Below are 115343 nucleotides of genomic sequence, written 5' to 3'. Positions count from 1 at the left end.
CTACATTAATTTCGTCTTGAACTTTTTTAATATTATTAATGCTTCCTTTTTCCAAATCAATAATAAAACTGATCGTAGTGCCTGAACCTTTCTCGCTTTGAACATTAATTTTACCGTTCATCAGCTGGATCAGTTCTTTCGTAATGGTCATACCTAATCCTGTACCGCCGAATTTTCGTGTAATTGCTTTATCTTCCTGAGAAAATTTATTAAAAATATTTTCTGCGTAGCCTTGTTCCATTCCTATTCCAGTATCTACAACAGAAATTTGCAGTCTCTGGAAAGTTTTAGTATCTTTTAATACTTCGCATTTTAAATGTATTTTTCCTTTATGGGTAAATTTCAAAGAGTTGCCAATGAGATTAAATAAAACTTGCTCTAATCTTACAATGTCTCCTTTTAAGACCTGATGAACATCTTTAGAAATCTGTGAAATTAGTTTTAATCCTTTTTTCTTTGCCAATGGCTCCAGTACATTTACTACATTACTTATTACATTCTCAAAAATAAAATCCTCTACTTCTATTGACATCTCGCCTGCTTCTATTTTAGAAATATCCAGTATGTTGTTTATAATAGACAATAAATGTTTTGAGGCTACAGTACTGTTCTCTACATATTTTTTTTGCAGGTCTGTCAGGTTTTGTCGCTCTAATTCTCTCAAAAAACCAATTATGCCATTAAGGGGCGTACGAATTTCATGACTCATATTAGCCAAAAAAGCCTCCTTTGCTTTAGAAGCCTGCTCTGCCTTGAGTTTTTCACTCTCCAATTCAATTTCCATCTGCTTTTGTTCGGTAATATCCAGATGAATTCCGATAGATCCCACTAATTTACCTTTATCGTCATAATTGGGTGCACCGCCAATAGCCCACCATCTTAGTTCTCCTCTTTTATTCTTGACCGGAATTTGATAAACATCAGAAACTCCTTTTTCACGCAATTTATTTTTAGCATTTAATTTTTCGAGGTTCTCTCCAAAAACAAATGTTTTGGCAGGATTTAAACCAATTAATTCCTCAATTTCAAATCCTGATATGCTGGCAAAACTTTGATTGGCAAATTGGATTATTTCATTGTTGTCAACTTCAATAAGTCCTAAATTCATGTTAGTAATAATATTGCGGTACTTCTCTTCCTGAACCTTCAATTTAGTCTCTGTCTTTTTTCGCTCTGAAATATCCTGCATAAAAGAGCAAAAAAATACTTCTCCATTTTGCTCTAAAGGTATAATGGAAATCTCTACAGGAAATTCATGCCCCATATTATTGACGGCTGGCAGTTCTATCTGTTTGTTTAAAACAGGACCTTTACCCGTTTCGGTATAGTATTTAAGTCCTTTTGTATGTCCTTCTTTGTGCCTGTCGGGAATTATTGTCTCATTTAATGTTTTACCTAAAACTTCTTCTTTTTTCCATCCAAAAATAATTTCAGCCTGATTGTTCCAAAAAGTTATTTTTCCTGTACTATCTATTGTAATAATGGCGTTTAGTGAAGAATTCATAATAATACGATTTCGCTCTTCACTTTGTTTGAGTAAATTTTTACTTTTAATCCTTTGTGTTACATCTGTAGATTTCCAAAGGTGCCCAATACATATACTATCAATAAAAATAGGAACGTAATCTCTTTCAAAGAAACGATTGTCTATTGTTTCCAGTATTTCACCAATTACAATTTCTTTGCGGGATAAGATTTCATCAATCCTGTTTTTATAAGCTTGGCTATCTTTAAATAAAACCTGAGCATCACCTATATATTGAGCTGGTTTTTTACCAATCATTTCATCAGGTGAAGCATTGATATTACGAATATCACATAAATACTGATTCACAAATAAAATAGTATCATTATTATCTACCACTAAGATTCCTGATTGCAGATTGCCTAATAATGTCTTTAAAAACTGGACGGTCTCAAATAATTTTTTTTCAGTTTCTTTTCTTTTAGTAATTTGTTCACTGACATATTTTGAAATAAAAAGAAGATCATTTTTTTCATCTTCATTTATGGAGCTGTAGCCCTGATCTAACTGAGTAAGGCTTTCATAAAGATTTAAAATAGATTGCTGTTTTAATTCATATTCTTTCTTTAAATTCTGGTGTACTTCGTTATACTCCTTTTCGCTTTCCTGAAACGAATGATCCATTAAATCCTTATCTCTTTCAAAAGATAAATATGAATCATTAACCGTTTTTATAAAGGATTGAAAAAATGGATTATCCTGAAGATCAGCAGGTACATTTTTATTAATCTGCCTCTGTAAAAGTTTATGAAGGTCCATAACTAGTCTATTTCATTAATACAAGTAATAGTCATAGTCTGGTTATGAAGTATGCACTCCCCAAAGGGCTTTAGAGGCGAAATCTCTCCGTAAGAATAAAAACCTGAAATGATCGTTTTGTCTCCAAAAATCTCTGAAACAGCTTCAACTTCTTCATCAATTCTGGATCCCAGAATTAATTTTCTTCCAACACAGCTAATTAAAAGAGCTAATTTTGGACTAAAACTTTTTAGTTCTAAACAGGAAGAAGCAGCTTGACTTGCCGCATCTATTAATCTGTCAAAATTTGCTTTCATAAATCGTACTTTGCTTCCTTTTGGCACATCCCCTGCAAAGGTCATCGTCTGATTCACTTCATCTATAGATAAAATAGTTCTGACAATAGGTTCGTCAATTCCGTCAATTTTGATTGACAATGGAAAAAGTAATGCAGAACCAGGAAGTTCTTCTGCATACTTTCCTAAATAAATTTTATAGAGATCCAATACATTTTTTCCATCAATTTCATATAAAACATTATTTTCTGATTTGGTCACAATTCTCTCTAACCCAAAAGTTTCCCATCCTCCCAAAGATCCGTGAGATACAACTATTTTTTGACCGTAAAATCCAACGGCAACAATTTTGCCTTGTTGCGGAATTTCATTTAAACCTACAACCGTTTTTTCAAATCTTGCTGCATCACCTGCCAACCCGCCCACGATCAATACCTCTTCATTTTTTACGGCATTCATTCCATTTACTAACTCACTTCCATTTACTTTTCCTCCATCAGAAAGTATAAGAACCAATTTTAAATTATCCTGGTCAAATTTTTCGACCAGCGATGAACCAGCCTGAAAACTATTTTCATAAGCATCTATATCAACTTCATAAGTTTTAATTACGGTTGAAGAAAATTTAATTGCGGTCAGAGATATGGTATTATCCAAGACTTCATTTTCATAAATCTCGCCTGCTGAAGAACAAAAAATCAATTGTGAGGCAGGAAATTTATTTTTTAACTCCTTAAAAACTTTCTCATCTGATAGTAAATCTCTTGAACCAAAACCTAAAACTAAGTCCAAATCATTGAAATCTAAATTATCATCATTCAACTCTCTTATAAAAGAATTATTTTCAAATAAAACTGTTGCTGTTTTCATGTTAATTATTTTTTAGTTTGACTGGACTGAATCAGGTTGTAAATTGTAGATTTTCCTATGTCTAATTGTCTGGCTGTTTTTAATACATCTTCGTTATTTTTTTTTAAATAGTACAATATAATTTCAGCAGTAAACTCTTTTAAAGTCTTATCTTCAGACAAGAAAAAATCAGCTGCATTTATACTCTCAAAAGTTAAGTCATCAACAGAAATTTCATTATTCTCACACATAACGCAGGCAAGATCTATAATAGACTTGAGCTCTCGTATATTTCCGGGAAATTTATATTTAAGCAGTTTTTCTTTAGCTTCTTTTGAGATGGTAATGTTTTTTAATTTATTTTCTTTGGTAAAAAGATCACAAAAATGTTTTGCTAAAAGTAAAATATCATGGCCCCGTTCTCTTAAAGGCGGTAATTCTATAGGAAGACCTGTAATTCTATAATAAAGATCTTCTCTAAAGGTTCCTTTTCTTACCTCTTCTTTCAGATCTTTATGAGTGGCTGTTATTAATCTTGCATTAAATTTAATAACTGACTTTCCTCCAAGTCTTGTAACTTCTCTTTCCTGCAATACTCTTAGTAATTTACTTTGAAGATTTAAATCAAGTTCAGCAATTTCATCAAGAAAAATGGTTCCTCCATCTGCCTGTTCAAATTTACCAGCTGATCTTTGATCGGCTCCTGTGAAAGCTCCTTTTTCATGTCCGAAAAATTCACTCTCTACAAGTTCTTTAGGAATGGCTGCCATATTTAAGGCTACAAATGGTTTATTTCTTCTATCAGAGTTATAGTGAATTGCTTTGGCGGCAATCTCTTTCCCGGTTCCTGTTTCTCCGTTAATAGAAACGTTTATGTTAGTACTTAAAGATTTGTTTATTTTATTAAAAACGACCTTTATGGCATCACTTTGTCCTAATATAGTATTCTCAAAACTGAACTTTTGTTCCAGTTTTTCTTTTAATTCTTCTACTTCCTCAATGAGACTTAAATTCTCCCTGATTTTAATAATCGAATTCCAGAGCAGTTCTTTTGTATGGGTGTTTTTTACAATATAATCTTTTGCTCCCGATTTTAAAAAATCTACAGCCACTTCAATTTCTTCCTGACCACTTATAATGATAATGGGAATTTTATTGTTGATCTGCTGTATTTTTTTTAGAAGTACGTCACCCGTTGTATCCGGTAACCCAAAATCCAGACATATAATACCGGGATTCTGAAATAAGTTATCTAAACATTCTTTTCCGGTTTTAAACAAAAATACTTCAAAATCAGGATTTAATTTAAGGTGATATTTTAAAGATTCTCCAAAAAATGGATCGTCTTCAACTACGAAAATTTTGAATGATTTCATCTGTAATCTTTTAGTTTTTTACCAACACCAAACTACAAAAAAAATCCTACATATTTTCATTTAAACAAGAAATATTGTATAGCATCCAGATTTAATTTCTCTCGCATCTGTAAGAATCAAATATAAAAATTTAAGTCATTTAAAAGTTAGCCCGCCTATTTACACAATGATTTAAACATAGATATTCCTAGTCTAGCCATCTGACTCTTTCTCAGCATATGCGCAACTTCAATTCCGCTCAAGGTTCGTCCGGCCGATTCAAAACTTTTAAAACCTAATCCGTTTTGTATGCGCCGCTTGATAAAACGATGGTCCTGCTCTACAATATTCTTGCGATATTTACACTGCCGGATTTTAATCTTTGAGAATGAACGCTTGTTATAGACTTTGACAGCGGCAGTATTTGAACCGCTTTTATCAATATTTATTACTCCTGGCTTATAGTTATTATTACTGGCTGTAATTAGAAATGACCGGGCACTCATTCTCTATCTTTTTCTGCTCAAAAGAAAGTCAACCGTATTGCCTAATTTATCTACTGCCCTATATAAATAACACCAAATGCCTTTTACTTTGATATAGGTCTCATCCAATCTCCAACTTGTACCTACCTTACCTTTTCTCTTTTTCATCTCTGCCTCAAGCAAAGGTGTAAACTTATAAACCCAGCGCTGAATTGCAGCATATCCACAAGCACTCCTCTAATTTTCATTATTTCCTCAACATCACGATAACTAAGTGTAAATCTTAATTTAAAATATACTGTCTGAAGAATGATATATTTTGGATAACAATGACCTTTAGTATTCATTTTTTATTAGTTTTGAAAAACCAAAAATAAAACTTAGTCATAGATGCGACAGAACCGTTGCTTCCAATGGTAAAAAAAACGGTTAATTTCTAAAATTTTCCTTTTAATTTAACCAATTAATATTTAATTTCCGTCATATGTCAATTCATAATTCATTGACTTGAGCTCATCTAAAGTAAATTCATATCTTTTGTCGTACAGCCCTTGGCTCTTTATTTCCTCCCATTATGCGTATCTGTTGTACTTTTTTTATAAATCAATATCCATAGTTTCTTATCACCACTTCTTTTAAACAAAGAATTTTATTGGTCTTTAAATCCTTTAAAACTTCAATTCCTTTAAAATAGAATTCTTCGTCCGAATTGACGTCCTTCAATACAAATTTATCTGCGGTATGCTTTGTCTCCGATATGTAGGAGTTATCCACTTTAAAGAAAAGGGTGTCTTTAGTTTTCTGCTGCGCCTGCAGCTTAGTGCACAGCACAAGTAGAAATAGATATAGTACTTTTTTCATACTTCCGTTTTTTTTAAGGTAAATAATCAATTACCGAAATTTTTCCATTTCGATTTGGGAGCAATCGCGCATAATGTTCTGACATCACAAGCGGTTTGCTAATTATGCAACTGAGTATTTTCAGCTTAACGAAAATATGAATAAAACCGATAATTCCGCTAAATCTGCAGATCGATTGTAACGGCTGTCACCAGAAGTTTTTTATTCTCTATAATTTGTAATAAGATTTAAGTAAAATTTACCATTTGTCACTTTAATTGTATCTTTGGAGACTTTTGGATTAAATAATTTAAACTTAAATTCTCCTTTGAATCTTTTATTTATTGTGTCAAATTTTGATATAACTAATTCTCCATTAGTAAAGGTCTCTATATCTTGAGAAGAAAGTTTTATCTCAGGCTTAGATTTGTCAAATCTGTAGAAATATTCAAAAATTAACTTGTCTTTAGTCAAATTATATTTTCCAATTTTATTAAAGTTAAATCCGCCAAATGTAATTTGTTCAACATAATTTGAGTTTATTTCAAGTCCCATTATTAAAACATAAGGTTTAGAATCTTTTTTAGTAATATTTATGTTTGCATTTTTTGGTTCTGTGGCGATAGTTTCCCAAGAGGGATTAAATTGTTTACCGTTAATATTACATGAAAAATTCCTAGTGATATGTTCAATATCATTATTCACATTGTTAGTTTTTGTTTGTTTATGTTTAACCGCAGTTTTTTTCTGTGCGTAAATTGTGGAAAAGGACATTGTTAAGAACAAGTAAATTATTAAACGCATTTTCATTAGGTTTTGATTTTTGTAAAATTTCTGGCAACTAATATATACTACTGACATCATCAGACTTATCACCTTTAAATTAGGTAGATATGTCTGACAAACGTCAGTTTCATTTCCTTTCAAATATATAAAATAAGCTTATAAATCATCAAAAGGACTTTTAATTTATTGAATGTTTTTAGCGCGCACATGAATGTAAATTTCTGAAGTATTACTGCTGCTGTGACCTAATAATTCTTGTATATGACGCAAATCAATTCTGCATTTTGAGTATAAAATAAAAAATCTCCATTTTTCATTAACACATTCACATCATACAATTCAAATCAACACACTACTCCAACCATCTTCCCTATCACCGGCCAAAAAAACAATAACAATATTCTTAAGAAAATAAAACAATCTAAAAAGGAAAAAGAATCACAAACCTAAACTAACTAACTAACTAACTAACTAACTAACTAACTAACTAACTAACTAACTAACAACAAAATAACATTTAAAAATTGGTTTGTCATTTCATTGCTCATTGAATTTCCTGCTCTCCTATTTTGGATTACTTGTTACTAGACTGAAGCAAAAAAATGATCTATTCGTGCTTCTTAAAATCCCCCTGTCCAAAAAAATTGTTTTCAAAAGAAAAAACGAAAAAAAGAAAGCACAGATAAAGCACGGGTTAAGGATGCGGCGTGCTATAAGTCCCGAAGGGCTGACAATAGGAACTGGAGTCAGTTATGCGCATGCAGCAGACTGCCGGCGCTAGTTTGGTTGTCTTTTTTAGCCGTTTTGAATAAAAACAGCATAATGCCATAATCTCTAAAATAGGATAAGACAGGACTGAAGTTCTCATGGTGCTGCAAAATCATCCCTTGTGATGGCTGACTCCCATATATTGCTGTCATCACCGATTAAAAAGAGAATACAACTCAAAGCAGCAAAAGCACTCCCCCCGCACCTATCAATACGACTAAATAGGCACCATACAATAAAACCATTATCCTATTATGGCGTTCTTTGATTTGAATAAGTTTCCTGTTTAAATGTCCTTTTTCAATTTCTATAATATGCTGGTAAATATCTTTCATATCCTTGCAGTGCCTTTTTGACAGCAGATTACAAAAATACTGCATCACTTCACCATATCCTTACGTGATCCCGTAATCAGATCATTTATCTTTTTACTATTACAGCTGTCTCTCCGCACACCATCAACTGCATTTCTAAACAAACTACGGTACAATATTCTTTTAAAAACCTGTCACCTTTCAAAAGATAAGAAATACAAAAAGAACAGAGCAATAAATCAAGAAACAAAAAACATTAACTAAATGCTTTTACTATAGATAAAACCAAACAAACCCGTTGCGGCAGTATCAGCAGCCTTTCAAAAAGAAAAACGAAAAAAAGAAAGCACCAAAAAAACGTACCTTAACGATGTAAGTTCCCAAGGGCGGTGAAGGGATCCAAAGTCCGTTATGCCCCAGCATACACAAGGCACTGTCTCTGCAAGCCTTTTTATCGGTTTGAATTAATTTTTCCATTATTTTTCTCCCTGCCGGCTGTAAATGCACTATCTTTATCAATAGGCGTAAAGAAATGATCCGCAGCCGGTAATACCAAGCTGGTGCTTTCACTATTAAAAACCTTGGCTTTATGAAACCATACATCTATACCATCATCTGTTTACTGCTGCTTGCAGCAGCCGGCCCATTACAAGCTCAGACGAAAGACAACGGCAGCTGCCGCTATGCCAAAACCCCGCAGGGGTACCTTATGGTGCTGCGCGAGGGCGACAATGTACTGGAACTTCTAGAGGGTCTTACAAGGGAGCAGAAGATCCCCTCTGCCTATTTCACCGGTATCGGCTTTGCCCAGCAGGCTGTTTTCGGCTTTTATGATTTCGAAAAAAAGAAATTCAACCCCAAGTCTTTTTACAAGGTTGAGATGGGGAGCCTTACCGGTTCCATAGCCTGGAAAGACGGCAGTCCTTCGCTGCATATGCACGGTGTGGCCGCCGATAAAGATTTCAATGCCTTCGGCGGGCATATATTATCGCTGACGGTTGGCACTGGCTCGATGGAAATCTACATCACCACTTATAATGAAAAACTGCAAAGAAAAACAGAACAGCCCCTGAATGCCAATGTACTGCAGCTTCCCTGCATACAATAAACGGCTTTTCCCAAGGTATATTTCCACAAGATAAAGCCGATGGCGTATTTATTTATTTCCTGCTCTTCTATTTTGGATTACTTGTTACTAGAATGAAGCAAAAAATTGATTTATTACTCTAACTAACTAACTAACTAACTAACTAACTAACTAACTAACTAACTAACTAACTAACTAACTAACTAACTAACTAACTAACTAACTAATATATACAATTCAATAGTAAACGTAATCGCCTATTTCCCTTACAACAATCCATTTACCATCTTCTTTAGTAATATTAAAAATTAACTGGGTAGAAACGGAACCGAATGATGCTACAATATCTTTTTTTAAGGAAGATTCTCTGATTCAAGGCTTAAATTCTAGAGACGTGAAAAAAATTGCACATCAATATGGTCTCAGAATGGAAGAAATAAATGTAGAATCTAATGATGCAAAGTATTTCTCAAATGAGCATGAAACAATTGAAAGAAATACAGAGGCTAAGTCTTTAAATGCTAAACAAGATCCCGGCGGAAAAATACGCCTTTTCTATGGTACAAACAGAAAACCTGCTGATAAAATAGAAAGCAAACAAAATTATGGCAGCTTGGATGGCGAATTGCAATATGGAATTTGTGAAGTAAATATTCCACAGGGTCATAAACAGGGAGAAATCGAAACCCCCTTAAATCTTTGGATTTTTAAATTTCTAGAGAATCCTCAGATGCATGTAGTTGTGGAGAAAATTCAAGCACTGGATTATTCTTCATTTATAAATCACTTCAGTGAAACACTAAAAATAACGCAAAAAAAAAATGCATTATTATTTGTTCATGGTTATAATAATTCATTTGATGATGCTGCAAAAAGGACTGCACAATTAGCATGGGATCTGCAATTTGACGGATTTACAGGTTTTTTTAGTTGGCCTTCTGCTGCTGAAATAAAGGATTACTTCACAGATGAAGCAGCGGCAAGAACCAGCGTTCCTTCTTTCGTGCAATTCTTAGAAATTTTAATTTCAGAGACTGAACTTGAGCAGCTGCATATTATTGCTCACATTAGTAATTGCTTTAATTAGAAAAGACTGAGCGCTCATTCTCTGTCTTTTTCTAGTCAAAAGAAAGTCAACCGTATTACCTAATTTATCAACTGACCTGTACAAATAAGACCAAATACCTTTTACTTTTATATAAGTTTCATCCAATCTCCAGCTTGCCCCCACTTTGACCTTTCTCTTCTTCATCTCTGATTCAATGAAAGGCGTAAATTTATAAAACCAGCGCTGAATTGCAGCATATCCACAAGCACTCCTCTACTTTTCATTATTTCCTCAACGTCACGATAGCTAAGGGTAAATCTTAATTTAAAATACACTGCCTCCAGGATTACATATTTTGGATAACAATGACCTTTGGTATTCATTTTTTATTAGTTTTGAAAAACCAAAGATAAAACTTAGACATAGATGCGACAGAACCTTGTTTTTCGTTTCTAATACAGTTTCGTTTTTTGTCAACTGATGCCTACCGTTCTGGCGCTACAAGAGGTTTGGGATTAAATTAAGCCTTATCTTCGGATCTGCCTAAACTTTCCTAATACAAAACCATTTTTAAATTCAGCCTAATGCCCAAATCTTGTGAAACGGCTGTTTATATGATGATTATTTTTTGTCGAAAGTACGATTTTAACAGCTAATTTTTCAATCCTTTAATTTTTAAAATTCTATTTAAAATAATTCCAATATATGAAGTTAAGACAATTATTAGAGACAAAACTAGTTGCCAGTATTTTGAATTATTTTCATCAAATATTAATTCGAATTGTGGAATTTGTATTAAAGTCAAAATTAATAGTAGTGTAGTAAAGAAAACAAATGACTTTAAATTTCGGCTTTTGGATTTAGGATTATATCCCATTAATATTTCTTTTGTATAAATAATTAATATTCCGAGTGTGAAACTATTTGGAAGGATAAGATTCCATATTGTGTATTTAGTCGTTACAATATTTCCAAATGTGAAATTGAGAAATGTTAGCCAACTAAAAATATAAATAGTAACTAGAATAGATACAATCCAAATTGCTTTAAGTAAAAATTCTAAATTAATTGTTTTCATTTTTTTGCTTTAGTGTGAATATTATTTGATCACCACTTTCTGTTTTCTGATATCCTATTTGTATAAAACTCTTTTTATTTATTAGAATATCTTCTATTTCACTAATGTAATGCATGTTTTATCTTATGTGCTATTTGAGGCAGTTACTGCCAACTTGCTTATATATGTGATAAATTTCACCCATTATTTACTTTCAAATATATATTTTTTTTCACTCAAATTATCAAGAGACCTTTTAATTTGATTGATTCTTTTTGGCACTTATAGAGTGGCTATGCAAACCAAAAACATAGAAAAAATTAAGATGCTCATGCTAAAATACTGTAATAATCCAAGATAATCTGGTTAGATAATTGAATGCTTCCCGCTGCTAAAACAAAAAGCTTCAGAGAAATCTGGAGCTTTTTGTTGTTTTAAATTACCTTTACTTATTTGAAGTAGGGCGCTCATGTTAGCAGGAGATTGAAAAACATTAAATTAGAATCTTATCGCAGTTGCGTCAAAATCATTTATCTCTGTAAATTTCAAATCCTCCACTTGCAACCTCTTCTATATACTCTTCTTCTGTTATTTTTTCAGTAGAAATAATCATTTCCCAGGTTCCGAAAAATTTTTTCTCAACTTGATCATAAAATCCGAGATATTCTATATTAGGGTGACTCAAATTTTTATCAATCAAAATTTTATTATTGTCGTCTTTATAGTAATGATAGGGATAATTTACTACGAAACTAATTTGATCATTTTCAATAAACCCTTTTACCAGAATTGGTTCTGTGATGACATTTTCAGATTCTGAATCGATTGTAGTTCCTACAAATGAATCACCATCAAAAGTCAAATTCATTTTGAATGGCACATTTATATAACTATCAATAATATCATAACCTTCCAAGTATGAAAAGAAACCTTTCCAAGTTTGCTCATTATCGACAATTTTCATATTTTATCTGTTACTTTATATAATAAATCAGTCCGTCATTTGATTATTATTTTCATTTCAAAAATATAGCTTTTTCATCATCAATCATCAAAAGAAATTTTAGTTTAATTGATTTCTCCGCGACAACACAGGTTCTAGTCCTCTTCCCGCTACAGAGAAAAAATGTAAAGCCTGAGAAGTCTATGTTTCTCAGGCTTTTTTTGTGATTTCCAAAATGTCCCTTTTCTTACTTAAATTTAAAATCTTAATGTTTTCGGCAAAAATTGGTTCATGTCCCGTTAGGCCAGCCTGAAAGACAAAAGCTATAATTGCTACTTCGCTAATTCTTCCATCTATTTATACTCAGCGCGGCATAATAACAAAAATAATGTTGCATAATCAATTAACTGGTTGCAAATTATAAAATGAAACAATCTTTTCCAATAAGAATTTACTCTCTTCTTATTTAAAATTTAATTTTAGATACCCATCAAAATATAGAAATCAGCATTCTATTATTTTTTAACAACTTAAAGAGGTATCACCATGAAAAAATTTTCAGAAACAGCAGTCAGGTTTTTATTATTTATAACCTTGTTTACAACAGTAAGTACCTATTCTCAAAAAATCAAAACAGATAAAAATCAAAAAGAGGCATCAAGCTTTACGCAAAAAGCAAATAATGATCTCTTATCTTATCTTCCTTTTGCAGACAAAACCGATTATGAAAATGCAAAAAGGGGACTGATAGCTACTATTCCAGCAGGAAATATAAAGGATTCACAAGGGAATATTATCTACGACATGAAGCAGTATGACTTTATAAAAGGCACTGCACCCGCAACTGCAAATCCGAGCTTATGGCGTCAAAGCGAACTCAACAGTATCAATGGGCTGTTTGAAGTAAAGAAGGGCTCAATATATCAGATCAGAGGGTTCGACCTGGCAAACATGACTTTGATAGCAGGGAAAACAGGATGGATTATTATTGATCCTCTACTATCTCCTGAAACAGCCAAAGCAGGTTTGGAATTGGCAAACGAAAAAATAGGAAAAAAACCTGTAGCCGCTGTAATAATTACCCACAGCCACATAGACCACTTTGGAGGAATAAGAGGCGTTGTTGACGAAAAAGATGTAAAAAGCGGTAAAGTGCCTATTTATGTGCCTGAAGGATTTTTTGACCATTCTATCAGCGAAAACGTAATGGGAGGAAATACCATGGGAAGAAGAGCTTCCTATATGTACGGAAATCTTCTTCCAAAAGATGCAAAGGGAACATTAGGAACCGGTTTAGGGCAGACAACGTCAACAGGACTGGCAGGGATTTTAGACGGCACCGTAAAAATCAGCAAGCTTTCGGGCGAGGAAAAAATTGTCGATGGGCTTAAAGTTGAATTTATCTATACTCCAGAGTCGGAAGCGCCTGCCGAAATGATGTTCTATTTTTCAGAACTTAAAGCATTCTGCCAGTCTGAGGATATAACCCATACGCTTCACAACCTTTACACTTTAAGAGGCGCGCAGGTTCGTAATGGACAGAAATGGAGCGCCTATATTGATTTGGCGCTTGCAAAATGGGGAGACGATGTGGAATTTTCTTTTGCTTCGCATCACTGGCCTACCTGGGACAACAAAAATATCAAACCGTATTGGGAGAAGCAGCGTGATTTATACCGTTTCATCCATGACCAGACGCTAAGACTTGCAAACGAGGGCTATACTCCTATAGAGATTGCTGAAATGCTGAAGCTTCCCGAATCGCTGGATAAAGAATCTTACAGCAGAGGGTACTATGGAACTTTAAGCCATGATGTACGCGCACAATATCATTATACTTTGGATGGTTTGACGGCAACCCTTCCAATTTAAATAAATTAACACCAGTTGATGCTGGCAAGAAGTATGTTGAATTTATGGGAGGTGCGGATAATTTATTATCAAATGCTAAAAAATCGTATGACAAAGGAGAATACCGATGGGTGGCTGAAGTTGTAAGCCATCTGGTCTTCGCAGATCCGAAAAATCAGGATGGAAGAAACCTTTTGGCAGATGCTTACGAACAGCTGGGCTATGCAGCCGAATCTGGTCCATGGAGAAATTTTTATCTGTCAGGAGCAGCAGAATTAAGAAATGGAGTTAAAGTACTGCCATCACCTGATACAGCAGGCCCCGACATGGTTCGCGGAATGAGTACTGACTTATTCTTTAATTTTCTTGCCATGAAATTCAAAGGAACAGAGGCTGATGCTGCTGCTATGAAATATAATTTTAACATTGTTCTTCCAGATGTAAAAGAGAAGGTAGCATTAATTGTGGCAAATGGAGTTGTAACACCTCGAATTGGAGGAAGCGTTAAAAACAATGTTACAGCAACAATAACAATCAACAGAAGCGATCTCAATAAAGTGAGCTTAAAAGAAGCTTCTTTTGCTGATCTTTTGAAATCCAAGGCGATAAAGATCGTTGGGGATCAAAATGCCTTTACTTCATTTTTAGGAAAAATAGACAGTTTTAATTTCTGGTTTAATATCGTTGAGCCTTAAATGGAATACTATTGATTTGGAGAGGCTAAAATAATTTAGCCTCTTTTGTTTGCAGTCACCGCATTGAAATAACTTAGGCAGAATATCTTAACTTTTTCTGTTTTCTACACCTCTAATTATGATCCGATTTAAAAGAGTTATCATTTCTTTATCCGCACTTTTAGCATCGCAAATTTCAAATGCACAGCTTGATCCGCCTTACACAGTCGGATTTATTCCAGCTTCTATAACGGAAGGTGATATTGCTTTTCCCCTATATGAAAAATGGCACTTAAGCGGTCAGGCTGATATGCAATTAGTAACGCAGGGATCCTACGATACAAAAAATCCTTTTGAATACACTCAGAGAGTCGTATTAAGGCCCTGGCTTGTCTATTCTGGCTTCAAAAATATCAAATTGTGGCTGGGATATGCGCACAATCAGAAATATGCGGTTGAAGAAATGGGAAATTATGAAACGCTTGAGAACCGCTTAATCATAATGGGCACATTCTCACAAGATATGCCGAGAGGAACTATCTTTGAGCAGATCCGTTTTGAAACTAAATTTTTTGATGACCGAAACGGAGTCCATCAGACCGTCCCAAGAATTCGTATGAGATTTGGAGTAAATCATTTTCTCCCTCAAAGCAAGAGCAAACCGTTGTTCTTGGCTCCCAATATAGGCTACTATGCGGAGCTGATGCTTAAGTTCGCGTCAAAAGATTATGCAAAAGAGAATTTTGATATTTTTAGACTGTCAGTATATTATACTGCAGGAATTACTCCTAATATTCATTTTTTAGCTGGCATAATCGGACAAATGCAGCTTCGTACAAATGGAACTCAGTTCGATATCTACTATGGTCCGATGGTATCTGTCAAATACAGCATCAGACCCAAGGAGAGAGAAACTTTTGACAGTGTCGATGGGGGAGCAGATTAATTTAATACCATAAGTAATAAAATAAGTCTTATCTTAGTAATATCAGACCGAACAGTTGCTAAATAACTGCTGATTTTTATATGATGCGAAAAATTTTCAGATTTGCTCAACTTCCTTGAAGGAGAAGATGATGGAGCAAAAACCTTAGATGCTGTTAAAAAAAACATTACTATCAAAGAAGCTAATCTTTGGATACTTGTCTGCGTCAATATAGCTGCCTCTGTCGGGCTCAATGTAAACTCAACAGCTCTATTACAGCTCTATTACAGTGCTATGCTGATATCTCTGGATTCGCATTAGGAATCTATGATTTTTCCTTACTCAAAAGATCACTTAAAAATTTACTGACTGCAACGGCAGTAAGCGTTGCAGTTCCAACCTTGTATTTTTACCTTAGTCCGTCCAAGAATCGGTGCATTGACAGGCCAAGGAAAAAATAAATGGATAACAGCAGGATGGTGCTAATTTCAATTCAGATTTTAATGAAAATATTTTAAATAGCAATCAAATCTTTGTATCTTTATTCCAAGCTATTATGTTACTCTTTATACTATTATATTTTGAAGACATCAGTCGTTTATTTTGACAGTATACTAAGCAGGCTTGCCGCGAGATACCCCTGCACCTGCACATTAGAAGAGCTGGCGGTATTTGTAATGCCGCCCTATAATATTCAGAAAACATTTACAGAGAATATTTCCGCCCAAAGGGAAAATCAGGCAAAAATATTAAATGCGCTGATCCTGCTGGAGGATCTGGGCTACGTTGTCCTGAATCCGGCTACCGATGAAAGCTGCATAACCATACCGGGCCTGATCAAAATAAACAATACGGTACTGCACAATTAATTTGCGGCTGAAAAATCCCTTTTAAGCTGGCAGATCAATCAGGCTAGCATTATAAAAATAAAAGCTGATCAGTGATAGGGACTCCCAAATAAGGTCTGTCTGCGTTGAAAAGCACATTGACAGTCGTTTTATTTTATATGCACAGCCCTTTTTTACGTCCGGCTTTAAAACTTAAAAAACCGCCGTCATGTGACTGCGGGCGGGCTTTAATCTCAGGTTTAACTCAGTTAGCTGTCAGGTTATGCTTATGCTTTCCGAGAGGTTCTCGGCGCTGATATAGTCCTTTATATACTGCTGCACTTCAATACCCTTCTCCCTTGGCGTCTCAAAGGTATTGAGATGAAACTCCTCATCCTGGTCCGATATATGGATAATCTGGGTATACCCCCTGGAAATGAGGTTGCCTTTTAATTGTAACACCCTGTGCTGCTCATGCGGCGCCAGGTCTTTTCTCACCCTGAATCGTACGGCTGTCTGCATCGTAAAAAAATAGTCCTGTTGTATATGATTGTCTCTGCTGTCCAAATATAATTATTTTTACGCCACAGAGCGCACTGCGGACTGTTAAAAATTGTCCCTCCCGCTTTAAAAACCGCTTAAGAATGAGCAGGCCTTTATTAACAGCAGTGAAGTTCCGCCCTTGTAAAGCTTCGGCAGATTAGAATATCCAGAACTGAGAAGCATCCCCATAAGGAACATTAAGAAAAGCGGCAGACCATGGCCCGCCGCTTTTCTTGTCCATACCCAAAACATCATTAGAGTCTATTAAGAATCTTGATCTGCCCAAAACTGCAAAATCATCGATATTGGGGGAGGCGACTCTTTTCTTGCTGACCATCTGCTTGATTTAGGCTTCGAAAATATTACTGTCCTGGACATCTCAAGCAGCAGTTGAAAGGGCAGAAACCAGGCTTCAGAATAGAGCTTCAAATGTAAAATGGATTGTTGCCGATGCTTCGGACTTTCAACCCAGTGAGCAATATGACTTTTGGCATGACAGGGCAGCGTTTCATTTTCTGACCGACGATCAGAACATTGCCAAATATGTGCAGACTGCCGCCAATGCAGTCTGCCAGAATGGAATTATGCTTATCGGCACTTTTTCAGAACAGGGCCCTGAGAAATGCAGCGGTATTGAAGTCAAGCAGTATTCAGAAAATACAATGGCCAGATGTTTTGAGAAATACTTTGAAAAAATAGAATGTTTTACCCTTGATCACAAAACCCCTTTTGATACAGTTCAGAATTTTGCATTTTGCAGCTTTAAAAGAAAAAGCGATTGAAACAATCAATACAAATAAGCAGTAGAATGGAAATGAGAAGGCTGATAAAATACTTCCGCTCAGCCGCTAATTGTATTTTTGAACTAAAAGAACAGGCCGGTTTTTTGAAGTGCTTTGCGCAGCATTAATCCTAATTGGGAATTAAAAATAAATCAAACTTTGACAGCTGGAGCAACGTATGATTTTTTACTTGATTTTGATGTAGAGCATCCGTTGTTGTAGAATCAGGTGGTTCTGGCAACTTCAATTTACATCCTGTAATCAGAGTATCTACAACTGCTACATCTGGAATTATTAAGGGAATAATAACACCTTTCAATTTTCAATCTTTAGTATCGGTTCAGATTGGGGACACAACTATTTCAGCTTATACAGATGAATCAGGAGCTTTTCAGTTAAATGGCTTTCCAGCAGGGACATATTCTGTAACCATTACACCGGATGCCTCGTCGCAATTGCCGGCTTTGGTTATTCCTAATGCAGTAGTGGTGAATGGCCAGATTACTAACATGAATACCTTAACCCTAAAACAATAAAAGAGGTAAACAGCTGCTAGTGCTTGTTACTTTTTTAAGCCAAAATGCGTCAATTGAAATCAATTGGCGCATTTTTTTCATTTGCCTCATGAGATTTGATAACACCATATGCTTCCATTGCTGCAGATTCTAATATCACTAATGAAGAATTAATTGCAAAACTGCATCCCGAGGACCTGTCCATACGTAAAAAAGCACATACGGATGCAGAATATACAGGCATTATACACTGTAAAGCCCGAATCGTAAATTCTGACCAATCCGTAAAATGGATTAAAATCAACGGCAGGATCATCAAAGATGAAAACGGCACCCCTGCCACCATTATCGGCATTGTCCAGGATATCCACCCTTAAAACAGCCTCAAAAGGCCCTTTAGCATACTCATACTGCCGTTAGCTCGGGCATGTACTGCAGATTATTTCATCTTTAATAAACTGCTGTTGTATATTGTCTAATACCTGATGGATCATAATTGGAAGCTGGCCTGTGCGCCCGGCGGTCAATTTTAACAAAACGGCCCCATGAACCATTAGTCCGCGGCTGCGCAGAACATGATATTGGCCAGCGGCAACAGCAGTGCTTCCATTAATTTCCCGACAGATTAATTCACCTGCATTTCTTGAAATTTGCAAAGGCATTCCATAATACCCGCTGCCAGCAATTTGGAATATAAAAGCACCCGCGGCGGGAATTCCCGGACCTGGCAAGTCCTTCGCCTTCAGCTTTATGCAGTACCAAAAAATCTCTTCCTAAATCCTTATGATCTGAAAATATAATATTTCAATTTAATATTAAATCAATTTATATTTTTTCACTTTAAATAAATATCGTAATATTGCAATATAAAGATAAAACAATGGGCGCTACAAAAACAGACCACTTTACAGATAATCAAAATCAATTAGCAGTTTTAGCCAAGGCTTTAGGGCATCCGGCGCGCATAGCAATTATGGAATACCTGCTGAAGGTAGATACCTGCATCTGCGGGGATATAGTCAATGAATTGCCGCTTTCCCAGCCTACGGTATCACAGCATCTTAAGGAACTAAAAAACGCCGGACTAATAAAAGGCAGCATTGAAGGCAATTCTATCTGTTACTGCATCAATGAGCCGGGACTCGAGAAAATAAAAGGATTTTTTGAACACATTAGTAATCATCTTGAAAAAAAGAGAAACGATTGCTGCTAACTTTTAAAACTTATACTTATGAAACTTTCAGAAATTAAACAAGTACTAGCTGCAGTTGAAGCTGTAAATTTTGAATTACCAAATGGAACTTTTGTTCCTGAATATTTCCATGTAACTGAAGTCGGTCTGATCACTAAAAACTTTATTGACTGCGGCGGAGTGCTTAGAAAATAAACCGTTGTAAACTTCCAGCTTTGGGATGCCAATGACTATGAGCACAGATTAAAGCCCCAGAAACTGATTCATATTATCGAGCTTTCAGAGAAGATTTTAGGCATTGAAGATTATGAAATTGAAGTAGAATATCAGGACACCACTATTGGCAGATACGGCTTGGATTTTAACGGCAGAAATTTCATTTTAGTAAACAAACAGACTGCCTGTCTGGCTCAGGACGCGTGCGGCATTCCATCAGATAAATCAAAAGCACAATTGTCACAGTTAAACGCAGCGAGCACCAGTTCATGCACTCCGGGAGCAGGATGCTGCTGATCGTTAAACAATTAATAAACCGTTACAACCAATAAAACGATGTTATTCACTGAAATAGAAAATACAATCAGCTCATTTGACTTTAAACAGATTTCTGAAGAACGTAAAAGTGTTCTGCAGCCTTTAGTTGACTTTATTCAAAATAAAGTGGACAGCAGCCTGGAGATCAGACTGAACTTAATCTGCACGCACAATTCCAGAAGAAGCCATTTATCACAGGTCTGGGCACAGACTGCCGCTGCCCATTATGCTGTAAAAAATGTTTCCTGCTATTCGGGAGGAACTGAAGCTACCGCCCTTTTCCCAATGGTTTCCGAAACTTTACAGCACTCAGGATTTAAAGTAAAAACACTTTCAGAAGGCAAAAATCCTGTCTATTCCATTAAATTTTCATCAAATGACCTGCCTGTTATCGGCTTTTCTAAAACCTATGATGATGATTTCAACCCGGAAAGTGAATTCGCGGCTATTATGACCTGCTCACAAGCCGACGGCGGATGTCCGTTTATTGCAGGCGCCGAAGAAAGAATCCCGATCACTTTTGAAGATCCAAAGGTTTCAGACGGCACTGCCCAGCAGAAAGAAATATATCTGGAGAGAAGCCTTCAGATTGGAACTGAAATGTTTTATGTATTCTCACAAATTAAACAATAAAAATGGCAGCAAATAACTGTGCCTCTGCCGCCGGACGAAAGAAACTAAGTTTCCTGGACCGATTTTTAACCCTTTGGATTTTCCTGGCTATGGCCCTTGGGGTAGCAATAGGATATTTTATACCCTCCAGCGGAAATTTTATCAACTCTTTTTCAAGCGGAACAACCAATATTCCCTTGGCTGTCGGGCTTATTCTGATGATGTATCCCCCGCTGGCAAAAGTAAAATACGAGCAGATGGGACAGGTTTTTAAAAATACTAAGGTCCTGGGAGCGTCCTTATTTTTAAACTGGATTGTCGGCCCTGTTTTAATGTTTTCCCTTGCCCTTCTATTTTTAAACGGCTATCCTGAATACATGATCGGAGTGATGCTGATCGGTCTGGCGCGCTGTATTGCCATGGTAGTAGTATGGAATGACCTGGCTGATGGGAACCGGGAATATGCTGCAGGCCTTATAGCGCTTAACAGTATTTTCCAGGTTTTGCTTTACAGCGTGTATGCTTATATCTTTATAACAGTTCTGCCTCCCTATTTCGGCTATAATGGTTTTAAGGTCAATATCAGTATTGCCCAGATCGCAGAGAGTGTAGGTATCTATTTAGGGATTCCTTTCGCACTTGGAATCATCAGCCGCTATGCCCTTACTGCGCTTAGAGGTTCCCAGTGGTTTGAAACCAAATATGTGCCTTTCATATCGCCGATTACCTTAATATCATTGCTTTTCACCATCATTGTGATGTTCAGCCTAAAAGGAGAACTGATTGTTCAGATTCCTATGGATGTGGTGCGCATTGCTGTACCTCTGATAATTTACTTTACTTTAATGTTCCTCATCAGCTTTTTCACTGGAAAATATTTTGGTGCCGATTATTCAAAAGCAGCCGCCATAGCCTTTACCGCAACGGGAAATAATTTTGAGCTTGCCATTGCCGTAGCCATCGGTGTATTCGGCATAAACAGCGGTCAGGCCTTTGCTGGAGTTATAGGCCCTCTGGTAGAAGTGCCGGCGCTGATTGCACTTGTGAATGCTGCTTTCTGGTTCAGAAGGAAGTATTATAAAAAAATGTAAATCAAGATTAAGCTTAAAGATTTTCTGTATTCATTAAGGCCGTAGAATGCCAATGGCAAAAGCAGGAGATTAAAAAAATAGGTTTAAAAAAAAGCAAATATGAAAAATAAAAACCATTGGAACGCCATATACGAGAACAAACAGCCAAATGAAGTCAGCTGGACGCAAGAAAAACCAGCAGTCTCTTTGGAGCTGATCTCCAGACTTAATCTTCCTAAAACTGCAAAAATAATTGATATTGGAGGAGGTGACAGTACTTTAGTTGATTTTCTTCTACAGCTGGACTTCGAAGATATTACTGTACTGGACATTTCAGAAAAAGCCGTCGAAAAAGCTAAATTACGACTGGGTAAATTGGCTGGCAGAGTAAAATGGATTATTTCAGATATTACTGAATTCCAACCTGAAGAGAGTTATGATCTTTGGCACGATAGAGCTGCTTTTCATTTTCTCACCCAGGATGAGCAAATTGTGAAATACAAGCAAATTGTGAATTCGAATGTAAACAAATATTTAATAATAGCTACTTTTTCCAGCCATGGGCCAGAGAAATGCAGCGGCCTTGAAATAAAACAATATACCATAGAAAGTTTAGCAGACCTTTTTTCAAAAGATTTTAATGCAATAGATGGCTTTTATCAGGATCATAAAACGCCTTTTGGAACCATGCAGAATTTTGTATTTTGCGAATTCATAAAAGTATAACTAATCTTGGAAGTTTTATCTTAGGAATTCAGGTTTGCCGGCATTAAATAAAAAAACAGCTGCATTTCAGTTTGATTTTTTCTGTACTTACATTCACAAACTACTATTCAAATTAACAGCTAATCATTAAGATGAAATTATTTTTGAAACACCTAATTAAACATTATATTATTATCTGCTTTTTCTTATTGTACAAACTTAAAAGAATAAAACCTGAAACTCCGGCAAGCACAGAAGCTATAAGTATGGCGAACTTAGCCTGGTTTTGATAATCCGGATTCGGGAAAGAAAGCAGGGCAATAAATATTGACATTGTAAAACCAATACCTCCTAACAAGCCCAGTCCCAACATATGACGCCAGGTCATTTCAGCAGGAAGTTCTGCTACCTTTAATTTAACCGAGAGCCAGGACATTAAAAATATTCCGATAGGCTTTCCTAAAAACAAGCCCAGAACAATTCCGAATCCCAGATTACTCACAAGCCCCTCTGCCATACCTGATTCAAAAGTGATGTTGGTATTGGCGATGGCAAAAACAGGCATGATGATGAAATTTACCGGCCTTGTCAGGGCATGCTCCAGCTTTTCGAGCGGAGAATCCGTATCATCATCATTTGTCGGCAGTGTCAAAGCAACCAATACGCCGGCTATTGTAGCGTGAATACCAGAATGATGAATAAAATACCATATAAAGAGACCCGGGATCAGATAGAAAAAAATATTTTTAACGCCCACACGGTTAAAAACAATAAGCAGAAGAAATAAAGCTCCGGCATAACCCAAATATAAAAAATCAAGGGCCGAAGAATAAAACAGGGCGATAACCAGAATGGCAATAAGGTCATCCACAATGGCAAGAGCCGCAAGAAATATTTTAAGTCCTGTTGGAACTTTGTTTCCTAAAAGAGATAGTATTCCCAAGGCAAAAGCAATATCTGTAGCCATAGGAATACCCCAGCCTTTTGCAGTAGCTTCATCGGTACTATTAAAAGCAGCATATATTAAGGCAGGAACCAATACCCCTCCCAATGCGGCAAGAACCGGCAGTGATGCCTGACGAAATGAGGAAAGCTCGCCTTCCACAATTTCGCGTTTAATTTCGAGCCCTACCAGGAGAAAGAAAACCGCCATAAGACCGTCATTAATCCATAGTAATATGGGATAACGTAAATGCACTGCATCTGAATTAAAACCAAACTCTGTATTTAAAACGCTTTGAAAATCATCCGACCAGCCTGAATTGGCTATTAAAAGAGATAATGCAACGCAAATTAATAGAATAATGCCTCCGGCGGAAGAGGAGTGAAAAAAACGGGTAAAGATTTTAAGATTGATGAGTTTTGTCATATCACAAATTTAGGGTTTTCAATTTACCCCTGCAAATTAGTAAAGATGCCAAATAGCCTGGCTCATTTTTGGGCATCTCAAAAATCTTTATAAAAAAAGCAAATGCATCGAATTCTTACGGCCTATATTTTTGCTGATTCAAATAAAGACGAACAAGTCTTTTAGTGCAGCATCGGAATTAAAAATTGAATTCAAAAAAACACCCAAAATTTTGCTCAAACAAAAATAAAGCATAATTTTACTGTTCAATAGGAAATGGTGTTCTTCCTAACCCAACCGCCTTTAAGAGCTGATGACGCCTGATTATAGTAATGTATTACACATTTAATCAGGATAATTATGACTAATCGTAAGCAAAAGAAATCAGCAGGTAAAAAAACTCAAATTCGTTTCAATCTATTTTTTAGAAAATTCCCGGCAGTCCCGTATATTATTAAATGGTTTTTAATCTGTTTAATGTCAGGTATTTGTATAGGAACTGCCTCCGCAGGATTTTTTTAGTATCTCTTGACTGGACTACTAATTTCAGGGAACATCATTTATGGCTGATTGCACTTTTGCCTATCGGAGGTTTACTGATTGGCCTGCTTTATAATTATTTAGGCAGAGACATTGAAGCCGGAAATAATCTGATTATTGACAGCATACACAATCCTAAGGAAATTATTCCCTTTAGAATGGCTCCATTTGTCTATATTGGAACCCTTGCAACCCATTTTTTTGGCGGTTCGGCAGGCCGTGAAGGAACTGCACTGCAAATGGCAGGAGCTATTGCAGATCAGTTTACCAAACGCTTTAAACTCAATCCTAGCGAACGTAAAATATTACTGATCTCAGCCATAGCAGCAGGTTTCGGCTCCATTTTTGGCACCCCGCTGGCAGGGGCTGTATTTGGCTTAGAAGTATTTTTAATCGGCCGAATTAAATACGACGCCATCTTTTCGGCATTTGCCGCAGCAATTCTTGCCGATTTAGCCGCTAATCTCTGGCAGGTAAAACACACCCATTACCATATCGATATTATTTCCCATATCGCTGCACTTCCTATTATTTACAGCGTTTTAGCAGGTATTGCATTTGCTTTGTGCGCGGCTTCATTCAGCAAAACCATAAATTATGTATCGGCTGTTTTTAAAAGCAAAATCCCCTATGCTCCCCTTCGCCCCTTTATTGGCGGTATAATTGTTTGGGCAGCCGTATTTGCAACCGGCACAACAAAATATAGCGGTTTAGGAATTCCAACAATCTTGGCTTCCTTTGACCAGCAGCTTCCATTCTATGATTTTACTTTAAAAATGGCATTTACAATCCTCACCCTTTCATCCGGTTTTAAAGGCGGGGAAGTTACACCTTTATTTTTCATCGGCGCTGCTCTGGGGAGCGCTTTATCTTTCTTTATCCCCCTGCCCACTGGTCTTTTGGCAGCAATGGGATTTACAGCCGTTTTTGCAGGTGCTGCCAATACACCCCTGGCATGTATGTTAATGGCAATTGAACTCTTCGGAGCGGAATGCGGGATCTATGCAGCTATTGCCTGCGTGGTTTCTTATCTATTTTCAGGTCATAACAGTATCTATAGCAGACAAGTTGTTGGAGAACCTAAAAATTCTCGTTTTGGAAGCTATTGCGGAAAAAAAATTAATCAATTATAAAAGTATGAATCTTAAAAAAACGCAAAACAGTAATATCTTTATTCCCTAAAACAAATTAATATAAAAATCCAGCTCTTTAAAGTTTCCTTGATCCTCTTTATAACAATTACGAACCTTGTCTTTAAATTTTAAACTGCATGAAAATTAAATCTAAAATATTCAATACAGATAATTCCAAAACTACTATACTGATCAGACTCATGACAGGAGCCGTATTTCTCTCTGAAGGCATGCAGAAATTTCTATTCCCTGAAACCTTAGGTGCCGGCCGGTTTGCGAAAATTGGACTGCCCGCTGCTGAGTTTTTAGCGAATTTTACAGGATGCTTTGAAATTATCTGCGGCATTCTGGTTTTAATCGGTCTATTTGTAAGGGCTGCCTGTACTGCGTTAATCGTCATTATGATTGCTGCCATTGCCGCAACAAAAACGGAAATTTTAATAGATAAAGGATTCTGGAAAATGCTTCATGAAAGCCGAACTGACTGGGCCATGCTTTTAGGCAGTATTTTTCTTTTAATAAAAGGCGCAGGCTCATGGTCTTTGGATAAAAGATGGTTAAATAATGGATAACAAAACTCCCTTAAAAGAGATTGCAAAACTTTTTCTCAAGCTTGGAGTAATTGGTTTTGGCGGTCCCGCGGCTCATATTGCCATGATGCAGCAAGAAGTAGTTGAAAAAAGAAAATGGCTCACCCAGCAGCACTTTCTGGACTTAATCGGCGCGGCAAATTTAATACCCGGCCCAAACAGCACTGAAATGGCAATTCATATCGGACATGAAAAAGCAGGTTGGAAAGGCCTGATTACTGCGGGAATCTGCTTTATTTTTCCCGCGGTAATCATTACTGGATCTTTCGCCTGGCTGTATAAAGAATACGGCCAGATTCCAGAAGTTAAACCTTTTATATACGGCATAAAACCCGCTATTATTGCCGTTATATTGTCAGCGGTTTTTCCACTGGCAAAAAAATCCATAAAAACAATCCAGCTGGGAATTATCGCAGCTGCAGTTTTGCTTCTTTCACTGCTGAATTGCAATGAAATATTTTTGATGTTTGGTGCCGGAGCACTGGCCGTACTGCTTTATTATTTCAAGCTCGATAAGAATAATAACCTTCATTCTTTTATTCCCCTGGCACTTTTTCAAATTTCGGATCATCGTTTCTTCTCGGCAGTAAACTGGAATTTATTTTTGATTTTCTTAAAAATTGGCGCCATTTTGTATGGAAGCGGTTATGTGCTTTTCGCATTTCTCGATGCTGAATTAGTTGCTGCGGGACTATTATCCAGAACACAATTAATTGATGCGATAGCTGTCGGGCAGTTTACACCCGGTCCGGTTTTCTCAGCAGTAACTTTTATCGGCTGCCAGATTAATGGTTTTTCAGGAGCTTTATTTTCAACCATTGCCATTTTCTTACCCTCTTTTGTTTTTGTTGCATTACTAAACCCGCTTGTTAAAAAAATGCGGTATTCTCAATTGTTTTCTACATTCTTAGATGCTGTAAATGCGGCATCCATAGCCATTATAATTTCCATTTGTCTGGAAATGGGAAGCGAAACTATTGCCGGCTGGCGCACTGTCTTAATTGCTTTATTAAGCATTGCCTTACTACTTAAATACAAGAAAATCAACAGCGCTTTTATAGTTTTAGCTGGTTCTATAACGGGATATCTGCTGACTTTTGTCTAAATTTTGAAAATTAAAATATGCAGGATACACGATGTTAACTCTACACCTGAGCAAGCTACTGGTTTAGTGTCATATTTGGCTGTTAAAATAGCGACAGAAGAGTTTTTACTTATCACAATTATAAAATTACTAAATACTATTACTTGGCACTCACATGACACTACTACCACTAAGTCAAGCTGCCAATTTACAGAATGATTTAAACATAGATATTCCTGGCTTAACCATCTGATTCTTTCTCAACATATGCACAACTTCAATTCCGCTCAATGTTCGTCCGGCCGATTCAAAACTTTTAAAACCTAATCTGTTTTATATTTTGGATAACAATGACCTTTAGTATTCATTTTTAATTAGTTTTGAAAAACCAAAAATAAAACTCAGTCATAGATGCGACAGAACCAGAATAATAAATGATGGCTATTTTAAAATAAATCACTTGTATCAATGATATAAAAAAGTTACGTAAGCCTTTTTTAACAATAAAGATCATATATTTACTTTTTTATATAATTCCAAAAACAAACATATAATAAGCCTATGAGAAAAATTTTACTCGCTTTACTACTAAGTATAAAATTATCAGGATTTGCACAGGATGGATCTGTGGATACCAGTTTCAATCCGCCAAGAGGAGTCCGTAATGGAGATGTAAACGCATCAGCTACACAATCAGATGGTAAAATAATTGTCGGAGGTACTTTTACACTTTTAAACAATGTAGATTCTAATAAATTAGCACGACTCAATGCGGATGGATCCATTGATTTAACATTCAGCACAGGTACTGGATTTAATAATACCGTTAATGGAATAGCAACCCAATCTGATGGTAAAATACTGGTTGTTGGTGATTTTACAACCTATAATGGCGTTTCAAAAAACAGAATTGTCAGATTAAATACTGATGGATCCATTGATTCTTCATTTAATACAGGAACAGGATCAAATGATAATGTCTCTGCTGTTACGCTGCAGGCAGACGGCAAAATACTCGTTACAGGAAGGTTTACATCATTCAATGGCAGTTCAAAAAACAGGATTGTCAGATTAAATACTGATGGAACTGTTGATTCAACATTCAACCTGACAACGGGAGCCAATAATATCATCAATTCATGTGTGGTACAATCTGATGGTAAAATTTTAATAGCGGGCTATTTTTCATCCTTTAACGGAGTGGTAAGAAATAGAATAGCCAGATTAAATACAGATGGAAGCGTGGATACTGCATTTACTTCAGGTACTGCCTTTAATAATTATGTGAAAACACTCTGTCTGCAATCTGATGGCAAAATAATCGTCGGAGGCAACTTTACTTCTTATAATGGTACAGCAGTAAATTATATAGCCAGGTTAAATCCAGACAGCACAATAGATGCCGCATTTAATACTGGTACTGGTTTTAACGCTTCTGTAAACTGCATCAATATTCAGGCTGATGGGAAAGTAGTTGTTGGAGGTAATTTTTATTCATTCAATACTGCTACTTATTGCATGCGAATAGCCAGACTGAATAGTGACGGGTCGGCAGACTCCACTTTCGGATCAATTGATAGTAGTTTCGGAACTGACTCAGCTGTTAATGTTGTGACCATCCAGTCTAATGGAAAAATTATGCTTGGCGGCTCTTTTTCATATTATAATAATTTCTCACGAAATCGAATAGCAAGTCTAAATGCTAACGGAACTATAGATACTGGGTTTTATCCGTTTTTAGAGAATGGGCTTTCCACAAACGGAGCAATCGAACAAATTGCTTTACAACCGGATGGAAAGATACTTATCAGCGGAGCATTTTCCACCTATCGCAGTATACCCGCTAAAGGCTTTGCAAGGTTAAACTCCGACGGGACGCTCGATACTACTTTTAATGTAGGTACAGGAGTAGATAACTTGATAAATAAGATTGCATTGACATCCAATAACAAAATTATTATTGCAGGTAATTTTAAGACCTACAATGGTGTAACCTGTAACGGTATTGCACGGCTGAATGCCGATGGAAGTTTAGACACTGCTTTTAATGCTGGCGGGTCCGGTGCGAACAATAGGGTTAATACCCTTTCACTGCAATCAGACGGGAAAATCATTATTGGAGGAACTTTTAGTACATTTAACGGGACTTCAAGAAACCTATTGGCCAGATTAAATGCCAATGGTACAGTTGACACTTCTTTTATTCCGAAACTAACTCAGGGAAATATTTGGACCATTTCGATACAAGCAGATGGTAAAATAATTATAGCCGGACTTCTATTGCAATACAATTACAATAGTACTGGGGAAATTCTTAGATTGAATACCGATGGAAGTTTAGATACAACTTTTAATCTTGGTGGTAGTGGTACCGATTATTTTGTTTATTGCAGTGCAGTACAAGCTGATGGTAAAATTATTTTAGGAGGTTCGTTTAGTAAATTTAATAATATTGCTTCAAAAGGAGTGGTTCGTCTGAATGCTGACGGAAGTTTGGACACCTCGTTTATAGTTCCTGCATTATATGGATCGGTGGTTATGCAGGACATTGCAATTCAGAATGATGGAAAAATTATTGTGGGTGGGTCTTTCAATTCGTTCAGTGCTGCTGTTGGCAATAGTATAATGAGATTAAATACGGACGGAACTTTAGATCCTGCTTTCGCAACAGGAACCGGATTTGCCTATATTTCAGCGTTGGCTATACAAAATGACGGCAAAATACTCGTTGGAGGAAATTACGTTGCTCATAACAACAATGCCGATATACAGTATATTGCACGTTTACATAATTCAAATAGTTTAGGTTTAGGTACAGATTATTTTAATCATGATTTTAAAGTTAATGTATATCCCAATCCGGTAGCCGATTATCTTAAATTCAGTACTCCTGATGGTATGAATATCTCAGGTTTCGAGGTTTTTGATATAACCGGAAAGAAAATAGATTCCAATATTTTGAATACAGATTCTATAGATGTTACCAGATATATGCAGGGAATGTACTTCCTGCGTTTAAAAACAGATAACGGTGTTTTTAATGCAAAGTTCATTAAAAATTAATGGGATTAAAATATGAGATCACATAAATCAAAGCAACCTTCGGGTTGCTTTTTTATTTTGGACTTTATATGGAGTTGATCCTTTTTTGCGACTAAAAGCTTAGGCGGTTCTGTCGCATCTATCAGAATCAAATATAAGAATTTAAGTTATTTAAAAGTCAAACCGCCAATTTACAGAATGATTTAAACATAGACGTTCCTGGTTTAACCATCTGATTCTTTCTCAGCATATGCACAACTTCAATTCCGCTCAATGTTCATCCGGCCGATTCAAAACTTTTAAAACCTAATCCGTTTTGTATTCGCCGCTTGATAAAACGATGATCCTGTTCAATAATATTATTGGGATATTTACACTGTCGGATCTTAATCTTTGAGAACGAACGCTTGTTATAGACTTTGACAGCGGCAGTATTAGAACCGCTTTTATCAATGTTGATTACTCTTGGCTTGTAGGTCTCATCCAATCTCCAGCTCGTTCCCAGTCTGCTTTTTCTCTTCTTCATCTCTGCCTCAAGTGAAGGCACAAACTTATATACCCAGCGCTGAATCGTGGCATGATCCACAATCAACCCCCTAATCTTCATTATTTCCTCAACGTCACGATAGCTAAGTGTAAATCGTAATTTTAAAATACACTGCCTGCAGAATGATATATTTTGGATAACAATGACCTTTAGTATTCATTTTTTATTAGTTTTGAAAAACCAAAGATAAAACTTAGGCATAGAGCAACAGAACCGCCAGCAGAACGGTCTAATAAATATTTAAGGTTATGACATCAGAAATTATAATCCAATGCAGCGAGGCAATAGCGGCCAAGGGCTGGAACATTGCATTTGCAGAAAGCGCATCAGGGGGAAAATTAAGCGCTGAGTTTTCTTTAACCCCGCTGTCGGGAAAAATTTTAAGGGGCGGTATTGTCTGTTATGAAGTGTTTGTAAAAGAACAGATCCTTCTGGTACCGCACGAACTTATCGAAAAACATACGCCCGAATCAGCAGAGGTCACCAGTGCCCTTGCCCAGCGCACAGCGGTTTTATTCAATGCCGATATCACCGTCGCCCTGACCGGGCTTACCACCCCGGGAGGAAGCGAGACCGCGGAGAAACCAGTGGGCACTATCTTTCTGTCTATCATTATGCCTTCGGGCACAATAGACCATAGGGAGGTTTTCCCCGGCAGTCCAGAGCAGATTATCCAGCAGGCCGCCGATAAAGCGGCAGCATTGATCATTGAAGAAATAAGACCGGAGTAATTCGGATTGCATGCACACCCGATCAATAAATTCCTGCAGCAGCAACGGAATTTACTAACCGCCCTTCAAATTTAATGTAAAAAAAAAATCAGCACTTGGTTCAGATTTTTCTGTTTATGGACGTATATCATGGACGTTTTTTTCCATGGATCAAGCACTACCTTAACGCGCCGGTCTTCTTTTTTGTTGAAAATGCAAAATCTCAGATAAGGGAAGCCCGTGGGTGATGATATCGTCAAGCTGCACTTTTCCCTGCATTGCATATTGCAAAGTTTATCGATATGTTTATGCGCAGGTGCCTGTCTGCCTTTTAAGATTATACCTTTGGCAAAGAACTGTACCAGCGGGATTATCGTAATTTACCGCATAAACGCCAAGAACAGAAAAAATACCGCCTCTTCTAACAGCGCTCATACAGGCTTCCAGCACTTTAATAGAGACCTTTTCAAAATTGACAGTCGCTTTAATTTTGTCCTTAAGACTTCTTTCGGGCTCAAATCCGACCGCATCAATACATAGGTCTGCACCGCGCCGGTTGGTAAGGGATCTGATATGTTCCACAACCTCTTTGGGATTTCCCATAGATAGTGGTAGATCCTGTAGAAACCCGTGCCTTATCCAGACGATATTACAGCGTGTCCTGTATAATCATAATTACCTGCGCGGCTCCCCTGAGCCAGCCACTTTTGGCTGCCATAATCCCCACAGGTCACAATGCGAAAATAGCAACGGTCTCTCCCCTTTCACATCTCCCCAATCTGCGTTCATTCCCGGTAAGCTGGTTTCCGAGCGCCCGGCTTTAAAACAGTATGCAGGCCGGCAGCCTAGTAAGTCATTTGCATAAAGGCACAAAAAAAAACCTGCACCATAAAAAAGGGTACAGGTATCTCAAAAATCAAAGCTAATTTTGGAATTGCAATTTGAAATTTATAGCTGATCTTCTTCCTTCGCATCGAAGTTGATCGTATTATAAGCCGCTTCGGTCAGGGTAATGTCCGCCTGTTTTTCTTCAGCCAGTGTTTTTTCAAGCAGCAGTACCGCATCATCTTCTCCCAGGGTTGCTGCAAAAGCAGCAAGTGTTCCATAAGTGGCAATTTCATAGTGCTCTATTTTTTGAGAGGCAGCAATAATTCCCGCGTCTCTTACAGGTCCAGCTTCAGTCTCCTCCATGATACTCTCGCCTTCTTTGATAAGCCCTTGCATGGCGTCGCATTTTTTGGCTGCTGCTTTCTCTCCCACCGATCTAAAAACCTCTTCAAGTCTGGCGACCTGCTCCTGGGTCACTGAAAGGTGCTCTTTAATAGCGATAATCAGATTTTCAGACGTAGCATTTTTTGCCATTTTTGGAAGTGCCTTAACCAGCTCTTTTTCAGCCCAGTAAATATCTTTCAGCGAATCTACAAATAATTCTCTCAGCCCTTCGGCAGCGGAAGGTTTTGCCTTGACAGCCCCTTTTGGAGCTGTTTTGGAAGCTGTTGCTTTAGTATTTCCCGTTTTACTTTTTGTGTCAGCTGTTTTTTTTATCGCAGTTTTCATAAAATGATATTTTTAAAAGTTATAAATCAAAAGTACAATTCACTAAAATCTAATCTCTTACAGCTTTTCAGATGATCTTTACAGTATTTAAACATTTTCAGAATTCAGTGTAAAAAAGGAAAATTTATAAAAACATGGAAAAATTATATAAAAAAAAAATCGATTGTTTTATCGAAATTTACTCATAACCAACACATTACGCAATATTACATTTTTACAAACTAAAAACTTATCGTTATGCATACGATAACACCATGGAGCGCAACTGCTCAGGCAGATATTGAAAATAGTGACATACTTTTAAAAAGAAAAATTCTTGATTACACTTATCAATTCTACAATACAGGCGATTCCCTCTGGATTGTCGCCATTATGCCCAATAACGGAAAAATAGCTTTTCGCGCGGCGTTTGCAATGAACAGCTGTTTTGAAATAACTAATCTTTTTGATGATGACAATACGATTGTCATTATTTTAAGTTCCAGATTGGGAAATTATGAAGTTCGCGTTAATTTTCCCGATCAAGCTTCACCTTCCTTACATTATACATGCAGCTTTAAGGCAGACATCCCATTGAGGATCCCGTTCTGGCCCCGAGATATACTTCCCCTTACCCAAAATGGAAGGGTAGAAAATACTAGTGGTAAAATTCATATGGAGCAGTTCGGTTCCAGATCAGGATTACTATTTGCAAGCATTACAAAACCACAAACGGGATCCTTTTTTTATTTTCAAAACCTTACTTCCTTATCAGAATATTGCGAAGTGACCGAAACAGAATCAAAAAGTACCGTTGGCGGAATCTGGCCAGAAATTGGATTTCAGCTTCCGGCTACAGATATGCTTCCCCTGCCTCAAGATAAAAGCCTGACTATCTCAGATGCTTATGTTTTATTTACTACCGACATATTTGAGAAGACATCGGCTATCTGCGAAAATTTCTTAAATAATCTTGTAAAAATATACAAGCTACTGGATCAGCCCAGAATTCAATATAATAACTGGCCTGATATTGCGCAGAAAGTCATTACAGATTTAACCTATAACAAAGGTGCATGGACACAAAATAACGGGAATCCGTATCTTAATGCTTATTTGTGCGATTATGAAACTCCTGCAGAGAGTATGGTTCAGCTTGCAGTACTCACTCCATTTAAGGAATATGAAAAATGGAGCGGTGACAAACAGCGGCTTTGTGAAGATTTAATAAAAGGACTGCCCGCTTTTTATGATCTAAAAATTAAATGCATAAACAGATGGCTTCCCACACTTGTTGACAAACTTAACCAGTCCGAAGAACAAAAAAAAGAAATGTTGATGGACTCCTGGTATCTGCATCATCCGTTAATGAATTTGGCCAGACTGGCTTTGCAGGGCGACAAAACCGCAGAGAAACTTGTTTTAGATTCTATTGAATATGTCATAAAAGTAGCGCATCATTTTAAATATTCATGGCCGGTATTTTATAATATGGAAACACTGCAAATAATCAAAGCAGAAACCGCTCCGGGTGAAGGAGGAGAAAATGATGTTCCGGGTTCCTACGCTCATTTAATGTTATTGGTCTATAAGCTGACCAGAGAAAAACGCTATTTAAACGAGGCAGAAAAAGCTGCAAAAAAATTGGAAGATCTGGGAGTCAATATTTTATATCAGGCTAATAATACCGCCTTTTCGGCGGGAGCATTATTAGAATTGTATAAAATTACCAATAAAAAACTGTATCTGGATTTAAGTTATACCTGCCTTAGCGGCTTATTTAAAAATGTACAGCTTTACGACTGCAGATATGGATTTGGAAAAAATTACACGAATTTCTTTTCCATCTTTCCATTAAATGACGCGCCGTATACTGCTGCTTATGAAGAATTGGAAGTCTATGCCGCTTTATCCGAATATTTCGTTCAGGCTAAGGACGTGTCTATTTTAACAGCGTTAAAAACGCTTATCCCCGAATTCATAAAATTTGCCGTTAGCAGAATTGCCTACTATTATCCCTCAATGCTGCCTGAAGAAATGCTCTCTGAAGAAGTGAAAACGGGAGAAATACAGGCTGATTTGTGGGTTCCGTTAGAGGATTTATACAACGGCTGGGAGAAAAGCGGTCAGGTTGGTCAGGAAGTTTACGGCGCCGGAATGGCATTTGGTGTCGTACCAAGACAATACATCAAAGTCGATGAAGACTTTTTAATTTTTATCGATTATCCTAATGAATTTACTAAAAGGGGAAAATCAGTCACCATACATCTTGACGGGGATAAAGATATGTCGTGCAATTTAAAAATTATAAAAGCAGGCGATCGAAGTATTAAAATGAAAGTATTTCAGAATAAAGAGCTATTGAAGGCCTTTCACGAAACTAAAAAAATGCACGAATATGAAATTTCAGGACAGGCTTTAATTAAGATTGAATGGTAATATTACTAATAAATAAAAACACATAATGGAAAAATTAACAGATTACTTTGGACAAAACATCAATGGAAGACGAATTGTAATCACGGGCGGAACAACCGGAATAGGAAAAGCAATTGCCGATGTATTAGTATCTCTCGGCGGACGCGTTCTTATTTTTGGAAGAGATCAAGAAGATTTCGATAATGCCGTTGCCGATATCAAAAAACAATTTCCGGGCAGCGAAGTTTATGGCTACCCGGCAGATGTAACCAAAAAAGAAGACATTGATAAAATCTTTGATATAGTAGAAAATGAGTTGGGCGGAATTGATATTTTAATCAACAACGCAGCTTTGGCAGCTCCGGGACTTACCAAGGAAACTTATGAAGAATACAAATATGTTATAGATACAAATATTACAGGTTATCTAGCCTTTGCACAGCAAGCCGCATCAAGAATGAAAGAGCAGAAATCCGGACATATTATCAATATTGGATCGATGAGCGCGGAAAGCCGTACTGCCGAAAGTACTATTTATGTGGCAACTAAAACAGCCATTAGAGGTTTTAGCACATCATTGCGTAAAGAATTAAATCCGCTTGGAATTAAAGTTTCTCTCATTGAACCCGGGGCCGTAACCAGCGATATGCAGACTGACCCAAAAGAAATACAGCACCAGAAAGTTGAAAAATTGGAAATGCTGGAGGCTTACGATATTGCAATGAGTACTTTATTCTGTCTGTCCCAGCCAAGAAGATGCGATATTGTAAGTATGCAGATTCGTCCGCATCGTCAAATAATTTGATGTACCGGTATAATTAGTAACAACTTTTTGAGTCGTATGCTATTTAGTATTTAAATACACCTGCAATGTTACAGGTGTATTTTTTTTGCATTTTATCTGTCAATAATTATATAAAAAAAATCAGCTGTAAAGCTTCGAACCATCTTGGCATTAATTCTTAGAAAAAGCAAACTTTAAAATATGATGACTCTGCAAAAACTGCCATTCCAAAAGGCGCCAATTGAAGACAATTAGCGCCTTTTTTTATTAGTAAGGCCTGGTTACTGCATCATTATAAAAAGCTGGGCATCAAAGGTTAAGCTCCTGTATTTAGGTTCTTCTTAATTTGTTGCTTCTTTAGCCACAAAACCTATTTATTCTTAACAGACATCTTCCGCGCTAGGGATTGATTCCAGCTCTTGAAAACTTATACTCCCCATCAGTAATAATTTTATGTAAGAATTTAGACTATTAACAAATTTCTTTACTGCAATTTTTGTATTTTTATGTTGTTACAAGAACGCAAACTGACTGTATATCTGCTGCGTGTTAAGTTTTTTTTTAGCATATTGAATAGAGATGGAAACAATTGTACAAGATACGGGACAAAACAAGCCGTTTTTACCAGTAGTGGGAATAGCCGCAGGCACCGGAGGTATGGATGCGATTACTAAGCTCATAGCTGGAATAGCTGCAAATTCGTCAATGGCTTTTGTCATTATCTACCTGCATACCACAGAATACCCGGAGGACCTCTCGGAGGTCATTAAAAAAGACACCAATTTGGCTGTAACTGAAATTATTACTACTTTAATCCCTGCCCCTGGACATATCTACACTGTTCCTAAAAATAGTGACCTGACTGTTCAGGATGGCATTCTCACAGTACATAAACGAACGCGACTGGATAAACCCGATGGGAGGTTTGATTTGTTTTTCACCTCTCTCGCCCAAATATACAAAGGCGCAGCTGTAGGTATCATTTTGTCAGGCACAGGATTTGATGGTATGGAAGGCCTTAAAGGCCTTAAAGAACTTGGCGCCGCAGCTGTTGTACAGGATCCCCGCACAGCAGCCTTCAGAGAATTGCCCCAGAGTATTATAAATGCCGGAATGAACGACTATATTGAAACACCCGAGCATATTGCTGAGTTATTAAAAAAGATAGTCCTTAGCATTGAAGAAACTGATGCGTATGAAGAATCTGGCTATTTTGCCCCTGCGCACCAGGAATTGATCAGCAAGATCAAGGATCTTCTTCTTTTTAACACAGGGACCGATTTCAATGCTTATAAGCAGTACTATGTTAGAAGACGTATAGCCCATAGAATGGTGATAGCCCGCAGAGAAACCCTGCATGATTATTATGTCTATTTAAGGTACAGCAAAGAAGAGCAGGATTTGCTTTTCAACGACCTGCTGATAACTGTATCGGGATTTTTCAGGGACAATTCATTTTATGATTCCCTGACAGCTGCTGTATTTCCGCAATTAATCAGAAATACAGTAAATAATTCCCTGAGAATCTGGATCGCAGGCTGCGCCACTGGACAGGAAGCTTATTCCGTGGCAATCGCACTGCACGAATATTTAATACAGACAGACAATCCTGATATACAGGTGCAGATATTTGCCTCAGACCTCTCTGCAGCAGGCATTTCAAAAGCCAGAGAAGGTCTATATAAAAACTACGATTTGGATAAAGTGTCAGCAAACAGGCTGCATAATTATTTTACAAAAAGAATTGACGGCTATCACGTTCAGGATGAGATTCGGAATATGTGCATTTTTGCCGTACACAATTTAGTAAAGGATCCTCCTCTTGGAGATATTGATCTGGTTTGCTGCAGCAATGTACTGAACTTTTTTAATGGACATAATGAAAATGCTGCACTAGAAGCATTTCATTATGCATTGAGAGAAAAAGGAATACTGGTTACCGGAATTTCAGAAAATAGTTTAAAAACGCAAAATCTATTCGCGAATTCAGGACAACCTGAAAATTTATACATACGCAATACGATTCTTCAAGAAAGGGATGAATCGTCTGCACTGATGAGTACTGTTTCAGATGATAAAAACATTTCATCTTATAACGGACCGCTGATGGCACGCGAATCCCCTAAGCAGCAATACTCGGAGTGCGCATATACAGACTCTGGGGCCCTTGCAAAGAATATAAAGCAACAATTGCTTACTGGCTGTAAAGAACTTGAAAAAAAAAACAAACTGGAAGCAAGCCTTGCAAAGAGCATAGAAGCTAAAAATAATGAATTGAAGTTATTACATGATGAACTCAGGAATCGTCAGAAGCTGCTTAGCGCTGCATCAAATTTTGCGGAAGGCATTATACAGACCAATCATGAGCCTGTGGCGCTCATCGATAAAAATTTTATCATCACCAATGCCAATGCCGCCTTTTATCGATACTTTAAGACCGCCCAGAACAAAACAGAAGGTTACAGTTTTTTTGAAATTGGCAACTGCCAGTGGGACACTTGCCAGCTTAAGGATCACATCCTTAAATTACAGCGTGGTACAGCAGTTCTTGAAAATTTCAGAGTGGAAACAGAATGCGAAGGAATTGGAAAAAAAATCATGAATGTGAGCGCGCGTCCACTACATGATGGAAAACCTGACAGTCCCCTTATAGTATCCCTAAAGGATATTACTGAAATAAATTCCCTTTACGAATTGTTTGAGAATAAGAATTTAGAAATCCAGCAGTATAACGATCTTATGAAAACTTTCTCAGGAGCAGCGAGCAGTAATATGCTGGATCCGCTTCAAAAAATTCAGATGCTGAGCCGGAGAATTTTTGACACGGAAATACACTTAAGCGAAACGAGCAGACACCACTTGCAGCGTATTTTATTTTCTGCAGAAAATATGTGTAAACTCATAGAAGATCTTATTTTATATTCTAAGATCAGTTTCCTGACTAAAGAATATAAAAGAACAGATTTGAATTTGATCATCAAAAAAAACCTTAATGATCTTAAGACAATCATTAAACAGAAAAGGGCCGTTGTCAAAGTAGCGCCATTGCCAGCGCTGGAAGTAATGCCCAAACAAATACAGCAGCTATTTACAAATATTATATCCAATGCAATACAATACAGCAAAGATGATGTAATACCGGAAATTCATATCGACATCAAACAGCCCTCCACAGAGGAAATTATTGATATCGGAGGGAACCCTGAGCTTTCCTTTGCCAAAATCAGCGTAACTGATAATGGTATTGGATTTGATAATAGGTACGAAAAGCAAATTTTTGATCCTTTTTTCAGACTTCATAATAACGATCAATATGTCGGAAGCGGATTGGGACTGACTGTGGTAAAAAAAATCGTCAGCAGTCATCGCGGCTACATAAGAGCGTCAAGCAAAATCCATGAGGGCACAAAAATTTATATTTATATTCCAACGCAGCAACTGACTGAAAAGAACCTCTGACTTAAATGTAGACCAAACAATCCATTAACGTTTAGGTATCATATGATCTTCTGAGTCATCTAGTTCTACCTTTGGGAGAATGCCTTTTTCCCCCGACGACAAAATGTCAATTAAACTCATATGCAGTAATTTGCTAAATTTATAATAGCTTGAAAATTATTTTAAGCGATGTTATTATTCACGTTATTGCTGTTGAAGTGTTTGGACAAGCCAAACAATTTTCATAATAAGCTTTTTAATATTAAGGTATCGACGGTACAGTTTACTCATACTTTCTATTATTTACTGCATTTTAGTATTACAGTTCATAACTTATTACGCAGGCAGACGAAACTTAAAAAACATTTACAGACAAATATTGAATTGTAAATCAAAATATCATTAGGACTTAGACTCTTTGCTGCAAATTTTTTACATAAGGCACCTTTGCATTATTTCTTAACAATTTAGTCAATACTACCGGTTAAATAAGAATTACACCTTTATTTTGTGTTAAATCAAGCTTTATTACTTGTTGCAGTTGCATAAAAAAGGTTTCATATTATAATCTGCAACCAAATTTTGACAACTATTGTCTGTTCGGTTTCATTCAGTTTTTTAATTGGATCCTGCTCGCAGCAAGCTGCAAAAGTAACTTCAAGATGTTTTTAAAATCAATCGAATTATGCAATTAGCTCCTCCCTAATTCATTAATTTTAAAGATATTAATAGGGTAATATATATTTATATATTTACTTAATTTACGACATCAACATTTAAAATGATGCGATTTCCTGAAGTTTTAAAACTGATGTTCCCTGCGGCAGCTTCCAAGGTGCCTTGGCCAGCTTCATTGCCAGCACTTCGGTTGGCACGGGTCTGTATTTTTTCAGCAGTCCAATACCATTAAAAAAGTCAAGTATTTTGACCAGTATTTTCTCTCCGGCCCTGTCACTTCCTTCACGCACAAGAGGTCCTGGTCTAAATATAATATACTGCCCAAAATCAAGCTCTGCAATTGCTGTTTCCAGTTCACCTTTCATTCTTAAATAAAAGATCCTGCTTTTTGGAGAAGCATCAGCAGAAGAAACCAAAACAATTGAGTTAACCCGGTTTTGTCTTGCAATCCTGGCAAATGCTGCAGGAATTTCAAAGTCGGTTTCCCGCTGTTTTTTCTGAGAACCCGCTTGTTTTAAAGTGGTGCCTAAGCAGGAAAATAAAACATCTCCCGTGATATGCTCACTATACTGATCCAGCTGAGAAAAGTCAATAACATGTTCAGATAATTTTGGATGTGACCTGCCTGTGGGACGTCTTACAAAAATAGCTACCGATGTATAGTCGTCATCTTGTATTAGTTCATTTAATAGAAATTTTCCCGTGGAACCTGTCGCCCCTATCAGCAGTGCCTTCATAACTTTTATCTTTAAAGGTGATTAAAATTGGTTTTGTTAATACATTTAAATATAGCATTTGCGGGTATTATTTCAATCGGGTAATTCGTTAATGCTTTTAGGTTCAATCCTTGCCAAGGCATTCATATGATGCCTGTACCTGCTTGAAGTTTCATAGGCAAGTTTTCGCACGCGCATTATGTTTCCCAAAGGACGGTGCGCGGGAAGGCAGTGAAAGGGGTTAAAGCTGAGAGTGTCATCTGCATATACACGGCGTTCCGGACTGAATGTTTGCTGTGGAAGAAAGCTAAGTTTTGCAACAGGCTGGTACGGACTTATATCCTCAGGCCACTGCACTGATCCATCTTCTACAGGCATAATGCTTAGATCTGTACACAGCTGCGCGCTCATTTCATATTCTGCTGTATTAGACTGAAAAAAATCAGCAGTGACTTTAGTTAAAAAGGCATTTCCATCAGCATCGATTATTTCCTTATCAATTTTCTTTCCTGACAATTCCCTGACATTTTCCGATAACGGTTTTACACTTATTTTTGCTACATAATCCCCAAACCTCAACGCTGCCATACTGAAATACGTATCTCCGAGAAGATGCGGGCCGGGAGCGCTTAATTCATTCGTATCATCAGCCAGCCCCACTGCTGCCAGTACATTTTGGACTCCTGCGGCAGCCTTTTGTGCAATTTGCTGGAATAATTCCCCGCTGTCGGCTTGCTTTTCCAGATTTTCCTGAAGCTTTAGATATTCCCTTATTGTCCCGGTTGGAATAACAGGATAATTTACCAAAAGAAAATCCTGTGTCACCGCATCGCAGAGTTCCGGCAGTAGTTTCTCGCCTTCAACTCCTATAATCTTTATGGCCATACCTCGAAATGCAGACATTTTATCGGGCATTATTGTGCCTTGTGCGGTAGAAAAACGGACAATAACCGGATAGGTATTAGGCACCGCAAATAATCCCTGTGCCAAATGCTCAGGCAGATTCTCGTAAACCTGCAATTGTCCTTTTAAGACAGCATGGCTTTTTGCATGTGCATCCCTGATGGCATGACGGTATTTCTCGTACATCAGGCGGTTTACCCGTGCCATGGAGTCTACAATTTTCTGGCTGATTTCCTGCTCGTCCGGCTGCATTACCTCGATCGAGTCACTGTAACGTATATAAGGCGTGGATTGTGTCATAAGATATATTATTTGTGAGCTGATTTATTTTTTCACCGGATTTAAGACGGCTTGCTGAATTGAGAATTTTTTCGACGGCACATTATTTCCCTCTGCAAGTTCGCTGAAATTGGCATTCATGATCCAGGTATCTGGACCTGCCATTGCTGCAGTTGACGGAAAGGCAAATCGATCTTCTACAGAGGTGGATTCCGTCACCTGAGCTGAAATCCAGTTATCAGAAGTTTTTATTTTAAAAACTTTGTTTACTCCTGCGTTTTGAACGAGTGTCAGGGTGTTATTGTCATTCAAAAGCATGCCGTCTGCTCCCGGAAAAAACTGGTCAACTTTGACTTTTGTTCCGTTATTGGGACTTGCAATGGGTAGTTTTATTATTGCTCCTGTTCCATTATTAGCGACAAGCAAAAAGCCCTGTGGATGGAACACTATACCATTGGGGCCTACTCCTGCTGTTTTCAAAAGTTCACTTTTACTAAAAACTGCCGCATTTCCTTTTAGGTCTACTTTGTAAACCGCATCTGCAAAGCTATCGGTAATATAAGCACTGCCTTCATTGTCAAACGTCAGGTCATTAGGAAAATGCTCCCCTGGAATTAATTGTGATAAATCAATATCATTTATTTTTTTGCCGCTTTTCAGGTCAATGATAATCAGTCGTGCCATTTTCTTTTTGGTATCAGGCGTACTGAATTTGCTGTAATTGGCATCACCGGCACAGACAAAAAGCCTGTTCCCATCTGGATGCACTTTAAGGCCGTAGGTTGATTTTAATGTTTTATCTGCATATAATTCAGAATATTTTCCTTCTTTGGTAACTTTTCCCACGGTTCCCAATCTTGCCGAGGAAACATAAAATACATTGGCGGCCTTGTCAAAAGCCACTCCTTCAGGATAGGTTTCCGGAGCTTCAAATTCAATACGTTTGGTTGGCTGCTGCGCCCAGGTCAGCTGGGATAAAAACAGCAATAAAATATACTTTTTCATTTTTATTTTTGTTTAAGGGCATAAATAATTCCATTTGCATCGTCAGATACATATACTGCATCGGTACCAATAGCCAGTCCTGCGGGTCTTCCAAAACGTTCATTACCAATCAGGAACCCAGCTAAAAAATCTTCAGATCCAATGGGATTTCCTCTGCTGTCAAATTTGATACGCTCCACTTTATAACCGCTTGGGTTCTGCCTGTTCCATGAACCATGCCAGCAGACAAGCGCATCGCCCTTATTTTTTCCGTTATCAAAAAAGGCAAAAGCAATAGGCGCGCTGTGTGCAGGAAATTCGAGTACTGAAGGCTGTGTTTTTGAAGCCCAGCCTTCCTTGGTATTACCTACCGGGTCTTCCCTGCTCTGGTCAACTTCACGCTTGGCATAAGCAAACGGAAAACCATAATTGCCTCCCAAAACAATATGGTTTAATTCTTCGGGCGGCCATTCATCTCCCTTTGCATCACCGCCATTATCCACGCCCCACATTTCCTTGGTCTGCGGCTGCCAGTCAAAACCAATAGTGTTGCGTAGACCTGAGGCATAGAGAGTTCTTTTCCATGTAATAGGATCTACCTGCAGCATTGTGGCGGTTTCCTTGTCACTTTCCTTGCAGTCATTACAAACGCTGCCCACTGAAATGTATAATTTCCCGTCAGGGCCAAAATCCATTGTGCGGTTGGCGTGCTGTCCTCCGCTTGGAAGGTCTTTTATCAGTGTATCTGCGGCTTTGCCTAAAGTCCCGTCTTCATTCAGCGCATATCGAAGCACTTTGTTATTGTTGCATAAGTACATGTAATTATCTTTCGAAGTGATGCCGTGTACTCCTGGAAAATCTGCCACACGGGTCATGTCATCAAACTTTCCATCTTTATTGGTATCGGTCAGCATCAGTACATCACCAGCATCCCGTCTGGTAACATAGAGCTGGCCTTTTTTGCCGATGTACAGCATACGCGGTTTTCCGAGGCCGGTTGCAGCAGGGGTTACCCGCCAGTCCTTAGCCGTTTTAAGACCTGATGCCAAAGCTGAATTATATTCCAAATGGGCTGGATAATTAGTAATGGTTGTTTTTTTTGTATCTTCCTTTGGAGGAATGCCTTTTTGGCTGTAGGATAGCAGCGCTAAAGATGATAGAAATGCTGAGAGTATGTATTTCGTATTCATTTGTAGTATATTGTTAAATAATTAAGAAGAAAATTGTAAGCTCATTTAATGCATTATTATAATGCTATTTCCTGTCCGTGAATTACTGCTGTCTTGATGATATTTTTTTTAAATTAAGAGAGATCTAAGTAACTATATTTTAAACGTTTAATTTTACATCATATTAAAATATTCTTACAAAAAAGACACCAATAAGACATCAAATAGTGAAACAATCTAATGTTGCAATTTGGCGAATATTTGAAAAATTCAAATTTTGTAGAATCTCCAACTCCCTGTTATTTAAAAGAAAATTAGCAAAACTGGAGAAGTTGTCCTATCTTTATCTCTATGAGAAGAAACGGAGAAATTATAATTATCGAAGACGACGAGGATGACAGAATGTGATTAAAGGTCCTATTTGAAAGTTTAGATTACAATAACAAACTTACATTTATTGAGGATCCTATGGAAGTAATAGATTATCTGTCAAATCCTCTTGTTATACCATTTATTATATTTTCTGATATTAATATGCCAAAACTTAATGGATTTGAATTACGTGAGCAGATCCTAGCTAATCCAGAAATAAGCAGTAAATGTGTACCTTATATTTTTCTTTCTACATCCAAAATACCGGAAAATGTGCTAAAAGCTTATTCCTGTTATCTCCCGGGATATTTTAAAAAGGAAGATGATTTTACCAAATTCAGGACGGTCATTAGTACAATTTTAGATTACTGGTTTACTAGTCTCACTCCTACCAATTCCTTATGAATTTTATCATTATAACTGTTTCTCGATAAAAGTGTAAAGCCCCGAACTTAAATTTTTTATTGCAGTTCTATTTTATTTCTTAAATATTTTTTTAAAATAAATTATAGCTTTCATTTTAAGCAAGTTAATAGGATCAATCGCATTGACGCCTTAAGAATTTGACTTTCATGGCAGTATCGTGGCAAATTAATTATCACAAATAAAAATTCAGAATTTACAGAGTCTGGCGGGCAGGGTTCGAATGGCGGAGCAGTCATAATCTAAGATATTTTCTTGTCTTATTCCATTGCTAAGTCCAACTGCCAATTTACAGAATGATTTAAACATAGACATTTCCTGGTTTAACCATCTGATTCTTTCTCAACATATGCACAACTTCAATTCCGCTCAATGTTCGTCCGGCCGATTCAAAACTTTTAAAACCTAATCCGTTTTGTATGCGCCGATTGATAAAACGATGATCCTGTTCATAATAGTATTGAGATATTTACACTGTCGGATCTTAATCTTTGAGAACGAACGTTTGTTATAGACTTTGACAGCGGCAGTATTAGAACCGCTTTTATCAATGTTGATTACTCTTGGCTTGTAGTTATTACTAATTGCTTTAATTAGAAATGACTGGGCCCTCATTCTCTGTCTTCTTTTAGTTAAAAAGAAATCAACTGTATTAACGGACCTATCCAATGCTCTATATAAATAACACCAAATACCTTTTACTTTGATATAGGTCTCATCCAATCTCCAGCTTGTTCCCACTCTGCTTTTTCTCTTTTTCATCTCTGACTCAAGTGAAGGCACAAACTTATATACCCAGCGCTGGATCGTAGCATGATCCACAATCAACCCCCTAATCTGCATTATTTCCTCAACGTCACGATAGCTAAGTGTAAATCGTAATTTTAAAATACACTGCCTGAAGGATTACATATTTTAGATAACAATGACCTTATAGTATTCATTTTTTGATGGGTTAAAAATTATAAAGATAAAGTTATTCCCAAATGCGGCAGAACCTAAAATGTAAAATAAAATAATCAATAAATTAGAACAACTGACCATATTTAAAATTGTGTTTCAGTATTTGTAAATTGAAAGTACATAGCTTTAACAGAATCTTATCGATATAACAACTTAATAACATGGGAATTATATAATTTTTAACAGGTAATCATGTAAAACGTAAGCTGCTGATTAACCGATATTTGTGATTAAACCGTAAATAAACATCATTAATAACTTACAAGATGTTCACATTCTTAGTTTTTAAGTTAAGATAACCTGCACATTTTTATTATTTTCAAAGCCCATTATAGATGAAGAAAAGACTTACTGCATTAGCCTTGGTCTCAGCGCAGACTATCGTTTTCTCTGCAAATCCTCCTCCTCCGGGTCTTCCCGACGATCCTGCTGCCGTGCCGATAAATTCATCTCTTTATATCTTATTTGCAGCCGGTGCGTTGTTAGGAATCTGCCGTATTGCCAATAAAAAATAATAAATTAAATTTTATTATTTATAATCATAACACTTCAATAATATGATGAAAAAACTATTTTCACTTTTTATTTTAATTTCTCTGGACAGTTTTTCACAGATGCATTTCGGCGCCTCAACACCTGTGTATGTTAAAAACCAAGTACTTTACGTAACAGGCAGTATTAATCTGGCATCGGGATCCAATCTTTATTTAAGGAACAACTCGCAGCTGCTGCAAGGCACCACATCATCATCTGCAAATTCAGGCACCGGCACTGTCTCGATTTATCAGGAAGGCACCTCAGATAATTTCGAATACAACTACTGGTGCTCGCCAGTTGGTGCTGCCAATGTTGCATCTGGAGGTTCAAATTTCGGAATAACATTATTAAATCGTCCAGTGACCTCCACAGATGCTATACCTGCTGTAATTCTTCCCGCAGGAAGTTATAACGGGAGCGCGCTGCCGCTGAGCATTGCCTCTAACTGGATTTATAAGCTTATAAATGCAAGTAATTATTCTGCTTGGATTTCTGTTGGAGCTGCTTCTTCAATAGCTCCTGGTGAAGGATTCACAATGAAAGGAACCAGCGGATCTGATACCGCCGATCCTGAAGGAACGGGAAATCCCAACAATGCTGGTAACGGAAGACAGCGATATGATTTTAGAGGCCGGCCGAATGACGGAAATATTATTGTACCTGTAGGCACAGGAAATGCCGCAACGCTCACAGGCAACCCCTATCCCTCTGCGCTGCATTTAAATGCGTTTTTACTGGATCCGTCCAATAGCGCATGTACCCGCGTAGCGTATTTTTGGGAGCAGGATAAAACCGTGGATTCACACTACCTCTCAGCGTACAGGGGCGGCTATGGAACATACTCTCCGGGCACTCTGGGCAGCAATGGAATTTACGTTGCCGCAACTTTCAACAGTTATAACAGTGATGGGTCACTTAACACAACAGGAACATCTTCGGGTTTAATTATTGAACGTAAATACAGTCCGATAGGACAAGGATTTCTTATTAACGGGAACACTAACGGACAGGTAACATTTAAGAATTCTCACAGGGCCTTCTACCAGGAAGGCGCCGGCTTGTCACAATTTGCAAAAAATTCTAAAGCCAAAGACGTACACATAGAACAAGAAAATACCGAAATTTCACACTTTAAAATTAACACAATTATAAATAATGCCTTCACCAGACAGCTTGCACTTGCTTTTATGCCTGAAGCGACAGACGGCGTTGATCCAGGCATCGATGCACTCAATATGGATGAGACCCTGCCCGCTGATGTCTCATTTTGGATGGACAACGGCAGGTATGTCATTCAAGGTATAAATTTTGATCCTTCTAAGAAGATACCCATTGTCGTAAAAGCTGATGAGGTCTGCACCTTAAAGTTTTATGTACCTGAAGTAATTAATTTTGATTCTTCGCAAAACATCTATTTATTTGATGCACTTGATTCCTCCTATCACGATATTAAAACCGGAAGCTACAATGTCACAGTCGCAGCTGGTGTCTATATGGACAGGTTCAAAATAGCTTTCAACAGCGGGACATTAGGAACAGAAAATCACTTAAAAAGAAATTTTACAATATATCAAGAAAATAAGAACCGGACATTAACAGCTTTAAATCCGGATCGTCTGCAGATTCGCTCTTTTAACCTTTATGACATCACCGGCAGAGCAGTAGCAAATAAAAAAGGACTGCAGGAGCAAGAAATTTACAGTTTTTCCACATCAGGTTTAAGTTCAGGAGTATATATTGCAGTTTTTCTAACTGACACAAATGAAAAAATCACCCAGAAAATTATAATTATGAATTCTGGCAGCTAACCGCATAAAAATTCCATATTCCAATTATTATTTTTTTGATTGTCAACTTATATTCTAAACTGATACAACTATGAAAACAACTAAAGCTGCGCAGCAGACCTACCGCATTTATATTATTCTGTTTTTCCTTCTCTCATGCGCTGTCCATGCACAAATCGGAATCGGGACAGTTACACCCAATCCCAGTTCGGTTTTGGACATTACCTCCACCACTCAGGGACTATTGATGCCTAGGATGACCACTGCACAGCGAAATGCCATTACCGCCCCTGCTGACGGCCTTATTGTATATGATACAGATCAAAGGGCTTTTTATTATTACGTGACAGGTACATCTTCCTGGATACTTATCAATAACGCATCTAACTCAAGACTAAACTTTAAGCGCATACGATCAACAGATAATCTGGCAGTGGTGCTTGCTGCTGAACTTGCTGCCGGAGGAGGTGCGAAATATGTTTTAACTTCAAACACCCTGTATGAGATAAACGGCACAGTAACATTTAACCTTCCCATTGAACTAAACAATGCTTACATTCAGGGGCTGGATGCTAATGAAGACATCATTGTAAAAACATCAGGCACACTATTTGACGGTTCCACAGGCGGCAGTATAAGAAGTGTTACCATTTCGGCGCCGGGCGCTACGGTCTTTAACTTAAATGCATCGTCAGCATCTTCCACTTTTTTATTCAGAGACTCCATCATTGCCAATTCAGGAAGTGTAGGAACGGTGTCGGGATTTGGACTTGTTTTTGCAAGTATTGTCAATTTTTCAGGCAATACTAACGGCATTACGTATACCAATATCGGCCAGCTTCTATTAAGCAATCAGGCATGGTTCAGCAACAATGGGGGCACTTATGAAAAATTAACCGGTACATTTAATCTGGTGTCAAAGCAGGGCGGTTTTTCAAATGTTGCTTCAGGAGCTTATGGATTTGACGTATCTGCCGCTGGTATTTCTATTTTAAGCGACGCCGTTTTAGAGTCGGTGGTCTTTACCGGCCCGACGCCTGCTAATTATGTAAGACCTTACTCCTCTGGAACTTATTCAGGATATAATTTTAACAACAGCTGGAATGTCAGGGCAGCTGGTGTCCCGACGGAAACCGATGCTAACGCAACGGGCGATTTTGCGATGGACTATCCTGTTGGAAGCGGTATAGCAGTACCCTTTACTAACAACTTAAATCCCAGCGATATTGTAAAAGTAGGATTAGGAACCCCTAGTACTGTGTACTCGAATTTATTCCGATTTTCCACCGATGCCGCCAACCGTCTGAGATATGTAGGAAAAAAGAAAAGAATTTTTCAAATTTCCGGATCTATCTCATTTCAGGTTCCTGCAGCAGGTACTTACATTATTTACATTGCCAAAAACGGGACCATGCTGACACAGTACAAAATCTACGGCAGAGGGGGGGCCACAAATGATATAGTGGTACTTCCGCTAAATGCTACTACCGAAATGCTCACGAATGACTACATTGAAGTTTTCGCACAGCGCTACACAGGAAGCAATGGAAGCATAGTGGTGCCCAATATGACGGTAACAATAAAATAGAATATTGTAAAAAAAGCAAATCCTGCAAAGTGAACTAAAAGATGATCCGAGGATAAGCATTGTGTGCAGTAATATTTTGTTATTACTTCAGAGGAATCAGTTTTTAATTTTGCGTTCAATTTTTGAAAATTCTCTGCAGTTCAACTTCAATCATCTTTATGGAAAACACCAATAAACTCTGCAATGTATCATCTGTAAATTATCAAAAAATAAAACTTGATGAATTTAAAAAACTTGTTGAAGATCATTTTGAATCCGATAAAGCTTCTCGTTTCGGTATTCCAAATGCCGGGTATTTTGCAGATAAACTGATGATACAGACAGCTGATTTAGAAAATCTTGTTAAAAACGAGACAGGTCTGACCGTGATGGAACATATTGAGTCAAGACTAATTAATACAGCTAAATCAAAAATTTTCGACACCAGCAGATCTATCAATTACACTGCGTCTGAACTAGGTTTTAAAAATATTCATCATTTCACCAGACTGTTTAAAGATAAAACCGGAATGACTCCTTTTAAATACAGAGAGAGGGTCATCAAACATTTTAAAAATAAATAATGAAGCTAATGTAAAAAAACTTCAAAGATTTGACTTAATACTATTTCTGACACAAAAATTTAAGGCGAAATCTACTGGTATTTACATCATCCAGTAATGAATTTAGCACGACTGGCTCTGCATGGTGATCAAACAGCAGAGAAACTTGTAATGAATTCAATTGATTATGTCATAAAAGCTGCGCATCATTTTAAGCATACACGGCCTGTCTTTATGATATGGAAAACCCTTAAAATAATTAAAAAAGAAACAGAACCAGACACTGGAGATGAAAAGATGTTGCGGGTGTCTATGCCCGTTTAATGCTTTTAATTTATAAGTTAACGAAAGAAAAACGCTATTTAAGTGAAGCAGAAAAAGCAGCGGAAACTTTAGAAAAGCTCGCCGTGGAGATGTTGTATCAGGCTAATAACACAGCATTTTCTGCCGGAGCATTACTGGAGCTGTACAAAATTACGCATAAAAATTATATCTGGATTTAAGTTATCCCTGCCTTACAGGACTGTTTTAAAATGTTCAGTTATATGACTGCAAATATGGCTTTGGTAAAACTACACTAATTTTTTTTCAATATTTCCACTTAATAATGCACCTTAGCACGTGAGGAATTGGAAGTGTACGCTGCCTTATCTGAACATTTTATACAGTCAAAAGAGGCTGCCATTCTACCCTCGCTAAAAACGCTGATTCCTGAATTCATTAAATATGCAGTAAATAGAATCGATTATCATCGGCCGCTGCTACCAAAAGAAATACTTTCAGAACAGGACAAAACAGGTGAAATACAATCTGATTTGTGGGTGCCGTTGGAAGATTTGTTCAATGGATGGCAGGAGAGCTGTCAGGTTGGTCAGGAAGTTTAAGGAGCAGGAATGGCACCTGAATGACTGCAAAAGTGATCTCCTATGGCGAAGTATTTAAATTCTCGGCAATTCCTAAATAAGTTTATCAAAATGAATTGGAAGATCGTTGATACGTTTTCCAGTTGCATGGAATACTGCATTTGCAACTGCAGCAGGAATTGCAGTCATGCCAATTTCACCGACACCCTTGACTCCTAATTCGTTAATCAGCGTATCATCTTCCTGGGCGAAAATCACTTCCATTTCTGGAATGTCTGCATGTGAAGGAATATGATATTCCCCCAGATTGGCATTGATATATTTTCCAAGATTTGGATCGATTAAAGTTTCCTCATGCAGTGCCTTGCTGATTCCCCAAATCATGGATCCCAATATCTGGCTTTTGGCCGTTTTCGGATTGATTATTTTTCCTGCTGCAACTGCCGTAACGGCTCTGGTAACGGTTATGGTTCCTAAATCTTTATCTACTTCCACCTCAACAAATGAAGCGCTGTGAGCCGCTTTGCTGTATTTTCTGAGTTTCAGCACATCTGGACCTGCCAGTTTTGTAACTTTAAATTCTCTGCCATTATTGGCTCTAATAAGATCCTGAAATCCGATGCAAATATCCGGCCGGTTTTGTACGCTTACTGAATTATTTCGAAAGACAATCTGATGCTCCGGAATTTTTTCAAAAGGAGAATCAGGCATCTCTTTGATTTTCTTAATAATTTTTTTCTTCAGTTCCCTGATTGCGGCTATAATTGCCGTACCGGTAGAAGCTGTAATGGCAGAACCACCCTGAAACATAGAAAAAGGCTTTTTACTGTCTCCATAAAAAAATGAGACGTCATCTGCGGAAATCCCAAACTCATCGGCAGCTATCTGAGTCATAACAGTCAGTGTTCCTGTGCCAATATCAGTTGCAGCATTATGCACTTCCAGCCTGCTGTCTTTAGTTAATACAGCTGCTGCCCGTGCAGGGAACTGATATGCGTCCCAGATACCTGTTGCCATTCCCCAGCCCACTAATCTGTTTCCCTTTTTTGTACTTGCCGGTTTTGGATTTCGCAGATGCCAGCCAAATTTTTCGGCACCTTTTTCGTAACATTGTTTTAATTCTTTGCTTGTAAAAGGTTTCTTTGTGGAAGGGTCAATTTCCGAATAATTTTTGAGACGGAAATCTAAAGGGTCCATATCTAATTTATAGGCCAGTTCGTCCATTATGCATTCAATGGCATGCATAGCGGTAACTCCTCCGGGAGCCCTCATGTCGATAGGCGTGGCAAGATCAAGGGGAACCAGTTTATATTCAAATAAAGTGTTTGCCGCGGGGTATAATTTATGGCTCCAGGAAGACAGGATTTCATTATAGTCTTCATAGGAAGAAGTTTCACCGGCCGCGCAGTGGTTCATGGCTGTTAACATTCCGCTGCTGTCGGCTGAGAAACGTAATGACTGAATGGTCTGAGGCCTGTGGCCAAAGGAGAACATCTGTTTTCTTTCCAGTGTGACACGCACATTTCTTTTGAGTTCGAGCGATGCCAGAACACACAAAAACAGCTGGTGCTGCGGACGAAGACCAGACCCAAAAGCACCGCCGACATACGGCGCCAATACGCGGACATTTTTATATTTTAAACCAAAAACATTAGCAATATAAAACTGATTGTTTATGGTACCCTGCGTTTTATCATAAATGGTAAGTTTTCCATCGCCTTCATAAATTGCAGTGGTTGCAAAAAGTTCCAGCGGATTGTGATGTTCCGTTCCGTGATGGTATGTGGCTTCAGTTTTAAAGTCGGCTTTTCCGAAGGCTTTGTCAAAGTTTCCTGCTGGTTCCGGCGGAGGCGGTTTAAGCGGTGTGGACATTCCTTTTTTGGGTGCACGTGCCTTATCCAGATTTTGAGACAACACCGTATCGAAGGGTTCTTCTTTATAAACAACCTTAAGTAAGGTCGAAGCATACCGCGCCGTCTCAAAATCTTCTGCCACAATCAAAGCAACAGGCTGGCCGTTATATCTGATTATATTGTCGCTTAGAGGTTTAAAAACTGTTCCCGGAGGCGCATCCATATCGGCATACTGCAGATCAAACCATGCAAGACTTGGACGGTTTTCATGTGTAAATATTTTAACCACACCTTCTAGTGCCAACACTGCTGAGACATCGATACTCAAGATTTTTCCTTTTGTGATTGTGCTGTTGATTACATAACCGTACAGCAGATCCGAAACATGATAATCTGCCGCATATCGGGCACTTCCAGTTACTTTTTCTAAACCTTCCAGCCTGCTGACCGGTTGTCCTATTAAGGGCTTATTTTCCATTCGCATTATTTTAAATTAAAGTGAAGGACCCGCGCCTGGAATCTGCATTTCTGGTTCTAATGCCATTTCGCAGGCCCTGATAATCGCTCGTTTTGCAAGAGGGATTTTAAAATCATTATCCCCTCTGCCTATTGCTCCCGATAAGATACGGTCAGCGGCCAGGGCAAAATTTTCAACCGTTGTCTTTCTGCCTTTCAGCAGTTCTTCAGCTTCAGGGACGCGCCAGGGTTTATGCGCAACACCGCCCAAAGCGATTCTCGCTTTAGAAATCGTACTGCCCTCCATTTCAAAAGCTGCCGCGACGGACACCAATGCAAAAGCATACGAATGGCGGTCCCGTAATTTTAAATAAGCATAATGTTTTGAAAACTTACCTGGCGGAAGATCTATAGAAGTTACAATTTCCCCCTGCTGCAAATTATTGTCAAGATCAGGGGTATGGCCAGGAAGTCTGTGAAAATCAGAGAATGGAATATTTCGCTCCCCCTCCGGCCCCACTACATTTACCACCGCTTCGAGTGCTGCCAGGGCCACGCACATATCGGAGGGAAAAACCGCAATACAATGCTCGCTTGCTCCTAAAACAGCATGTATACGGTTACGGCCTTTAATAGCCGGACAGCCCGATCCCGGCATACGTTTGCTGCAGGGAACATCCGGGTCGTAAAAATAATAACAGCGCGTGCGCTGCAAAAGATTACCGCCGTTTGTTGCCATATTTCGTATCTGAGCCGAAGCACCCGCAAGAATTGCCTTAGACAATAAAGGATAGTGTTTTTCTACAAGAGGATCATAGGCAGTAGCCGCATTTTTTACCAAAGCGCCTAATCGGATACCGTCATTGTCAAGCTGCTCAATAATACTGAGTGCTGCTATATCATTTATATCAATGAGTTTTTCAGGATGAGCCAGATTGTATTTCCACAGGTCAATAATATTGGTCCCGCCGGCTAAAAACATCGCTTTATAATCAGCAGATACAGCTTTAATGGCTGAATCGACCGTAATTTCTTTTTTATAATCAAAACTATTCATGACCGCTCCCTTCTTTTACCTGCATGATTGCATCTATAATCCCGACGTTAGCACCGCAGCGGCAAAGATTGCCGCTCATAAGCTCTTTTACCTCTTCGCGGGTCTGCGCCTTTCCTTCCTGCAGCATCCCAATTGCACTGCATATTTGTCCCGGCGTACAGTAACCGCATTGAAAAGCATCATTTTCAATGAAAGCTTTCTGAAGCGGGTGAAGTTCAGAACCCGCTGCTATGCCTTCTATGGTTAAAATTTCACTGCCGTTTTTTGACACCGCAAGCGTCAGGCAGCTTAAGATTCTCCGGCCGTCACACAAAACGGTGCATGCGCCGCATTGTCCGTGGTCACATCCCTTTTTTGTACCGGTTAAATTAAGACGTTCCCGTAGCATGTCCAATAGGGAGACCCAGGGCAGCAGCTCGAGCTTATAATCATTATTATTAATAGTAAGAGAAGTAAGGATTCCAGATTTATTTTCCATAATAAATTGATTTACAAAGGAATAAAACATCCATTTAAACAAATCTCGTCAAATAAAAACAGTTCTGCTTATACTTTACCGCCGGATCATTATATAATTTATAACAGCTGTGATTTTTACTGCAGGGGTTACGCCGATAAAAGAGAAAGGCTCTGACTTTGTCTTTATGGCGCACCGATGCATTCCACTTAGAATAATTTATGAAAAGTGCTGTTTTGAGTTTTGGAAGCCAAAGCTAAAACAACCACAACAAGGCCGCAAAATAAATGTGGCATAAATACCTTGGCTGCAAAACCGAATATCCAAGGTGAAAGTGCAAAAAATAAACCTGACAGTATCTCAATAAAAATATGAGCTTCCATTGGAATAACTTTATATATGCCAGCTTCATAATCCGTCTGAAGACTTAGAAAGATGGTGAAGATTCCCAATATATAAAAAATGAGACTTTGCATGGTATGAGTCTCTAAACGAAATAAGGACGGAATGAAAAGGAGCACTAGAGCTATCGAGTAGTCCAGATAACCGTGGATTTTTGTTTCTAAGAATTTCATGGCTGTAATAATTTATGGAGCAAAGTTAGCGCGCAGGCGTTTTGAAAATTTACATTTTTCAGTTCGCTGTTTATATAATTTTGAGAGCTTATAAAAAATTTAAAATCGCAGTGAGGTTATCTATTCTTATTAAAACTCACAAATTCTAACAGGCTATTTCCAAGATACTTTAACGTAGTCTGCTCCCGCAGCGGTGTACTGCAGAAGTATATTTTGATTTTACTGCAGGGTCAGATAATTGCTTTTGCGCAAAAACCTGAAATTTTATATTTTATTTTCAGGCGGCTCAATCTAAAAACTACATTCAAATTCTGCAGACCACAAAACGGTAAAGCGCACGGTCTGTTTGGATTTTCGTTAATTTATAAGCGGATAATCAAGAAAGAGTAAAAAGTTTTCAGTCTTAACTTGAAGATATGGGCGTATCATCGCGCCAAACCCAGCTCCTGCACCGTAAACCTCCTGTGCTGCCTGCCCGCTTTTTCCCAGCCGCTGTATAGATCTTCCAATGGATTCCAGAATTCTTTTTGAATTTCTCCAGTTTTTACTTCTTCAGAACTCATTTCCAAAGGAAGATTTACAGGATAATAGAACGGCAGTCTGCTTATTCCGCCTTAAGAATTTTTAAAGACGGCAGTAGCTCAATTGCCGCCGCCTGGATGAATATTCTGAAAGTGCCTCATATATTTCCATTTTCTCATAAGAGGCCGTGTAGGGCGGGTTGTTATGGGGAAAAACAGAAAAGTAATTAGTCTATTTTTTTTTGACAAAGCAGTATTATGACCGCTGTACTGCTGCAGCATTTTTTACCCGTTGCACAAGTGTTTTTCAGACCTGTGCTGCTGTTATCATCTCGCAATGAGAAAATGTAGGAATTATACAACAACTCGGAAAAATTATATAAGTTTAAAATGTTTTCTCTTACAATATTGCTTGATCGTAATTTAAACTATTTCCAACCATGAAAATTTACACAAAAACAATTCTTACTGCAGTGTTAATCTCTATTTTGAATTACAGCTGCGATGCACTATGCGGCGATGAGCAGGATAACAGTTATCATGAAAAAACAGCCCAAATTGATACGCTGTCTAATAAGGGCAGCATAACAGCACCATAAGTTAGATTGAAGACAATGCTGTAAAAAATAACTTGAACAAGATAGAAGAAGCTCACGGACTGTTATGAAGCAGCGCTTAATTAGGTAAGGCAAGCGCAAAATATTTTTACTTTTTATTTACTTAATTGGGAAAACACATTTACAGGATTGTATGATGTGTTTTTTTGTTTTTGCATTGGGGCTTATTATGTAAAATCGAGCTTTAATAATGTAAAATATTGATATTGAGCTTAATTAATTTTATTTTATTAATCAATATTTTGAATTATTATGGACAATAAAAACAAAATTTCAAGACGTTCTGCGCTTACCGGCATGGGCGCTATTTGTCTGACTACCGCTTTTACTCCAGTACTGGGAGCAGATTTTTCACCAGCAGAAAAAGGGACTTCGAGAATTCCTGAAGATCCGCAAACTAAGTACCCGCGTCCGCCATTTAAAGAGCAAAAACAGCCTTGGCCGGGATTGGTAAGCAAAATGGATCCAAGACCCGATCACGGCGAAAAAAGTTATAAAGGTTCAGGAAGACTCAAAGGACGAAAAGCCCTTATAACTGGAGGAGATTCTGGTATGGGTCGCGCCGCTGCAATTGCTTATGCCAGAGAAGGCGCAGATGTAGCCATCAACTATTACCCGACCGAAGAAGAGGATGCTAAAGAAGTTATTGCACTTATAAAAGCTGAAGGAAGAAAAGCAGTGGCGATTCCGGGAGATTTAAGAGATGAAAATTTCTGCCGTTCGCTGGTAGAACAGGCTGTAAAAGCACTTGGCGGTCTAGACATTCTAATTAATAATGCGGCAAGACAGCAGGCGCATGATTCTATCCTGGATATTTCTACCGAAGATTTTGATGCTACAATGAAAACTAATATTTATGCTCCCTTCTGGATTATTAAAGCAGCCCTTCCGCATCTCAAACCAGGTTCTTCAATTATAGGAACAAGTTCGGTTCAGGCGTATGCTCCTACCGAGGATCTATACGATTATGCACAAACCAAGGCAGCAACTACCAATTATATCAAATCTTTGGCAAAACAACTGGCTCCTAAAGGCATTAGAGTAAACGGCGTTGCACCGGGACCAGTTTGGACCGCACTGCAGGTCAGCGGGGGGGCGTCGATGGAAAAGCTGCAGCAATTTGGAGGACAGACCCCTATGGGCAGACCTGGACAGCCGGTCGAACTGGCATCGATTTATGTGCAGCTGGCAGCCGAAGATGCAAGTTACGCAACGGGACAAATCTACGGTTCCAGCGGCGGGGAAGGCAATCCTTAATGTTTTAAAATTTTCTAAAAACAATTTAAAGATTACTTAAATCATAGAATGATGCCTTGGTATAATGCTGCTCAGCCGACATCTTATAAAATAAAAATGAGCGCACAATATCCCATCAAGGGAAAAAAGAGGAAAATACAAACCAAAATGCCAATAGTGCCTACAGCGGTTCCGGCAGTATGCAGCCTGGCGGCGGCACCGGCCAGGCAGGTCTTCTCAATGATTACCCAGAAGAGAAGCTTGAGGACCAAAGCCCGGAAACGACAAAAGCACACAGCCAGAGGAAAAGCGTAGATCAGGCACCAGATCCTTCTAAGCTTTCTCAGCAGCATTCAAAATAGTATAGTAACACTTTAATCTAAAAAATATGGCAAGAGAAAATTATGATAATTATAATCAGGAAGATTATAATTATTACGCTGCAGACCATTCAGCCGGTGACGCCCTGAATACTGCAGCAGCAGAGAAAAAAGATCCTGCTGCTAGCCAGCATCAGGACGAATCACAAAGAGACAAATATTCTGAAGATAATTTTGAGAAAACTGCGGATGAGAATCAACGCAATTCAGAGGAAAATGACACCTCTGATCCTTTTTTTCAAAAAAATGCACCTATTGCACAAGATCTCGATGAAGAATTCGACAGCCCATTGGAGGACCAGGATGATATTGATAACGATGCCGATAGTCGGACTTTAGATGACCAATAAGCAATTGAAGATCAAGATGAGATTTAGTCTTTGTATTTATCTCAAAGTGCAGTTATACAAATAAATCCTGAAAATAAATAATGTCTGTTCAGGATTTATTTATGTAACCAGCTTTATTTAACAATCATAAAAAAAATTAAGCAGCAGCGTATTTATTATTCCAGTACAGCATTAATTAAAGCTGCACAATAACGCAAGGATACGGTGCCTTCAAAAATAGAGAAGAGCAGTAATTAGCAGCAGAAAGTTCTTCTCTGAACATGAAAGCTTCGGATAACGATTTCACATATCGATCCCTCGCTGTGCATCTTAAATTTTTTCTAGCCTTAACCAGTTATCCCAGGGCTGTTCTGCACTATTTAAAATTTCCTTCCCGCAGCCAAAACATCACTTCTTCACCACTAGATGCGCCTGCGAGGGATCATTCAAAAGCCTCTGCATCTCGGTATAGATAATCTCCTGCACATCACGCCTGATCTGGACGAAATTCTGCTGGATCATCGCATTATCGAGTTTTCGAACAGCCGGTATCTCTTTATACCCCTGTTCTTCTTTCTGTAGGGCTTCATGGTCGTTTACAATCCCGCAGTGAAAGGTTTTCAATTCAATTTTACAGTCCGGGTTATCGGCGGTCATCCCTACAAATTCACCTGAACTCAAAGAAGAAATTTTAGACGCCGGCACGGCCGCTTCCAATTGTCTGGAACGGCTCACCGAAGTATCCGAGCTGTTAATTGATATGCTCTCCCGGTCCTGCATGATCCTGCCGAAACGCTCTGATAACTGCTTGGCGGTATCCCCTGCCACCTGCCCTGAGATGATGTTCCCGGTAATGTTCAGGATCACATCGGCCTGCTCGCGGCCGTAGTCTTTTCGCAGCTGGCTGAAATCCTGCACCCCCAGACAGGTGCTCACTTTATTGCTTCTGGCCGTGGCAATCAGGCTGTCCATATTGTTGAGATAGATGGTCGGAAACTCATCAAAAATAAGGCTGGATTTCAGCTTTCCTTTTTTGTTTACAAGCTTGATCAGCCGGTTGACATAGAGCGATAAAACTGCGCCGTAAATCTGGATCTTCTGCGGATTGTTTCCCATGCAGACAATCTTAGGCTCCTCGGGATTATTAATATCGAGGGTAAAATCATTTCCCGAGAGCACATAGTAGAGCTGGGGCGATGAAAGCCTTGCCATGGCTATCTTAGCCGAGGCAATCTGTCCTTCAAGCTGTTCCATGGCATCGTTGAGATAGGCATTAACAAATGGGTTGATCAGCACCTCGATTTCCTTGTCAGTTCGCAGCAGGGTAAAAAGGCTGTCATAGTCAATCTGCATGAGCTCGATGACATGCGGCAGGGTGCAGAACTCCCCGTTATTGTACCTCCTGAGATACCAGATCACGGCCGATAAAAAATTGATCGGCGACTCCACAAAAAAGTCCCCCTGTCGTTTGATCCATTCGCGGTTCAGCCCCATAAGGATTGTCCTAGCCGATTCCGAAGCATCGGTAATGTCTTCCATGCTCTGGGGATCCAGTGGATTGCAGCGGTGCATTATCTTGTCAAAATTAATGAAGTAGCATTTGGGCAATACTTTATATGCATGCTTATGCTTTTCAAAAGTATTGTAGACGATTTTAGACAGGTCATCGTACTTGAAATCATAGACAAACATGCTGAAACCTTTGGCAATGTGCTGGGTGATCACGTGACGGATCACAAAATAGGATTTCCCAGATCCTGGCGTTCCCAAAACCATCAGCCCGCGGAACGGATTGATGATGTTGATCCAGCTGCAACGCAGCTTTTTTTTGAGATAATATTTCGCCGGCAGATTAATGGAATATTCATTTTCCAATAGCCTTTCCTCCTGCGGAAAAGTCTCATTTTCAGTGTTGAAAATATCCGAAGCGCCCAGCCTGTTTTTAATCAGCCTGGACAGCAGCGTCCCGCCCGAAAGCACCAGCAGAAATCCTATGCTTGTAACGGCCAAATACAGCACCGCCGCATACTCAAAAACAGCAACTATCATCAGCAATAATCCGCTTAAAAAATACAGCATCAGTCCTGCCCCCATTTTATGCAAGGCAGTTTTGAACTCCAGCTTTTCGTCTTTCCTGCCCTTCGCTCCGAGCAGTGATATAAACAGCAGACCAAGAGCCAAAAGCTTGGAAATATAAAAATTCCCGAACAGTCCGGTACGGTAAACCGCTGCCAGAATCTTGTCTCCGAATTCACCTGTGAGATTCCATAATTTAAAAGCTTCGTAACAGTAATAATAGAAATGTCCCAGCAGCAAAGCGATGCTGATGAGCCTTGTCATGTCTACTATTTTCCTCAGCGCCTGTTCATTTTCTCCCGTCTGCATGGCTGTAGATTTTTAGCATTATTTTTATCTTTTAATTTAGCTCCGATCCGCCTCTTTTCTTTCTTCGGCGGCGTTTCCGCTTTAGTGCGGCAGGCACATTATCTGCCTGCCATTCAGTCTTGAAAAGCTCCTCCAGAAGCTTAACCGAAACACCGTCTGCAAGTGTTTCAGCAGCCGGCAAGCCCTGCTCTGCAATCTCGCTGCCCGGCATCTTTTTGACTTTGAAAATCTCTTTCGTTTCTACTGCCCCCGAGCACCGTTCGAGCATACCTTTTGCGCTGTAGTTTTTTCCCAGCGCGCTGCCGTTTAAGACACACTTTGTGACATGGTCCACATAGGTGATGCCGTAGAGCTGGCCGGCATCGCTCTTTCTCAATACCATATCAATCCCCTCTTTTTTCAGCTTGGCGGCAAGCCTGTCCATTCCTGTTCTTTTCTCAAGAAAAACAGCATCCACCGCACTTCTTATCCGCTTTTTTTCAAATGTCTTTTCGCCGCTGTTCACGATGTAACGTTTCTCTAGGAAGGCAAGCGTCGGCTTCATGGCAAAATCGCTCGCCTTGATGGGCACCCCTATACTTTTACCCTCGTTGTCTAATATGCGGTAGACCAGCCCGCCCGCCTTAAAAATCCTTGAATCTTCTCTGCCTCTGTCAGCCCTGATATTATAGAGCTGGAGCACAGCGTTGAGCTCGGCCAGCGAGCTGTACCTGTAGTTTAAAAGCACAGAGGAAAACACTCCTGACATGGCTTTTTTAGACTCTGTTTTACCGTAGTGAACTTTACCAGCATGAACAGGTTTTACAAGAGGAATCTCATGTGATTTCTGCCCTTCAGCCCGAACCAGATTAAAGTCTATTTCAATTTCTTTCCGCGCCTTTTCCGACTGGTTCTTTCCAATGTTCTGCATGTCGATCCTAGAGCCGTCCTCCCGTACTTTTATCGTTACCAGATGGATGTGCGGATGTCCTGCATCTTCATGGCGGTAGACCAGATAAGGCTGGCCGCCGAATCCGATTTTTTCCATATAGGCATCAGCAATTCGAAGCAGCTTTTCATCGGCATATTTTTCAGAGGGATGGAAGTTCAGCGAGATGTGCACGCTGTTTCTTTTCACGTTTCCGTTAAGGGCATTCTGGTTCAATAATCTGTTCAGTCTCATGAGTGCTGTAAGCTCATTCGCGGCAGCAGGATAATTGCCTTCCCCTATGCACTCGGCAGCGCTTTCCTTCACCTTGTTCTCGTTGTAATGGAATATGCTGCGCACCGAATGTCCGGTCTTTATGACTGCAACCATTTCGAGGTCATTTCGCTGGTCATTTTCTGGATATCTGAGACCGTTAGCAGCAGCCGTTCGCGCTGCGCTTCGGTGCTTAAAATCCAATGCCTGAATTCGGGAATCTGCCGCAGGGTGTGCAGCTTTCTGACCGTCTGGTTGAAGTTGTTTCCAAGGGCGGCAAGCTCCTTTCGCACGCGGATGAATTCGAGCATAAATTCATCCAGCGAGGCGTCACGATGCTTGACTGTAATAGGTTTATGCAGAAGGCAGTTTCTAAGGTATTGGCTCATCTGCCTGCAGGCGGTGGCTTTAAACCTTCTCTCCAATAGGGCATACTCCCCGGCGGTAAAGCGCACCGCGGCAATGCGTGTTCTGTTTAAAATCTCTTTTCCCATCTTCTTTCCTTTCATTATTTTAAACTCTTTTCTTGCAGTTTCTCTGCCCGCGAGTTCCGAGCAAGGGGCAGCCGGATGCGTTTGTTTAACAAACGGACATCTGGCCGACTGCGGCAAAGCAGGCAGTCCCGCAGCTTTCCAGAAAAAATCCCCTTAAAGCTGTTTTTGATGTGATTCTGATAACGAAAGTAGCAAACACCTGGGGATGCCTCCTATCCCGTCCATATTTTGAACGGGGTGTTTTTACAGCTTCTGCTTATCTTTGAAGCAGGAAATTATTAATTTAAAACGTAGAAATTATGCTTACAGAAAATGATGCCGCCCAGGTTTTTGATACCATACTGAGTATCCCGGGCATGAACGAGCCGGTGAGGATTGATCTGAAGATTTCACGAAAAAATGTACTGCTGCTGCACCATGTCATTGAGCGCGGACTGTTGGAAAATAACATCTCTCCTTCGGTGCTGCTTCAGGCTACTTCGGCCGAAAACATCAACGAACTCAAACAGCTTTCAGCGGACTGTCTGGGAAGGGCCGGTCTTACCGAACTGAATGAAAAGCTTGCCGGTCTGAGCACAGGAAAAAAAAGTTAAAAAAAATTAAAACCAAGGCCGTTAAACAAAAATCTTAACGGCTTTTTTGTTTTAAATTACAGACTATCTGATTGTTTTTAAAACAGCAGTCCGTACGGTTTTTATGTTATTTTCAAACGACCATTCCACCTTTACCAATAAACGAAAAAAGTCCCTGCAAAGAGAGTACCTTGGCGGCCGGCGGCTGCCTGAAAACATATGGCCGCTAACCAAATTATTTGGGACAAAACCTCCAGACGAACCCCGCCTCTCCCCTGTTTTTTTTCTCACTGATTCTATAAGTATCATTCCCCAACAAAGGAAGATTTAGACCTGCTGGCAATCAGAAGACTTACCGGACCTTCCACAAGACTGCAGGATTCTAAGCTTTGATGCGGCACAGATTCAGAGCGTCAATCCTAAAAAAAAGGCGCTTATAAAGCGCCTTCATCTGAAAAGGAATAATACTTTTCAGGCGTTACGATCAGATGATCCAGCAGTTTGATATCCAGCAACTCTCCTGCCTCTCTGATCTTTCTGGTAATGCTCCTGTCGGCCTGTGAAGGATCTGTCTTGCCTGAGGGATGATTGTGGGTAATGATCAACCCTACTGCATTGGCTTTAAGGGCTGCTGCAAAAAGCAGTCTGATGTCCACGACAGTTCCGGTAATGCCTCCTGAAGAGGCTTCGTAAATACCGAGCACTTTATTGGACTGGCTCAGCAGCAACACTTTGAACTGTTCAATGAATTCAATTTTATCGGGATCCCAGCAGTCCCTGAGAAGTGCGTAGGCAGATCTCGAAGAAGTAATGAGAGGTCTTTCGGAGCTTTTAATTTTGGTTTTGTAAATCAGGTCGATTTCTGATACGGTTTTCCAATCCTTATTTTCTGCTGTTTTCATGGCGCTTAAATTTTAAGATTAATAACAGCGCCTGCACCGGGCAGAGGAAAGCGAGCGCAGAAAGCAACGCAATAAAGCAGGACCCATGTCCTGCATTTATGGGGGAATTTTTTGCAGCGAACCGTCTCCTGTGCCCGAACTTTGCGGTGGAATTAAACTAAAAAGGCTTCTTCACAGCGGCGGCCCTGCAGGGAAAAGAGCAGCTGTAAAAACAGAAAAATCATTTCTGGAAAGTACTGCAGTGCTACTAAAAAGAAAAAACTCCGCCGCACTGCGTTCTCTTTCAATATACTGCACAAACCGCCTTTAGAAAACAATGCACAGCGGTGCATAAAGCCGCCGGAGGGCTTGACGCAAATCTGCTTTATATGTAATTTTGCAGCATGAATTACGAAGAAATAAAACGGCATTTTGAGAACAATCCTCCGCCGAAGGAAGTGGAATGGACGCCATGGGCAAAAATTACAGACACGCAGGTTTTTCTAAGGAGCTGCTATATCGGCATCCGAAACTTTAACGGACCTGCAGACCGCTGTCCTGCATGGTGGCATCTGAGGGATTTTTACATCCTGATGAAAAAAACGGCCCTGCAGCCCTCTGGCGGGCAGACTAATCAGGAAACGCTCTCTGAAGAAAATCCGCTCCAGACTGCTTCTGAAACAGAAAATGTTTAACTGCAGTCCCGTAATTAATCAATCTGCACTTGATATAATCCTGTCTTATAATACAGCAGGATTATTTTACGCGAGGGTGACTTTGGCTAATCCTAAAATTTAAAATAATGGAAAATAGAGACAGCCTGCCAATGTTCATGCAGCAGTTGTTTTTATACTCCTTGATTTTATTCTATCAGTGCAAAAGCCCATTGTTTTTATTTAAGCAATGGGCTTTTATACCTTTGGGCTTATAGCGGCAGTACAGGGCTTTTATCCAGCAGCTCGCTATAGGCATGTATAGGAAACATAAGGCCGAAAAAGACAGCTTTAGTATGCCCTGCTTGAATTTTACTGCTTTGGGTTCTCCATCCCGCTGATGATTTTTGATACTTCAGTTTCCGTGGATTTGAGTTTTGCCTGGCAGAACTCGATAAGTTCAGACGCCCTTTTTACTTTGGCCGCCAGCTCATCCACAGATATGGTTTCCTCTTCCATTTCTTTTGCAATTAAAGCCAGCTCTTTGGACGCGGCCTCATAAGTCAGTGTGCTTTCCATCATATTGTATTTTTTCATTGACCGTGCTTTTCAGCAGGGCATCTTTTAATAGTATTTCAATCTCTTCTCCTTCCTTTATGCTGCCGGCACTGTTTACAATTTTATCATGTATCCGTACAACAGCATAGCCTCTATCGAGTATATTTTGCGGCGAGAGCAGCTTTATGGTTTTCCGGTAATCCTCCAGCTGCAGACTGCAGCTGCGCAGGTACTGGCCGGTAAAAATCTTCAGCTTTGCCTTTAAATGCTGCAGATCACTGTTTTTCTCCTGGATAAGGCTCCGGGGACGCTGCATTGTTTTTTGTGCGGCAAGCAGCAGGTTTTGCTTTTCTCCTGCCAATATGTTTCGGCCGGCCTGCGAAATATGCTGCCGGGCCAGGATCAGTTCTTCTTTCCGCCCCGCAACGAGTTCCCTCGCATTATGGGTCACCTTGCTTTTAAGTTCGCTGAGCTCTTTGTAATGCCCCAGAAAAAGCTGCTGTGATTTAATGGCAATAGTCCTTTGCAGCGAGAGTATATGCTGCTCAAAACTACGGTTGTGCGCTATGATAAGCTCTGCGGCTTTGGTCGGGGTCTTGGTATGGGTGTGGGCCATCAGGTCGGTGATGCTCACGTTTTTCTGGTGCCCGATGCCGGTGATCACAGGAATAGGGAATTTAGCGACGGCCCTTCCGATATGGTAATTGTCAAAAATCAAAAAATCAGACTGCGACCCGCCTCCTCTTGTAATGACAATGACATCATAAGGGATTCCTGTATTATAGACTTCAATGAGCTTCTTTAGAAAGAGTTTGGCATTATTATCTCCCTGGACAACGGTATGATAGCCGTCAATCTGAAAGGCATAACCAAAATCATTGTGCTGCATGGTATGGCGGAAATCCTCATTTCCGGCAGAACTGCTCGAAGATATTACCGCAACTTTTTGAATAACCGCAGGAAGCGTCAGACGGCTGTTCAGCGTAGAGTACCCCTCTTCCTCTCTGTGTATGAAATCATTTTCTTTCACCAGCCTCTCAAGGGTCGCATTGCGCTGCTGCTCCAAGATGCCGAGCGTAAAATTGCTGTCGATATCCAGCAGGTTTACCGAGAGGCCGTAGAGCGGATGGAAGTCCACACCCACCTGGACCAGCACATGCAGGTTGTTGGTAAAACGCTGGCCGGTTGTGATTTCAAAATTTAGTATTCTCAGCGCTCCGTTCCCCCAGCTCTTGCCCATTATTTTAGCGGTGATAACCCCGCTGGTCTCTGATTTTTCAACCAGTTCAAAATAATGGATCTTTTTGTCGGCCTTAAAGGAATGGCTGGTGATATCAGCCAGTACCCAGTAGGTCTGCCCCTTAAAACGGGAATTGATCGTGTCCTGGATCTGGCCGTTGAGCTGTGAGAGTCTGATATACTGGTAGGGGCCCATAGTTTTTTCCGGGTGATGCTGGTGTTTATTTTATCACTGACCGCTAAGGTAGCTATTCTGATGCGGAATCTCAAATGAGCAAAAAATGGAATGCTGAATTTTCAATTCAAAACGGGTTAAAAGCGCTGCCAAGGCGCTGCCCTTCCTCACCTGGGACCGGTATCGGACACTGGTCTTCTATCTTTTTTTTCCATTTTTTTTGAAAAATTTTTACAGAGATCCTCCTGCACTGCAACCACTGCCTGCTGACAGGCATATCCTGATTAGCAAAAGCGAAAAGCCGCTTCAAAACCGTACTGGTCAGCGGCGGTGTAAAAACTGAAGCACAAAGCAGGGAAGAAGAAGAAGAAGAAGAAGAAGAAGAAGAAGAAGAAGAAGAAGAAGAAGATCAAAAAAAGAACCAAAACAAAAGGAGCAAACCGCCACCTAATCCGGCACATCGCGAATGTAAGAAAAGGATGCCCAGCGGTATTATGAAACCTAAATTAAACTTTTCCATTTTATTGCTATATTTACTAAAAAATGCAGTGTCAAGATCAGCCGCTGCCCCAACATCAAAACAAAGTTTGAAACCAGACCTTTCCAATTCCGACTATTACTTCCTTCAGAACGGAGGAGAATCTGCCAGAATCCTCCAGAGCATCGACTGGAGCACGCATATCCTGGGCACGCCCAAACTGTGGCCTGAAAACCTTAAAAACACACTTGCCACGCTTCTTTCGTGCAAGTTCCCGATGTTCTTATGGTGGGGAGAAGAGCTCACCCAGTTTTATAATGATTCTTATTTCAGCATAATGGGAAATGCAAAGCACCCCCATGCAATGGGAGGAAAAGCAGCGCATTACTGGCACGAATGCTGGGACTTCATAAAACCTCTGATAACAAAAGTTTTAAACCAAGGGGAAAGCGTATGGTACGATGATCTGCTGATGCCCATTGAAAGGGACGGCATAATTAAAGACTGCTATTGGACTTTCAGCTATTCTCCTGTGCGCGATGACAGCAGACAGATTAAGGGCGTTCTGGTCATTGCCACTGAAACCACAGAAAAAGTGCTTCACAGACAGAAAATAAACCAAAGCAAGGAAGAGCTTGAGTTTGCGATCAATGCCGCAGAGTTCGGGACTTTCGATCTGAATCCAAAAACCCAGAGATTCTCTGCAAACCCAAGGCTTAAGAACTGGTTTGGACTGCAGTCGCAAGATGAAGTCCTACTGCCCCATGCACTGGAATCCATAGCAGCATATGACAGGGAGCGTGTGGCGGATTCCATAAACAAGGCACTGGACTACCGTTCGGGAGGCCGTTACGACATTGAATACGATATCATAGATTCCGAATCTAAAAACATCAGAACGGTGCATGCCTTGGGAAAAGCATGGTTCGACAAAAACAATGCCGCCTACCGCTTTAACGGCACAGTGCAGGATATCACCGCCCAGAAAAAGGCGGCGGAAGAACTCTTCAAATCCCGCCAGCTTACCGATATTGCCATTAAAAGCATGGGGCTGGGAATTTTCAACGTGGACTATTCCCAGGCCACCATCGACTATACCCCTAATTTAAGCAGGCTCATAACGGGAAAGCTACAGACCGGCCTCACCATAAAGCAGCTCTCAAAACACATCCATCCCGAAGATCTGGATCTCAGGCTTCAGGCTCTCCAAAACGGCATTAAAAGCGGCACTTTCTATTATACGCCGCGTGTCATTTGGGAAGACGGAAGCATCCATAGAATTGCGGTGTCTGCCTCAAGGATGTTTAGTGCCCAGGGAAATAGTGCTGCCTTCTCCGGAACCGTTGCCGATATCACCGAACAGCACAACAATCGTATGGCACTCAAGCAGGCAGAGCTGCAGCTTCAAATCAACAAGCGCCAAGCAGATGCCCTTTTCCGCAATGTGACCGACAGCTCCCCGACAGGCTTATGGCTTTCCGATCAGCAGGGAAGAATGACCTTTTTCAATAAGACACTCATCGAATTTACCGGAATCCCCTACCAGGAGCTTTTAAAAGGGTACTGGACGTATGCGATCTCATCGGAAGACTATGACAGGACTAAAGAGGCCTATCTGGATGCCATTGCCTCAAAAAGACACTTTGACACGCTTTTCAGGGCAAAAAAGCATACAGGGGAAACTATATGGTGCAGGGCCGCAGGCGATCCTTTCTATGACAGCGACGGCCGATACTCAGGCTATGCAGGATTCTGCATGGACATGGATGAAATCATCTCCGGCAGGCAGGCAGTCACCGAAAGCCAGCATAAGGTAACCTCAATGGTGGAGCAGTCACCGGTTGGGATCTGCCTTTTCACTGGAGACGATATGAAAATTGAAATTGCAAATGACATCATGATCGGCTACTGGGGAAAGGACAGAAATGTGATTGGAAAACCATTCATCGAGGCAGTGCCCGAACTGGAAGGCCAGCCGTTTATAGCTATACTGCAGGACGTATACCGCACCGGAGAAACCTACTATGGGCATGCTATGCCGGCAGACTTGGAAATCAACGGGAAATTAAGCACCTATTACTATGAATTCACCTATACTCCCATCCGTGATTCGAAAGGTGAAATCTACGGCATAATGGATATAGCCGTTGATGTGACCGAGCAGGTCACCGCCTCCAAAAAGCTGGAAGAAACCACACAGGCGCTTTCCGGGGCAATCGAACTGGCTGAACTGGCTACCTGGAGCCTTAGTGCTGCCGACGGCAGCATCAGCTGTTCGGACCGTTTCAAAGAATGGCTTGGACTGGCAGACAATCACGGCACCAGCGGCATATTTCTGGAGCGCATCGACACTCCCTACAGGGAAAAAATAATTGAAGCATTTAAAGAAGCGTTCACTTCGGACGCGGAAGCTTCTTATGATTACGAATTTCCAATTACAAATAAGGTTACAGGCCAGCACCGTATCATACACGCCAATGCGCGGGTACTGTATTCCAAAGACGGCACACCTGAAGGCATCAGCGGAACAGCACAGGATGTGACAAAAGAGCGCGAACTTCAGTACGAGCTCCAGTTCAAAGTTAAGGAAAGGACTTCCGACCTCAATGCGACCAATGCGGAACTAGAAGCACGCAACCGCGAGCTTTCACAATTTGCCTATATCACATCGCATGATCTTCAGGAACCGGTACGAAAAATCAGCGTCTTTACGGACATGCTGAAAAATAACCTGTATCAAAATCCTGAAAAGGTGGACCTGTACCTTGACAAGATAACCCGCGCAGCCCGAAGAATGGAAAACCTAATCAAAGACGTGCTGCAGTTCTCCAGACTCTCAGAGTCGGAGAGAAAATTTGAACTTGTGGACCTGAACACCATCATTCTGGAAACCCTTGGTGATTTTGAGCTGGTCATCGAACAGAAAAATGCTGTAATTCAAAGCGATGTGCTGCCTGAAATAGAAGCCATTCCGCTGCAGATGACCCAGCTGTTCGGCAACCTGATTTCCAATGCGCTGAAATACAGCAAAGCAGATATCCCGCCCCTGATCGCCATTAGGCTGAAGCCACTTTGCGAATCTGAAAAAAGCGGTCTTTCAGCCACTTCAGATGCAGATTTTTTTAAAATAGAAATCAGTGACAACGGCATCGGATTCCCCCAGCAGCATGCCGAACAGATATTCAATATATTCAAGCGCCTGCACGGGAGCGACCAATTTGCAGGCACTGGAATAGGCCTTGCCATGTGCCGGAAAATACTCCAGAACCACAGCGGAATGATCACTGCCGTCTCTGAAGAAGGTCTTGGGACCACCTTTACAATGATCATGCCTAAATCACAGGGGAAAAACGGGGGGCATTAAAATTATCGAGGAAAAATTGTATCTTTACATTCGCTTAAACCATTTTATGAAAACCGTTTTTTTAATTGATGATGATGCTGATGACCGTGAAATTTTCCAAGAATCTTTAACGGCAGATCATCCATCTGTTTTGTATGAGGAAGCCGAAAACGGTGCTGCGGCTTTTGAAAAGTTGAAATCCGGCTCCTTTCCCAAACCGGACCTTATCTTTCTTGATCTTAATATGCCCGTAATGGACGGCAGAGCATTCCTTTTGCAGATTAAAGCGGATCCGACCTTTAAGGATATCCCGGTAATCATCTATTCCACTTCCTCGAATGCGGCAGATAAAAAGTTTGCCGAAGAAAACCAGGCTGCTGCCTTCCTTACCAAGCAGTATTCCATCAGTTTGGTGCGCCAGGATATACAAAAGGCAGTGAAAAACTTTCTGGAGCTGTAAAAAAAACTGCTTTAGCTGCTATACTGCTGTACCGAGCAAACCAAGAAGATTCAGCATTTATATTTCGGATACCTCATTTATTCCTTTAATAAAATAAAAAAAGAGCAAATAGTGATACTTGCTCTTTCGTGCGCCTTTAAATTTAAAATTGTAGCAATGATCCTTTGGTTAACATTTAAAGGCATATGCTGTGTTAATTCTGGTCGGCACATACTATTAAAAAACTTGGGCTCCTGATAATGCAACTAACACATTATCAAAGATATAAAAAAAAATAAAAAATAAAAAAAATAAAAAAAGGAATTAACTTACATTTTTTCTTAAACCAATATTCCTTGATTATCGGCTCATAATTCTACCGGGCCGGTAATACTGCCGACTTACCATCCCAAGATATTCCAATAGAAAAAAAAACAGCTGATAAAAAGCATTAAAAACCAATATACCTAAATAAATGTGCTAATTTGGCAATAAGACAGTTATAAACGCAAATAAAAAGTTTTATATGGCTAAACGCAGGAACTATGAACGTATTTTCAAGGAGAAAGCCGTTCAATTATGTTTGAAAACAGGCAGTGTTATACAAGCCGAAAAAGATCTTGACACAGCACGTTCCTTATTATACAAATGGAGGATTGAATACAGAAAATTAGGAAGTAAAAGTTTTTGCGGTAAAGGTAATAGTCATTTAAGATTAAGTCCTGAACAGCTGAAGATTAAATCACTTGAAAGAAAAGCGGATCAATCAGAGCTAAAATATAAAATTTTACAAAAAGGAAGCAAGTATTTTTCACAAGGCAAACCAATGATTTACAAGTTCATGTTGAATAACGAAAAAGTATATTCGATCAATCAAATGTGCAGGGTTTTAGCGTTAAATCCAGAAAGTTACCGTCGATGGAAAAGTAACTTTGTTTCAGAGACGCAAACTAGAAGAATGCTGCTAGACCAAGAAATTGCTTCGATTTTTTCTGAAGGCAGACAGCGGTACGGAGCTGCCAAAATTACCAGAGTACTTCATAATCGAGGCTTTGAAATTTCAAGAATGACTGTCTCAAACCATCTGATCCAATTAGGCCTGCGTAAAAAATCAACTAGAAAATTTAAAGTGACAACAGATTCAAAACATAATCATTATACTGCCCCTAATATATTAAATAGAGAGTTTAATGTAAAAAAAGCCGGCGCAGTATGGGTTTCAGATATCACTTATCTGCAGACTTTAAAAGGATTTTTATATCTCACAATTATCCTGGATTTGTTCGACCGGAAAATAATCGGCTGGAACCTCAGCAACGCAATGACCACTAAAAAAACCACTATACCTGCATGGGAAATGGCCGTTACCAACAGAGCAATTACAGGTGGACTGCTATTCCATTCCGATAGAGGCGTGCAGTATGCCAACAGCTGCTTTACAAAATTGTTAGACTCCTATATGGTTGTTACCAGAAGTATGAGCCGTAAAGGAAATTCAACAGACAATGCTGTTGCGGAGAGTTTTTTCAGTACATTAAAAAATGAATTAATACATCGGAGCATACTATTTACCCACAAACAGATGGAGGAAGAAATATTCGAGTTTATAGAAAACTGGTATAATAAAAAAAGAATTCATTCTGCTCTGAACTACATGACTATAGAGGAATTTGGCAGAATCAATAATTTATAAATCCCTTTATTGAGCAGCGCTATGAAAGAAAACAATAAGATTCATGATCCTGCCTTCAAAAATGAAGCAGTAAGATTAAGTTACAAAAGCGGTTCTATAAGCAAACTTGAAAAAGAGCTGGGTCTGCATCATGGCTCGATTGCCAGATGGCGAAGAGATTATGAGAAATTTGGATCGGGAAGCTTCCCGGGTAAAGGCCATAGAAAATTAACCAAAGAACAGGAAAGAATTTACCTGCTTGAAAAAAAAATAAAACTAATAGAATTAAACTTTGAAATCTTAAAAAAAGGCAGGCTGTATATTTCCCAGCGAAAGCTGACGGTGTTTGATTTTATAAATAGCAGCGAAAAAATATATCCTATCGTACAAATGTGTAAAGTTTTCGGTATTAAAGATCAGACGTACTACAAATGGAGGAATAATTGTATTTCGGAAACAAAAAAAAGAAAAATCTTAGTCCAGCAGGAAATAACCTCCATATTTTTTGAAGCTAAGCAGAGATATGGATGTGCCAGAATTGCTGCAGAACTTCAAAACAGGGGCTATACAATATCAAGAGTATCGGTACTTCTGCATATGAGAGAACTAGGTTTATATGGTAAAATCAAAAAAAATCCTAAACAACAGCAAAAAATCTTACGGATTAAAGACTGCTGATAAATCAAAAAACTCCTTTCTAAGCAGTAATACAGATCATCAAACGAGACGTCCTTACTCTGGGCATCCATTGTATAGCTTTTTGAATACAATTTCCCTACAAAATATAAATTGTAAGCAGACCTCTTGATAACAAATTTGCTAAATCCGTCTTATTAGGTAAATTAAAATTTCCTCTTCTATCTCGTACATTAAAGTTTGGTATTCAAGTTGATCTGCCAGATGCCTGCGGACTTTTTCAGCTGCTTTTTCACACTTCTTTTTAGTGCGGCAGTAGTCATCACAAACCGCTTTAAAATTTTCATCATACGAATATAAGGCCTTTAAATCCGCTATATATTCAGCAAACTTAATATTGAGTAATTCCTCAGGAAGAGCCATTGCATGCCTGTATTGGTTAGAAACACTAATTTACAAATTTATTTCACCTGAGATTTGACCAGTAAGTTTCACATTATAAAATGAAACCTAATTTATGATCTGCCCGACTGCTTCGAATAAAAAAAACAGCGTGAGTACAACTGTCTGTTTCAGCTTTTCCAATTGTATGCAACCCCGCAAAAATTTAGTACAATAAATTAAATTTTTTAATAAAGATTGCTGCAGATTATGATCTCAAGCAATATATCCATTGCATAAGAAGTAATTTTAAACAATAATTCAGTGCCAATTGAACACTTGTAAATCATGAAAGCCAAAATCAAAAACATCTCATTATGAAAGAATGAAATGTTTTTAATTAAAACTCAATATGAGTCTCTACTCCAGAGAAATTCTGTTGGCTGCATCCCTTTTCTTCTGGTCAATTACTTTTGCATATACCTGTGTGGTCTTAACGTTTCTGTGTCCAAGCATTTTTGACACTGTAAAAATATCAGTTCCTGCAGTAATCTGAAGTGTTGCATAAGTGTGCCTGAAGCAGTGAAAAGTGATGTGCTTTCTGATTCCGGATAATGCCACCCAGACGGGAACAGTTTTGTCGATATCACATTTTCTGAGTCCTTTAAATACCAGTTCTTTTTCCCCTTTCCTTTTTCCGAGCAGCTGAAAAGCCTCTTCAGAAATAGGCATAGACTCCGCCCCTTCAGTTTTTTTCTGTCTGAATATGATATAATAGCCGTCGTTGTCAATGTATTGGATTTCCGACCATGTCAGCTTCGCAATATCAACATAGCGCATTCCGGTGAGCACCGAAAACATTGAAATCTTACGAACCAGAAGATTGGTGCAGGGTGTTGCAAAGAGTCTCTTTGTTTCTTCCAAAGTCATAAAATTACGCTGGGATTCCATCTCTTTAATAGAGCTGATTTTGGAGTTGATATCGGTTTTTAATTTATCTTCCCTGTAAGCCCTTTTGAGAGTTGTTTTTATTTTATTGTAATAGGAAAGCGCCGTATTACGCGACAGCCTTTTTTTGGTATTTCTCAGACTGTAAGCCTTTAAAAGGTACTCTCGAAAATCTTCGATTAAAGTTACTGTCACATCTTGAAACAGTAAATCTTTTCCTTTCAAGAACACCTCAAAATGGGCAATAGCGGAATTCCAGATAGAAAAATTGTTTCCTTCTTTTTTCTCTCCCAGTCTCTTGTAGTAATGCAGAAATGATTCCCTGCCCACGGCCTGTATTTTTAACTGCTCTTTCTCAAATGCTGAATAAACTTCCATTTTATTTATTTCATTCTGTCTTCTGGCGCGAATCAGCTCCGCTGTGTGCATATTCTCGATATTTGCCATTTTCTGGTACTGGTCGGCAGGTTTGATATACACATAGATTTTCAAAAATTCACGCCGCGTGTAACAATTTGACTTTTCATCCCAAAGCGGCGGGTAAAAATCTAAGTACAAAGACATTCTTCCCTGAGATATAACTTTCTTTCTAAGAGTTGCGATACTTTTACTCATCATCAATGCTTTTTAAATAAATATCCAAATCCTTTTTCTGCACATAAGTAAATTTTCCAGAAGTAAACTTAGGTATGCTGTGTTTTTTAATTAATAAGTACAGTCCCGCTGGACTTATTCCATATTGCTCCTGTGTCTGAGTTATAGTACAGCATTTATTAAGATCGAGAATCTCAGGCTGCGGATCCTGCTTCTGATCTGACGGCTCATTTACTGCAAAGAGCGCTTTAATGCTCTTTGTGCTCACAAAAAGACGTCTTCCCAATTTTACTGTTTCAACTTCATTTCTGTTGATCATCCTGTAAAGTGTCCTTCTGCTTAATCCGAAAAACTGCACACAGTCATTTATCCTCAAATAGTCCCGTTTTTTCACAGCCTCAAAATCCAGCAGTTTTATCTTTTCAGTTTCCTGATTACTGACATCAATGGTCTTCTGCCGCGTCATTGCTTTATAGTTCTTACTCCCGCATTTCAGGGAGCAGAACTTAGTTTTAGTTGTTTTTGCCGTAAATTCTTTGCAGCAGAATTGGCAGATTCTTGTAATTCGAATGTTTGAACTCATAATTTTTTTAATTTTTTAGTTACGTGCCCTACATTGTCCATTAAATGTTCTCCTGATGTGTCAAACTGTGCCGCAAGATGCCAAAATGTGCCACAATCTGACCTCATCATTTCAATTTTCTAATTTCGCCCGACTTCTTCCCAATTTCTGTCCAATTTCTGTTCGATTTTTTTATCTTATTTTTTTTTGTGCCTTAAATTGTCCTCAAAATAATCTGCTGAGATGCCAAAGTGTGCCACAAGATGCCAATATGTGCCAAAACCTGTCCATATCATTATTTTTTGTGTGCAGCTCGCATTTCGAGGTACAAATAGGGTACAAATATTAGCAGAACAAAACCAAATATTAAAAAAAACAATTCAATAAAAAAAGAGCTAAAATGTTAATTACAAACACTTTAGCTCTTTTCGTTATTTTTGTTTTGCGTTATTTTGCGCCTTTTATTTGCCGATACAGAAATTAGCAAAAATATTCCCAAGCAACTCATCATTAGAAACCTGCCCTGTAATCAAGCCGAATTGGTATAATGCTTCACGAATGTCAAGCGCCATAAGGTCGCTGGAAAGTCCTGATTCTAAACCAAACTTCACTTTCATAATTTCATCCAAAGCTTTTAATAACGAATCGTAATGTCTCGTATTGGTTACAATTGTTTCGTTGTTGCGAAGTGCTCCAGTATTGACAAAAGACAATAACTCATTCTTTAAATCCTCTACCCCGACTTTTTCTTTTGCAGAAATCTTCAAGAGTTTCAAGTTTAGAGTTTCAAGTTTAGTATCAATATTCTGTTCCTCTTCTTTAGACAATAAATCAACTTTATTAACTACAACAATTATCGGTTTTAAAGGGTATTTGTTTTTAACTTTTTCAATTTCCTTAATATAGTCCAAACCTGAAACCTGAAACCTGAAACCGTCAAACAAAAATACCACAACCTGCGCCTGCTCAATCTTTTCAAAAGTCTTTTTTATTCCGATGCTTTCTACAACGTCTTTGGTTTCGCGTATTCCTGCAGTATCAATAAAACGGAAACCAATACCGCCAATCACCAATTCGTCTTCGATCGTGTCGCGTGTTGTTCCGGCAATATCCGATACAATGGCTCTTTCTTCGTTCAAAAGTGCATTTAACAAAGTCGATTTTCCAACATTCGGTTCGCCGACAATTGCAACAGGGATTCCGTTTTTAATAACATTTCCAACTGCAAACGAGTCGATTAAACGTTTTAAAACAAATTCAATTCTATTTAATAATTCGTGAAACTGCGTGCGGTCTGCAAACTCTACATCTTCTTCGGCAAAGTCCAATTCTAATTCAATTAAAGAAGCAAAATTTAAAAGTTCTTCTCGAAGTTTTGCAATTTCGTTACTAAATCCGCCGCGCATTTGCTGCATTGCAATTTGATGAGAAGCTTCATTATCAGACGAAATCAAATCTGCAACAGCTTCTGCCTGCGATAAATCCAGTTTTCCGTTTAAGAAAGCTCTAAGTGTAAACTCTCCTGCATCGGCCGTTCTACAGCCGTTTCGAAGCAATAACTGAATAATCTGCTGCTGGATATAGGTAGAACCGTGACAAGAAATTTCGATAGTATCTTCGCCCGTATACGAATTTGGTCCTTTAAAAACCGAAACCAAAACTTCATCAAGCGTTTTATTTCCGTCTACAATATGTCCTAAATGCAGTGTATGTGTTTTCTGTTTGGTCAAATCTTTATTTTTAATAGATTTAAAAACCGAATTACCTATCGTAATGGCATCGGCTCCAGAAATTCGAATTACGGCAATTGCTCCAGCTCCCGAAGGCGTGGCCAAAGCAACTATAGAATCTTGATTTATCATAGGGCAAAGGTACAAAAAACGACAGAAATTCTATAAGAAGAAACTCCTCTAAAAATTACAATTAAAAACCTTAAAATTCACGACGGTTAACAAATCATTAAGTGTTAAATAACTGATAATTGTCAGGTTGTTTTCCTTTCAAAATGAGTAAATTTGAGAGACAAACCTTAATCTTCATAACAATGAAAAAGATACTTTTCCCTACCGATTTCTCTGACGCGGCAACCAATGCGTTTGTACATGCTTTAGAATTTGCAAAAATTGTAAAAGCCGAATTAATCTTGCTTCATACTTTTGAGATTCCCGTTTACGACAGCCAATTCTTCCCAGAAAATTACGCCTCTATATACAGCTCCATTGAGCTGGCAAAATTTGAGATGTTTAAAGATGAAATTCCGAAATTAAGAGCCATAGCTTCTGAGCGAAAGCTTGAAGATATTGTAATCAAACACCGTTTAATGGACGGCGACTTAATTTATAATCTTAAAAATGCCGTTGAAGAAGACAAGATCGATTTTGTAATCATGGGTACCACAGGAGCTTCTGACTGGACAAAATTCTTTACTGGTTCTAATACTCATTCTGTTATTTCTGGTGTAGACGTGCCTGTTTTGTGCGTGCCTGAAGAAGCTAAATTTAAAAAAATTAAAACCATTGGTTTTACAACACGTTATCGTGAAAAAGATAAAAAAGAACTGAGAAAGATCTTAAAAATTGCTAAAAAAACCGATGCAAAAGTAAAAAGTCTTTACGTTAAAACCTCTAATTCTGATGTTGCAGATGCTACCCGAAAAGAATGGGAAAAAGAATTTGCAGGCGAAAATGTCGAATTCTTAGTTTTACCAAGCGACGAAGTCAAAGAAACTATTTTAGACTTTGTTTTATACAAAGACATTGACATTTTAACTACGATCACTCACAAGAGATCTTTCTTTGAAGGTCTGTTTGATTCTAGTTTTACAAAAAAAATATCAAAAGAAGTCCCGGTTCCTATTTTGGTGATGCATGAAGATTAAACAGCAAATTGAATGGTTATATAACTTAAAAGCTATATTTGTATTTCAGTAAATAATTATTAATGAAAGCATATCTAGACAAGGTTACACAATATTCAGAACTATATCAAAAAACCAACAAAAAATACAACAGCGTAAGCCTTTTGAGGTTATTAAGTATTTTCCTTTTTCTGTTTTTTATGTTTTATTACATCAAAACAAGCGAAATACTTTTTGTTCTTCTTGCTGTTCTGTCTTTTGTTGGTTTTATTGTTTTAATGAAAATTCATTCTAAAATATCTTTTCAAAGACTCTTTGCAGAAACACTTTTAAAGATTAACCAAAACGAAATTGCTTTCTTAAAAAGAGAAAAAACGCCTTTTGAAAATGGAATTGAATTCATCGATTTTCATCATCCCTATGCTTACGATTTAGATATTTTTGGAGAACATTCTTTATTTCAAAGTTTAAATCGAACGGCATCTTACATTGGTAAAAAAACACTTGCGTTATTATTGCAAAAAACACTTTCTGAATCTTCCATTTTAGAAAATCAGGAAGCTGTAAATGAGTTGAAAAATAAAGTAGACTGGAGACAGCAATTTCAAGCATTAGCCATTATAAGTCATGACTCTAAATCTTCTTATGAAGCGATAAAACATTGGATATCTTCTAAAAATGACCCTTTATCTAAAGTTTTAGTTTCACTTTCAATTATTTTTCCAGTTTTATTCTTTGGATTTCTGGCAGCGTATTTTATTACTTCCAAAACCATTTTACTTTCATACGTTACTTATATTTTCATTGCCAATTTAATTATTTTAGGAAGGGCTGCAAAAAGAATACAATCTGAAATTGCAAGAGCAGACAACGTTGATAAAATCATTAAACATTATAGCTTATTAATTGAAAAAATTGAGAATGAAACCTTCCAATCCAAAAAATTAGCCGCGCTGCAGCAAACGCTTATTTTTAAAAATATAAAAGCCAGCCAGCATTTAAAACAGCTTTCTGAATTGTTTTCTAGAATGGATACGATAAACAATTTTGTAACTGCAACAGTATTCAATGGAACATTTTTATTTAACCTGCATGTTTTAAGAGCTTTATTGAAATGGAAACAAAATTACGCTTCTGAAATTTCCAACTGGATGGACATTATCGGCGAAATCGAAACGTTAAACAGTCTTGCCAATCTGGCTTATAATAACGAAGATTTTGTTTTCCCTGAAATTAATTCTGATTATAAAATTGAATTTAAAAATCTTAGTCATCCCCTTTTAAATCCCGAAACCAGAATTGGAAATGACACTTCATTTCATCCGCAGTCTTTCGTGATTTTGACCGGTTCTAACATGTCTGGTAAAAGTACTTTTTTAAGAAGTCTAGGAATCAATATGGTACTGGGGGGAATCGGCTCAGTGGTTTGTGCTTCAGAGGCTAAGATACATCCACTTCCTGTATTAGTTTCAATGCGTTTGTCTGATTCTTTATCTGATAGTGAATCTTACTTTTTTGCTGAAATCAAACGTTTAAAACAGATCATGGAAGCACTTGAAAATCAACCTGCTTTTGTTTTATTAGATGAGATTTTAAGAGGTACAAATTCGGACGACAAACGAAACGGAACGATTGAGGTAGTGAAGAAGATAATTTCTAAAAAAGCAATCGGCGCAATTGCGACACACGACATTGAAGTCTGCTTAACTACAAATGAATATCCAGAAACTTTAATCAATCAATGTTTTGAAGTTGAAATTCAAAACAACGATCTGCATTTTGATTACAAACTCCGAAATGGAATCTGTAAAAACAAAAGCGCAACATTTTTAATGCAGAAACTGGGAGTTATATAGAATTTAGATTGCAGTTTTTTTATCGAGAAACTTGTTTGTAAGTCGGCCTAGGACGATCACGATTTAGTTTTGAGTGATATGAAAATTCCAGTTTAAAGAGATTAAAAAAAGCTTTGTCAAGATTTTAGATTTACTTGACAAAGCTTTTTTTTTGAATTTAGAATTAGAAAATTAAACTTTAATCCTCATACATTTCCATCCACAAACGGGTTTCTTCCAAATCCAATTCTTTTTCTATTTTTCGGAAAATCTCTTCATTCACAGAACCAGATTTATGCATTGTTTCTAGTTTTGCACGTTCTACATTTAAAAGATCAATTTGGATTTTTGTAAAATCATTAAAAATCTGTCCTCCCATCACGTTTCCTTTCCCAAAGAAATTGGCAGGAAGTTCGGTCTTTTGCAGGCGATTAAATTTTACTTCGTATTTACTTTTTATGTTGTGAAGCAGATCGTCATTCAATAAAGAAAAATTATCTTCAATATGTGCTATAGTTTCTGAAACGATGATGTTTCGAATGTCATATTCTTCGGCAATTATCGAATAAGGCTGTAATTTCATCTTACGAATAATCCACGGAAGTGTCAATCCCTGAATCACTAAAGTGGAAAGTATCACGCAGAAAACGAGATAAATAATCAGGTTTCGAAACGGAAAAGCTTCTGTTGTATTTATGGTTAAAGGCAATGCCAAAGCAGCAGCCATTGACACTACGCCGCGCATTCCCGACCAGCCGAAAATGATCATGTTTCGATAATCAAATTCTTCATTCTCTCTAATTCTTTTACTAAAAAACCTCGGCAACATGGTCGCAGGAATAACCCATAAAAAGCGTACAAGAATTACCACGATACTAACAACGGCTCCCCAGATAAACAATGACATTCCAGAATAATTATCGATGCCGGTAATGATTTCTCTTAATTGAAGTCCGATTAAGATGAAAATTAGTCCGTTTAAAATGTTGGTCAAAACGTTCCAGATTGTTCCCGTCATGATACGGCTTTCGTGTGTAAAAATGATTCCAGAACGCGCAGAAAGAAATAAACCTGTAACTACTACAGCCAAAACTCCCGAACCTTCAAAATGTTCTGCAAGAAGATAAGACGAAAATGGCGTTAATAAAGTCAAAGTCGTTTCGATTACTTCGTCGCAGACAAATCTTTTATGAATATATCCCATCACAAAACCTACTGCCAAACCAATGGCAATCCCGATGATACACATTAAAACGAAATTTAAACCTGCTTCCCAAAGGATAAAATTCCCTGCTGTTATGGCTGTTAAGGCGTATTTATACGCCACCAGACCACTTGCGTCGTTTACTAAACTTTCGCCTTCTAAAATTGCAATCAATCTCGGATTCAATCCTAAACCTTTTGTAATAGAAGCTGCAGAAACCGCGTCGGGAGGCGATACAATTGCACCCAATAAAAAGGCTAACGGCCAGGAAATATCATCTATCAATTCGTGTACTACAACAGCAACGGCAAATGTGGTAAAAAATACTAATCCGACTGCTGCCAGAGTTATGGGCCTAATGGCATGCTTAAAGTCTGACCAGCTGGTATACCATGCAGAATGGTATAATAAAGGCGGTAAAAATATCAGAAATACAACTTCGGGACTGAGCGCTACTACAGGAAGACCCGGAATGATGCTTATAACTACGCCGCACAGGACTAATACAATAGGAATTGGAAAATTATATCTTTTACTAATAAGGCTTAGAAATGCTACGCCAAAAAGCAGCATTATAATTACGGAAATATTCTCCATCTAGAAATGATTTTGGTTTTGGAATCTTTGATTAAATGTGGTGCTAAATTAGTGTTTTTTTGAAATATTTTTTTTTGCCTCGAATTATTACTCATTCTTTTCTGCCGCAAATTCGAGAATCATACTTTATTCCTATTACTGCAAAACTTTGAGCCGATTGAAGTCTAAAGTTTAGATAAAATAATCTTTATTTGCATCGAAAATTGGATCAAAATAAAAAAACGAAATTTAGTTTAAAGCGCGTTAATAGTTATAAAAAATATGGATAGAAAAAACGGAATTGATTTCTTCAGACTCATTGGAGCATTAGCTGTAATGTGCATTCATGCTTCATTTGGAAGCTTAAGCAACGAATATGTTTATACTTTAAGATTGTTTTCGCGCTGGGCTGTTCCATTTTTTTTCCTTGCATCTGGTTTCTTTTTAGGGCCAAAAATTGAACACAATACTCTTGATTTTAAGAGAATACAAAAGAATATAAGCTTGCTGATTTCCATTATAGTAGTGTCTTTTGTAATTTATCTGCCAATATGTTTTAAAACTAAAAGTATGCCTAAAAATATAGTAGATATATTTATAGGCGTTCAGCCTCATTTATGGTTTTTAGGTTCATTATTAACTGGTTATATTGTTATTTGGTATTTGTATTTTATAAAAAAAAGCTGGATACTTCCATACCTTTCTGCAGGTATATTAATTGGGGCATTATTTACGGATTCTTACGACCAATTCATTCATAAAAATTTGGGATTTTTTTCCATTAGGTTTTTATTATCGATTCCATTTATGTACATCGGAATTATGGTTTCCAAAAAACAACCTTTTAAAATTAGCAACACCTTATTAATTGGATTGATTTTATTGGGCTTCATCATCCAATATTTTGAAACAGAAGTATTTTTAAACCTATTTGATTATCCCAAAATAAAACATCAATTTTTATTCGGGACAATAATTTATTCTATTTCTTTATTCATCTTAGCTTCAAAAATAAATCTGCCAGAAAACAGATTTTCAGAATGGGGAAGAAAATATTCGCTTTTTATCTATTTGTATCATCCTTTAATTTATTTCATAATGTTACAAAGTCTTAATAAAATCATTCCTGACTATTCTAATTTTATAATGATGTTTTCTCCAATTATTGGTTTTATCTTCTTAATTATTTTAGCAGTAAATCTGGAGAAATATTTACCTAAACTTTCTAACATCTTAAACGGAAATTTATAAGCTGCAGTATTTTCTATAAAAAAAACCGGATCTATAAGATCCGGTCTTCTATTTTATGATTCGCAGCTGCTGCACGAAACGAGACTTGTTACCAATTCTTTAGAAACACTTTGGCTTCTTTGGTAATACAAACTTTTTACACCTTGCTGCCATGCTTCTATCATTAAGCGGTTTACATCTTTAATCGCCAATTCTGCTGGAATGTTTAGATTTAAACTCTGTCCTTGATCTACAAATTTCTGGCGAATTCCCGCCTGCTGTACAATCTCTAACTGACTGATTTCTTTGAATGTTTTAAAAACATCTTTTTCTTCCTGTGTCAAATCGTTCATGTGCTGTACACTGCCGCCGTTCAGCATAATGCCTCTCCAGACTTCTTCGTTATCTAAACCTTTTTCTTCAAGTAACTTTTTTAGGTATTTGTTTTTACGCATAAAATTACCTTTGCTTAATCCAGCTTTGTAATAATTACTGCTGAAAGGTTCGATTCCCGGCGAAGTCTGTCCTAAAATTGCAGAAGAAGATGTTGTAGGTGCAATGGCCATTGTTGTGGTATTACGTCTTCCGTAACCTTTCAGCAATTCTGGTTCGCCGTAAATTCGGGCTAATTCCTGACTGGCTTTATCGGCTTTGTCACTAATATGTTTGAAAATTTCTGTCGTTTTCATTTTAGCTTCCATTCCTTCAAACGGAATCATGTTTTTCTGTAAATAAGAATGCCATCCTAAAACTCCAAGGCCTAAAGCACGGTGTCTTTTGGCAAATTTATTAGCAGCAGCAAGATAATAGTTGCCTTCTGTTTTTTCTATAAATTCCTGTAAAACGGCATCTAAGAAAAAGATCGCCAATTTTACCGCTTCTGTATCTTTCCATTCTTCATACAATTCTAAATTCATAGAAGAAAGACAGCAGATAAAGGATTCATCAGCTGTTGACGGAAGCATAATCTCACTGCATAAGTTACTCGCATTGATGCGAAGATTTTGATCTTTGTATACCTGTGGTTTATTTTTGTTTACATTATCACTGAAAAATATATAAGGAAGTCCTTTTTGCTGACGGCTTTCGAGAACTTTTGCCCAAATCTGTCTTTTCTCGGCATCGCCATCAATCATTTCCTGCATCCAGTAATCGGGTACGCAGATTCCGGTAAATAGGTTTTGAATTGGGTTTCCGATGCTTTTAATTTTCAAAAACTCCTCAATATCCGGATGATCAACGTCAAGATAAGCTGCAAATGCACCACGGCGCACACCACCTTGCGAAATAGTGTCCATAGCCGTATCAAAAAGTTTCATAAAACTTACTGCACCGCTGCTCTTTCCATTATCTGTTACAGCACTTCCGCGTTCGCGTAATTCTCCAAAATAACCAGAAGTACCGCCTCCAATTTTGGTCTGCATAATCACTTCGCCCAATTTATGCGTAATACCTTCAATCTTGTCTGGAACGTGCACATTAAAACAAGAAATTGGCAGACCACGTTCTGTTCCCATATTGGCCCAAACCGGCGAACTGATACTCATCCAGCCTCTTTCGATCATTTCTACAAAAGACTCTTTCAATTCTGGTTTGTAAAGTCTTTTTGCAGCGGCAGTACAAATTCTGTCAATAGCACCTTCTACCGTTTCTCCTTTTAAAAGATAACCACGGTTTAAGATTTGCTCGCTCTCAGAATTTTTCCACCACATTTTACTATCCGTTGGTGTTTCAAAATTATTTGCTGGGTTGCTGTCTGTCGTATTCATAAATATAATTGGCTTGTATTAAAAAAGGTCGTTTGCTGTAATGCTTTTATCGTGCTTCGTGTATTCTACAGGACGTTTTGCAAAAAAATCGTCTAAACTGTTGGCAAAAACTTCCTCTTCAAACCAAGTCATTTTATTGTATTCGTCTGGAGAAACATTAAAGATGGTTTCGATATTGATTTGTTTTAAACTCTCGTCAATTCTAAATTTCATAAAGTTAACCAAATCCTCTTTTTTGATGGTTTCAATTGCGCCGTCTTCAAAAATCCAATCTAGAATAGCAGCTTCAACACCAATCGATTCTTTTACTGTAGTTCTGATCAATTCTAATGTTTCGGCGTCGAAATATTCTGGAAATTCTTCGCGGATTTTATTGATGATATAAATACCTCCGTTGGCATGAATCTGTTCGTCAATAGAAGTCCAGGCAATAATATTACTTACGTTTTTCATGTAGCCTTTGAATCTTGTAAAAGACAATAGAATAGCGAACTGGCTGAATAACGATACGTTTTCTATCAGAATACTGAACAAAATCAGCGAAACCATATATTTTTGGTTGTCCTGAGATTTAGTATCTTTTAAAACATTAGAAAGATAATCTACACGTTTGCGGATAACTGGAACATCAAGCAGTCTTTCGAATTCGTCATTATAACCTAAAACTTCTAACAAACGAGAATACGCTTCAGAATGTCTGAATTCGCATTCTGCAAAAGTAGTTCCTAACCCGTTGAATTCTGGTTTTGGAAAATGCTCGTATATATTACCCCAAAAACTTTTTACAGCGACCTCAATCTGCGCAATTGCCAAAAGACTGTTTTTGATTGCTGTTTTTTCGGCACCGTTTAAATGGGCATGAAAATCTTGTGTATCGGCAGTAAAATCTACCTCAGTATGTACCCAGTAAGCCTTATTAATGGCTTCTGTAAATTGCAGGACCTCAGGATATTCAAAAGGTTTATAATTGATTCTTTTATCGAAAATGGACATATATATAGAATTTTAAGTGACTTATTTTGTGTAGAAAATCGATCGCATTATAAAATAAAGCAGCTGTGCGTTTTTCTATTAACCACAAATTTAGCCCGCATATATTTTGTTGTCTATTTTTAGATGTTAAAAATCCATTCAATTATCAACAGTTTAAAAATGTCAGAAAAATTCAATTCTCTAAAATTTATCAACAGCGGTTCAGTCTTTCGTAATTAGCAAGCAGCTAACGGGTTCTATATGTTCGCCTCGAAGTTATCAACATGAAAAAAGAGCCCTTTTTGGAACCAATCCGAAAACAGTTATCAACAACCTGTTTTTAAAAATTGAGTTTTAGTGATTTTTTTAAAAGGAAAAAAAAGCCTTTTTATTAATAATAATTCTAAATAGCAATTGTTATTTAGAAGCTGTAAAATCATAATTCATTTTATAACAACTATTTATAAAAAAGAGTGTAAACAGTAAAAATCTTTTCCTTTATAGAAAAAATGATTTAAATCAACTTTAACAGTTAAAATTTGAAAGACGAAATTTGAGATCCAAAAAAAGCTGCATCAGGCTGTACTTTTGTTTTAAAGTTGTTGTTTCTGATAATCATAAAGAAGGATTCAAATTCTGATTTTCTGTTATAAATTAAATAAAAATTAAAATTAGCTTAAGGCTTCCTTAAAATACAGATTAAACAACACAAAATCCCGATTTAGTCCAAATAATAATTGGTTTAAGAATATAAATTTTTACTTTTGCTTTATTTTTATTTATTCTAAATAGAAGAATATAAAGAACAAAAATTGTCCAAAAACAATTCAACAACCCTAAACATAACAATATGAAAAAGAATCTTTTTGTTTCTTTAGCATTAGCAGCAACTCTATTGGTTAGTGCACAGCAAAAAAATAGTCTTTTGGAGGCTTCTTTCTGGAAAACGGCTCCAGATGTCAATACCGTTAAATCTGAAATCGCAAAAGGAAACAATCCTGCAGAAGCCAACAGCAATGCTTTTGACGTTACTACATTGGCAATCAACAATGATGCGCCGATAGAAACGATAAAATTTTTAATTGACCAGCCGGGAAATTCAATCACCAAATTAACACACGACAATCGTATTTATTTACATTGGGCCGCTTATAGAGGAAATACCGAATTGGTACAGTATCTTATTACAAAAGGTTCTGATGTAAATTTTGAAGACAGCCATGGAACAGCTCCTGCAGATTTTGCTGCTTCAAACGGGCAGGCCAATCCAGCGATGTACGATGCATTTTTTAAGGCAGGTATTAATCCGGCCAAAAAATATACAAATGGTGCCAACCTTTTACTTTTGGCGATTGCTTCTGATAAAGATTTAAAAGCTGCTGCATACTTTGAAACTAAAGGAATGTCTCTTAAAGATGTTGACGCTAACGGAAATACTGCTTTTACCTACGCTTCAAGATCTGGGAATATTGCACTTTTGAAAAAACTTATTGAAAAAGGAATTAAACCCACTGACGAAGCACTTTTGATTGCAGCTCAAGGAAGCCGCAGAGAAACCAATACTCTTGAAACTTATAAATATTTGGTTGAAGAAGTAAAATTGAAACCGGCTGCGCAGAACAAAGCGGGCCAGAATGTATTGCATATTTTAGCTGGAAAACCAAATCAGACGGAAATTATTAAATATTTCTTAGACAAAGGTGTTGATGTGAACAAAGCGGATAAAGAAGGAAATACGCCTGTTATGACAGCCGCTTCGGCAAGAGAAACTGCTGTTTTAGAATTGTTTATTCCGAAAGCTAAAAACTTAAATGTTCAAAATTTAAAAGGCGAATCGGCTTTGACAAAAGCGGTGCAATACGGAACTCCAGAAGCTGTAAGTTTACTTTTGGCTAAAGGCGCAGATGTAAATGTAAAGGATAAAGACGGAAATAATCTAGGCGTATATTTGGTACAATCTTATCGTCCGGCTGGAAGAGAAAGAGAAACTCCAAAACAAGATCCGTTTGATGCTAAAGCAAAATTACTTCAGGATAAGGGATTAAATTTAGCTGCAGCTCAAAAAGATGGAAATACTTTATATCATTTAGCAATTACTAAAAATGATGTTGCGCTACTTAAAAAAATCACTGATTTAAAAGTTGATATTAATGCTAAAAACAAAGATGGTTTAACTGCTCTGCACAGAGCTGCAATGACTTCTAAAGATGATTCGATTTTAAAATACCTGGTTTCGGCTGGCGCTAAAAAAGACATCAGTACAGAATTTGACGAAACAGCTTACGCTTTAGCTAAAGAAAATGAACTGCTTACAAAAGGCAACATTTCTGTTGAATTTTTAAAATAAAAACAAAGAATTAATATTCAATATTTGAAATTCCAAATTCCAAACTTTACATTTGGAAATTGAAGTTAAAAGTTAGAAGTTAAGAGTAATGAGCGAGCGGTTATGAGTGCGAAGTTTGCAGCTGTGATTTTATCACATACGCATAACTAATAACACATAACTTCTCTTTCTTAACTCTTAACTTCTTCCCCTTAACCCATAACTTAAAAATAAAAAATGAAATCTATATTAAAAATTACCCTTACAAGCGCTTTTATCTTTTTACTTTCTTTCAATTCTAATGCCCAGTCAAGCAAATACAAATGCATGCTGCAAATGAATAATTATATGGGAGAAGGTGCTTATATCGTAGTGTCGCTTATTAATGCAAACGGCGAATACGAAAAAACACTTTATGTAATGGGTGATGATAAAAAGTGGTACAAATCATTAAAAGAATGGAATAAATTCCACACTCAGAAAGCAGAAGATATCAGTGCAAAAACGGGTGCTTCTGTAACTGGAGGCGATCGCAGTGTAACCACTTTTGAGATTGAAAATTCTAAAATCAATAAAGGATATAAATTACGTTTTGAATCGGCTGTTGAAGATCAGAAATATTATGTAAGTGATCTTGAAGTGGCGCTGACAACAGAAGGTCTTGCTGATAAAACAGACGGAAAAGGCTACATTAAATATGTAAAACTTATTAAAATATAATCTTTAAGCACAGTAAATTAGAACGCTGCTAAAGTGGATTTACTTCGTAAGAACGCAGATTTACACGGATTTTTTATTTTGAAAATAAAATCTAGCTTAATTATAAATCTAAAAAATCCGTGCAAAGCCGCGTTTTCGTGATAACGAATTCGTTTTAGCCGCTTTAAAATATAAACTTTATTAATTTCAAATAATAACTGAAATAAATACTTTTCCATTCTAGAATACATTCCATGACTCTTTCTTTCTGGCGTTACACACACTTGGCTTTGGCCTTGTTTTCTTCTCTTTTTTTGATTTTAGCTTCGGTAACCGGAATTATTCTATCGGTCGATGCGGTACAAGAAAAAACACTGCCATACAAAGCAGCAGATTTTGACAAACTGACTTTGGGAGAAACCCTTCCGATCCTAAAAAAATCGTACATGGAAATTACCGAATTAAGTGTCGATTACAATCAGTTTGTAACCCTTAAAGCACTTGATGAAGACGGAAATGATATTAATGCTTACATAGATCCTAAAACAGGAAAAGAATTAGGAAAACCAGTAAAGAAAAGTGAATTTATTCAGTGGGTTACCAGTCTGCACCGCTCTTTGTTTCTGCACGAAACAGGACGTTTTTTTGTTGGGGTCATTTCGTTTCTTTTATTTTTAATTGCCATTTCGGGTTTTGTTTTGGTTTTAAAAAGACAAAAAGGGATCCGCAATTTCTTTTCAAAAGTCATCAAAGAATATTTTGCTCAATATTATCATGTTATTTTAGGAAGAATTGCTTTGATTCCGATTTTGGCAATTGCGGTAACAGGAACTTATTTGTCTTTAGAACGATTTAATTTCTTTATGCCTAAAGATGAAAAAGTAAAAGAAGTCAAAACATCAGAAGCAGATTTAACCAAAAATAATAAAGAAAACTTCTTTAAAAACACACTTTTGAGTGATGTTAAAAAAATTGAATTCCCTTTTACAGACGATCCAGAAGAGTATTTTATTATTGAATTAAAAGACCGTGAAGTCGAAGTCAATCAAGGAACTGGATTGGTTACTTCTGAAAAACTTTCGCCTGTGAGAACCCAATTGGGTGCTTTGAGCCTTGATCTTCATACTGGAAGAATTAATGCAATTTGGGCTGTTATATTAGGATTGGCTTGTATCAATATTTTATTCTTTATTTACTCCGGATTTGCTATTACCTTAAAAAGAAGAGCAAGCCGCATTAAGAATAAATTTAAAGCCAGCGAAAGTAAATACATCTTACTCGCAGGGTCAGAAAACGGAAGTTCGCTGCGTTTTGCCAATGCGATTCAGAAACAATTAATTGCGGCGGGAGAAAAAGTATTTTTGTCCGAGTTAAACAGTTTTAAGACTTTTCCGAAAGCCGAACATATTATCGTTTTTACCTCTACACATGGCTTAGGTGATGCACCTTCTAACGGAAATAAATTTATTTCGATCCTTAAAAAACATTCGCAAGAACATAAAACTAAATTTTCTGTGATCGGTTTTGGTTCTAAAGCCTATCCTGATTTTTGCGGTTTTGCAAAGAAAGTAGATCATTTATTAGAAAATCAAACTTGGGCAGAACGTTTTTTACCAATGCAGACCGTCAACGACAAATCGGCTGAAGAATTTGTAGAATGGACTAAATTATGGAATTCTAAAAGTGCTCTTGTTTTATCGCAGACTCCATCTGTTTATAATCAGGTGCCTAAAGGATTGGAAAAATTACTGGTTTTAGATAAAACACCAATTTCTGATACCGAACATACATTTTTGTTAACGCTTCGTGCCGGCAGCAGAACCAAATTTACTTCTGGAGATTTACTGGCGGTTTATCCCGCAAACGACAATCGCGAACGCCTCTACTCTATCGGGAAACATACCGGAAACATACAGCTCGTTGTAAAACTGCATCCATTTGGTCTGGGTTCTGGTTATTTGAACAAATTAGAACCGGGAGATACTATAAAAGCACGGATTCTTAAAAACGCTGCATTTCATCTTCCTAAAAAAGCGCCAAAAGCTGCCTTTATATCCAACGGAACCGGAATTGCCCCTTTCCTTGGAATGATTGAACAGAATAAAGCGAAAACCGAATTTCATTTGTACAGCGGTTTCAGAATGGTTACGCCGACACTTTTGGCTTACCAGAAGTTTGCTGGAATTATGATTCAGAAAGAACACTTAGAGAATTTTCATGTGGCGCTTTCGCGTGAAGCAGAACATATTTATGTAATGGATTTGATAAAACGTGATGCAAACTTTTTTATCCGCCTCTTACAACAAGGCGGCGTGATTATGATTTGTGGTTCGCTCCAAATGCAAAACGATGTTGAAAATATTCTGGACGAACTCTGCTTAACTTCAAATTCTAAAAATATTACAGAATACAAACGCAGCGGTCAGATCTTAACGGATTGTTATTAATGTAATTGCTTAAATTGCACGCGGATAACACGGATTCATTATCGCGAAGGCACTGAAAAAAAGATTTTTAAATCTGTGAAAATTCGCATCATCATCGTCTGAAAAACTGATCTTATGACAAATCCTCAAAAAACGATAATTCTAATAATGTTGTTTTGTGCATTTCCGTTAAGCGGACAGGTTTTGCGCAAAAAAACGACGCTTTTAATGGGCGGGCGTTTTGATATTTCGATTGTTGCCAAAGATTCTGCAACGGCGAGTCAGAAAATTGAGGAAGTTATTGCTGAGATTACTAGAATTGAAAACTTAATTTCTGATTGGAAACCGGATTCGCAGGTTTCTCAAGTCAATCAGAATTCGGGGATAAAACCCATAAAAGTCGATCGTGAGGTTTTTGAATTGACGCAGAGAGCCATCAAACTTTCTGAAATTACCAACGGCGGTTTTGATATCAGTTTTGCGGCAATGGACCGTATTTGGAAATTTGACGGCTCGATGACCGAAATGCCTTCGGCGGAAGCCATCAAAAAATCGGTAGAAAAAGTAGGCTACAAAAATATTGTTCTGGACAGCGGTGCGTCTACTATTTTTCTAAAAATCAAAGGCATGAAAATTGGTTTTGGCGCTCTAGGAGAAGGTTACGCAACAGACAAATGCCGTGACATGATGCTTTCTCAAGGAATTAAGGCCGGAATTATAAACGGCTCGGGCGACATGAGTACTTGGGGAAAACAACCGAATGGTTCGCCTTGGAAAATCGGAATCACGAATCCGTTTAAGCCTGAAAAAGTTTTAGCGGTTGTGCCGTTAGAACAAGAAGCGGTTACGACTTCGGGCAGCTATGAAAAATTTGTCGTTTTTAACGGAAAACGATATTCGCATATTATAAATCCCGCAACAGGATATCCCGCAACGGGTTTGTGCAGCGTGACCGTCTTTGGTCCAAATGCCGAAACCGCCAACGGATTGAGTACTTCTATTATGGTTTTGGGTCAGAAAGAAGGTCTGGCTTTACTTCAAAAATTTCCAGAATACAGCTGCTTACTGATTACGGATAAAGGAAAAGTGATTAAATCTGCTAATTTTAAAATTAAAGATTTCAAGACTAAATTTTAGAATAAATAAACCCTATAAGCAGTATAAGTTCATTTAAACTGTTTGATTATTTAACCGCAAAGAACACCAAGAATTACGCAAAGTTCGCAAAGTTTTATTGATAAAGCTTTGCGAACTTTTCGTTTATAAACAGAAAGCAACTATAAATATTTGCGCTCTTTGCGTTTAAAAAACAGCTCGTTACATAAAAATTCAAACGACTTTCTATAACTTATAGGATTCAAAAATCCAACATTAAAACCTCTAATGTAAATCTAATAATCTTCTAATAGCTTTATTTAGATTAAATATAAATTATCATATAAGTTTGCTGCACTTTATTCGCAGACTAACATGAGATTATTTCTACTTCTATTTTTTATTACTATTACAAGCTGGTCACAAACCGGAACTATTTCTGGAAAAGTTTCTTACAGCCAAAACGAATTGGCTTTTGGCGCTACCGTTTCGATCAAAGGAACTCAAAAATATACTATCGTAGACGATAACGGTCGTTTTGAAATTAAAGGTGTTGCTTACGGCGCCTATATTTTAGAAATTACTTCTATGGAAGCGCAGCCGAAAACTACGAAAGTTATTCTTAATAAACCCACTTTAGAACTTCATATTTCATTACAGCGAAACGATGCCAGATCGCTAAAAGAAGTGGTGCTGCAGAAGAAATCAATAAAAAAAGAAATTGTAGAAAAAGGGTTTTCTGTAAACGTGATCGAAACACAGGAGGCGGCTAAAAGAAATATTCAAACCAACGATTTATTAGGACAATCTGCCGGAGTCCGTATTCGACAAAATGGCGGATTAGGTTCTAATGTTACCTACAATTTGAATGGGATGAGCGGCAATGCTATCAGAATCTTTATCGATGGAATTCCGATCTCGACTTACGGTTCTTCTTTTAACTTAAACAGTATTCCGCCGGCTTTAATAGAGCGTATTGAAGTTTACAAAGGCGTTATTCCGGCTCATTTAGCCGATGATGCCTTGGGAGGTGCGATTAATGTTATATTAAAAAAAGGAGCCAAAAACACCTTAAACGCCTCTGTATCTTACGGATCATTTAATACAATTCAGTCTAATTTTAATACAACATACCGTGACAAATCTGGTTTTACGCTTAAGGGGTCAGGCTTTTATAATTACTCTGATAATAATTATGAAATCTGGGGAAAGTTTGCACGAGACATTCAGCCAGACGGTCAGATGATCCCGATAAGAGCCAAACGTTTTAATGATGCGTATCGTTCTTACGGCGGCCGTTTTGAACTTGGATTTACTGATGTGGAATGGGCGGACACTTTCTTGGTCGGCATCAATATGTCTGACGATTACAACGAAATTCAGCATGGACAGGCCATGTCAACTCCTTACAAAGGTAGATTTACAGAAGCAGATGCCCGAGTAATAAGTATTAATTATGCTAAAAAAGATTTTATAGTAAAAGGATTGGAATTTAACATTAATTCTGTTTTTAGTCAACGAAATGAAGTTGTAAACGATACTGTAAAATGGAATTACAACTGGTTTAATGAAAAGGTAATTGGACTTAAAGGTCTTCCTATCTTAACGCCAAACGGTGCACAACAAGGAGCTCCAACGATTCTTCATCTTAACAATAAAATTTTTAGTACAAGAGCGGGTTTAAATTATACTGTAAATGAAAATCACAGATTTGTATTCAGTACGATGCTTTACTCTTTTATGAGAAATGATTTTGATGAAATGAAATCGGAACTGGAAAGAAATTTTCAGCAAAAACGTGATCTGCAAAAAAACATTTTATCGTTTGCCTACGAGTTTGAGGGTTTGGGTTCCCGTTTAAGAACGAATCTTTTTGGTAAAAGATACAATCAAAAAAATGAACAGAGAACTCCTGTCGTCACAACAGTAAACGGCCAGACAACAATTACGGAAAACTTTGAAAGTAACAATACCACTTATTACGGTTACGGACTTGCGGCATCTTATTTCATTTTACCCAAATTGATGTTTTCGACATCTGCAGAAAAAGCCATCAGACTTCCTTCTGAAAATGAAATATTCGGTAATCCAGGAGAGAATCAAACTCAAAACAGTTCATTAAAACCAGAACAGAGCAATAATCTAAATGTGGGACTGCGATTTGGTCCTTTTAAAGTTAACGAACACAAATTCAGATTTGGGGGTTCTGGATTTTGGAGAAACTCTAAGGATAAAATTGTTCGTCAATTCAGTACAAGAGTTAATGAAGCTTTGCAGGCGACGCCGTCTGTCAATATGGGAACGGCACAATCGCTTGGCTACGAGGCTTCGTTAGAATATTCGAACAAGAATAAATTGTTCTTATCCATGAATATGTCAAAATTTAACTCTCTTTTTAAAGACAAATACGATAAAAACGGAGCGATCTACGATCATTATAATAAACGATATCCCAATGAACCTTACTTTATAATTAATGCAAATGCACAATACAATTTTAAAAATGTACTGCAGGAAAAGTCAGAATTGAATCTGTATTACAATTTTAGTTATGTCGCTGAATTTTATACTACCTGGCTTAATACTGAAATGGATAAAACACCTTCTCAATTTCCTCATGACTTAGGTTTGAGCTACACATTTCCGAGCAGAAAGTATATTGTAAGTTTTGATGCTAAAAACATAACCAACGAACAGGTTTACGACAATTTTGCTGTTCAAAAACCTGGAAGAGCTTTCTATTTAAAAGTAAACTACATCCTTAACAAATTTTAGTAACTCATTAATTAATTCTAAATATAATAAATATGAAAAAAGGTACATTCAAACTACTTGCCTGTGGATTGGTTTTTACCACGTTTGCGCTAACAAGCTGCAGCAGTGATGACAATAAAGCTGCTGAAGTTCCTGTAGATCCAACTGCAGACAGATGGATAACAGTAGCCGGAGCTATCATGCAGACTAATCCTGGAGACGGAGACGGCGGCACAAAAGTATTCTCTGTAAGCAAAAAAGATGCTAAAAATCCAGACGTTTCTATTAATGCTTATGATAACGGAGAACCTGTACAGTCAAGCAGAACTGCACGTTTACAGTCTTCTGTAGATGGAAAAACACTTTTTAATATTACCTATACAGGTGCAAATGGAGGTCAATTTATGACTTACAATGTAAATGGAGGTAAAAACTTCGTACAATCAGGACAGACTGTAAGTATTGCGCAATATGCAGGAGCATCACCAAGATGGGTTAAACTTTTTGATGGTGACAAAACGGGTGTAGCGGTAAATGTAACTGCTCCTGTTGTAGTAACTGAGGCTGACGGAAAAACATACAAGCATACAAGAGGTACTGCAACGGTATTGACTTTAGATTTCTTAGGAATTAAAATTGCAAATTATGAGCAGTATCAAATTCCTTTATCTCCAGCTGAAGAAGCTTTAGGGCACCACGTTTTTCGTTTAGATGCTCCGACATTAAACAAAGCTGGAAACAAATTAATCATCGGAACATGGATGCGTAAAACCAATCCTGCTACTGCTGCAAACGAAAGTAATTTTGAGCGTTTAGGATCTAAATCTCTTGTGGTTGATTATCCTTCATTAGAAAATCCAAAATTTATTACTTCTACAGTTGGTTTTGGTGATACAAGCGGTTACAGAAGTTTTAACAGCTTTGTGGCAAATGACGGAAACATCTATCAAGCTACGCAGAGAGATACTAAAAATGGTTCTTATATCTTAAAAATTGACCAAAATAATGAATACGACAACTCATACGTCTTCAGTTTAGACACTGCACTTGGAGTTAAAGGTTCTTATATTGATGCTTGGAGATATGTTGCCAACGGAATTGCCTATGCTGTTTACCATCATGAAGGAAGCGATCAAGGTTTTGTAGCAAGAATCGACCTTAATGCAAAAACTGCAAAATTGGTAGACGGAATTGCTTATGATGCTGATTTAAATTTTGGTCAGTACCAAGGTTTTGTAGTAGATGGAAACGAAATTTATATTGCTGTTACTCCAGTTGGTAAAGATGGAAATATCTATATCATTGATTCTGTTACCGGCGCTGTTACAAAAGGAGCCAAATTGGTTAACAAACCAGGAAACCACTATATCGGAGTATTCTAAAAATTTACAGTTTTAAAAGACTGTATGAATCCTTGAGTTTTTTTTTAAATGACAATCCGCTCTGAATTAATGAGCGGATTGTTTTTTTTATAGGAATTAGAATTTTGAAGCAAATTCTTTTGCAAAATCTTCTAATTTGATTTTACCGTCTACCGAAAAATTATTGTTTAAGAAATCGGCACTGATTTTACCGCTTCTTAATCCTGAACCCATTTCGGTATACAGACCAGCCATTTCTTCTGGTAAACCAGCCTGAGTCATACCGCCAAAAGATTGTTCGTCTGTAAACTCAACCCAGGGAAGTTCTGGTTTTGAAATTGCAGCTCCAAATGTTTTTACAATTTCTGAAGGCGTTTTTACATCGCTGATAATATAACGAATGTTTTTTCCTTCTTGAGCTTTTTGTAACTCTTCGGCAGCAGCCCAAGCAATATCTTCTGGATGCACTAACGGAATTTGCAATGATGCTGGAAAATTACCTCCCATAATCCCCGCTCCTTTTATCATCGGAATATCATTGTAGAAATTAATGTAGAAATAACCCGCTCTCAAGAAAGTGATTGAAGCATCAAGATTTTCGTATAATTTCTCAATTTGATGCAGTCCAGCAATCGGACCAGTCCCGCTCTCTAAGTCGGCTCCGATGCTGCTTAACATTACGACTCTCTTAATGTCGGCTTCTTGTATCGCTTTCGCGAAAGCGCTGCCTGCCGCAACTGTATTTTTGATAATGTTTTGGCCGCCCATGTTTGGAGGCGTCATTGCAAAAAGGGCATCCGCACCGCTAAAAGTCTGTTGTAAAAAATCGGCATCGCTTACAGAACCAATCGCAGCTTTTGCTCCCAGATTTTCGATTGCTGTTTTTCTGTCTGCACTGCTGCTGATCACTGTAACATCATGACCCGATTGTACTAATTGTGCCGTTAATGGCTTTCCTATGTTTCCTAATGAACCTGAAATTATAATTTTCATCTTTAAATGTTTTTTTATTTGAGAAGACAAAGGTATATTTGTACTTACTTTTATACAAGTACTTACCCTAAAGTATGTAACTATGACAGCAATTAAAGAATCCTCTACTATTCAGGAAAATAAGCAGTATGCGCTGGAAAAATGCCCTGTAACTTTTGTTATGGAAAAAATAGGCGGTTATTGGAAACCTATTATTCTCTATCATTTATCGACTGGAGATAAGCGTTACAGCGAACTAAAAAGAGCTATTCCAGCCGTAACCGAGAAAATGCTGATTCAGCATCTCAAACAGTTAGAAGCCGATGGTTTGGTCATTCGCGAAGCAAAACCCGTTGTGCCGCCGTTTGTAACGTATAAATTGAGCAGTGCCGGAACGGGTCTATTGCCGGTTATTGATGCGATGGCTGCGTGGGCTTTTAAAGTAAAAGACGGCATCTATAACATTTAATAGACACCGCCTTTCTTCAAAACAAACAAATAACTAATTAATATCGTTGCGAATATTGGAACGCGAATGACGCGGATTAAACGGATTTTTTATTTTTACGCAGATTTCATTTTAAAACTTTTGATTAAAATAAAGTATAAAAATCTGCAAAAATCAGCGCTTTCGCGAAAGCGAATCTGTATCGTCCGCGTACAATAAACTTAGTTTTGTTTTATAAAAATTAAATCTTCGTTATAATCTGCAATTGAAATCAATGCATTAAAAATATATTTTGACACTAATGCGCCTCCTTCAAAATTGATTAATTCGATATCGTCTTCTGGCGTGTGGTACTGCGGATGGCCGCCGGTATGAAACCCCACTGCAGCAATCGATGCTTTGTAAAAGGAAACATGATCAGATCCGCCTACATCACCAGCGTGTACAACGGGATTTAATCCGCTGTTTTCGCCTAGTTTGGTCATAAGTGCAACTCCGTTCGGGAACGTTCCTGCGCCGCCCATATACAGCTGTTTTTCGGCATTTAACCTTCCAACCATATCCATGTTCAGCATGACTTTTACAGCTTCTTTTTTTACAGGCAGATGGCTGACAAAATATTTAGAACCAATTAAACCTTCTTCTTCTCCGCTGAACGAAATAAAAATGAGGCTTCTTTTGGGTTTGATTTTCATTTTTGAAACTTCTTCTAGAATGCATAATAATGCCGAAACTCCAGAAGCATTATCATCGGCTCCGTTATGAATCGCAAGGGTATCTTTCTTTTTACTTCCAGATCCTTTTCCGCCCCATCCCCAATGATCGTAATGCGCGCCGATTACGATGAATTCGTTTTTTAAATTCGGATCTGAGCCTTCGATATACCCCACAACATTTTGAGTCGTCACGCTGTCCGATTTTATTTTATTGATTCCTTCTTTTATAAAAACTTTAAAAGGCTGATAATAATTTTTATGGAAAGGCTGTAAACCGTATTTTTTGAAGTTTTTACTAATATAAGCAGCTGCTTCGTTATTCTGTTTGGTACCCGGAAAACGACCTTGCATTTTATCAGACGATAAATATTTGTCGTGTTTGTAAAAGGTTTCCGCCATTTTTTGGGCGTTTGAAATAGTATTCAAAAAAAGGAAACTAAGTAGAATAATGCAATTTTGTAAAATTTTCATATTTATTATCTAAAAAATTTGAACGCAGATGACGCGGATTCCTTCCTTAAAGAAGCTGATTTATGTTTCACGCAGATTTAGACAGATTTAAGCAGATTCAACAGTTTATTATTTTGATTTAATTAAAATGATTTAAAGAATTAATCTGCGCTTTCTGCTAAAATCTTTTTAAATCTGCGTGAAACATAAATCACCGAAAATCAGCGTCTTCGCGATAGCGAATCCGTAAAATCCGTGTGCCATAATGTTTTTATAAACTAATTTCAAAAACGGTATGTTTAATGTACTTTCTATCATACGTATACAAAACATGTACTTTTTTGTCGCTGGTTTGAATTATGGCTGGATAACTGAATTCTCCTTTTTCTTGTTTTTCCAGATCAAATAATTTTTTCCAGTTTAGACCATCTTTAGAATATTCAACATCTAGAATATTTCTGCCGTTAAACCAATCTTTTCCCATTGGCAGCGGATTGTTCACCAGCAAGAACAGATTTTTATTTACGGTTAAAGCATCAATTCCAGAATTAGAATTAACGACATTAATTGTATTTGTTCTAATCCAACTGTTGCCTTTATCGCCCGACCAGCTCGAAACCACTCTGTTGTGTTTGCTTCGGGACAACATCTGAATATCGCTTGCGCTGTGAATCAAAAATGTGGGCTGAATGACATCTAAGTTATTCTCATTCTCTACTTCTATTTTTTTCCAAGAATCTGCAGCTTCATTGTAGACTTCTACATGAACTCTCCATTCGTCTGTTTTTACGCTTTCTGTACTGCTGCCGCAAAGGATTTCACCAGACGTAACTTCAATCGGTTTATTTCGAATGGGGCCTAAAAATCCGTATGGAAGGTATTTTGCTTCTCCCCAAGTCGTTCCGTTGTCTTTTGAGACGATCATAGCTCCAAACCATTCTCTAGGATTTTTGCCTACTTTGTAAAACAAATACAGATTCTCGCTTTTGCTTTTAAACAAAACTGGATTCCAACACGGCAATGTATCCCCGTTTTTAATTAAGGGCTGAATTAGGTTTTTAGGCTCCGACCACTTTTTATCTTTATACGCCGCAATGTAGATTCCAACATCTTTTGCACCTTCGTATTTACCGCCAAACCAAGCTGCTAAAATTTCGTTTGGTTTGTGTTCTACCAAAGTTGAAGCGTGGCTTGCACTTGTAACGGGTGGATCTGCAATGTAACTGCTTTCGATATTTACTGCTTTCATCTGCGCATTTATGTTGTTAGATAACAATATCGCAGTGAAGACAGTTATGATATTTTTTAATTTGAAATTCATTTTTTTAATGTGAAATATTTATGAAATGTTGGGGGGAGGTCGAAGTTATGGGTTAAGAGTTAGAAGTCATTCGTTAGGAATTATAGGTTATGGGTTATGGGTTAAGAGTTAAGAGTTAAGAGTTAAGCGTTAGAGGTTAAATGCTGGATTTTAGATTTTAGATCTAAATTACTATTCATCAATTTTCTTATTTATTCTTTTCAAATCCTATCTTCTTTTTACGCCACATACATACACATCTAACTAATAACTTTTAACTCCTAACGAATAACTCCTAACTCATAACGAATAACTCCTAACGAATAACTCCTAACGAATAACTCCTAACCCTTAACTAACTCCTAAGCCCTGCTTTATGACCCGAAACTGCGTAATAAAGAATAAAGGCATAACACGGAAGCAAAATCCAATATCCTTTTGTTGCGGCCGCCGCGCTTGCGTTTACTTCACTTATTCCTTGGGCAATTAAATCTGCTTTGGCACCGTCTACAAATTTTCCGTATAAGGGCGGAATCACCGCTCCGCCAGAAATTGCCATTACCAATAATGCGGCACCTGTTTTAGTAAATTTTCCTAAACCATTAAGCGTTAACGGCCAGACTGCAGGCCAAACCAAAGCATTTGCAATACCTAAAGCGGCTACAAATAAAACCGAAGTAAATCCGGTTGAGAAAACGATGCAAAAAGAAAGAATAATTCCTAACACAGCACTTACTCTTAAAGCCAAAGCCTGAGTAATGTATCTCGGAATCAAAAATGCGCCTAATGCATATGTTACTACCATTGCCAATAAAGTAAAAGTAGTAAAGAATTTAGCATCTGCCGCAGGAAATCCTAATGCTATTCCGTAAGCAATAATCGTGTCGCCGGCAATTACTTCAACTCCAACGTACATAAATAAAGTTAACACGCCAAGCCAAAGATGCGGGAACTGAAAGATACTCGTTTTGGCTGTTTTGCCTTCTTCTGCTTCTTCTATCGACGCTGCTTCAACATTTGGCAGCGGTGCTTTTAGAATCAACAATCCGAGAACAAACAAAACCACTGCCATAGAAATGTACGGCACAACAACACTGTCTGCCATATTGTTTAATAAATTTTTTTTTTCTTCGACGCTTACTTTGCCCAGTTTTTCCTGAATTTCATCAATTCCTGATAACAAAATTGAACCAAAAATAAGCGATCCCAAAGCCCCTGCAATTTTATTACAAATTCCCATAATCGAGATTCGTTTTGCGGCACTTTCTATTGGCCCTAAAATCGTGATATAAGGATTGGATGCCGTTTGCAGCAAAGTCATTCCCGCACCTTGAATAAAGATTCCGGTCAAGAACATCCAATACGTTCTGGCTTCGGCTGCAGGAATAAAAATCAGTGCTCCAAATCCCATTATAAATAATCCCAGAGACATTCCCTTTTTGTAACCGATTTTGGCTAAAATATAAGATGCTGGAAGCGCCATTACCACAAAAGAAATATACGACGCCGATGCCACTAATAAAGACTGCGCAGCCGTTAATTCATTTATGGTTTTCATAAACGGAATCAATGCACCATTGATCCAGGTTACGAATCCGAAAATAAAAAACAGACTTGCAATGATTAATATTGGTATTAAGGTTGGTTTGGTTTGTGAGGTTTTTGTGGTATTTGTAACAGCCATTATTATTTTTTAATTTATTTAATGTTTGTGTTGTTTGATGATTTTTATTTTGGAGTTAATCATCCTTTTTGTTGTTTATTGCTTCTTGTTTATTCTTATGCTCGTAAAATTGATTTATTTCTAAAACTCGGATTAATAAGAATTTTTTAAAATTCATAATTCAATAACTTATGAATTCAAAACTTCCATATAAAACAAAAGGAGAGTTACCTCTCCTTTTGAATTTTAAGTAAGGATTGTGTGGATCGTTACTTACCAAATAAATTATTTTGTGTCCCACCAAAGTCTTGTTCCACCTGAATCTGCACCGCCTAATTTTACGATACCATCATCAACTGCTTCTTTGTTAGAAGAATATTCATTTGTAACATAAATAATTCTTTTCATCAAAGATTTTCCAACTCCTGGGTCAGTGTTGTCTGTGTTTAAAACAGGATAAATTACTTTAGCATCGCTTCTTCTTAAATCTGCCCAAGCTTCCCAAGATTCTGGGAAAATTGCTAAGTATTTTTGAACTGCAATCTGTGTACGCTGATTAGCAACATTTGTAGAGAATGCTACTGGTAATTTTACTGGAATATCCTGTAAATCTAATGTTGGATAAACTGTTAAAACGTTTGGTAAAGTTGGCAATGTAGAACCAGCGATGTAAGCATTAACTGCTGCAGCATCAGTAATTCCCCATTGTGCAAGAGACAATCTGATACCTGTTTCGTATAAGGTTTTAGCATCTCCGCCCATGTTCCATCCGTTCAAAGCTCCTTCTGCTCTACTCAAGTAGTTTTCAGAAGCCATAAAGATTTCGATGTTTTTAGATTCACTTAAGTTGTTTGCAGCACCATTACCCATTACATCATTGTTAAATGCAGAGAATTTAGTAGTTCCAAATTGATCTTCTAAACCTCCAACAGGCTGTCCTCTGTAAACTCCGGTATCGATTGGGGCAAACCATTTAGCTAAACGAGGGTCATTATAACCAACTAAAATACTTTCCATAGAAGCTGTCATGGTATAACCCCAGCTGTTTACGATCATATTCAAGTTGTTTGGTGTAATGTTACTTGCTTTAAAGAAAGCACCTTGATCGTTTGTCTGCATAACTCCTGCAGCAACCGCAGCTTCTGCCTGCGTTTTAGCTTTTGCAGGATCTTTATCAGAAATTCTTAAAGCCAAACGTAATCTCATACTGTTTCCAAAAACTCTCCATTTGTCAACACTTCCAGCGTAAACTCTGTCGTTTGCCTGAAAAGCTGCAACTGTAGTCGCAGAAGAAGAAGAAAGCGTAGCATTTGCTTCGTCTAACAATTTGAAAAAATCTTCGTAGATAAATTCTACGCTGTCGTAAGGAACTTTTTCTTTACCATTTCCAGCTTCTGTATACGGAATTGGTCCGTAAGCATCTACCATTTGGTTGTACATAAATACTTTCCATACTTTAAGTACTGCAAGCGCTTCAGGATTTCCTGCAGACGCTTTAAAAGCATTGTTTAAAGCTGGAACCGCTACAGTATAAAATCTTGTCCATCCTCTTCCTTCGTATCCGTTTACGAACGCATTTCTTTCAGTTCCGTATCCGCAATTTAAGTAGTGAATGAAAGTTGAAGACAAAATACCTGTTGCAATACCCCAAGTACCTTGGTCATCTACTCCTGGAGAAGAATACGATCCGTTGTGAATACCTGCGTACAATGCTGATGCAAATGCAGGTCCTGCGAATGTAGCATCTAACTGACCTTCTGTTAATGAATTAGGATCTGTGTTTATTTCGTCAAAATCGCCTGTACAGCTTGACAAAATAGAACATGCTAATAATGCTGCTCCTAATGTTTTTATTTTAAGACTATATTTCATGATATCTTTATTTAATTAAAATCCAAATTTAACATTAACTCCATATTCTCTCGTAGAAGGAATGTTGAAAGATTCTATACCTTGTAAGTTTCCTGTACCTGCACCCGCTTCTGGATCAAAATATTTCGCTTCGTTCAAGAAGAAGAATAAATTTCTACCTACTAAAGAGAAATCAATACTTGAAAACCCTGACTCACCTAAGATACGTTTTGGTAATGAATAACCAAATACAAGTTCTCTTAATCTGATGTTTGTAGCATCATAAATAAAAGGTTCTGCGATTGGAGTTCTTTGTCCGATTGCTGTCCAGTATTGTTCAGCTGTAATACTTGTTGTGTTTGGAGTGTAAGTTCCGTTTCCAGCAGCTACAACACCAGGAACAACGATTCCGCCCTCTCTTCCTGCCAAAGTAACCTCACTAACTCCTAAACCAGCTTGTCTAGCCTGAGTGTATGAAATAACTTCACCACCAATTCTGAAATCAACTAAGAAGCTTAAAGAGAAATCTTTGTATTTGAAGTTGTTTTTGAAACCTGCTGTCCAATCTGGATTAAAGTTACCTGCACGAACATCAAATCCGTTTGTTGCTAAAGGAATACCCGCACTATTTACGATGATATTTCCAGCAGGATCTCTTTGGAAACCTTTAATGTATAAATCTCCGTACTCACCACCTTGAACAACTTTACTTCTTACTAAACGACCTTCACCAAGAACTAACTCGTCTCTTCCGTCTAAGATAGATTTTATTTTAGATTTATAAGAAGCGTAGTTTGCTGTAATATCCCAAGTGAAATTTTGTGTCTGAATAGGAGTTGCAGTAAGCGTAAGCTCGTAACCTTTGTTTTCAATATCCCCGCCATTTACAATTGCTCTAGAAAAAGTAGAAGATTCTGGAGTATTGATGTAGAAAATTTGATTGTTCGTTAATGTATTGAAATAAGTAGCATCTAAACCTAAACGATTATTGAAAAATCTCAAATCTATACCAAATTCTGTAGAAGAAGAAATCTCTGGTTTTAAGTTCGGATTCGCTTTTGTACTTTGTGCGTATAACATACCGCCGTTTCCTCCAATGTACGAGTATCTTTGTTGTGTTTGGTAAGGATCTGTATCGTTACCCACTTGTGCATAAGAAGCTCTTACTTTTGCAAAACTAATAACTTCTGGCAATGTAACCATATCTGAGATTACTGCAGAAAGTCCGAAAGATGGGTAGAAATAATCTTGTGGTAAAGTAGAAGACCAGTCATTTCTAGCTGTTAAGTCTAAGAACAAATAATTTCTGAAACCAATCTGACCAAATCCGTAAACAGAGTTGATTCTTTTTTCTGAAGCAGTAGATGTAGATTGAACTGTTTGAACATTACTTAGGGCAAAGAAATTTCTTTTACTCAAAACACCACCTGAATTTAAAGCTGAATTACTTTGCTGCAATGAACTTGCACCAGCATTAAGTCCGATAGAAAAATCTCCGAATTTTTGGCTGTAAGCAAGTAAAGCATCAATATTTAATTCGCTTACTGTTTCATAAGATTCACTGTAAGAACCCAAGTTACTGTTGAATGCATTCGTAGCATATCTGTTTCTTACGTTTTTGTTTGTCATTTGATCCAAACCAGCTCTACCTTGTAAACTTAAAGTATTTGTAAACTGATATTTAAGAGATGCTAAACCAATAAATCTGTTTCTTTTGTCAGTACGAGCATCGTCACGTAAAGCAGACCAGAAAGGGTTTCCTCCTGGAGATCCAGTTTCGTCAAGAAAATAGTTTACTTGTCTTTGACCAGCTCCATCAAAAAATTCGAAATTTTTGTAATCGTTGTAAGCAATACTACGAGGCAATAAATAAGCAGATGTTCCGATAGACTCCTCACCTGTTCTTAACAAGTTATCAATATCCTGAACAATGTAGTTTGTTTTTACATCCAAAGACAATTTGTCTGTAATTTTACTAGTCAATCTTAAGTTAAGATTGTGTCTATCCATTGCATTTCCTCCTACAATACCTTCAGCACGTGTGTTAGTATAAGAGAAATAACCTTGTGCTTTTTCATTACCAGCAGTTACTGTTAATGTATTTGCTAAGTTGTAACCTGTTTTGTAAAAATCGATTACGTTGTTTGGCTGTGCTGTATAGCTTTGTGTAGCCGGCCCAGCATAATTTGGATTACGAACCAGCTGCCAGTTAGAAACCTGACGTCCGTCTAATTTTCCTCCCCAGCTTGAGCTTGAGTTCGGAACATAATTTCCTTGTGTACCTTGTCCGTATTCGTTTTGTAAATTCATCAAGTTATAAGCAGAAGAAGCCATAAAGTTAGATGATAACGACACAGAAGTTTTTCCTGCTTTACCAGATTTAGTAGTAATTACGATCACACCATTTGATGCTCTAGAACCGTAAAGTGCTGCTGCAGAAGGTCCTTTAAGAACAGTCATCGAAGCAATATCTTCTGGGTTAATGTTAGAAATACCATCTGGCTGAGTAGTTCCTCCTGTATCAATATCAGGATTAGAGTTTGTTGTACCATTACTAATCGGCACACCATCTACTACATATAATGGCTGGTTGTTACCATTAAGAGATCGGTTACCACGTAAAGTAATTCTAGAAGAAGAACCAACACCGTTTGAAGTAGTAGAGAAGTTAAGACCTGCAACTTTACCAGATAATGAGTTGGCAACGTTTAATGATCTTGCTTCAGAAATTTCGTCTACCGAAACGTTTTGTGCAGAATACGTAATTGCTTTTTTCTCTCTTCTGATACCAAGAGCTGTAACAACTACTTCTCCCAATTGTTGTGTGTCTGCTCCTAAAGCTACATTAATTGTAGTTTGTGTTCCAACAGCAACTTCTTTTGTAGCAGATCCTACATAGGTAAAAACTAAAACTGCTGCTTGATTTGGAACATTAATAGAGTATTTACCATCAAAATCTGTTGATGCACTCGTTTTGGTTCCTTTAACAATAATATTTGCTCCAGGAATCGGACTGCCCGTTCCAGCATCTGTTATCGTTCCTTTTACTGTAGTCTGCGCTTGTAGGCTTTGAAAACCAAAAAGGCAGATGACTAACAGTAACTTTAGTACGTTTTTAATCATATTAGTTGTTTTTTTAGAGTTAATAACATGTTAAACTTAAGAATACATTTTGTTAACGAATCATAATTTCGACAAATGACAATTTTCAAAAGGTGTTGGTGAAAGTTTGGTTCAAAATTGAAAGAAAACGTTTTCATTTGTAATCCAAGTCTTCCTTATTTTAAAGGCCAAGACCTCATTTATTTTAGAGATTTTGGCCTTTTATAATTGTATTCATTTTTTTAAAGTAAAAACGCCGAAAAATCTTCGGCGTTTTTAAGTTTTTAGTTCAAAACCTTGAATTTATTTTTTAACAAATCGACCGAATTTCCGCCGACCATCACTTCAAAATCTCCCGGCTCTACAACCTCCTTCATTTCTCTGTTCCAAAGAGATAGCTCATCTTTAGTAAGTGTAAAATCGACACGTTTGGTTTCTCCTTTTTTAATAAATAATCTTTTGAAACCTTTTAATGTTTTTTCTGGCGTTGTAACACTGCTGTAAACATCATTAATGTAAAGCTGCACCACTTCGTCTCCATCAAAATTACCAACGTTTTTCACATCAACGCTCACTTTCAATTCGCCGTCTTTTTTGATTTCAGTCGAGCTGAGAGTTAAATTCGAATATTCAAACTTGGTGTAACTTAATCCGAAACCGAAATTGAATAACGGATTTTCGCTCTCTGCAACATATCGGTGTATCGCAGAAGGTTTTTGGTTGTAATATATAGGTAACTGTCCAACCGATTTTGGAACCGTTATCGGCAGTCTTCCAGCTGGATTGTAATCTCCAAATAAAACATCAGCCACAGCTCTTCCTCCAAATTCTCCTGGGAACCAGCCTTCTATAATAGCCGGAATATTATCTGCAATCCAATTGGTTGCTAACGGACGACCGTTTAACAGCACGCAGACAACTGGAGTTCCTGTTTTCTGAATTGCTTCAATCAATTCCTGCTGCATTCCGTGTAAATTCAAATCAGCAACATCTCTATTTTCTTCAACCAATTCGTTTGATTCTCCTAAAACAACAATCGCAACGTCTGCTTTTTTCGCTGCGTCGATTGCCGGCTGCATGTTTACTTTTTCTAAGTTCCAACGTAAGTGCGCTCGGGCTCCCCAGCCTCCTTCCCACATCTCAATGCGGACTTTGTATTTTTTACCTGCTTCAATATTTTTTGGAGTGGTTACAATACTTGTTGCTCCTTTTGTCCAGTTGTCGATAACCAATACATCATCAACCCACATTCTTATTCCATCATCAGAACTCAAACCTAACCAGCCGTCAAATGATCGATCTGATTGAATGTAACCTGTCCAGCGAATAGAGAAATCATCCACATTAACTCCATCGCCAGGTGCCCAAGGCCAGTCAAACTCTAATTGGCTGTCGATACGAGTTAAAGCTGGAGTTCCTTCTAAATTTCTGTTGTTAAAATATTCTCCTTTTAATCCGTTTTGAGATCCGTCTGAAGTAAATAAATATTTAGATGGAATAGCCTGTCCTTTTATAATCAACGGCACACCTTCTTCATAAACCACATTTGCTGTTTTGCCCACTACTTGCTGAATACCTTCAAAAACCGTAGTTCCAACACTGTTTTTTGGAGCATATCCTCCCATTCTTGAAACGTTTGCATTTGGTCCGATAACCGCAATATTTTTAAGATCTTTTTTTAACGGAAGAACATTGTTATCATTCTTCAATAAAATCATCGATTTTTGAGCTGCTTCTAAAGCCACAGCTTGATTTTCTTTGGTATGAAAACGCTCTTTGATCAGGTTTTTATCTGTGTACGGATTTTCAAATAATCCCAATAAAAATTTCAAACGTAAAACTCCTCCAGCAGCACGGTCGATATTTTCCTGAGTTAATTTTTTCTCATTAACCAATTCAATAATCGTATTCTGCCAGAATTCATTAGTAAAATCGTAAAACTGCATATCAACACCAGCAGAAACCGCTTCTCTAATACTTTCTTTTGGAGAATCAGAAACTTTATGAGTCGTCTGAATGTATTTGATAGCTCCTAAATCAGAAACCACAAGACCTTTAAAACCCCATTCTTTTCTCAAAACATCGGTCAATAACCAATGATTTGCAGCACATGGAATTCCGTCTAACTCAGAATACGCACACATGGTTCCCAATGCACCGCCTTTTGTAAACGCTTTTCTAAAAGAAGGCAGATGATCTTCACGAGCCGAACGTTCTCCTACTAAAATCGGAGAAGAATTTCCTCCTGCCTGCGGAATACCGTGAACCGCAAAGTGTTTAGGTTCTGCAATAATAGAACGATCCGATTTTAAATCGTCTCCCTGTAATCCTTTAATAAATGCCAAACCAATTTCGCTGTTCAGGAAAGCATCTTCTCCAAAAGTTTCTGCCACACGTCCCCATCTTGGTTCGCGTCCTAAATCTAAGTTGGGACCAAAACCAAAATGTACACCGTGAGCTCTGGCTTCCATACCAATTACTTTTCCAACTTTGTCCAGTACATTAACATCCCAAGTCGCACCCAGTCCGATGTTCATTGGAAAAGCCGTACTTCCTTCGTCTAAATAACCGTGAAGCATTTCACACATAATCAATGCTGGAATTCCCCAACGGTTTCCTTTTATGACATCAGTTTGTAAATCATTGATCATTTTTGCGGAACGCGGATAAAGGTCGTGAATAGCTCCAATTCCTAATTTACCGATTTTTAAAGCCGATTTAGATTTAGCAAAATCTTCTTTTTCTTTAAAAAAATCTCCTCTGTACATATCCATCTGACGGACCTTTTCTTCAAGTGTCATACGGCTTAACAAATCTTGTACGCGCTCTTCAACCGGCAGTTTGGCATCCTGATACGGATACTTTTTCTGGGCATGCGTCTGGTTTAAAAAACCAACAGCCATTACAAAAATAATGGCCGTTTTCTTCATTCTTAATTGTAACATAGTTGTGTGTGTTTAGTTTTGAATCACTTTAAGCTTTGTTCCATTCACAAAATCATCATGCGAAATAAAAAAGCTGTTAAGTGTTTTTCCGTTTAGCTCAATTGAATTGATTTTTCCACCATTATTGATCTGTCTTTCAATTACAATGCTTTCTTTTTTATAATATCTTGGATCTAATTTAATCGTCACTCTATGAAACATTGGCGCTGTAATGGTGTAAATTGGATCTCCCGGAGAAATCGGGTAAATTCCCATCATCGAATAGACCAGCCAAGCCGACATGGTTCCTGTATCATCATTTCCCGGCAAACCTTTTGGTTCATTTTTGAAATATTCGCGAACCAGTCTTTTTACATGTTCCTGAGCTTTGTACTCGTCGCCTTTTACGTAATTAAATAAATACGGATTGGCAATGTCTGGTTCGTTTGCCATATCAAATTGTTTGATATCGAAGATTTTCTGCAATTGAGCTGAAAATGCTTGATCTCCGCCCATTAATTTCTTTAATCCGTTGATATCGTGCGGTACCATAAAATTATACTGCCAGGCATTTCCTTCGATAAAACCAACATTTTCTTCAAAATTAGCTCCAGAAGCAGGATCAAACGGCTCGTACCAATTTCCATTTGCAATTCTCGGACGAAGTAAATTCAGATTCTTATCGAATAATTTTCTATAGGATAACGAACGGTTTTTAAAACGTTTTACATTGTCTTTGTCCCCAAATTCGTTGGCCATAAGCGAAATAGCATAATCTGAAATATTGTATTCCTGAGTGGTTGAAACTGGACCTTTATCATTTGTTGTCAAATATCCTTTTTTGATATAATCTTTCAATCCTGGACGAAGCGGATTATTTTCAACCTGATCTGCGCCTTTCAACATCGCATAATAAGCTTTATTAACATCAAAATCACGAACCCCTCTCATATAAGTATCTGTAATTACAATACTTGCAGGATCACCAACCATAGTAAAAGTTTCGGTCGAATTCAATTCCCATTTGGGTAACCAGCCGTTTTCATCGAACATATCAAGCATACTTTTTACCATATCAGATTGCTGCTTTGGATAAACTAATGACATTAACTGATGCACATTTCTGTACGTATCCCATAATGAAAATACGGTATAACGGGTGCCATTGGTTTTACCAATTTTACTTCTTTTGATTACTGGATATTCTCCGTTAACATCATTTAAAGTATTGGGATGAATTAGTGTATGGTACAAAGCCGTATAGAAAATCGTATTGTCGTCTTTAGAACCGCCTTCAACTAAAATTTTAGAAAGTTCTTCGTTCCATTCGTTGTAGGTTTCTTTATAAACGGCATCAAACGATTTGTTTCCAGTTTCTTTTTCTAAGTTTTCACGGGCATTTTCGATGCTTACATACGAAATTCCGATCTTCACTTCAACCGTTTCCTCTTTGTCGAATTTATACGTAAAATAACTTCCGATACTATCGCCCACAACGGTTTTGATGGTATTTTCCATCATTCTCTTTTTTCCGTTGTACCCCATCCACTGTGCTTCTACGCCGTTGTATTTTGCAGGCTTTTTCCAAACACCGAATTTGTCGGCAGGTTTAGAAAATTTAGCAACAAAGTAAACTGGATAAGCATCTTCTGGACTGTTGTAACAAAACGAACCCACAGAACGCATCCCCTCAATTTCTGTTGCAGAAACCACTTTTACCATCGCGCCTTCTTCATTCGTCAAGCCAACGCCAAGATTTAATAAAACATTGGACTGCCCTTTCGGGAAAGTAAATCTGCTGACCCCAACTCTTCTTGAAGCCGTGAATTCGCCTTTTACTTTATACTTGTCAATGTTTACGCTGTAATACGCTGCTTTTGCCACTTCGTTAGAATACGTAGAACCGTATTTTAAATGATCGATTTCTACTGCTCCAGTTGTTGGCATCAACAAAATAACACCCAGCTCTGGACAGCCTACACCGCTTAAATTGACCTGACTAAAACCTGTTAGAAAAGTATTCTCATTCACATACGGATTCGAAAGCCACTGACTGTCTTTTTCCATAGGCGTATTCTTTATTCCCGCCACATTAAACGGACTGATACTGGCCATTCCGCGCGGTGCAATCGGTCCCGGAAAAGCAGCTCCAAAATTGGAAGTTCCAATAAAAGGATTGACGTAATCTGCAGGCTCCTGCGCAAAAATAGTGATGCTAAAAAACAGCATGTACAAAATACATGCTGTCTTGAATTTATTTATTTTATTTAAAACCATAGGTTTCATTTTATCTATTTATAGCTTCGATTTTTAAAGTCCAAGCTTCTTTTGCAGGAAGATTATTTCTTAAACTTTCTGGAATAGTAACTGTAAATCCGTTATCCGATTTTACCCATTTCAATGAAGTTTTAGATCCTAACATCGTGATTTTTGTTCCTTTTTTCGGGCTGATCGATTTTACAGTAACCGTTGCAGGAATTTTGTCTTCTCCATCTTTAGCTAAATAAAATGCGAATACATTGCCCGCTTTATTTTGTGTAAAACAGATGTTTTCTTCTTTGTAAGGCTCAATTGGTTTGGTATTGTAAATCGCTGTGCTGTTTACTTTCATCCAATCTCCATAAGCGTTTAACAAATCATATGCTCCTTTATCCCATTCTCCTTCTGGACTTGGCGCAATGTTTAATAATAAGTTTCCGCCTTTTGCCACAATATCAACTAACATATGAATACCTTGTCTTCCCGTCATGTATTCAGCACCTGGAGAATAAGACCATCCACCGCCTGCTGGAATACAAGATTCCCAAGGATAAGGCAAAGTCTTTGCAGGAACACGTCCTTCTGGAGTTAAGTAGTTTTGGTTTTTACCGTGAACCGCTCTGTCTACAACGATCAAACCTGGTTGTTTTGCACGTGCTTTTACAACCAATTCGTCCATTTTTGGATCTTGATCTACCACTCTATGTTTAATGAAACCGTTTTTAGATTCGTTTTCTGTAAACTTCTCATCGTAATTTTCTTTGATGTTAACTTGGTCTCTTTTACGAACCCATCCTCCGTCTAACCAAAGAATATCAACTTTACCGTAATTAGTTAAGATTTCTAAAATCTGGTTGTGCGTAAAATCAACATATTTCTGCCATTTCTCAGGATATAAAGACGGATCGTAGTTTACGTTTCTGTCAAATGGCGGGAAATAAGGATCCCAGTAGTTTTCGTTGTGCCAGTCTGGTTTTGAGAAATAAGCACCCGTTGAAATACCTTCGCCTCTAAAAGAGTTGAAAATTTCTTTTAAGACATCTGCTTTTGGATTTGTATGAAAAGGAACATCAGTGCTAGTGATCTTATAATCAGAATATTTAGTATCGTACATATTAAATCCATCATGGTGTTTAGTGGTAAAAACCATGTATTTCATTCCCGCATATTTAGCTGCTTTTGCCCATTTTGCCGGATCAAATTTTACAGGATTAAACGTTTTTCTTAATCCTTCGTAATCTTTTATATAATCATTATAATTAGATGGATTACTTCCTTTTTTACGTTCACACCAACCGTAATCTTCAGGGCAGATAGACCAAGATTCTACAATACCCCACTGGCTGTAAGTTCCCCAGTGCATTAGCAGACCAAATTTTTTGCCTTGCCATTCGTCTAAGTTCTTTAGAACTAACGGATCAGTTTCTGGTACGTATCTTTCATCTTCATAAATCGCCTGGGCGAATATCTGAGCTGAAAATAAAAGGGCGATTATGAATATTCCTTTTTTCATCTTTAATCTAATTTATAATTTATTATTTTTTGTTTTTCTGGTTTAATAGGTAATCTCAATTTAATTTTTCAAGTATCGGCTGATCTGTAAAAGTTAATTCTGTTTTGTTATTTTCATTAAGCTGTTCCAATACAACAATCTTATTCTCACCCGCTTTCAACCAACAACCTGGTACATACAGTGTTTGTTGCGGTCCAACTTTCCAATAACGTCCAAGATTGTGTCCGTTAACAAATACAATTCCCTTTCCCCAATCTGTCATATCAAGAAAAGTATCGGCTGGTTTCTCTATGTTTACAATAGATTCATATAAAACGGGACGTCCCGGTTTTATCGTTTCATTTTTAACAGCTGGAACTTCATTCATCGGCATTTTATACATTTCCCATCCACCGCTGATTTCAAATTCATTTAAATATACTGGAGTAATAATTCCTTTAGTATTATGTACTATTTCGGCGCCGTAGTTAATGCGACCCATATTTTCAACTAGAATTTCTAAAATACCATTGAAAGGAATAGTTACTGTCAACTCGTAGTTTTTGAAAACTCTATTCAACTCGCCCGCTTTAACTCCGTTTACATAAACTGTAGCAAAGTCTCTCAATCCTTCAATTTTTAATTTACCAGAAATGGGCTGCGTAAATCTTTTTCGATACAAAACATATCCATGTCCTTGACCTAATTTTTCAAATGTTAAAGGCTGGTCATTTACAACTGGTTTTTCTTTTTTGATCCAACTTAAAACATCCATACTAGATTTGATAAGCTGATTAGGATATTTTGCAACTGGTATTTTGGCTGGAATTGAGGCTAATTTTGTTTTAGAATAATTTTGCATTACTTCACGTATCGCCATAAATTTTGGTGTTGCCCAACCTGCTTCGCTAATAGGAGCATCATAATCATAGCTTGTAATATCAGGCTGAATATCCATTTCTTCATTATAATTTGCTCCAGAGGTAAATCCAAAATTAGTACCGCCGTGTACCATATAATAATTAAAAGAAACACCTGCATCAAGGTACTTTTTAGTTTGACTTGCAATCTCCTCAGATCCAATTTTAATAAATGG

Annotated in this window: 90 protein-coding genes, 6 pseudogenes and 1 riboswitch (2 of these 97 only partly in view); of the genes and pseudogenes, 47 read left to right on the top strand and 49 right to left on the bottom strand. The window is 37.9% G+C overall.

What is annotated here, in order from left to right:
- The 8 genes and pseudogenes from C4F50_RS15555 to C4F50_RS15520 all read right to left on the bottom strand — a co-directional run.
- Positions 1-2284: the 5' portion of a PAS domain S-box protein gene (locus C4F50_RS15555; protein ID WP_194139562.1), read on the bottom strand. Its footprint begins 746 nt before the window's first position; 2284 of the gene's 3030 nt are visible here — the first part of the coding sequence; its start codon is at positions 2282-2284; its stop codon lies beyond the left edge, outside the window.
- A gap of 2 nt (positions 2285-2286) precedes the next feature.
- The gene (locus C4F50_RS15550) at positions 2287-3429 is read right to left on the bottom strand and encodes an FIST signal transduction protein (RefSeq protein WP_194139561.1); all 1143 of its coding nucleotides are present in this window, start codon (positions 3427-3429) and stop codon (positions 2287-2289) included.
- Positions 3430-3434: 5 nt separating this feature from the next.
- Positions 3435-4784, bottom strand: coding sequence for a sigma-54-dependent transcriptional regulator (locus C4F50_RS15545; protein ID WP_194139560.1), 1350 nt, complete (start codon positions 4782-4784; stop codon positions 3435-3437).
- Between the two features lie 155 nt (positions 4785-4939).
- Positions 4940-5595: pseudogene (locus C4F50_RS15540) on the bottom strand (IS6 family transposase).
- Between the two features lie 256 nt (positions 5596-5851).
- Complete coding sequence (locus C4F50_RS15535; protein ID WP_194139559.1) at positions 5852-6109, bottom strand: hypothetical protein; 258 nt, start codon at positions 6107-6109, stop codon at positions 5852-5854.
- A 201-nt stretch (positions 6110-6310) separates the two neighbouring features.
- Positions 6311-6892: a hypothetical protein gene (locus C4F50_RS15530; RefSeq protein ID WP_194139558.1), complete on the bottom strand. Its 582-nt coding sequence runs from the start codon at positions 6890-6892 to the stop codon at positions 6311-6313.
- A 926-nt stretch (positions 6893-7818) separates the two neighbouring features.
- Positions 7819-7977: a hypothetical protein gene (locus tag C4F50_RS15525; RefSeq protein ID WP_194139557.1), complete on the bottom strand. Its 159-nt coding sequence runs from the start codon at positions 7975-7977 to the stop codon at positions 7819-7821.
- A 288-nt stretch (positions 7978-8265) separates the two neighbouring features.
- Positions 8266-8433 carry a hypothetical protein gene (locus C4F50_RS15520; RefSeq protein ID WP_194139556.1) on the bottom strand — a complete coding sequence of 56 codons (168 nt, stop codon included), beginning with the start codon at positions 8431-8433 and terminating at the stop codon, positions 8266-8268.
- A gap of 112 nt (positions 8434-8545) precedes the next feature.
- Between C4F50_RS15520 and C4F50_RS15515 the strand changes: the two genes are divergently transcribed.
- Together C4F50_RS15515 and C4F50_RS25850 are read left to right on the top strand one after the other, a co-directional pair.
- Positions 8546-9064 (top strand): PPC domain-containing DNA-binding protein, encoded by a 519-nt coding sequence (locus tag C4F50_RS15515; protein ID WP_194139555.1) that lies wholly within the window; start codon positions 8546-8548, stop codon positions 9062-9064.
- A 373-nt stretch (positions 9065-9437) separates the two neighbouring features.
- The gene (locus C4F50_RS25850) at positions 9438-10130 is read left to right on the top strand and encodes an alpha/beta hydrolase (protein ID WP_194139554.1); all 693 of its coding nucleotides are present in this window, start codon (positions 9438-9440) and stop codon (positions 10128-10130) included.
- Here C4F50_RS25850 and C4F50_RS25895 read toward each other — a convergent pair.
- From C4F50_RS25895 to C4F50_RS15495, 3 genes are all read right to left on the bottom strand, one after another.
- Positions 10071-10295, bottom strand: coding sequence for a DDE-type integrase/transposase/recombinase (locus tag C4F50_RS25895; RefSeq protein ID WP_194139553.1), 225 nt, complete (start codon positions 10293-10295; stop codon positions 10071-10073). The genes C4F50_RS25850 and C4F50_RS25895 overlap by 60 nt on opposite strands.
- Positions 10296-10743: 448 nt before the next feature.
- Positions 10744-11169: a hypothetical protein gene (locus tag C4F50_RS15500; RefSeq protein WP_194139552.1), complete on the bottom strand. Its 426-nt coding sequence runs from the start codon at positions 11167-11169 to the stop codon at positions 10744-10746.
- Positions 11170-11674: 505 nt separating this feature from the next.
- Entirely contained in the window at positions 11675-12112 is a 438-nt protein-coding gene (locus C4F50_RS15495) for a hypothetical protein (RefSeq protein WP_194139551.1), read from the bottom strand.
- A gap of 525 nt (positions 12113-12637) precedes the next feature.
- Here C4F50_RS15495 and C4F50_RS15490 point away from each other — a divergent pair.
- From C4F50_RS15490 to C4F50_RS15440, 11 genes and pseudogenes are all read left to right on the top strand, one after another.
- Positions 12638-14169 (top strand): annotated as a pseudogene (locus C4F50_RS15490) (alkyl/aryl-sulfatase); the annotation flags it as partial.
- A complete protein-coding gene (locus tag C4F50_RS25670; protein WP_255521142.1) occupies positions 14158-14637 on the top strand; it encodes an alkyl sulfatase C-terminal domain-containing protein in 480 nt (159 codons plus the stop codon). The pseudogene C4F50_RS15490 and the gene C4F50_RS25670, both read left to right, overlap by 12 nt.
- A gap of 118 nt (positions 14638-14755) precedes the next feature.
- Positions 14756-15562 carry a DUF2490 domain-containing protein gene (locus tag C4F50_RS15485; RefSeq protein WP_194139550.1) on the top strand — a complete coding sequence of 269 codons (807 nt, stop codon included), beginning with the start codon at positions 14756-14758 and terminating at the stop codon, positions 15560-15562.
- A 102-nt stretch (positions 15563-15664) separates the two neighbouring features.
- Positions 15665-15862: a DUF389 domain-containing protein gene (locus C4F50_RS15480; RefSeq protein WP_194139549.1), complete on the top strand. Its 198-nt coding sequence runs from the start codon at positions 15665-15667 to the stop codon at positions 15860-15862.
- Positions 15863-16122: 260 nt separating this feature from the next.
- Positions 16123-16410, top strand: a complete 288-nt coding sequence (locus C4F50_RS15475) for a hypothetical protein (protein ID WP_194139548.1) — start codon at positions 16123-16125, stop codon at positions 16408-16410.
- 1914 nt (positions 16411-18324) lie between these two features.
- A complete protein-coding gene (locus C4F50_RS15465; RefSeq protein WP_194139547.1) occupies positions 18325-18585 on the top strand; it encodes a PAS domain-containing protein in 261 nt (86 codons plus the stop codon).
- A gap of 503 nt (positions 18586-19088) precedes the next feature.
- Positions 19089-19421, top strand: coding sequence for an ArsR/SmtB family transcription factor (locus C4F50_RS15460; RefSeq protein ID WP_194139546.1), 333 nt, complete (start codon positions 19089-19091; stop codon positions 19419-19421).
- Positions 19422-19439: 18 nt separating this feature from the next.
- Positions 19440-19913, top strand: a pseudogene (locus tag C4F50_RS15455) (DUF6428 family protein).
- 39 nt (positions 19914-19952) lie between these two features.
- Positions 19953-20567 (top strand): arsenate-mycothiol transferase ArsC, encoded by a 615-nt coding sequence (locus C4F50_RS15450; RefSeq protein ID WP_194139545.1) that lies wholly within the window; start codon positions 19953-19955, stop codon positions 20565-20567.
- Between the two features lie 2 nt (positions 20568-20569).
- Positions 20570-21637 carry an ACR3 family arsenite efflux transporter gene (gene arsB, locus C4F50_RS15445; RefSeq protein ID WP_194139544.1) on the top strand — a complete coding sequence of 356 codons (1068 nt, stop codon included), beginning with the start codon at positions 20570-20572 and terminating at the stop codon, positions 21635-21637.
- A 99-nt stretch (positions 21638-21736) separates the two neighbouring features.
- Positions 21737-22342, top strand: coding sequence for a class I SAM-dependent methyltransferase (locus C4F50_RS15440; RefSeq protein ID WP_194139543.1), 606 nt, complete (start codon positions 21737-21739; stop codon positions 22340-22342).
- 163 nt (positions 22343-22505) lie between these two features.
- On the opposite strand, the gene nhaA is transcribed toward C4F50_RS15440, so the two are convergent.
- The gene (gene nhaA / locus C4F50_RS15435; RefSeq protein ID WP_194139542.1) at positions 22506-23690 is read right to left on the bottom strand and encodes a Na+/H+ antiporter NhaA; all 1185 of its coding nucleotides are present in this window, start codon (positions 23688-23690) and stop codon (positions 22506-22508) included.
- A 242-nt stretch (positions 23691-23932) separates the two neighbouring features.
- Positions 23933-23999: riboswitch (Fluoride riboswitch) on the top strand.
- Between the two features lie 30 nt (positions 24000-24029).
- Here nhaA and C4F50_RS15430 point away from each other — a divergent pair.
- The 4 genes and pseudogenes from C4F50_RS15430 (at position 24030) to C4F50_RS15415 (ending at position 30079) form a co-directional block, all read left to right on the top strand.
- Positions 24030-25342 (top strand): annotated as a pseudogene (locus C4F50_RS15430) (voltage-gated chloride channel family protein).
- 137 nt (positions 25343-25479) lie between these two features.
- Positions 25480-25914, top strand: a complete 435-nt coding sequence (locus C4F50_RS15425; RefSeq protein ID WP_194139541.1) for a DoxX family protein — start codon at positions 25480-25482, stop codon at positions 25912-25914.
- Positions 25907-27037: a chromate efflux transporter gene (chrA, locus tag C4F50_RS15420; protein WP_194139540.1), complete on the top strand. Its 1131-nt coding sequence runs from the start codon at positions 25907-25909 to the stop codon at positions 27035-27037. The genes C4F50_RS15425 and chrA overlap by 8 nt, the downstream gene beginning before the upstream one ends.
- A 540-nt stretch (positions 27038-27577) precedes the next feature.
- Complete coding sequence (locus C4F50_RS15415; RefSeq protein ID WP_194139539.1) at positions 27578-30079, top strand: T9SS type A sorting domain-containing protein; 2502 nt, start codon at positions 27578-27580, stop codon at positions 30077-30079.
- Between the two features lie 259 nt (positions 30080-30338).
- On the opposite strand, the pseudogene C4F50_RS15410 reads toward C4F50_RS15415, so the two are convergent.
- Positions 30339-30761 (bottom strand): annotated as a pseudogene (locus tag C4F50_RS15410) (IS6 family transposase); the annotation flags it as partial.
- 92 nt (positions 30762-30853) lie between these two features.
- Here C4F50_RS15410 and C4F50_RS15405 point away from each other — a divergent pair.
- Positions 30854-31336, top strand: coding sequence for a CinA family protein (locus C4F50_RS15405; protein WP_194139538.1), 483 nt, complete (start codon positions 30854-30856; stop codon positions 31334-31336).
- A gap of 285 nt (positions 31337-31621) precedes the next feature.
- Here the strand turns inward: C4F50_RS15405 and C4F50_RS25660 are convergent, their stop codons facing one another.
- Together C4F50_RS25660 and C4F50_RS15395 are read right to left on the bottom strand one after the other, a co-directional pair.
- On the bottom strand, positions 31622-31918 hold the full coding sequence (locus C4F50_RS25660) for an MDR/zinc-dependent alcohol dehydrogenase-like family protein (protein ID WP_228012047.1): 297 nt from the start codon (positions 31916-31918) through the stop codon (positions 31622-31624).
- Positions 31919-32263: 345 nt separating this feature from the next.
- The gene (locus C4F50_RS15395) at positions 32264-32872 is read right to left on the bottom strand and encodes a YciE/YciF ferroxidase family protein (RefSeq protein WP_194139537.1); all 609 of its coding nucleotides are present in this window, start codon (positions 32870-32872) and stop codon (positions 32264-32266) included.
- Between the two features lie 237 nt (positions 32873-33109).
- Between C4F50_RS15395 and C4F50_RS15390 the strand changes: the two genes are divergently transcribed.
- The 3 genes from C4F50_RS15390 (at position 33110) to C4F50_RS15380 (ending at position 39512) form a co-directional block, all read left to right on the top strand.
- On the top strand, positions 33110-35290 hold the full coding sequence (locus C4F50_RS15390; protein WP_194139536.1) for a hypothetical protein: 2181 nt from the start codon (positions 33110-33112) through the stop codon (positions 35288-35290).
- 25 nt (positions 35291-35315) lie between these two features.
- Positions 35316-36074 carry an SDR family oxidoreductase gene (locus tag C4F50_RS15385; RefSeq protein ID WP_194139535.1) on the top strand — a complete coding sequence of 253 codons (759 nt, stop codon included), beginning with the start codon at positions 35316-35318 and terminating at the stop codon, positions 36072-36074.
- Positions 36075-36632: 558 nt separating this feature from the next.
- The gene (locus C4F50_RS15380; protein ID WP_194139534.1) at positions 36633-39512 is read left to right on the top strand and encodes a CheR family methyltransferase; all 2880 of its coding nucleotides are present in this window, start codon (positions 36633-36635) and stop codon (positions 39510-39512) included.
- Positions 39513-40267: 755 nt separating this feature from the next.
- On the opposite strand, the gene C4F50_RS15375 is transcribed toward C4F50_RS15380, so the two are convergent.
- The 5 genes and pseudogenes from C4F50_RS15375 to C4F50_RS15350 form a co-directional block, all read right to left on the bottom strand.
- The gene (locus C4F50_RS15375) at positions 40268-40906 is read right to left on the bottom strand and encodes an NAD(P)H-binding protein (RefSeq protein ID WP_194139533.1); all 639 of its coding nucleotides are present in this window, start codon (positions 40904-40906) and stop codon (positions 40268-40270) included.
- Between the two features lie 72 nt (positions 40907-40978).
- On the bottom strand, positions 40979-42088 hold the full coding sequence (locus tag C4F50_RS15370) for a catalase family protein (protein ID WP_194139532.1): 1110 nt from the start codon (positions 42086-42088) through the stop codon (positions 40979-40981).
- A 24-nt stretch (positions 42089-42112) separates the two neighbouring features.
- Entirely contained in the window at positions 42113-43072 is a 960-nt protein-coding gene (locus tag C4F50_RS15365) for an SMP-30/gluconolactonase/LRE family protein (protein ID WP_194139531.1), read from the bottom strand.
- A gap of 2 nt (positions 43073-43074) precedes the next feature.
- Positions 43075-44028: a PQQ-dependent sugar dehydrogenase gene (locus C4F50_RS15360; protein WP_228012046.1), complete on the bottom strand. Its 954-nt coding sequence runs from the start codon at positions 44026-44028 to the stop codon at positions 43075-43077.
- A gap of 1288 nt (positions 44029-45316) precedes the next feature.
- A pseudogene (locus C4F50_RS15350) lies at positions 45317-45912 on the bottom strand (IS6 family transposase); the annotation flags it as partial.
- Positions 45913-46313: 401 nt separating this feature from the next.
- Here C4F50_RS15350 and C4F50_RS15345 point away from each other — a divergent pair.
- From C4F50_RS15345 to C4F50_RS15315, 7 genes are all read left to right on the top strand, one after another.
- Positions 46314-46493, top strand: a complete 180-nt coding sequence (locus C4F50_RS15345) for a hypothetical protein (protein ID WP_194139529.1) — start codon at positions 46314-46316, stop codon at positions 46491-46493.
- A 42-nt stretch (positions 46494-46535) separates the two neighbouring features.
- Positions 46536-48323 carry a DUF8693 domain-containing protein gene (locus C4F50_RS15340; protein WP_228012044.1) on the top strand — a complete coding sequence of 596 codons (1788 nt, stop codon included), beginning with the start codon at positions 46536-46538 and terminating at the stop codon, positions 48321-48323.
- Between the two features lie 70 nt (positions 48324-48393).
- Positions 48394-49890 carry a hypothetical protein gene (locus C4F50_RS15335; protein WP_194139528.1) on the top strand — a complete coding sequence of 499 codons (1497 nt, stop codon included), beginning with the start codon at positions 48394-48396 and terminating at the stop codon, positions 49888-49890.
- Positions 49891-50048: 158 nt separating this feature from the next.
- The gene (locus tag C4F50_RS15330) at positions 50049-50453 is read left to right on the top strand and encodes a helix-turn-helix domain-containing protein (protein WP_194139527.1); all 405 of its coding nucleotides are present in this window, start codon (positions 50049-50051) and stop codon (positions 50451-50453) included.
- A 96-nt stretch (positions 50454-50549) separates the two neighbouring features.
- On the top strand, positions 50550-50756 hold the full coding sequence (locus tag C4F50_RS15325) for a hypothetical protein (protein ID WP_194139526.1): 207 nt from the start codon (positions 50550-50552) through the stop codon (positions 50754-50756).
- Entirely contained in the window at positions 50756-50935 is a 180-nt protein-coding gene (locus C4F50_RS15320; RefSeq protein ID WP_194139525.1) for a hypothetical protein, read from the top strand. Before C4F50_RS15325 ends, C4F50_RS15320 begins: the two co-directional genes overlap by 1 nt.
- 126 nt (positions 50936-51061) lie before the next feature.
- Complete coding sequence (locus C4F50_RS15315) at positions 51062-51316, top strand: hypothetical protein (RefSeq protein WP_194139524.1); 255 nt, start codon at positions 51062-51064, stop codon at positions 51314-51316.
- A gap of 72 nt (positions 51317-51388) precedes the next feature.
- On the opposite strand, the gene C4F50_RS15310 is transcribed toward C4F50_RS15315, so the two are convergent.
- From C4F50_RS15310 to C4F50_RS15290, 5 genes are all read right to left on the bottom strand, one after another.
- Positions 51389-53626, bottom strand: a complete 2238-nt coding sequence (locus C4F50_RS15310) for a xanthine dehydrogenase family protein molybdopterin-binding subunit (protein WP_194139523.1) — start codon at positions 53624-53626, stop codon at positions 51389-51391.
- Between the two features lie 15 nt (positions 53627-53641).
- On the bottom strand, positions 53642-54661 hold the full coding sequence (locus C4F50_RS15305) for an FAD binding domain-containing protein (RefSeq protein WP_194139522.1): 1020 nt from the start codon (positions 54659-54661) through the stop codon (positions 53642-53644).
- On the bottom strand, positions 54654-55139 hold the full coding sequence (locus C4F50_RS15300) for a (2Fe-2S)-binding protein (protein WP_228012043.1): 486 nt from the start codon (positions 55137-55139) through the stop codon (positions 54654-54656). Before C4F50_RS15300 ends, C4F50_RS15305 begins: the two co-directional genes overlap by 8 nt.
- 188 nt (positions 55140-55327) lie before the next feature.
- A complete protein-coding gene (locus C4F50_RS15295; RefSeq protein ID WP_194139520.1) occupies positions 55328-55693 on the bottom strand; it encodes an SPW repeat protein in 366 nt (121 codons plus the stop codon).
- Between the two features lie 425 nt (positions 55694-56118).
- A complete protein-coding gene (locus C4F50_RS15290) occupies positions 56119-56256 on the bottom strand; it encodes a hypothetical protein (protein ID WP_194139519.1) in 138 nt (45 codons plus the stop codon).
- A 398-nt stretch (positions 56257-56654) separates the two neighbouring features.
- Here C4F50_RS15290 and C4F50_RS15285 point away from each other — a divergent pair, with 398 nt between their 5' ends.
- The 3 genes from C4F50_RS15285 (at position 56655) to C4F50_RS15275 (ending at position 58797) form a co-directional block, all read left to right on the top strand.
- Entirely contained in the window at positions 56655-56813 is a 159-nt protein-coding gene (locus C4F50_RS15285; RefSeq protein ID WP_194139518.1) for a hypothetical protein, read from the top strand.
- Between the two features lie 270 nt (positions 56814-57083).
- Positions 57084-58088, top strand: coding sequence for an SDR family oxidoreductase (locus C4F50_RS15280; RefSeq protein WP_228012042.1), 1005 nt, complete (start codon positions 57084-57086; stop codon positions 58086-58088).
- 367 nt (positions 58089-58455) lie between these two features.
- A complete protein-coding gene (locus C4F50_RS15275) occupies positions 58456-58797 on the top strand; it encodes a hypothetical protein (RefSeq protein ID WP_194139517.1) in 342 nt (113 codons plus the stop codon).
- 387 nt (positions 58798-59184) lie between these two features.
- Here C4F50_RS15275 and mobC read toward each other — a convergent pair whose 3' ends face one another.
- From mobC to C4F50_RS15260, 3 genes are read right to left on the bottom strand one after another with little or no spacing between them, the layout of a single operon-like run.
- Positions 59185-61161 carry a conjugal transfer protein MobC gene (gene mobC, locus C4F50_RS15270; RefSeq protein WP_194139516.1) on the bottom strand — a complete coding sequence of 659 codons (1977 nt, stop codon included), beginning with the start codon at positions 61159-61161 and terminating at the stop codon, positions 59185-59187.
- A 31-nt stretch (positions 61162-61192) separates the two neighbouring features.
- On the bottom strand, positions 61193-62458 hold the full coding sequence (locus tag C4F50_RS15265) for a relaxase/mobilization nuclease domain-containing protein (protein ID WP_194139515.1): 1266 nt from the start codon (positions 62456-62458) through the stop codon (positions 61193-61195).
- Positions 62443-62850 (bottom strand): plasmid mobilization protein, encoded by a 408-nt coding sequence (locus C4F50_RS15260; protein ID WP_228012041.1) that lies wholly within the window; start codon positions 62848-62850, stop codon positions 62443-62445. Before C4F50_RS15260 ends, C4F50_RS15265 begins: the two co-directional genes overlap by 16 nt.
- A 284-nt stretch (positions 62851-63134) precedes the next feature.
- Between C4F50_RS15260 and C4F50_RS15255 the strand changes: the two genes are divergently transcribed.
- Entirely contained in the window at positions 63135-63428 is a 294-nt protein-coding gene (locus C4F50_RS15255) for a hypothetical protein (protein WP_194139514.1), read from the top strand.
- Positions 63429-63841: 413 nt separating this feature from the next.
- On the opposite strand, the gene C4F50_RS15250 is transcribed toward C4F50_RS15255, so the two are convergent.
- Together C4F50_RS15250 and C4F50_RS15245 are read right to left on the bottom strand one after the other, a co-directional pair.
- Positions 63842-64309: a JAB domain-containing protein gene (locus C4F50_RS15250; RefSeq protein WP_194139513.1), complete on the bottom strand. Its 468-nt coding sequence runs from the start codon at positions 64307-64309 to the stop codon at positions 63842-63844.
- A gap of 152 nt (positions 64310-64461) precedes the next feature.
- Positions 64462-64719, bottom strand: a complete 258-nt coding sequence (locus tag C4F50_RS15245) for a hypothetical protein (protein WP_194139717.1) — start codon at positions 64717-64719, stop codon at positions 64462-64464.
- A gap of 27 nt (positions 64720-64746) precedes the next feature.
- On the opposite strand from C4F50_RS15245, the gene C4F50_RS15240 reads away from it, so the two are divergent.
- A complete protein-coding gene (locus C4F50_RS15240; RefSeq protein WP_348537010.1) occupies positions 64747-64983 on the top strand; it encodes a DUF6965 family protein in 237 nt (78 codons plus the stop codon).
- A gap of 330 nt (positions 64984-65313) precedes the next feature.
- Here C4F50_RS15240 and xseB read toward each other — a convergent pair whose 3' ends face one another.
- Positions 65314-65538, bottom strand: a complete 225-nt coding sequence (gene xseB / locus C4F50_RS15235; protein WP_228012040.1) for an exodeoxyribonuclease VII small subunit — start codon at positions 65536-65538, stop codon at positions 65314-65316.
- On the bottom strand, positions 65498-66934 hold the full coding sequence (gene xseA, locus C4F50_RS15230) for an exodeoxyribonuclease VII large subunit (protein ID WP_194139511.1): 1437 nt from the start codon (positions 66932-66934) through the stop codon (positions 65498-65500). Before xseA ends, xseB begins: the two co-directional genes overlap by 41 nt.
- Positions 66935-67500: 566 nt before the next feature.
- Between xseA and C4F50_RS15225 the strand changes: the two genes are divergently transcribed.
- The 4 genes from C4F50_RS15225 to C4F50_RS15210 all read left to right on the top strand — a co-directional run bounded on the left by C4F50_RS15225 (position 67501) and on the right by C4F50_RS15210 (position 73523).
- Positions 67501-70755: a PAS domain S-box protein gene (locus C4F50_RS15225; RefSeq protein WP_194139510.1), complete on the top strand. Its 3255-nt coding sequence runs from the start codon at positions 67501-67503 to the stop codon at positions 70753-70755.
- Between the two features lie 46 nt (positions 70756-70801).
- The gene (locus C4F50_RS15220; RefSeq protein ID WP_194139509.1) at positions 70802-71194 is read left to right on the top strand and encodes a response regulator; all 393 of its coding nucleotides are present in this window, start codon (positions 70802-70804) and stop codon (positions 71192-71194) included.
- Between the two features lie 505 nt (positions 71195-71699).
- Entirely contained in the window at positions 71700-72866 is a 1167-nt protein-coding gene (locus tag C4F50_RS15215; RefSeq protein WP_194139508.1) for an IS3 family transposase, read from the top strand.
- A gap of 21 nt (positions 72867-72887) precedes the next feature.
- On the top strand, positions 72888-73523 hold the full coding sequence (locus C4F50_RS15210; RefSeq protein ID WP_194139507.1) for a transposase: 636 nt from the start codon (positions 72888-72890) through the stop codon (positions 73521-73523).
- Positions 73524-73664: 141 nt separating this feature from the next.
- Here C4F50_RS15210 and C4F50_RS15205 read toward each other — a convergent pair whose 3' ends face one another.
- The 4 genes from C4F50_RS15205 to mnmE all read right to left on the bottom strand — a co-directional run bounded on the left by C4F50_RS15205 (position 73665) and on the right by mnmE (position 77828).
- Positions 73665-73904, bottom strand: a complete 240-nt coding sequence (locus C4F50_RS15205) for a hypothetical protein (RefSeq protein ID WP_194139506.1) — start codon at positions 73902-73904, stop codon at positions 73665-73667.
- 378 nt (positions 73905-74282) lie between these two features.
- On the bottom strand, positions 74283-75425 hold the full coding sequence (locus tag C4F50_RS15200) for a site-specific integrase (protein ID WP_194139505.1): 1143 nt from the start codon (positions 75423-75425) through the stop codon (positions 74283-74285).
- Positions 75418-75987, bottom strand: coding sequence for a helix-turn-helix domain-containing protein (locus C4F50_RS15195; protein ID WP_194139504.1), 570 nt, complete (start codon positions 75985-75987; stop codon positions 75418-75420). Before C4F50_RS15195 ends, C4F50_RS15200 begins: the two co-directional genes overlap by 8 nt.
- A gap of 440 nt (positions 75988-76427) precedes the next feature.
- Positions 76428-77828, bottom strand: a complete 1401-nt coding sequence (gene mnmE, locus C4F50_RS15190; RefSeq protein WP_194139503.1) for a tRNA uridine-5-carboxymethylaminomethyl(34) synthesis GTPase MnmE — start codon at positions 77826-77828, stop codon at positions 76428-76430.
- 182 nt (positions 77829-78010) lie between these two features.
- On the opposite strand from mnmE, the gene C4F50_RS15185 reads away from it, so the two are divergent.
- A complete protein-coding gene (locus tag C4F50_RS15185) occupies positions 78011-78844 on the top strand; it encodes a universal stress protein (protein ID WP_194139502.1) in 834 nt (277 codons plus the stop codon).
- A gap of 62 nt (positions 78845-78906) precedes the next feature.
- A complete protein-coding gene (locus tag C4F50_RS15180; RefSeq protein ID WP_194139501.1) occupies positions 78907-80679 on the top strand; it encodes a MutS-related protein in 1773 nt (590 codons plus the stop codon).
- 178 nt (positions 80680-80857) lie between these two features.
- On the opposite strand, the gene C4F50_RS15175 is transcribed toward C4F50_RS15180, so the two are convergent.
- Positions 80858-82459 carry a Na+/H+ antiporter gene (locus tag C4F50_RS15175; RefSeq protein ID WP_194139500.1) on the bottom strand — a complete coding sequence of 534 codons (1602 nt, stop codon included), beginning with the start codon at positions 82457-82459 and terminating at the stop codon, positions 80858-80860.
- A 261-nt stretch (positions 82460-82720) separates the two neighbouring features.
- Here C4F50_RS15175 and C4F50_RS15170 point away from each other — a divergent pair, with 261 nt between their 5' ends.
- Positions 82721-83689, top strand: coding sequence for an acyltransferase family protein (locus C4F50_RS15170; RefSeq protein ID WP_194139499.1), 969 nt, complete (start codon positions 82721-82723; stop codon positions 83687-83689).
- A gap of 53 nt (positions 83690-83742) precedes the next feature.
- Here C4F50_RS15170 and C4F50_RS15165 read toward each other — a convergent pair whose 3' ends face one another.
- On the bottom strand, positions 83743-85437 hold the full coding sequence (locus C4F50_RS15165) for a ribonucleoside-diphosphate reductase subunit alpha (protein ID WP_194139498.1): 1695 nt from the start codon (positions 85435-85437) through the stop codon (positions 83743-83745).
- 18 nt (positions 85438-85455) lie between these two features.
- Positions 85456-86430 carry a ribonucleotide-diphosphate reductase subunit beta gene (locus C4F50_RS15160; RefSeq protein WP_194139497.1) on the bottom strand — a complete coding sequence of 325 codons (975 nt, stop codon included), beginning with the start codon at positions 86428-86430 and terminating at the stop codon, positions 85456-85458.
- An 829-nt stretch (positions 86431-87259) separates the two neighbouring features.
- Between C4F50_RS15160 and C4F50_RS15155 the strand changes: the two genes are divergently transcribed.
- The 6 genes from C4F50_RS15155 (at position 87260) to C4F50_RS15130 (ending at position 97091) form a co-directional block, all read left to right on the top strand.
- Positions 87260-88756: an ankyrin repeat domain-containing protein gene (locus C4F50_RS15155; protein WP_194139496.1), complete on the top strand. Its 1497-nt coding sequence runs from the start codon at positions 87260-87262 to the stop codon at positions 88754-88756.
- A gap of 216 nt (positions 88757-88972) precedes the next feature.
- Positions 88973-89455, top strand: coding sequence for a DUF2271 domain-containing protein (locus tag C4F50_RS15150; RefSeq protein WP_194139495.1), 483 nt, complete (start codon positions 88973-88975; stop codon positions 89453-89455).
- A gap of 233 nt (positions 89456-89688) precedes the next feature.
- Entirely contained in the window at positions 89689-91881 is a 2193-nt protein-coding gene (locus C4F50_RS15145) for a PepSY domain-containing protein (protein ID WP_194139494.1), read from the top strand.
- A 114-nt stretch (positions 91882-91995) separates the two neighbouring features.
- Positions 91996-92997, top strand: coding sequence for an FAD:protein FMN transferase (locus C4F50_RS15140; RefSeq protein WP_194139493.1), 1002 nt, complete (start codon positions 91996-91998; stop codon positions 92995-92997).
- Between the two features lie 333 nt (positions 92998-93330).
- Positions 93331-95730: a TonB-dependent receptor gene (locus C4F50_RS15135; protein ID WP_194139492.1), complete on the top strand. Its 2400-nt coding sequence runs from the start codon at positions 93331-93333 to the stop codon at positions 95728-95730.
- Positions 95731-95762: 32 nt separating this feature from the next.
- The gene (locus C4F50_RS15130; protein ID WP_194139491.1) at positions 95763-97091 is read left to right on the top strand and encodes a DUF4374 domain-containing protein; all 1329 of its coding nucleotides are present in this window, start codon (positions 95763-95765) and stop codon (positions 97089-97091) included.
- 96 nt (positions 97092-97187) lie between these two features.
- On the opposite strand, the gene C4F50_RS15125 is transcribed toward C4F50_RS15130, so the two are convergent.
- The gene (locus C4F50_RS15125; RefSeq protein WP_194139490.1) at positions 97188-98063 is read right to left on the bottom strand and encodes an NmrA family NAD(P)-binding protein; all 876 of its coding nucleotides are present in this window, start codon (positions 98061-98063) and stop codon (positions 97188-97190) included.
- An 82-nt stretch (positions 98064-98145) separates the two neighbouring features.
- Between C4F50_RS15125 and C4F50_RS15120 the strand changes: the two genes are divergently transcribed.
- On the top strand, positions 98146-98511 hold the full coding sequence (locus tag C4F50_RS15120) for a winged helix-turn-helix transcriptional regulator (protein WP_194139489.1): 366 nt from the start codon (positions 98146-98148) through the stop codon (positions 98509-98511).
- A 200-nt stretch (positions 98512-98711) separates the two neighbouring features.
- Here C4F50_RS15120 and C4F50_RS15115 read toward each other — a convergent pair whose 3' ends face one another.
- From C4F50_RS15115 to C4F50_RS15075, 9 genes are all read right to left on the bottom strand, one after another.
- Entirely contained in the window at positions 98712-99605 is an 894-nt protein-coding gene (locus C4F50_RS15115) for a M20/M25/M40 family metallo-hydrolase (RefSeq protein ID WP_194139488.1), read from the bottom strand.
- Positions 99606-99927: 322 nt separating this feature from the next.
- A complete protein-coding gene (locus tag C4F50_RS15110; protein ID WP_194139487.1) occupies positions 99928-100977 on the bottom strand; it encodes a sialidase family protein in 1050 nt (349 codons plus the stop codon).
- A 334-nt stretch (positions 100978-101311) separates the two neighbouring features.
- Positions 101312-102640: a sugar MFS transporter gene (locus C4F50_RS15105; protein ID WP_194139486.1), complete on the bottom strand. Its 1329-nt coding sequence runs from the start codon at positions 102638-102640 to the stop codon at positions 101312-101314.
- Positions 102641-102904: 264 nt separating this feature from the next.
- A complete protein-coding gene (locus C4F50_RS15100; protein ID WP_194139485.1) occupies positions 102905-104491 on the bottom strand; it encodes a SusD/RagB family nutrient-binding outer membrane lipoprotein in 1587 nt (528 codons plus the stop codon).
- A 15-nt stretch (positions 104492-104506) separates the two neighbouring features.
- Positions 104507-107593, bottom strand: coding sequence for a SusC/RagA family TonB-linked outer membrane protein (locus tag C4F50_RS15095; protein WP_194139484.1), 3087 nt, complete (start codon positions 107591-107593; stop codon positions 104507-104509).
- Between the two features lie 263 nt (positions 107594-107856).
- Positions 107857-110517, bottom strand: a complete 2661-nt coding sequence (locus C4F50_RS15090; RefSeq protein ID WP_194139483.1) for a glycoside hydrolase family 3 N-terminal domain-containing protein — start codon at positions 110515-110517, stop codon at positions 107857-107859.
- 12 nt (positions 110518-110529) lie between these two features.
- The gene (locus C4F50_RS15085) at positions 110530-112773 is read right to left on the bottom strand and encodes a GH92 family glycosyl hydrolase (protein WP_194139710.1); all 2244 of its coding nucleotides are present in this window, start codon (positions 112771-112773) and stop codon (positions 110530-110532) included.
- 10 nt (positions 112774-112783) lie between these two features.
- Complete coding sequence (locus C4F50_RS15080) at positions 112784-114268, bottom strand: alpha-L-fucosidase (protein WP_194139482.1); 1485 nt, start codon at positions 114266-114268, stop codon at positions 112784-112786.
- A 55-nt stretch (positions 114269-114323) separates the two neighbouring features.
- Positions 114324-115343: the 3' portion of a beta-galactosidase gene (locus C4F50_RS15075; RefSeq protein WP_194139481.1), read on the bottom strand. It continues 831 nt past the right edge of the window; only the last 1020 of its 1851 coding nucleotides appear in the window; its start codon lies beyond the right edge, outside the window — the gene reads right to left on this strand; it ends in the stop codon at positions 114324-114326.

This window comes from Flavobacterium hungaricum (assembly GCF_015182285.1).
Lineage (GTDB): Bacteria > Bacteroidota > Bacteroidia > Flavobacteriales > Flavobacteriaceae > Flavobacterium > Flavobacterium hungaricum.
This window is presented reverse-complemented; position numbering and strand designations above follow the sequence as displayed.

What these genes read in the sequence shown, in the direction of transcription:
- C4F50_RS15550 (WP_194139561.1), bottom strand. Translation starts at nt 3,429, where the DNA reads ATGAAAACAGCAACAGTTTTATTTGAAAATAATTCTTTTATAAGAGAG.
- C4F50_RS15545 (WP_194139560.1), bottom strand. Translation starts at nt 4,784, where the DNA reads ATGAAATCATTCAAAATTTTCGTAGTTGAAGACGATCCATTTTTTGGA.
- C4F50_RS15535 (WP_194139559.1), bottom strand. Translation starts at nt 6,109, where the DNA reads ATGAAAAAAGTACTATATCTATTTCTACTTGTGCTGTGCACTAAGCTG.
- C4F50_RS15530 (WP_194139558.1), bottom strand. Translation starts at nt 6,892, where the DNA reads ATGCGTTTAATAATTTACTTGTTCTTAACAATGTCCTTTTCCACAATT.
- C4F50_RS15525 (WP_194139557.1), bottom strand. Translation starts at nt 7,977, where the DNA reads ATGAAAGATATTTACCAGCATATTATAGAAATTGAAAAAGGACATTTA.
- C4F50_RS15520 (WP_194139556.1), bottom strand. Translation starts at nt 8,433, where the DNA reads ATGGAAAAATTAATTCAAACCGATAAAAAGGCTTGCAGAGACAGTGCC.
- C4F50_RS15515 (WP_194139555.1), top strand. Translation starts at nt 8,546, where the DNA reads ATGAAACCATACATCTATACCATCATCTGTTTACTGCTGCTTGCAGCA.
- C4F50_RS25895 (WP_194139553.1), bottom strand. Translation starts at nt 10,295, where the DNA reads ATGAAGAAGAGAAAGGTCAAAGTGGGGGCAAGCTGGAGATTGGATGAA.
- C4F50_RS15500 (WP_194139552.1), bottom strand. Translation starts at nt 11,169, where the DNA reads ATGAAAACAATTAATTTAGAATTTTTACTTAAAGCAATTTGGATTGTA.
- C4F50_RS15495 (WP_194139551.1), bottom strand. Translation starts at nt 12,112, where the DNA reads ATGAAAATTGTCGATAATGAGCAAACTTGGAAAGGTTTCTTTTCATAC.
- C4F50_RS15485 (WP_194139550.1), top strand. Translation starts at nt 14,756, where the DNA reads ATGATCCGATTTAAAAGAGTTATCATTTCTTTATCCGCACTTTTAGCA.
- C4F50_RS15460 (WP_194139546.1), top strand. Translation starts at nt 19,089, where the DNA reads ATGGGCGCTACAAAAACAGACCACTTTACAGATAATCAAAATCAATTA.
- C4F50_RS15450 (WP_194139545.1), top strand. Translation starts at nt 19,953, where the DNA reads ATGTTATTCACTGAAATAGAAAATACAATCAGCTCATTTGACTTTAAA.
- arsB (WP_194139544.1), top strand. Translation starts at nt 20,570, where the DNA reads ATGGCAGCAAATAACTGTGCCTCTGCCGCCGGACGAAAGAAACTAAGT.
- C4F50_RS15440 (WP_194139543.1), top strand. Translation starts at nt 21,737, where the DNA reads ATGAAAAATAAAAACCATTGGAACGCCATATACGAGAACAAACAGCCA.
- nhaA (WP_194139542.1), bottom strand. Translation starts at nt 23,690, where the DNA reads ATGACAAAACTCATCAATCTTAAAATCTTTACCCGTTTTTTTCACTCC.
- C4F50_RS15425 (WP_194139541.1), top strand. Translation starts at nt 25,480, where the DNA reads ATGAAAATTAAATCTAAAATATTCAATACAGATAATTCCAAAACTACT.
- chrA (WP_194139540.1), top strand. Translation starts at nt 25,907, where the DNA reads ATGGATAACAAAACTCCCTTAAAAGAGATTGCAAAACTTTTTCTCAAG.
- C4F50_RS15415 (WP_194139539.1), top strand. Translation starts at nt 27,578, where the DNA reads ATGAGAAAAATTTTACTCGCTTTACTACTAAGTATAAAATTATCAGGA.
- C4F50_RS15405 (WP_194139538.1), top strand. Translation starts at nt 30,854, where the DNA reads ATGACATCAGAAATTATAATCCAATGCAGCGAGGCAATAGCGGCCAAG.
- C4F50_RS25660 (WP_228012047.1), bottom strand. Translation starts at nt 31,918, where the DNA reads ATGGGAAATCCCAAAGAGGTTGTGGAACATATCAGATCCCTTACCAAC.
- C4F50_RS15395 (WP_194139537.1), bottom strand. Translation starts at nt 32,872, where the DNA reads ATGAAAACTGCGATAAAAAAAACAGCTGACACAAAAAGTAAAACGGGA.
- C4F50_RS15390 (WP_194139536.1), top strand. Translation starts at nt 33,110, where the DNA reads ATGCATACGATAACACCATGGAGCGCAACTGCTCAGGCAGATATTGAA.
- C4F50_RS15385 (WP_194139535.1), top strand. Translation starts at nt 35,316, where the DNA reads ATGGAAAAATTAACAGATTACTTTGGACAAAACATCAATGGAAGACGA.
- C4F50_RS15380 (WP_194139534.1), top strand. Translation starts at nt 36,633, where the DNA reads ATGGAAACAATTGTACAAGATACGGGACAAAACAAGCCGTTTTTACCA.
- C4F50_RS15375 (WP_194139533.1), bottom strand. Translation starts at nt 40,906, where the DNA reads ATGAAGGCACTGCTGATAGGGGCGACAGGTTCCACGGGAAAATTTCTA.
- C4F50_RS15370 (WP_194139532.1), bottom strand. Translation starts at nt 42,088, where the DNA reads ATGACACAATCCACGCCTTATATACGTTACAGTGACTCGATCGAGGTA.
- C4F50_RS15365 (WP_194139531.1), bottom strand. Translation starts at nt 43,072, where the DNA reads ATGAAAAAGTATATTTTATTGCTGTTTTTATCCCAGCTGACCTGGGCG.
- C4F50_RS15360 (WP_228012046.1), bottom strand. Translation starts at nt 44,028, where the DNA reads ATGCTGTACATCGGCAAAAAAGGCCAGCTCTATGTTACCAGACGGGAT.
- C4F50_RS15345 (WP_194139529.1), top strand. Translation starts at nt 46,314, where the DNA reads ATGAAGAAAAGACTTACTGCATTAGCCTTGGTCTCAGCGCAGACTATC.
- C4F50_RS15340 (WP_228012044.1), top strand. Translation starts at nt 46,536, where the DNA reads ATGATGAAAAAACTATTTTCACTTTTTATTTTAATTTCTCTGGACAGT.
- C4F50_RS15335 (WP_194139528.1), top strand. Translation starts at nt 48,394, where the DNA reads ATGAAAACAACTAAAGCTGCGCAGCAGACCTACCGCATTTATATTATT.
- C4F50_RS15330 (WP_194139527.1), top strand. Translation starts at nt 50,049, where the DNA reads ATGGAAAACACCAATAAACTCTGCAATGTATCATCTGTAAATTATCAA.
- C4F50_RS15325 (WP_194139526.1), top strand. Translation starts at nt 50,550, where the DNA reads ATGAATTTAGCACGACTGGCTCTGCATGGTGATCAAACAGCAGAGAAA.
- C4F50_RS15320 (WP_194139525.1), top strand. Translation starts at nt 50,756, where the DNA reads ATGCTTTTAATTTATAAGTTAACGAAAGAAAAACGCTATTTAAGTGAA.
- C4F50_RS15310 (WP_194139523.1), bottom strand. Translation starts at nt 53,626, where the DNA reads ATGGAAAATAAGCCCTTAATAGGACAACCGGTCAGCAGGCTGGAAGGT.
- C4F50_RS15305 (WP_194139522.1), bottom strand. Translation starts at nt 54,661, where the DNA reads ATGAATAGTTTTGATTATAAAAAAGAAATTACGGTCGATTCAGCCATT.
- C4F50_RS15300 (WP_228012043.1), bottom strand. Translation starts at nt 55,139, where the DNA reads ATGGAAAATAAATCTGGAATCCTTACTTCTCTTACTATTAATAATAAT.
- C4F50_RS15295 (WP_194139520.1), bottom strand. Translation starts at nt 55,693, where the DNA reads ATGAAATTCTTAGAAACAAAAATCCACGGTTATCTGGACTACTCGATA.
- C4F50_RS15290 (WP_194139519.1), bottom strand. Translation starts at nt 56,256, where the DNA reads ATGAGTTCTGAAGAAGTAAAAACTGGAGAAATTCAAAAAGAATTCTGG.
- C4F50_RS15285 (WP_194139518.1), top strand. Translation starts at nt 56,655, where the DNA reads ATGAAAATTTACACAAAAACAATTCTTACTGCAGTGTTAATCTCTATT.
- C4F50_RS15280 (WP_228012042.1), top strand. Translation starts at nt 57,084, where the DNA reads ATGGACAATAAAAACAAAATTTCAAGACGTTCTGCGCTTACCGGCATG.
- C4F50_RS15275 (WP_194139517.1), top strand. Translation starts at nt 58,456, where the DNA reads ATGGCAAGAGAAAATTATGATAATTATAATCAGGAAGATTATAATTAT.
- mobC (WP_194139516.1), bottom strand. Translation starts at nt 61,161, where the DNA reads ATGCAGACGGGAGAAAATGAACAGGCGCTGAGGAAAATAGTAGACATG.
- C4F50_RS15265 (WP_194139515.1), bottom strand. Translation starts at nt 62,458, where the DNA reads ATGGTTGCAGTCATAAAGACCGGACATTCGGTGCGCAGCATATTCCAT.
- C4F50_RS15260 (WP_228012041.1), bottom strand. Translation starts at nt 62,850, where the DNA reads ATGAAAGGAAAGAAGATGGGAAAAGAGATTTTAAACAGAACACGCATT.
- C4F50_RS15255 (WP_194139514.1), top strand. Translation starts at nt 63,135, where the DNA reads ATGCTTACAGAAAATGATGCCGCCCAGGTTTTTGATACCATACTGAGT.
- C4F50_RS15250 (WP_194139513.1), bottom strand. Translation starts at nt 64,309, where the DNA reads ATGAAAACAGCAGAAAATAAGGATTGGAAAACCGTATCAGAAATCGAC.
- C4F50_RS15245 (WP_194139717.1), bottom strand. Translation starts at nt 64,719, where the DNA reads ATGCCGTTTTATTTCTTCGTAATTCATGCTGCAAAATTACATATAAAG.
- xseB (WP_228012040.1), bottom strand. Translation starts at nt 65,538, where the DNA reads ATGAAAAAATACAATATGATGGAAAGCACACTGACTTATGAGGCCGCG.
- xseA (WP_194139511.1), bottom strand. Translation starts at nt 66,934, where the DNA reads ATGGGCCCCTACCAGTATATCAGACTCTCACAGCTCAACGGCCAGATC.
- C4F50_RS15220 (WP_194139509.1), top strand. Translation starts at nt 70,802, where the DNA reads ATGAAAACCGTTTTTTTAATTGATGATGATGCTGATGACCGTGAAATT.
- C4F50_RS15215 (WP_194139508.1), top strand. Translation starts at nt 71,700, where the DNA reads ATGGCTAAACGCAGGAACTATGAACGTATTTTCAAGGAGAAAGCCGTT.
- C4F50_RS15210 (WP_194139507.1), top strand. Translation starts at nt 72,888, where the DNA reads ATGAAAGAAAACAATAAGATTCATGATCCTGCCTTCAAAAATGAAGCA.
- C4F50_RS15205 (WP_194139506.1), bottom strand. Translation starts at nt 73,904, where the DNA reads ATGGCTCTTCCTGAGGAATTACTCAATATTAAGTTTGCTGAATATATA.
- C4F50_RS15200 (WP_194139505.1), bottom strand. Translation starts at nt 75,425, where the DNA reads ATGAGTAAAAGTATCGCAACTCTTAGAAAGAAAGTTATATCTCAGGGA.
- C4F50_RS15195 (WP_194139504.1), bottom strand. Translation starts at nt 75,987, where the DNA reads ATGAGTTCAAACATTCGAATTACAAGAATCTGCCAATTCTGCTGCAAA.
- mnmE (WP_194139503.1), bottom strand. Translation starts at nt 77,828, where the DNA reads ATGATAAATCAAGATTCTATAGTTGCTTTGGCCACGCCTTCGGGAGCT.
- C4F50_RS15185 (WP_194139502.1), top strand. Translation starts at nt 78,011, where the DNA reads ATGAAAAAGATACTTTTCCCTACCGATTTCTCTGACGCGGCAACCAAT.
- C4F50_RS15180 (WP_194139501.1), top strand. Translation starts at nt 78,907, where the DNA reads ATGAAAGCATATCTAGACAAGGTTACACAATATTCAGAACTATATCAA.
- C4F50_RS15175 (WP_194139500.1), bottom strand. Translation starts at nt 82,459, where the DNA reads ATGGAGAATATTTCCGTAATTATAATGCTGCTTTTTGGCGTAGCATTT.
- C4F50_RS15170 (WP_194139499.1), top strand. Translation starts at nt 82,721, where the DNA reads ATGGATAGAAAAAACGGAATTGATTTCTTCAGACTCATTGGAGCATTA.
- C4F50_RS15165 (WP_194139498.1), bottom strand. Translation starts at nt 85,437, where the DNA reads ATGAATACGACAGACAGCAACCCAGCAAATAATTTTGAAACACCAACG.
- C4F50_RS15160 (WP_194139497.1), bottom strand. Translation starts at nt 86,430, where the DNA reads ATGTCCATTTTCGATAAAAGAATCAATTATAAACCTTTTGAATATCCT.
- C4F50_RS15155 (WP_194139496.1), top strand. Translation starts at nt 87,260, where the DNA reads ATGAAAAAGAATCTTTTTGTTTCTTTAGCATTAGCAGCAACTCTATTG.
- C4F50_RS15150 (WP_194139495.1), top strand. Translation starts at nt 88,973, where the DNA reads ATGAAATCTATATTAAAAATTACCCTTACAAGCGCTTTTATCTTTTTA.
- C4F50_RS15145 (WP_194139494.1), top strand. Translation starts at nt 89,689, where the DNA reads ATGACTCTTTCTTTCTGGCGTTACACACACTTGGCTTTGGCCTTGTTT.
- C4F50_RS15140 (WP_194139493.1), top strand. Translation starts at nt 91,996, where the DNA reads ATGACAAATCCTCAAAAAACGATAATTCTAATAATGTTGTTTTGTGCA.
- C4F50_RS15135 (WP_194139492.1), top strand. Translation starts at nt 93,331, where the DNA reads ATGAGATTATTTCTACTTCTATTTTTTATTACTATTACAAGCTGGTCA.
- C4F50_RS15130 (WP_194139491.1), top strand. Translation starts at nt 95,763, where the DNA reads ATGAAAAAAGGTACATTCAAACTACTTGCCTGTGGATTGGTTTTTACC.
- C4F50_RS15125 (WP_194139490.1), bottom strand. Translation starts at nt 98,063, where the DNA reads ATGAAAATTATAATTTCAGGTTCATTAGGAAACATAGGAAAGCCATTA.
- C4F50_RS15120 (WP_194139489.1), top strand. Translation starts at nt 98,146, where the DNA reads ATGACAGCAATTAAAGAATCCTCTACTATTCAGGAAAATAAGCAGTAT.
- C4F50_RS15115 (WP_194139488.1), bottom strand. Translation starts at nt 99,605, where the DNA reads ATGGCGGAAACCTTTTACAAACACGACAAATATTTATCGTCTGATAAA.
- C4F50_RS15110 (WP_194139487.1), bottom strand. Translation starts at nt 100,977, where the DNA reads ATGAATTTCAAATTAAAAAATATCATAACTGTCTTCACTGCGATATTG.
- C4F50_RS15105 (WP_194139486.1), bottom strand. Translation starts at nt 102,640, where the DNA reads ATGGCTGTTACAAATACCACAAAAACCTCACAAACCAAACCAACCTTA.
- C4F50_RS15100 (WP_194139485.1), bottom strand. Translation starts at nt 104,491, where the DNA reads ATGAAATATAGTCTTAAAATAAAAACATTAGGAGCAGCATTATTAGCA.
- C4F50_RS15095 (WP_194139484.1), bottom strand. Translation starts at nt 107,593, where the DNA reads ATGATTAAAAACGTACTAAAGTTACTGTTAGTCATCTGCCTTTTTGGT.
- C4F50_RS15090 (WP_194139483.1), bottom strand. Translation starts at nt 110,517, where the DNA reads ATGTTACAATTAAGAATGAAGAAAACGGCCATTATTTTTGTAATGGCT.
- C4F50_RS15085 (WP_194139710.1), bottom strand. Translation starts at nt 112,773, where the DNA reads ATGGTTTTAAATAAAATAAATAAATTCAAGACAGCATGTATTTTGTAC.
- C4F50_RS15080 (WP_194139482.1), bottom strand. Translation starts at nt 114,268, where the DNA reads ATGAAAAAAGGAATATTCATAATCGCCCTTTTATTTTCAGCTCAGATA.